Annotated in this window: 71 protein-coding genes (2 of these 71 only partly in view); 41 read left to right on the forward strand and 30 right to left on the reverse strand. The window is 69.2% G+C overall.

All coding sequences use genetic code 11. From position 1 onward, the window contains the following. On the forward strand, nucleotides 1-1,358 hold the 3' portion of the coding sequence (locus tag ACWESM_RS05225; protein ID WP_452490997.1) for a carboxylesterase/lipase family protein. 151 nt of this gene lie to the left of the window's left edge; 1,358 of the gene's 1,509 nt are visible here — the last part of the coding sequence; the start codon falls outside the window, past its left edge; the stop codon is at nucleotides 1,356-1,358. 9 nt (nucleotides 1,359-1,367) lie between these two features. On the opposite strand, the gene ACWESM_RS05230 is transcribed toward ACWESM_RS05225, so the two are convergent. Beyond that, entirely contained in the window at nucleotides 1,368-2,237 is an 870-nt protein-coding gene (locus tag ACWESM_RS05230; RefSeq protein WP_364428698.1) for an Fpg/Nei family DNA glycosylase, read from the reverse strand. A 62-nt stretch (nucleotides 2,238-2,299) separates the two neighbouring features. Further along, nucleotides 2,300-3,043, reverse strand: coding sequence for a precorrin-6A synthase (deacetylating) (gene cobF, locus ACWESM_RS05235; protein ID WP_452490998.1), 744 nt, complete (start codon nucleotides 3,041-3,043; stop codon nucleotides 2,300-2,302). 108 nt (nucleotides 3,044-3,151) lie between these two features. On the opposite strand from cobF, the gene ACWESM_RS05240 reads away from it, so the two are divergent. From ACWESM_RS05240 to ACWESM_RS05265, 6 genes are all read left to right on the forward strand, one after another. Next, nucleotides 3,152-3,979, forward strand: a complete 828-nt coding sequence (locus ACWESM_RS05240) for a thymidylate synthase (protein ID WP_364428694.1) — start codon at nucleotides 3,152-3,154, stop codon at nucleotides 3,977-3,979. Further along, complete coding sequence (locus ACWESM_RS05245) at nucleotides 3,976-4,476, forward strand: dihydrofolate reductase (protein ID WP_355074710.1); 501 nt, start codon at nucleotides 3,976-3,978, stop codon at nucleotides 4,474-4,476. Before ACWESM_RS05240 ends, ACWESM_RS05245 begins: the two co-directional genes overlap by 4 nt. Nucleotides 4,477-4,660: 184 nt before the next feature. Further along, complete coding sequence (locus tag ACWESM_RS05250; protein ID WP_355074712.1) at nucleotides 4,661-4,987, forward strand: cupin domain-containing protein; 327 nt, start codon at nucleotides 4,661-4,663, stop codon at nucleotides 4,985-4,987. Nucleotides 4,988-5,044: 57 nt separating this feature from the next. Beyond that, on the forward strand, nucleotides 5,045-6,103 hold the full coding sequence (locus tag ACWESM_RS05255; protein ID WP_364428689.1) for a Dyp-type peroxidase: 1,059 nt from the start codon (nucleotides 5,045-5,047) through the stop codon (nucleotides 6,101-6,103). Then, nucleotides 6,100-6,900, forward strand: a complete 801-nt coding sequence (locus ACWESM_RS05260; protein WP_397278592.1) for a family 1 encapsulin nanocompartment shell protein — start codon at nucleotides 6,100-6,102, stop codon at nucleotides 6,898-6,900. Before ACWESM_RS05255 ends, ACWESM_RS05260 begins: the two co-directional genes overlap by 4 nt. 89 nt (nucleotides 6,901-6,989) lie before the next feature. Further along, entirely contained in the window at nucleotides 6,990-7,520 is a 531-nt protein-coding gene (locus ACWESM_RS05265; protein ID WP_412805333.1) for a hypothetical protein, read from the forward strand. A 152-nt stretch (nucleotides 7,521-7,672) separates the two neighbouring features. On the opposite strand, the gene ACWESM_RS05270 is transcribed toward ACWESM_RS05265, so the two are convergent. Then, on the reverse strand, nucleotides 7,673-9,166 hold the full coding sequence (locus ACWESM_RS05270; protein ID WP_364428680.1) for a peptide deformylase: 1,494 nt from the start codon (nucleotides 9,164-9,166) through the stop codon (nucleotides 7,673-7,675). Nucleotides 9,167-9,344: 178 nt separating this feature from the next. Between ACWESM_RS05270 and ACWESM_RS05275 the strand changes: the two genes are divergently transcribed. The 3 genes from ACWESM_RS05275 to ACWESM_RS05285 are packed head-to-tail and all read left to right on the forward strand — an operon-like array spanning nucleotide 9,345 to nucleotide 12,407. After that, nucleotides 9,345-10,331 carry a dTDP-glucose 4,6-dehydratase gene (locus tag ACWESM_RS05275; protein ID WP_364428677.1) on the forward strand — a complete coding sequence of 329 codons (987 nt, stop codon included), beginning with the start codon at nucleotides 9,345-9,347 and terminating at the stop codon, nucleotides 10,329-10,331. Continuing rightward, nucleotides 10,328-11,308, forward strand: coding sequence for an ATP-grasp domain-containing protein (locus tag ACWESM_RS05280; RefSeq protein ID WP_452490999.1), 981 nt, complete (start codon nucleotides 10,328-10,330; stop codon nucleotides 11,306-11,308). The genes ACWESM_RS05275 and ACWESM_RS05280 overlap by 4 nt, the downstream gene beginning before the upstream one ends. Further along, nucleotides 11,292-12,407 (forward strand): DegT/DnrJ/EryC1/StrS family aminotransferase, encoded by a 1,116-nt coding sequence (locus ACWESM_RS05285; RefSeq protein WP_452491000.1) that lies wholly within the window; start codon nucleotides 11,292-11,294, stop codon nucleotides 12,405-12,407. Before ACWESM_RS05280 ends, ACWESM_RS05285 begins: the two co-directional genes overlap by 17 nt. Nucleotides 12,408-12,414: 7 nt before the next feature. Here the strand turns inward: ACWESM_RS05285 and ACWESM_RS05290 are convergent, their stop codons facing one another. From ACWESM_RS05290 to ACWESM_RS05300, 3 genes are all read right to left on the reverse strand, one after another. Further along, the gene (locus ACWESM_RS05290) at nucleotides 12,415-13,575 is read right to left on the reverse strand and encodes a UDP-N-acetylglucosamine--N-acetylmuramyl-(pentapeptide) pyrophosphoryl-undecaprenol N-acetylglucosamine transferase (RefSeq protein ID WP_452491001.1); all 1,161 of its coding nucleotides are present in this window, start codon (nucleotides 13,573-13,575) and stop codon (nucleotides 12,415-12,417) included. A gap of 206 nt (nucleotides 13,576-13,781) precedes the next feature. Continuing rightward, a complete protein-coding gene (locus tag ACWESM_RS05295) occupies nucleotides 13,782-13,997 on the reverse strand; it encodes a DUF397 domain-containing protein (protein ID WP_452491002.1) in 216 nt (71 codons plus the stop codon). Continuing rightward, the gene (locus ACWESM_RS05300; protein WP_355074721.1) at nucleotides 13,987-14,895 is read right to left on the reverse strand and encodes a helix-turn-helix domain-containing protein; all 909 of its coding nucleotides are present in this window, start codon (nucleotides 14,893-14,895) and stop codon (nucleotides 13,987-13,989) included. Before ACWESM_RS05300 ends, ACWESM_RS05295 begins: the two co-directional genes overlap by 11 nt. 796 nt (nucleotides 14,896-15,691) lie before the next feature. Here ACWESM_RS05300 and ACWESM_RS05305 point away from each other — a divergent pair. The 3 genes from ACWESM_RS05305 to ACWESM_RS05315 are packed head-to-tail and all read left to right on the forward strand — an operon-like array spanning nucleotide 15,692 to nucleotide 17,607. Beyond that, nucleotides 15,692-15,901, forward strand: a complete 210-nt coding sequence (locus ACWESM_RS05305; RefSeq protein ID WP_355074723.1) for a hypothetical protein — start codon at nucleotides 15,692-15,694, stop codon at nucleotides 15,899-15,901. A gap of 12 nt (nucleotides 15,902-15,913) precedes the next feature. Next, on the forward strand, nucleotides 15,914-16,492 hold the full coding sequence (locus ACWESM_RS05310; protein WP_452491003.1) for a hypothetical protein: 579 nt from the start codon (nucleotides 15,914-15,916) through the stop codon (nucleotides 16,490-16,492). A 50-nt stretch (nucleotides 16,493-16,542) separates the two neighbouring features. Then, nucleotides 16,543-17,607 (forward strand): hypothetical protein, encoded by a 1,065-nt coding sequence (locus ACWESM_RS05315; protein ID WP_452491004.1) that lies wholly within the window; start codon nucleotides 16,543-16,545, stop codon nucleotides 17,605-17,607. A 10-nt stretch (nucleotides 17,608-17,617) separates the two neighbouring features. Here the strand turns inward: ACWESM_RS05315 and ACWESM_RS05320 are convergent, their stop codons facing one another. After that, nucleotides 17,618-18,292 carry a TetR/AcrR family transcriptional regulator gene (locus ACWESM_RS05320; protein ID WP_452491005.1) on the reverse strand — a complete coding sequence of 225 codons (675 nt, stop codon included), beginning with the start codon at nucleotides 18,290-18,292 and terminating at the stop codon, nucleotides 17,618-17,620. A 222-nt stretch (nucleotides 18,293-18,514) separates the two neighbouring features. Between ACWESM_RS05320 and ACWESM_RS05325 the strand changes: the two genes are divergently transcribed. The 4 genes from ACWESM_RS05325 (at nucleotide 18,515) to ACWESM_RS05340 (ending at nucleotide 23,536) form a co-directional block, all read left to right on the forward strand. After that, nucleotides 18,515-20,050, forward strand: a complete 1,536-nt coding sequence (locus tag ACWESM_RS05325) for an amino acid permease (RefSeq protein ID WP_397278609.1) — start codon at nucleotides 18,515-18,517, stop codon at nucleotides 20,048-20,050. A gap of 71 nt (nucleotides 20,051-20,121) precedes the next feature. Next, nucleotides 20,122-20,874: a DUF1989 domain-containing protein gene (locus ACWESM_RS05330; protein WP_364428643.1), complete on the forward strand. Its 753-nt coding sequence runs from the start codon at nucleotides 20,122-20,124 to the stop codon at nucleotides 20,872-20,874. Beyond that, on the forward strand, nucleotides 20,871-21,485 hold the full coding sequence (locus tag ACWESM_RS05335) for an urea amidolyase associated protein UAAP2 (protein ID WP_452491006.1): 615 nt from the start codon (nucleotides 20,871-20,873) through the stop codon (nucleotides 21,483-21,485). The genes ACWESM_RS05330 and ACWESM_RS05335 overlap by 4 nt, the downstream gene beginning before the upstream one ends. Beyond that, entirely contained in the window at nucleotides 21,482-23,536 is a 2,055-nt protein-coding gene (locus ACWESM_RS05340) for a 5-oxoprolinase/urea amidolyase family protein (protein WP_452491007.1), read from the forward strand. Before ACWESM_RS05335 ends, ACWESM_RS05340 begins: the two co-directional genes overlap by 4 nt. A 119-nt stretch (nucleotides 23,537-23,655) precedes the next feature. On the opposite strand, the gene ACWESM_RS05345 is transcribed toward ACWESM_RS05340, so the two are convergent. Continuing rightward, on the reverse strand, nucleotides 23,656-24,807 hold the full coding sequence (locus ACWESM_RS05345) for an epoxide hydrolase family protein (protein WP_364428636.1): 1,152 nt from the start codon (nucleotides 24,805-24,807) through the stop codon (nucleotides 23,656-23,658). Between the two features lie 62 nt (nucleotides 24,808-24,869). On the opposite strand from ACWESM_RS05345, the gene ACWESM_RS05350 reads away from it, so the two are divergent. The 3 genes from ACWESM_RS05350 (at nucleotide 24,870) to ACWESM_RS05360 (ending at nucleotide 27,196) form a co-directional block, all read left to right on the forward strand. Then, nucleotides 24,870-25,820: a helix-turn-helix transcriptional regulator gene (locus tag ACWESM_RS05350; protein ID WP_452491008.1), complete on the forward strand. Its 951-nt coding sequence runs from the start codon at nucleotides 24,870-24,872 to the stop codon at nucleotides 25,818-25,820. Nucleotides 25,821-25,951: 131 nt separating this feature from the next. After that, nucleotides 25,952-26,728 (forward strand): SDR family oxidoreductase, encoded by a 777-nt coding sequence (locus tag ACWESM_RS05355; RefSeq protein ID WP_452491009.1) that lies wholly within the window; start codon nucleotides 25,952-25,954, stop codon nucleotides 26,726-26,728. Between the two features lie 27 nt (nucleotides 26,729-26,755). Next, nucleotides 26,756-27,196, forward strand: coding sequence for a TetR/AcrR family transcriptional regulator C-terminal domain-containing protein (locus tag ACWESM_RS05360; RefSeq protein ID WP_452491010.1), 441 nt, complete (start codon nucleotides 26,756-26,758; stop codon nucleotides 27,194-27,196). Nucleotides 27,197-27,199: 3 nt separating this feature from the next. Here the strand turns inward: ACWESM_RS05360 and ACWESM_RS05365 are convergent, their stop codons facing one another. Further along, a complete protein-coding gene (locus ACWESM_RS05365; protein ID WP_355074748.1) occupies nucleotides 27,200-27,673 on the reverse strand; it encodes a MarR family winged helix-turn-helix transcriptional regulator in 474 nt (157 codons plus the stop codon). A gap of 37 nt (nucleotides 27,674-27,710) precedes the next feature. On the opposite strand from ACWESM_RS05365, the gene ACWESM_RS05370 reads away from it, so the two are divergent. Then, the gene (locus ACWESM_RS05370; protein WP_452491011.1) at nucleotides 27,711-28,919 is read left to right on the forward strand and encodes a GDSL-type esterase/lipase family protein; all 1,209 of its coding nucleotides are present in this window, start codon (nucleotides 27,711-27,713) and stop codon (nucleotides 28,917-28,919) included. A gap of 1 nt (nucleotide 28,920) precedes the next feature. Here the strand turns inward: ACWESM_RS05370 and ACWESM_RS05375 are convergent, their stop codons facing one another. After that, nucleotides 28,921-29,532 carry a TetR/AcrR family transcriptional regulator C-terminal domain-containing protein gene (locus ACWESM_RS05375; RefSeq protein WP_355074752.1) on the reverse strand — a complete coding sequence of 204 codons (612 nt, stop codon included), beginning with the start codon at nucleotides 29,530-29,532 and terminating at the stop codon, nucleotides 28,921-28,923. Nucleotides 29,533-29,604: 72 nt separating this feature from the next. Here ACWESM_RS05375 and ACWESM_RS05380 point away from each other — a divergent pair, with 72 nt between their 5' ends. Beyond that, complete coding sequence (locus ACWESM_RS05380; protein WP_397278622.1) at nucleotides 29,605-30,162, forward strand: peroxiredoxin-like family protein; 558 nt, start codon at nucleotides 29,605-29,607, stop codon at nucleotides 30,160-30,162. Between the two features lie 20 nt (nucleotides 30,163-30,182). Next, nucleotides 30,183-30,632, forward strand: a complete 450-nt coding sequence (locus ACWESM_RS05385) for an anthrone oxygenase family protein (protein ID WP_397278624.1) — start codon at nucleotides 30,183-30,185, stop codon at nucleotides 30,630-30,632. A gap of 74 nt (nucleotides 30,633-30,706) precedes the next feature. Here ACWESM_RS05385 and ACWESM_RS05390 read toward each other — a convergent pair whose 3' ends face one another. The 8 genes from ACWESM_RS05390 to ACWESM_RS05425 form a co-directional block, all read right to left on the reverse strand. Then, nucleotides 30,707-32,299, reverse strand: coding sequence for an MFS transporter (locus tag ACWESM_RS05390; RefSeq protein WP_452491012.1), 1,593 nt, complete (start codon nucleotides 32,297-32,299; stop codon nucleotides 30,707-30,709). A 442-nt stretch (nucleotides 32,300-32,741) separates the two neighbouring features. Continuing rightward, nucleotides 32,742-33,317: a Uma2 family endonuclease gene (locus ACWESM_RS05395; RefSeq protein ID WP_397278628.1), complete on the reverse strand. Its 576-nt coding sequence runs from the start codon at nucleotides 33,315-33,317 to the stop codon at nucleotides 32,742-32,744. A 158-nt stretch (nucleotides 33,318-33,475) separates the two neighbouring features. Next, nucleotides 33,476-77,344 (reverse strand): non-ribosomal peptide synthase/polyketide synthase, encoded by a 43,869-nt coding sequence (locus tag ACWESM_RS05400; protein ID WP_452491013.1) that lies wholly within the window; start codon nucleotides 77,342-77,344, stop codon nucleotides 33,476-33,478. Nucleotides 77,345-77,753: 409 nt separating this feature from the next. Continuing rightward, on the reverse strand, nucleotides 77,754-78,503 hold the full coding sequence (cobM, locus tag ACWESM_RS05405; RefSeq protein ID WP_452491014.1) for a precorrin-4 C(11)-methyltransferase: 750 nt from the start codon (nucleotides 78,501-78,503) through the stop codon (nucleotides 77,754-77,756). 24 nt (nucleotides 78,504-78,527) lie between these two features. After that, entirely contained in the window at nucleotides 78,528-78,953 is a 426-nt protein-coding gene (locus ACWESM_RS05410; RefSeq protein ID WP_355074764.1) for a PPOX class F420-dependent oxidoreductase, read from the reverse strand. A gap of 175 nt (nucleotides 78,954-79,128) precedes the next feature. Beyond that, complete coding sequence (locus ACWESM_RS05415) at nucleotides 79,129-79,470, reverse strand: zinc ribbon domain-containing protein (protein ID WP_412805314.1); 342 nt, start codon at nucleotides 79,468-79,470, stop codon at nucleotides 79,129-79,131. 99 nt (nucleotides 79,471-79,569) lie between these two features. Further along, nucleotides 79,570-80,187 carry a response regulator gene (locus ACWESM_RS05420; protein WP_452491015.1) on the reverse strand — a complete coding sequence of 206 codons (618 nt, stop codon included), beginning with the start codon at nucleotides 80,185-80,187 and terminating at the stop codon, nucleotides 79,570-79,572. Then, entirely contained in the window at nucleotides 80,184-81,560 is a 1,377-nt protein-coding gene (locus tag ACWESM_RS05425) for a histidine kinase (protein WP_452491016.1), read from the reverse strand. The genes ACWESM_RS05420 and ACWESM_RS05425 overlap by 4 nt, the downstream gene beginning before the upstream one ends. 130 nt (nucleotides 81,561-81,690) lie before the next feature. Here ACWESM_RS05425 and ACWESM_RS05430 point away from each other — a divergent pair, with 130 nt between their 5' ends. Both ACWESM_RS05430 and ACWESM_RS05435 read left to right on the forward strand, forming a co-directional pair. After that, nucleotides 81,691-82,737 (forward strand): ABC transporter permease, encoded by a 1,047-nt coding sequence (locus ACWESM_RS05430; RefSeq protein ID WP_452491017.1) that lies wholly within the window; start codon nucleotides 81,691-81,693, stop codon nucleotides 82,735-82,737. 96 nt (nucleotides 82,738-82,833) lie between these two features. Further along, on the forward strand, nucleotides 82,834-83,577 hold the full coding sequence (locus ACWESM_RS05435; RefSeq protein ID WP_452491018.1) for an ABC transporter ATP-binding protein: 744 nt from the start codon (nucleotides 82,834-82,836) through the stop codon (nucleotides 83,575-83,577). 138 nt (nucleotides 83,578-83,715) lie between these two features. Here ACWESM_RS05435 and ACWESM_RS05440 read toward each other — a convergent pair whose 3' ends face one another. Continuing rightward, entirely contained in the window at nucleotides 83,716-84,621 is a 906-nt protein-coding gene (locus ACWESM_RS05440) for an ADP-ribosylglycohydrolase family protein (protein WP_452491126.1), read from the reverse strand. A 197-nt stretch (nucleotides 84,622-84,818) separates the two neighbouring features. On the opposite strand from ACWESM_RS05440, the gene ACWESM_RS05445 reads away from it, so the two are divergent. Further along, entirely contained in the window at nucleotides 84,819-85,295 is a 477-nt protein-coding gene (locus tag ACWESM_RS05445; RefSeq protein ID WP_452491019.1) for a hypothetical protein, read from the forward strand. Nucleotides 85,296-85,304: 9 nt separating this feature from the next. Here the strand turns inward: ACWESM_RS05445 and ACWESM_RS05450 are convergent, their stop codons facing one another. The 3 genes from ACWESM_RS05450 to ACWESM_RS05460 all read right to left on the reverse strand — a co-directional run bounded on the left by ACWESM_RS05450 (nucleotide 85,305) and on the right by ACWESM_RS05460 (nucleotide 87,203). Then, on the reverse strand, nucleotides 85,305-86,243 hold the full coding sequence (locus ACWESM_RS05450) for a hypothetical protein (protein ID WP_452491020.1): 939 nt from the start codon (nucleotides 86,241-86,243) through the stop codon (nucleotides 85,305-85,307). 41 nt (nucleotides 86,244-86,284) lie between these two features. Beyond that, on the reverse strand, nucleotides 86,285-86,647 hold the full coding sequence (locus ACWESM_RS05455) for a hypothetical protein (RefSeq protein ID WP_452491021.1): 363 nt from the start codon (nucleotides 86,645-86,647) through the stop codon (nucleotides 86,285-86,287). Nucleotides 86,648-86,855: 208 nt separating this feature from the next. After that, nucleotides 86,856-87,203: a hypothetical protein gene (locus ACWESM_RS05460; RefSeq protein WP_452491022.1), complete on the reverse strand. Its 348-nt coding sequence runs from the start codon at nucleotides 87,201-87,203 to the stop codon at nucleotides 86,856-86,858. A 261-nt stretch (nucleotides 87,204-87,464) separates the two neighbouring features. On the opposite strand from ACWESM_RS05460, the gene ACWESM_RS05465 reads away from it, so the two are divergent. Further along, on the forward strand, nucleotides 87,465-88,781 hold the full coding sequence (locus ACWESM_RS05465; RefSeq protein ID WP_452491023.1) for a helix-turn-helix domain-containing protein: 1,317 nt from the start codon (nucleotides 87,465-87,467) through the stop codon (nucleotides 88,779-88,781). Nucleotides 88,782-89,041: 260 nt separating this feature from the next. Further along, a complete protein-coding gene (locus ACWESM_RS05470; protein WP_452491024.1) occupies nucleotides 89,042-89,701 on the forward strand; it encodes a QsdR family transcriptional regulator in 660 nt (219 codons plus the stop codon). 384 nt (nucleotides 89,702-90,085) lie between these two features. Here ACWESM_RS05470 and ACWESM_RS05475 read toward each other — a convergent pair whose 3' ends face one another. Continuing rightward, nucleotides 90,086-90,406, reverse strand: coding sequence for a cupin domain-containing protein (locus ACWESM_RS05475; protein ID WP_355074789.1), 321 nt, complete (start codon nucleotides 90,404-90,406; stop codon nucleotides 90,086-90,088). A 72-nt stretch (nucleotides 90,407-90,478) separates the two neighbouring features. Between ACWESM_RS05475 and ACWESM_RS05480 the strand changes: the two genes are divergently transcribed. Then, nucleotides 90,479-91,879: an aminotransferase-like domain-containing protein gene (locus ACWESM_RS05480; protein WP_452491025.1), complete on the forward strand. Its 1,401-nt coding sequence runs from the start codon at nucleotides 90,479-90,481 to the stop codon at nucleotides 91,877-91,879. A gap of 88 nt (nucleotides 91,880-91,967) precedes the next feature. Here the strand turns inward: ACWESM_RS05480 and ACWESM_RS05485 are convergent, their stop codons facing one another. The 5 genes from ACWESM_RS05485 to ACWESM_RS05505 form a co-directional block, all read right to left on the reverse strand. After that, on the reverse strand, nucleotides 91,968-93,608 hold the full coding sequence (locus ACWESM_RS05485) for an MFS transporter (protein WP_452491026.1): 1,641 nt from the start codon (nucleotides 93,606-93,608) through the stop codon (nucleotides 91,968-91,970). Next, the gene (gene egtD / locus ACWESM_RS05490) at nucleotides 93,605-94,579 is read right to left on the reverse strand and encodes an L-histidine N(alpha)-methyltransferase (RefSeq protein WP_397275317.1); all 975 of its coding nucleotides are present in this window, start codon (nucleotides 94,577-94,579) and stop codon (nucleotides 93,605-93,607) included. The genes ACWESM_RS05485 and egtD overlap by 4 nt, the downstream gene beginning before the upstream one ends. Before the next feature lie 40 nt (nucleotides 94,580-94,619). Further along, nucleotides 94,620-95,807 (reverse strand): hypothetical protein, encoded by a 1,188-nt coding sequence (locus tag ACWESM_RS05495; protein WP_452491027.1) that lies wholly within the window; start codon nucleotides 95,805-95,807, stop codon nucleotides 94,620-94,622. 63 nt (nucleotides 95,808-95,870) lie between these two features. After that, entirely contained in the window at nucleotides 95,871-97,091 is a 1,221-nt protein-coding gene (locus ACWESM_RS05500) for an acetyl-CoA carboxylase biotin carboxylase subunit family protein (protein ID WP_397274987.1), read from the reverse strand. A 503-nt stretch (nucleotides 97,092-97,594) separates the two neighbouring features. Further along, nucleotides 97,595-98,551, reverse strand: a complete 957-nt coding sequence (locus ACWESM_RS05505) for a LysR family transcriptional regulator (protein WP_397274989.1) — start codon at nucleotides 98,549-98,551, stop codon at nucleotides 97,595-97,597. Nucleotides 98,552-98,653: 102 nt separating this feature from the next. Here ACWESM_RS05505 and ACWESM_RS05510 point away from each other — a divergent pair, with 102 nt between their 5' ends. Both ACWESM_RS05510 and ACWESM_RS05515 read left to right on the forward strand, forming a co-directional pair. Next, nucleotides 98,654-100,030, forward strand: coding sequence for an MFS transporter (locus tag ACWESM_RS05510; RefSeq protein ID WP_356963754.1), 1,377 nt, complete (start codon nucleotides 98,654-98,656; stop codon nucleotides 100,028-100,030). Beyond that, nucleotides 100,027-100,773, forward strand: a complete 747-nt coding sequence (locus ACWESM_RS05515; protein WP_364424903.1) for a 3-hydroxybutyrate dehydrogenase — start codon at nucleotides 100,027-100,029, stop codon at nucleotides 100,771-100,773. The genes ACWESM_RS05510 and ACWESM_RS05515 overlap by 4 nt, the downstream gene beginning before the upstream one ends. Nucleotides 100,774-100,781: 8 nt before the next feature. Here the strand turns inward: ACWESM_RS05515 and ACWESM_RS05520 are convergent, their stop codons facing one another. Next, complete coding sequence (locus ACWESM_RS05520) at nucleotides 100,782-101,375, reverse strand: SACE_7040 family transcriptional regulator (protein WP_452491028.1); 594 nt, start codon at nucleotides 101,373-101,375, stop codon at nucleotides 100,782-100,784. A 93-nt stretch (nucleotides 101,376-101,468) separates the two neighbouring features. On the opposite strand from ACWESM_RS05520, the gene ACWESM_RS05525 reads away from it, so the two are divergent. The 6 genes from ACWESM_RS05525 to ACWESM_RS05550 all read left to right on the forward strand — a co-directional run bounded on the left by ACWESM_RS05525 (nucleotide 101,469) and on the right by ACWESM_RS05550 (nucleotide 109,756). Beyond that, complete coding sequence (locus ACWESM_RS05525; protein ID WP_452491029.1) at nucleotides 101,469-103,067, forward strand: carboxyl transferase domain-containing protein; 1,599 nt, start codon at nucleotides 101,469-101,471, stop codon at nucleotides 103,065-103,067. A gap of 5 nt (nucleotides 103,068-103,072) precedes the next feature. Beyond that, nucleotides 103,073-105,121 (forward strand): acetyl/propionyl/methylcrotonyl-CoA carboxylase subunit alpha, encoded by a 2,049-nt coding sequence (locus ACWESM_RS05530; protein ID WP_397274995.1) that lies wholly within the window; start codon nucleotides 103,073-103,075, stop codon nucleotides 105,119-105,121. Further along, nucleotides 105,118-106,278 carry an acyl-CoA dehydrogenase family protein gene (locus ACWESM_RS05535; RefSeq protein WP_355074811.1) on the forward strand — a complete coding sequence of 387 codons (1,161 nt, stop codon included), beginning with the start codon at nucleotides 105,118-105,120 and terminating at the stop codon, nucleotides 106,276-106,278. Before ACWESM_RS05530 ends, ACWESM_RS05535 begins: the two co-directional genes overlap by 4 nt. Then, on the forward strand, nucleotides 106,275-106,760 hold the full coding sequence (locus ACWESM_RS05540) for a MaoC family dehydratase (RefSeq protein WP_379250597.1): 486 nt from the start codon (nucleotides 106,275-106,277) through the stop codon (nucleotides 106,758-106,760). The genes ACWESM_RS05535 and ACWESM_RS05540 overlap by 4 nt, the downstream gene beginning before the upstream one ends. A gap of 202 nt (nucleotides 106,761-106,962) precedes the next feature. Then, on the forward strand, nucleotides 106,963-107,775 hold the full coding sequence (locus tag ACWESM_RS05545; protein WP_452491030.1) for an HpcH/HpaI aldolase/citrate lyase family protein: 813 nt from the start codon (nucleotides 106,963-106,965) through the stop codon (nucleotides 107,773-107,775). Nucleotides 107,776-107,806: 31 nt separating this feature from the next. Beyond that, nucleotides 107,807-109,756: an acetoacetate--CoA ligase gene (locus ACWESM_RS05550; protein WP_364424907.1), complete on the forward strand. Its 1,950-nt coding sequence runs from the start codon at nucleotides 107,807-107,809 to the stop codon at nucleotides 109,754-109,756. 133 nt (nucleotides 109,757-109,889) lie between these two features. Here ACWESM_RS05550 and ACWESM_RS05555 read toward each other — a convergent pair whose 3' ends face one another. Beyond that, nucleotides 109,890-110,072, reverse strand: coding sequence for a hypothetical protein (locus ACWESM_RS05555; protein ID WP_364424909.1), 183 nt, complete (start codon nucleotides 110,070-110,072; stop codon nucleotides 109,890-109,892). A gap of 169 nt (nucleotides 110,073-110,241) precedes the next feature. Here ACWESM_RS05555 and ACWESM_RS05560 point away from each other — a divergent pair, with 169 nt between their 5' ends. The 4 genes from ACWESM_RS05560 to ACWESM_RS05575 all read left to right on the forward strand — a co-directional run. Further along, nucleotides 110,242-111,588, forward strand: a complete 1,347-nt coding sequence (locus tag ACWESM_RS05560) for a cytochrome P450 (protein ID WP_452491031.1) — start codon at nucleotides 110,242-110,244, stop codon at nucleotides 111,586-111,588. A gap of 278 nt (nucleotides 111,589-111,866) precedes the next feature. Further along, nucleotides 111,867-113,108, forward strand: coding sequence for a TetR/AcrR family transcriptional regulator (locus ACWESM_RS05565; protein WP_355074826.1), 1,242 nt, complete (start codon nucleotides 111,867-111,869; stop codon nucleotides 113,106-113,108). A 149-nt stretch (nucleotides 113,109-113,257) separates the two neighbouring features. Further along, nucleotides 113,258-114,502, forward strand: a complete 1,245-nt coding sequence (locus ACWESM_RS05570) for a TetR/AcrR family transcriptional regulator (RefSeq protein ID WP_364424913.1) — start codon at nucleotides 113,258-113,260, stop codon at nucleotides 114,500-114,502. 492 nt (nucleotides 114,503-114,994) lie between these two features. Beyond that, a protein-coding gene (locus ACWESM_RS05575; protein WP_364424915.1) for an aldo/keto reductase crosses the window boundary here: on the forward strand, nucleotides 114,995-115,343 show its beginning. Its footprint extends 539 nt past the window's final position; 349 of the gene's 888 nt are visible here — the first part of the coding sequence; the start codon lies at nucleotides 114,995-114,997; the stop codon falls past the right edge of the window.

The following is a 115,343-nucleotide window of genomic DNA, read 5'->3' on the forward strand; positions in this document are numbered from 1 at the left end:
GCGTTCGGGCGGCGACGGACTTCACCTCCGCGGCGATGCAGCATCGCTCCGGGGCACGGATCGGGCCGCGCGCCTATCAGCCGACCAGCGAGGACGCGTTGACACTCAATGTCACCGTGCCCGCGACACCGGCGGCGAGCCCGCGCCCGGTGCTGGTGTTCATCCACGGCGGCGGCTATCTCATCGGAACCTCCGCGCTCGGGCTGTACTCCGGCGCGCGACTGGCGCTGCGTGGCGATGTGGTGGTGGTCTCGCTGAACTACCGGCTGGGTGCGTTCGGCTACGTCGACTTCAGCGAATTCGGCACCGCGCAGGAACCGTTCGACTCCAACCTCGGCTTGCGTGATCAGCTCGCCGCATTGGAGTGGGTGCGCACCAATATCGCGGCCTTCGGCGGCGATCCGGGCAACGTGACGATCTTCGGCGAGTCGGCCGGGGCGCATGCCGTACTCGGTCTCCTGGCCACACCGAAAGCCAAAGGGCTTTTCCATCAGGCCATTTCTCAGAGCCCACCCGCGGACTGGGCAGTGACGGCCGAGGAAGCCCGCGGCTTCGCGCGCCGCTGCGTCGCCGCGCTTGGCGCGACGCCGGACACCGCGCACACCGCCCTGCGCACCGCAGGCGCCAACGACATCCGCCGCGCGGTCGACCGCACCATCGGCCAGGTGGTGCGGGAACAGCCCGGCGCCTTTCCGGTGTGCCCGGTGGTGGACGGCGAGTTCCTGCCGGTTTCCCCGGTCGACGCGATCACCGACGGCTCCGCGCACCGGGTGCCGCTGATCATCGGCACCAACCGCGACGAGGGCACGCTGTTCGCCAGGTTCGCCGACGAACTGCCCACCACCCCGGACCGGCTGCGCTCGGCGCTCGGTAACTCCACCGAGGCGGAGTCCAGGATCAAGGCGGCGTATTCCGGCTATCCGCAGCCGAAGGCCGCGGTGCGGGCGGGTGGCGACTACACCTTCTGGCGTCCTTCGGTGACGGTCATGGAGGGTCACAGCAGGCACGCGCCTACCTACGCCTACCGTTACGATTTCGCCCCGCGCGCCCTGCAACTCGCCGGGATCGGCGCCACGCACGCGACCGATCTCATTCCGGTCTTCGGCGTGACGGATACGCCGATCGGCCGGGCCTTCACCGCCGCGGGCGGCAGACGCGGATTGCGGGCGGTCACCGAACAGTTCCAGGACAACTGGCTGGCTTTCGCGCGCACCGGAACTCCGCTGCCGTCCTGGCCCGCTTACACGGAGGCCCGCAGGTCCACCCTGATCATCGACTACCCCACGCGCGTGGAACACGACCCCGACCGGGAGAAACGACTCGCCTGGCAGGGCGTGCGGGTCCCGACGCTGACCTGAGCCGGGCCGCTACTTCAGCAAGCGCGACATCCGCCGGTCCGCGAGGATCTTGCCGCCGGTCTGACAGGTCGGGCAGTACTGGAAGGACCGTTCGGCGTAGGAGACTTCGCGGACCGTGTCGCCGCAGACCGGGCAGGGTTGCCCGGTCCGCGCGTGCACCCGCATACCGGAGCGCTTCTCGCCTTTGAGGCGGGCGGCGTCCTGTCCGACCGAGCGCCGCACCGCGTCGGTGAGCACGGTGCGCATGGCGGTGTACAGCTCGGCCGCCTTGTCCGCCGGAAGGGTCTTGGTGTTCGCGAACGGCGAGATCCGCGCCGTATGCAGGATCTCGTCGGAGTAGGCGTTGCCGACGCCCGCCAGCAGCGCCTGGTCCACGAGCGCGGTCTTGATCCGCTGGGACGTGCCGTGCAGGATCTCGGCGAACTGCGCCTCGGTCACCTCCAGCGCGTCGGGGCCCAGGCGCGCGATACCGGGCACCGCCTTCGGGTCCGCCACCACGTACACCGCGAGCCGCTTCTTCGTGCCGGCCTCGGTGAGGTCGAACGCTGGTGTCGCCCCTTCGGGCGTGAAGAAGTGCACCCGCAGCGCCAGCGGGCTCTTGCCGCCCGGCTTGGGCGGCGTCGGGCTCGGCTCATCGATCCAGCGCAGCCATCCACCCCGCGACAGGTGCGTGACCAGCCACAGCCCGTCGCATTCCATGCCGAGGAATTTGCCCCAGCGCCCCGCGCCGGTGACGTCTCGACCGGACAGTGCGGTGACCGGGGGCTCGAACGTCTTGACGGCGCTCAACGCGGCCACGTCGACGCGGCCGACCACGGCGCCGACCGCATGCTCCCGGAGGAACTGAGCCAACGCCTCCACTTCCGGTAGCTCAGGCACGGGGTTCAGACTACCCAGCCCTACCGACAACCTGCCCCGGTTCGCACACGGCAGCGGGCGGCTCACTCCCCGCGGCGCAGCAGATAGATGTCCATGATCCAGCCCTTCCGGTCGCGCAGCTCGGCGCGGCGGCGCACGATCTCCTCGCTCACCTCCGACAGCGGCCCCTCGATCAACGTCTCGTCCGGCATGCCGAGGTAGGCGCCCCACCAGATGTGCGCGTCGGGGGCCGAAATCGTGGTGAACGAGCAGTCGCCGTCCAGCATCACCAAGGCGTTCTCCGCGCCGAGTCCCTCGTCGCGCAGGCGACGGCCGGTGGTGATGCGTACCGGCTCACCGATGCCGTGCAGCACGATCCGATGCCGGGCGGCCAGGGCCTGCGCGCTGGTGATGCCGGGAATCACCTCGTAGTCGAAACGCACCGCGCCGCGGGCGAGCACCCGCTCGATCATCCGCAGCGTGCTGTCGTAGAGCGCGGGATCACCCCAGACCAGGATGCCGCCGACGCCGTCGGCCGCGGCGAACGCCGATTCCAGCAGTGCCGAGCGGCGATCGTGCCAGTCGTCGACCACGTCCACGTAGTCGGCGGGCGTGCGGTCCCGCGGCGGATCGGCGATCGGCACGATCCGGTACGGCCGATCCATGTGTTCGGCCAAGATCGCCGTCCGCACGTCGACCAGTTCCCGCTTGGCCTCCCCCTTGCCGATGACGAAGAACGTCTCGACCTGCCGCATCGCCTTGACCGCCTGCACGGTGACCTGGTCGGGGTCGCCTGCACCGATGCCGATCACGTAGAGCTTGCGCATGGGCTCGAGCTTGCCAGGGCCGCGGCGGGCCACCGTCGTCAGGCGTGGCCAGGGACGCGCCCGATCGGCTCGCCGAGTGTGCGAGCACGAAGACTAGAGTTGCCAGACGTGGCTCATGACGCGCTCGATCCGGCATCGGCTCCCGACACCCAGTACGAGGACCTGTTGCGACTGGTGCTGACGTCCGGCACGAAGAAAGCCGACCGCACCGGCACCGGAACGCGCAGCGTCTTCGGCCACCAGTTGCGCTACGACCTCGCGGCGGGCTTCCCGCTGATCACCACGAAGAAGGTCCACCTCAAGTCGATCGTCTACGAGTTGCTGTGGTTCCTGCGCGGCGACTCCAACATCGGCTGGCTGCGCGAGCACGGCGTCTCCATCTGGGACGAATGGGCCGACGCCCACGGCGAACTCGGCCCGGTCTACGGCGTGCAATGGCGATCGTGGCCCGCGCCGGACGGAACGCACATCGACCAGATCTCCCAGGTGCTGCACACGCTGCGCACCAACCCCGACTCCCGGCGCATCATCGTCTCGGCATGGAACGTCGCCGACCTGGACAAGATGGCGCTGGCGCCCTGCCACGCGTTCTTCCAGTTCCACGTGGCCGACGGGAAGCTGTCCTGCCAGCTCTACCAGCGCAGCGCCGACCTGTTCCTCGGCGTGCCGTTCAACATCGCCAGCTACGCCCTGCTCACCCACATGGTCGCCCAGCAGACCGAGCTGGCGCCCGGTGACTTCATCTGGACCGGCGGGGACTGCCACATCTACGACAACCACCTGGACCAGGTCGCCGAGCAACTCGCCCGCGACCCCTACCCGTTCCCCACGCTGCGGCTGCATCCCGCGCCGACGCTGTTCGACTACCGCTACGAGGACGTCGAGGTGATCGACTACCGGCACCATCCGGCCATCAAGGCCCCGGTGGCGGTGTGAGCGAGCGGACGGTCGGGCTGATCTGGGCGCAGACCCTGGACGGGGTGATCGGGTCCGGCAACACCATCCCCTGGCGGCTGCCGGAGGACATGGCGCACTTCAAGGACGTCACCTGGGGACATCCCGTGGTGATGGGCCGACGGACCTGGGATTCGCTGCCGCCGCGGTTCCGGCCGCTGGCCGGGCGGCGCAATATCGTGGTGACCAGACAGCCGGACTGGTCGGCCGAAGGCGCCGAGCGGGCGTCATCGGTGCCGGAGGCGCTGGCCAAGTGCGCCCCGGACGCGGTCTGGGTGGCCGGTGGCGGCGAGATCTACCGCGCCGCACTCGAGTTCGCGACCGACCTGCGCGTCACCGAGATCGATACCGCGGTCGAGGGCGACGCCTTCGCGCCGTCGATCGGACCGCAGTGGCGGCCCGACGACCCGGAGCCGTGGCGCACCTCGGCCACCGGCCTGCGCTACCGCATCCGGCACTACACCCGGCGGCCCGCCTAGCGCGCCACGCCAAGAGGCTCCGCGAACGCCGCCCCCACGGGCGGGGACGGTCGAACCCGGCCCGCGCCGCGACGGACTCGGGCATACTCCTCGATATGCGGGCGGCCGGACCCGCGTCCGGTCGCCCGCCTCGAGCCGTTGCCACCAGCCGGCACCGGCTGTGGTGCTCTGCGAAAGGCGGTCCATGGAAAAGAAATCGCTGACTGCGGTAGCGCGCCAGCAACTGAAGCTGGCCGCCCTCGCCACGAGCGGGCGCAGTTCACAGACAATCTATGGCGGCCACACGCATACGCTGCGGCAAACGGTGGTCGGCCTGACGGCCGGGCACAGCCTGGCCGAACACGACAACACCGGCGAAGCCACGTTGCAGGTGCTCAGCGGCACCCTGGTGCTGCTCAGCGGCGCCAACGAATGGAAAGGCTCCGAGGGCGACCTGATCGTGATACCCAAGGCGCGCCACAGCGTCAAGGCGATCGACGACGTCGCGTTCCTGCTGACGGTGGCGATGTAGCCACCACGATGCGGGTCCGTAGCCCGGCCGGACCGGTCGGGCATTAGGGTGTCGATCATGGGTGAGCCGCAGCCGATCCTCGAACCGCTCACACCGTCCGCGATCTTCTTGGTCGCCACGATCGACGAGGGTGGCGAAGCGACGGTCCGCGACCTGCTCGCCGACATCACCGGCCTGCGCCGCTCGGTGGGCTTCCGCCTGCCGGGCGCGAACCTCACCTGCGTCACCTCGATCGGCTCCGACGCATGGGACCGCCTGTTCGCCGGCCCGAAACCGGCTGAGCTGCATCCGTTCCCCGGTTACGTCGGCGCACGCCACACCGCGCCCGCGACGCCGGGCGACCTGCTGTTCCACATCAAGTCCGAGGTGCAGGACGCCTGTTTCGAGCTGGCCATGGCGATCGGCGATCGGCTGGCCGGTGCGGGAACGATCGTGGACGAGACGGTCGGCTTCCGTTACTTCGAGCAGCGCGATCTGCTCGGTTTCGTGGACGGCACGGAGAATCCGGAGGGTCGCGCGGCCTACGCGGCGGCGCTGGTGGGCGAGGAGGACCCGGACTTCACCGGCGGCAGCTACGTGATCGTGCAGAAGTACACGCACCCGCTGGCGGACTGGCGCGCGCTCTCGGTGGAAGAGCAAGAGCGCGTCATCGGCCGCACCAAACTGGACGACTTCGAACTCCCCGACGAGATCAAGCCGGCCGACTCGCACGTCGAGGTCAACACGCTGATCGATCCGGACGGCACCGAACGCCAAATCCTGCGCGGCAACATGCCCTTCGGCAGCGTGCGCGAGGGCGTGTTCGGCACCTACTACATCGCCTACGCGGCCACGCCGAGCGTCACCGAACGCATGCTCACCCGGATGTTCCTCGGCACCGACGAGGCCGCTTACGACCGCATCCTGGATTTCTCCGTCGCCCACACCGGCACCTCGTTCTTCGCACCCACCGTCGATTTCCTCGACGATCTGCCGCCTGCGCCGTGGGAGGCGGCGGAATCCGCGGTGTCCGTGGACACCGACGGCGCTGGTCCCGCAGATCCGCCCGGCATCGCCGCGCCCGCGGGCGACGGCGCCCTCGGTATCGGCTCGTTGAAAAGGAGCATCCGGTCATGAACAACCTCCATCGCGAACTAGCGCCGATCACCTCCGAGGCGTGGGCGGCCATCGAGGAGGAGGCGACGCGCACGTTCAAGCGGCACATCGCGGGCCGACGCGTCGTCGACCTGTCCGGCCCGCACGGCGTCGACTACTCGGCGGTGGGCACCGGGCACACCACGGCGATCGATTCGCCGGACGCCGGGGTGTTCGCCCGTCAGCGGGTGGTCGCGCCGCTGGTCGAACTGCGGGTGCCGTTCACGCTCTCCCGCGAGGAACTCGACAACGTGGAGCGCGGCGCGCAGGACGCCGACCTGGACCCGGTGAAGGACGCCGCGAAGAAGATGGCGTTCGCCGAGGACCGGGCGATCTTCGAGGGCTATACGGCCGCGCACATCACCGGCATCCGCGCCAGCTCGTCCAACGATCCGATCACGCTGCCCAGCGACACCCGTCTGGTCCCCGAGTCGATCGCGCAGGCGTTGACCGCGCTGCGGCTTGCCGGTGTCGACGGACCGTACTCGGTGCTGCTCAGCGCCGATCTGTACACCGCGGTCAGCGAGACCTCCGACCACGGCCACATGATCCGCACGCATATCGAGCGCCTCATCCCGGAAGGGGAGATCATCTGGGCGCCCGCCATCGACGGCGCGATCGTGCTCACCACGCGCGGCGGCGACTTCGATCTGCGCATCGGCCAGGACCTGTCCATCGGCTACCTGACGCACGACAGCACGTCGGTGCAGCTGTACTTCCAGCAGAGCCTGACGTTCCTGGTGTACACGGCCGAGGCCGCGGTCCCGCTGACCCTCTGAGCGCCGGTCACATCTGGGAACGGCCAGGTGCGCGGCCGGAGCGCGAGACGGTACGGTGGCCGGATATGCGCCATGAACAGGTAGGTGAGATGACAACGGTGCGGGCGGGTGTCGTTCCGACGCAGCGCGCCGTGTTCTACAGCGTGCTCGGCATCCTTGCCACCGTCACGATCTGCGGTTCGTTCGTCGCCGCGTTCGGGGTGAACCGGGTGTTCACCGGCCTGCTGGCCGGAGCCGTCGTCGGTATCGCGGTGCTGGTCGCCCTGTTCACCCGGGACGCCGTCGTGCTCACCGATCACGCCATCTACCGGCGCAAGCCGTGGACGATCTCCCGCATCTCGTGGGACCGCGTGGTGGCCGGGCGCTTCACCCTGGACGAGCGCGCCCGATGGTCGCTGGCGCTGGACCTCATCGGCGGCGACGAACCGCACGGCGAACTGGTGCTGTTGTCCATTCCCCCGGTGGTCCGCCCGGTCGCGGGAGCGTACGACCTGCGCAAACGCGACCAGGTGACGGAGATCCGGGCGATACTGCGGCGCAAGCGGATTCCGGTGACCGTGTTGCCGCAGATCGCGGGGGCGTTGCAGGAGCATTGGCAGATCGGCCCGCCGACGCACTGAGGTTGGCGGCCTGTCGATAGATCTGGGACGTCCAATATCCTCGGCGGCACCGACCCTTCACGCCCCCACCAGGAGCCGAATACGTTCCCACCGCCCCCGGGGTCACAGGGACGGTGAAGACCAGGTTCAGTTCGTGGTGGGAGGCGTCGGCATCAGTAGGTCCAGTTCGTGCCGGTGCCTCGGTACTTCTCAACGGAGATGGGCTCGGAACCCGGCTTCATGTGGTCGAGGTAGAGCCGTCCGTACAAGTGGTCGACCTCGTGAGCGACCAGGCGCGCAACGCCGCGATCGAACACGGTGATCCGGGTGTCGCCGTCGATATTGGTGTGCTCCACGTGGATGGTCAACGGGCGCGGTACCCGCCCGCGCAGGTCGAAGAAACTCAAGCATCCTTCGTATTGCTCGTCTTCCCCGCTGGTTTCGACGATGCGTGGATTGAACAGGGTGATGACGTCTCCCATGGGGGTTCGCACGATCGCTGCGGCACGGCTGATGCCGATCTGGGGCGCGGCGATGCCCATTCCCTTGCCGAATACGTGAGCCTGGGCTACACGTTCGGCGGCTGAATTAAGTTCGGCCACGACGCGGCGCGCGTCTTCGGCTTCGGCCGGCAGATCGAACGGGCGCGCGACCTGGCGCAGAATCTCGTCACCTTCCTGCGCGATGCCCAGGCCAGCCATGACCTTGCTCGGTGGGGTGCGTTCGTCGTCGCTGCGTCCGCGGAAGTCCCATTCGAGGCGGTAGCGCGCATGCAGCGGCGGATCATCGGTGGACCAGGCATAGATGTGGCGTTCCTGGTCCACCTGATGGGAAATGGGTGTGCGGAACGGCTGACCTTCGGCCGCCATCGAGGTCTGGAGCCCCCAGACCGAGGGCTCGAGCGCGGCGGGGAAGTCCAACCGCACCGACAGGCGATTGGTAGGTAGGCGGACCGCGCGCTGAAACCAGTTGCCCCAGTGAGCCTCTGAGACGGTGTACTCGTACTCGATCCAGCAGGCATGGCCGGGGTAGAGCGGAAAGTGGCGGCCACCATCGAGTTCGCTGAACATCAGCCAAACTTCCTTGAACGCATCGCGGTCATGGTGCGCGGTCCAGGCCATGGGCTCGGCGCGGTGTTCGCCGTGCCAGGCATGCAAGTCGATCTCGTCCCAGGTCAGTGGGTGTTCCTGATAGAGCTGGTTGGATCGCTCGGGGTCGCCGGGGTGGCGGTCGACCGAGATCCGGATCAGATAGCGGGTGATCGGTTCGGAGCCGCCGTTGATCAGGCGCCGCCGTTGGCGCAGCCGGTAGGTGTGCCCGTCGAAGGACAAGCTCGCATCGTCGTGATCAACCACCAGTGACCCGGCAGCGTCGCTGAGATCGACAGCGGCCGGACGGGTGACGGCGGAGCGGTAGGCGCGGAACTCCTCGAACGCGGCGCGCAGTGCCCCACCGGCTTGAAGGGCCGACTCGGCGCAGGCGGCGAACTCTCGGGATGGCTTCTCGGTGCCGGATTCGATCTTGGACACATACGGGCGGCTGTAGCCGAGTTTGGCGGCCAGCGCCCGGCGTGACAGGCCACGGACATCGCGCCAGCGGCGCAACTCGAGCGCGAAGGCATTGACCTGCGTCACGGCATTGTCGGGCGAGGTTTCGGCCGGGGTCACTGTCGTGCTCCTGTTCGCGCGGGGTGTGCATGTGCGTGAGTACCCCGTGAGTATGCGCCCACTCTGACGAAACACCCTGCATCCATGGGGAAATTGCACACCCAGCGACCCGCCTCCGGCTTGACCCGTTGATTGCCCTGGGGTGGTTCGCGGCCAATACGATTCGGGGAGGCACAACATGAGCAGAGTCCTGGTGACCGGGGGCGCGGGTTTCATCGGCTCGCACTACGTCCGGCATCTACTCGGCCACGATGACGTCGAGCAGGTCACTGTGCTCGACGCACTCACTTACGCCGGGCACGCGGAGAACCTCGGCGCCGCGATGCTCTCGCCGCGGCTGCGTCTGGTTACCGGCGATATCGGTGACTCCGCCCTCGTGGACGAGTTGGCGGCTTCACACGACGAAATCGTCCACCTGGCCGCGGAGTCGCACGTCGATCACTCCTTCGCTCAGGCCGCACGGTTCATCGCCACGAATGTGGCAGGCACGCAGACGGTTATCGATGCCGCCCTCCGACATCGGATCACCAAGGTGGTGCATGTGTCCACCGATGAGGTGTACGGGCCCGCACTTGAAGGTGCCGCGAGCGAGGATGCCCCGCTGGCGCCGACCGTGCCGTACGCGGCGAGCAAGGCCGCTGCGGACCTGATCGCGTTGTCCTACTACCGGACTCACGGCGTGCCGGTGTGTGTGACTCGCTCGTCGAACAACTACGGCCCGCATCAGCACCCGGAAAAGATCATCCCTGCCCACATCACCTCGTTGTTGCACGGAACCAAGATCGTGCTGCACGGCGACGGACAGCATGTGCGGAACTGGCTGCATGTCGCCGACAACTGCGCGGGCCTGGAGCTCGTGCGCCGCCACGGCACTCCGGGGCAGGTCTACAACCTGGGTGGTGGAACCGATTTGACCAACGAAGCCCTCACCGGGCTGATCTTGGCCGCGATGGGCGCGGACTGGGATCGCGTCATCCGGGTACCCGATCGCCGCTGCAACGACCGCCGCTACGCGATGACCTGGGACAAGATCGCGCGGCTGGGATACCGGCCCCGGCTCAGCATCGAAGACGGGCTAGCCGAGACCATCGCTTGGTATCGCGCCAATGCCGACCTGTGGGCGCCGATGCTGGCCGCCCGCACCGGCGCCGGTGTCCAGCGGTGAGCGAGGCACGGGTCCTGGTCACCGGTGTCGGCGGCCAGCCCGGTTTCGACGTGGCGCGGCGCCTGCGTCAGCTCGGCGCGACGGTCATCGGCGTCGACGCTGACCCGCTGGCCAACGGGTTCCTACTGGACGGGATCGAACCGCGGCTGGGCCCGCATGTCGAGGACCCCCACTACGGGCCGGCATTGATGAAGCTGTGCGACACCGAGGCCGTCGACGCGGTTGCCCCCACCGTCGAAGCTGAGCTGCCTGCGCTTATCGAGATGACCGCCGGAATGTACGCGCTGGGCACGCGGACCTGGCTGCCACCGAGTTCGGCAGTCACCGCCTGCCGGGACAAAGCCACCTTCGCCGAGGCACTCGCGGCGGTCGGCGTCGCACACCCGGCAACGTGGCTGCCCGAACAGCTCGAAGACGCGCCCTCCGGTGGGGCGTTCGTCGTCAAACCCCGTCGGGGCCAGGGATCACGTGGCGTCCTGGCTTGTCAGGGCCGTGACCGAGCGCGCGCGGCCTGCCTGCTGATCGAGGACCCGATCGTGCAAACCCGGATCATCGGCACCGAATTCACCGCGGACTGTCTCGTCGGCGACGACGGCCGAGCTGGTGTCATCCTGCGGTGGCGGCTGCTGACCAAAGGCGGGCTGTCGATCGTGACCAGCACCTTCACCGACCCCGACATCAATGCCCTCGTGCGCGCCACCCTAGTCGCGGTCGGAATCCGCGGGTGGTGTTGCGTGCAGGGTTTCGCTACCGATACCGGCCCGCAGATCACCGAGGTCAACGCACGGCCCGCCGGTGCGTTTCTGGCCTCCGAAGCCGCCGGCGCCGACCTGACGGGCCAATACCTTGCTGCCCTGCTCGGTGGGCCGATCGACTACGACCGACTCACCTACCGCCCCGGGGTGAGGCTCACCAAATACGTCGACACCCTCGCCGTTGTCACCACCACAGGAGACCGTGATGCTCACGCCGACTGACTCTCCGGCCGTCGCCCGCAACGCCGCCCCGTACCTGCACGGCCCGGAAACTGCTGCCCTCGCCGCCGCGCTGGAGGCCGGCCAGTACGGGCACAACACCGAAACCGAACTCTTCGAGCAGGAACTGGCCGCGTTCCTCGGCGTCACCGACGTCGTCACGACCCATCGCGGCACCGCAGCCCTGCACATGGCGTTGATGGCGGTTGGGATATGGCGCGGCGACGAAGTCGTGGTCCCCTCCCAAACGTTCTGCGCCACCATTCACGCCATCCGCGCCGCCGGCGGAGTGCCGCGCTTCGCCGACATCGACCCCGCCACCCAATGCGTCACCCCCGAAACCGTCGAGGCCGCGATCACCGTCAACACCCGCGCGGTGCTCCCGGTGTTCTACGGCGGCCGCGCTGTCGACCTGACCGAACTCCGGCTGGCCGAACGGGGAATAGCCGTGGTCGAAGACGCTGCCCACGCCTTCGGCTCCCGACACCATGATGGGCGCCGGGTCGGTGCGACCGGCCAGCTCACCTGCTTCTCGTTCGGCCCGATCAAGAACATCACCTCGATCGAGGGCGGCGCGGTGGTGGCCCGCGACCGCCGCGAAGCCGAACGGCTGCGTACCATGCGGACACTCGGCATCCGCGCCACACAGCTGACCCGCATTCGCACCACCGACTACCGCGTCAACGGATTCGGTCTGCCGTATCACCTGTCCGCCGTGCACGCCGCGGTCGGCCGAGTTCAACTGGCTCACTTCGACCACGTCATCGATCGGCGAATGGCCCTATGGCGCAGCTACGCTCGCGCGCTCGCCGACCTCGAGGAGGTGCGTCTCGTCGACGTCGATATAGACCACACGGTGCCCTTCAACCTGGTCGTGCGAGTGCGTGACCGTGACCAGGTGTTCGCGCGGATGAAGGCGGCCGGCATCGGGGTCGGTGTGCACTACCCGCCCAACCACACCCAGCCTGCCTTCGAGCGCTGGCACCGCCGTCTGCCTGCCACCGAGCACTCCGCGGCGGAGTTGCTGTCGTTGCCGTTTCACCTCGCCATGACCGACACCGACGTCACCACCGTCGTGACGGCACTGGCTGGCGCGCCGTAACCCGCAGCTACCTGACCGGCTCGCCTATGGCGACGGCGCGCACCAACCCAGCTAGGCGCTGTCCCGCATCCGGGCGCCCCAACTCCCGCGCGGCCTTGCCCAGCCGGGCGCGGGCGTCCGGATCAGTTAGCAGCCCGCCGACGGCCGCGCCGACACGCTCCCCGGTAACCGCGCCCGACACCGTGATCGCGGCCCCGGCCTCGGCGAGTAGCCGCGCCGCCCGCACCTGCTCGCCACCGGCCGACGACGCCAGTGGGATCAGCACCGCGGGTTTACCCAACGCGGTCAACTCGGCGATCGTGCCTGCGCCAGCACGGCACACCACCACCTCAGCCAACGCCAACGCATCCGCCATCCCCGCACCGTCGATGAAGTCGGTGACGTAGTACCGACCGGCCAGCTCGCCAGGCAACGCGGCCGCCGTCTGCCGCAACGCTGCAAGGTCCGCAGCGCCGGCCTGGTGAATCACGTTGGTCTGACCCAACAGCGACTTCAGCACCCCGACGACAGCGGTATTGACTTGGTGGGCGCCCTGCGCACCGCCGGTGACCAGCACGGTCGGCAGCCCCCGGTCGAACCCGCGCCCGAACCGGTCCAACGCCGCAGGACCACTGCCAGCGAGTACCGCCTCACGGACCGGGTTGCCGGTGACCACCGCGCGTACGGCCACCCGCGGCGGCAACACCGCGACAGTCGCTTCGGAGGTCACCGCCACCGCGGTCGCGGCCCGCGCCAACACCCGGTTCGCCAGGCCCAGCCCAACCGTCTGCTCATGCACTACCAACGGAACCCGCAGAACGCCAGCAGCCATACCGACCGGCACGGCCACATAGCCGCCCGTGGTCAGTACGACATCCGGAGCGAACGCGCGCAACCGGCGCACCGCCTGCGCCACACCGACCGGTACCCGCGCCATGTCGACGGCATTGGCGCGGGTCAACATCCGTAGCGGGTTGCGGTCCCGGCGCAGCTTTCCCACTGCCACCCCGGTGAAATCGATATCGTCGGCAGCCGCGGTCCGCTGTTCGAGCGAGTCCGCCTGCCCGAACCACCGCACCTGCACCTGATCTGCACCGGCGCGCAGTTCTCGCGCAACAGAGAGCGCAGGGAAAACGTGCCCTCCGGTACCACCACCCGCTATCGCTACCCGCACGACGCCGCCTTCCATGATCGGGCTCTCACAACGCGCTCGAGTCTGCCACCAGGTAGGCCGTTCAATCGGAGCTGGCCCGGCCCCTCACAAGCGCGTATATGTCCGGGCGGCGTAGCTTTGCTCCAGACGCGAGTCTTCTGGGCAGGCCGCCATTGCAGTAGTTGCGCAGATAGTCATTCGACGGGCTGCGTCTCAGCGAAGGGGCGGGGCTTCCGTTTCGTCTATGGGCGCTCGAACTCGCCATCGACAACGACGGCGGTAAACGTGTCCCACTCGCCTGGGGTGAAGATCAGCGCCGGGCCGGTCGGATTTTTGGAGTCACGAACGCCAACCATGCCTCCGCTGAGGTGTGCGACCTCGACACATTCGCCGCTGCCCCCCGAACTGTGGCGTGACTTGAACCACTTCGCTCCCGCTAGGTCGAGTTCAACGTTCACTGTCGTAACTCCTTGCTATCTCTCTCAACAGGGTGCGGCTCGAGCGGGCATCCATAGTCGCTTCGGCCAGCGTAAGGAACGTGTGCCTACAGCGCTGGACGTCCTCACGCTTCTCGAGATACGCATCCCCGGTGTAGCTCTCCGCGTAGATGACAGACGGTTCAACTGGTTTGCCCTGTGAGTCCTTCGGAAAGGTCATCACAATGAAGGGGGTGACGAGCCTGCCAGTTGGCAAGCCAACTTCTTGCCTGAGTATGCGGACCTCGATGTTGTCGAGCGTGCTCATGTCCGCCGCGTGTCGGCACTGATCAGCCATCACCTGCCGGTTGCCGACGATCGTCCGCAGGGCGTTCTCGTGTATTACGGCTGTGAGTCTGCACGGGTTCCGTGGCCGAGTGAGTAGATGCTGACGCCGAGCCCGAACTGCTGCCAACCGTTCCAAGTCCGCCTCCGAAACTCGAGGCTGCCTGGCGCGGTTCATGGCCTCAGCGTAGGCGCGAGTCTGGAGCAGTCCGGGGATGATGAGCGGCTGAAATATGGCCAATTCACTTGCGGCAGACTCCAGCACGACGTAAGTGTTGAACTTCGGCTCCAGTACGTCACTGTACGTTCGCAGCCAGGAGCGGACCGGGGCTTGTCCCGCGAGTTCCTTCCACTCCACAAGGTCTTCCTCGTCGACCCCGTACAGCGCACCCAGAGCGTCGAGGTCCGTCGCCCTGACCTTCTTGTTGCGGCCGTTCTCCAGTCTGCTGATGGTTGCGTTACCCCAGCCGAGTGTCCGCGCTGCCACTTCCAGGCTCAGACCCGCCGCCGTCCGCGCCTCTCGAAGCAAACGACCCAACTGTCTACGCGGCAAACTGGTTTCGGCGTCCTCCGGCCCGTCGTCTTCTTCGTTCACCCCTTGCGACCCCCTTCCGCTCTGCGATGCAGCTTCATTTCGCAACGGAAGGAGGGTAACTCGATCAGCGGAAGACTTGGTGCGCTTTCGCGCGGGTTTCGCGAACCGAAGAAGTCGCGTACCGAACGTCGACCCTTCACAACATCCTGTTCGCATGGCGAACAATGCGCTCCCACATCGAAACCCGTTCCTCTCGCGGCCTGCAACGCCGTTGGTCGATGTCCCTGCCGATGTTCTCGAGCGGTTTCTGAGCGCCCTACACGAGTGGCAATCCGAGCAGATCCACACCGCCCAGCCTGTCCAAGAGATCTGAAACGGATGGAAACCATACCTTTCGGGGACACACCCCGGTCTCGCTGCCACTTTTACCGGCGCATGTGTGATTTGCCCGCTGTAATCGATCCACCCGAGCTGGGGCGCATCATCATGCGCGCGTCGTACGTCGGAGCGTTGACCATGCCCGCTCCGTTAGGGCGAGCCGTCAGGCAAGTCATGCAGCGCCGCAGGGATGCCATGGGGCCGATTGTGGCGCATCCTCGCTCGAACAGGTGGACCTACATTGTGCGGCCCGATTTTCCAGACGACACCAAGCTTTTCGCGGAGATGTTCCGGCTCGACGTGTCGATTGTCCGGGAGGGCGGCACTGTGGCACTGCCGTCACCCACAGCTGAGTCCGGCGCTGTCAGGCATTGGATAGAGACACCCCGGGACAGGTACCGTCCGTCCGGAATGGTTGTGGTCGAGTCCATTCGGGCGTGTGTCGGTCCGGGTAGGCGATGACCGGAAGCGAGACGCGATGACTTCTCCGCTGCCGAACGATCCCGATGTGCATCTGTCGGTCTTCCTGCACGGCGTCCGGCTCGACTTCACGGCCTGCCTTACTGCCGCGTTGACGTTCATCGAAGACCACCGGAAACGCCACTACGTCGACGCGGCGCACATACTCCCTGATAGTGCCGAGGGCTGGCCTAGGTTACCGAACGAGAAGTTGTACTTGGAGCGATGAGGTTCTTGTCCCGTGACCGGTGTACGCGCGACACTGACCTGTTCGGGCCATGACGAGAAGGAGCTGGGCGTGGGGAATGACGAGCAGTTGACCATGGATCTCGGCGTACCCGTCGAGCAGACCGAATGGGGTAAATGGGTCGACCCGGACCGCCGCGCGGCGCAGGTCCAGAAGTTCATGGACTATGCGGGCATACGCGAGATTCCTTCGGAGCCGTGGCCGGAAGACTCAGCGGAGGTTGAGCGGCTCGATTCGATCGTTGCCGAGCTCTTCCCGGACTTGGCTACCGCGATGGCCCCCGAGAACGCTGACATGGCTGACGCCTTCATATGTTTCCTGGGCGAACTTTTCATCAGGTTCGCAGGCGCACACTGGGAGTCTTATAAGTGGTTCGGGCGCGAAAATTCATTCTACGACCACATCAATCCACTGCTCGAATACGGGTTCGATACCGACGGTGACACCGCATACGGATTGATGAAACTCATGATCGAGGACTACGACCCGGCGGATGAAGGAATGTTCTCCGGTATGGCGGAGATGCTGCGCGAATTCTCCGAAGAATACTCGTCGTCACGTAACGACAGGTAGCCGCAAACCTCTTATCTGACTAATTCAAGAATTCGGGGGTGGATCCTGTCATGCCTGATGAGTACGACAGGATCCGAGAACATTTCGATAACCCGGCTCGCGGGCGGATTTTCGAGAACGGCCTGGAGCACCTCTTCCATGACCGTCAAAACGGTTATGTGCAGCAACCGGGCCGGTACACCACATCGCTGGGTCCACGACATTACGACAAAGCCAAGGCCGACGAGCAAGGCCGGGTTCACGCCATCGAAGACAAATCGGGTCGGACCGGTAGCAAAAACGACCTCCGGGAGCTGCAAAAGGATCGCGAGCTACTCGCGAAACGCGAGATCGAATCGCTCCTGATTCGGACCGTCGCGGGTGAGCAGATGTCGCCGAAATACGAGAAGTTGCTGATCGCGCTGAAGCAGGAATTCGGCAACAGGGTGATTCACCAAGAGTTGACGCGGGAACAGGCCCGTGCGGCATTCGCCAAGGGGTTGGGCCGCGAAAAGGACGCTCGCCAGCTCGAATTGAAGACAAGATACGAGCTGAACCGTGCCAACCGCGCCCGCCAACGGCTACCGAAGATACGTGAAATCATTCGGGCGCGAGAGCGAGCCGAGGGATTTCGGAAGGTGCAGCAGTTCCGCAAGGCCGCCGAGCGTGGCCGGGCGGAAGCCCCGCGGCGAGCCGAACACGCCAGACAGGTCCAGGAGCAAGCCGAACGAGCCAGGCAAGCACCCCAAGCGCCGGAAACCGAGAGTGCACGGGTTGCACGTGCGGCAGCCGAGCGGGTCGCGCGGGAATTCCCGGCACCCGAGCAGTACCGGGAACGACCAACCGCCGACACCGGAGAACGGGCGGCCCGGGAGGCGGCCGAGGCACGTGCGGCAGCCGACAAGCAACGCGCGGCAGCCGAGAAGGAACGCGCGGCAGCGGAGAAGGAACGCGCGGAACATCTGGCGCGGCTGCAAGCGCGCGGAATACCACCGGAGGTGGTGAAGATTCTGGGGCTCGGTCAAGCGGAACCGCCGTCGGCGGCGGTGCGGGAGTCGCCGGGTCATGCTCCGTCGGTCGTGCGGGGTTATTTGCACAGCCAGGATCGGAGCCGGGGGATCGAGCGCAATCGGTAGCCGTACCGTGTCATGGGTTGGGCATCGCCAGGTGGTCCAGCAGCGCGATCGCCTCGGCCCGGATCGGGTCGAGATCTCCGGGCCAGCCGAGCGTGCGCAGTACCGCCCCGGGGATCGTGCGCTCGGCGTACCTGGGCGCGGCTCCTTCGTCGGAGCGAATGCTGATCACCGTCTCCACCAACCGGAACGGCAGCAACTGCGTACCCGGCACGCTCACCGCGCCTACCTCGGCGAGTACCTGGGCGGCCAAAGTCTCGTAATGTCCGCGTAATTCGTCGCGGCGCAGGCGGAATGCGGCGAAGCGCTCGGTGCGCAGTTCCGGAAGCAGGTACAGCGCACCGAGATTCCAGCGGGACGCGCACAGTTGCCGCACGTCGAACAGGGCCAGCGCGTACAGCCGGACCGGTACCGGTTCGGACGCCGCGCGCAGGCGCTCGGCCAGATCGATCGGGGCTGCGACGGTTTCGGCGAGCAGCGCGTCGAGGATGTCGTCCTTGGCGGCGAAGTGGTGGTAGAGCGAGGCCTGCCGGATGCCGACGGCGTCGGCGATAGCACGGGTGGAGGTGTTGGCGTACCCGTTGGTGGTGAACAGTTCGCCTGCGGCGTCGAGGATCTCGGCGCGCGGCGTCGATCCGCGCCTGCGTCGCTGTTCGAGACGCGGCCGTCCGGGCCCGAGGTTTGCCACGGGTTCATTCTGGCAGGTCGGCGCGGGGAAGCTCCGCCGCGGTGGTCGTGCGCACAGCTCGCCGACGGCGGGCGGTGCGTTTTCTGTCATTTGATAGAAATCCCCGCAACACAGAAGTTACCGAAGGTCTCGAAAGCGATACACGCAGGTCACCGAAAGCGCGATCGCGGCGGCAAAACTGTCGTCTGATAGTTATTGGCCGCCACGCCGAAGGACCACCCCATGGCCACCACGCTCGCCCCGACCCCGCCACCCGATCTCACCGGCGACAGCGCCGACCTCGCCAGGTTCGGCTATCAGCCCGTCCTGCACCGCAAGCTCGGCCGCTACGCCTCCTTCGCGGCAGGCTTCTCGTTCGTCTCCATCCTGACCACGATCTTCCAGTTCTTCGGCTTCGGCTATTCGTTCGGCGGAGCCGCCTTCTTCTGGACCTGGCCGATCGTGTTCGCCGGACAGTTCCTCGTCGCGCTCAACTTCGCCGAACTGGCCGCGCGCTACCCGATCTCGGGCTGCATCTACCAGTGGTCCCGGCGACTCGGCGGCGAACTCGTCGGCTGGTTCGCGGGCTGGATGATGATCATCGCGCAGATCGTCACGGCCGCCGCTGCGGCGATCGCCCTGCAAGTGGTGCTGCCATCGATCTGGACCGGATTCCAGCTCGTCGGCACCGACACCGCGCTCACCTCGCCGTCCGGCGCGACCAACGCCGTGCTGCTGGGCAGCATCCTGCTGGTGGTCACCACGCTGATCAACGTGATCGGCATCGACCTGATGGCGCGGATCAACTCGATCGGCGTCACAGTCGAGATCGTCGGCGTGCTGGCGATCATCGCGCTGTTCTTCACCCACACCGAGCGCGGGCCCGGCGTGGTACTGGAGACCGACCAGGCCGCGCCGGGTCCCTACTGGGCCGCGTTCCTGGTGTCGGGATTGATGGCGGCTTACGTCATGGTCGGATTCGACTCCGCGGGTGAGCTTTCCGAGGAGACCAAGAACCCGCGCCGGGTCGCGCCGCGCACCATTCTCACCGCGCTGTCGGTCTCGGCGCTGGGCGGCGGGCTGATGCTGCTCGGCGCGCTGATGGCCGCGCCGAGCCTGTCCGACGGCGCGCTCGCCTCCGACGGCCTGGCCTACGTGCTCACCGCGAAGCTGGACAGCCCGGCGGGCAAGGTGCTGCTGGGGTGCGTGGCGGTCGCGATCACCGTGTGCACCTTGGCTATCCAGACCGCGGGCTCGCGGCTGATGTTCTCCATGGCGCGGGACGGGAAGCTGCCGTTCGCCCGCAGGCTCGCCGCGGTGCACCCGCGTTACGGCACGCCGGTGCTGCCCGCGATCGTGATCGGCGCGCTCGGCATCGGCCTGCTGGTGCTGAATCTCGGCAACGCCGCCATCTTCGCGACGCTGGCCAGCGTCTGCATCGTCACGCTGTACCTGGCCTACCTGCTGGTGACGGTGCCGCTGTTGATCCGCCGGTTCACCGGCCTGCCGGACGCGGGCACCGACGCGCGGCTGTTCGGCCTGGGCCGGTTCGGCATTCCGGTCAACGCGCTCGCCGTGGCCTGGGGCGTCGCGATGGTGGTGAACCTGGCCTGGCCACGGGCGGAGGTATACGCCCCGGCCGGCGGCGGCTGGTGGATGCTCTGGGCCGCACCGCTTTTCGTGCTGCTGGTGCTCGCCGTCGGCGTCGTGGTGCACCGCTTCGTGGTCGGCTGGTCGCGCGGCGTCACCGCGGGTGAGCCCGCACCGCAACCGGCCTGAGCGCCTTCGATGCGGCGGTGCGCTGCCAAGCACCGCCGCATTCCCACATTCGGCATCCGAAAGGAATCATCGTGACAAGCACTGCGGACACCTCCGGCGCGCGAGCGCACGCACGGGCGCAGGCCGCGGCGGCGACGATCGCGAATCCCGCGCTCCCCGCCGACATTCCCGCCTCGAAGATCACCTTCGCCCAGCGGATTCCGGCGGGCGGTTACGCGAACATCGCGCTCGGACGCGGCACCCGCGTCCGCCTCTCCGACCCGCACGGCGCGGCCTGCGCGCACCTGCTGCTGGTGCGCGCCGAAGCGCCGTGGGAGCGCCTGAACGTCGCCGACACGGTCAAGGTGCCGTGGCAGGCGTACCTGGGCGGCGGTCACCCGCTGCTGTCGGACCAGGGACGTGTGCTGGCGACCGTACTCGCCGACACCTCCGGCCACCACGACACGCTCTGCGGACCCACCGACCAGGCCCGGCACTCGCTGCGCCTCGCGGGCGCCAAACACGGCCTGGAACCACGGGACATCGGGCCGACGGTCTCGTTCTTCCGCGGCGTGCGTGTCGCGCGGGATGGCGCGCTCGTCTCGACCGGCAGCGCCGCCCCCGGCTCCTCCGTGGATCTGCTGGTGCACCTGCCGGTCACCGTGCTGGTCGCCAACTCCGCGCATCCGCTGGACGACCGGCCCGCGACCGACCTCGACCTCGTCGCGTGGGCCGCACCGGAAGACCTCGCCGCACCCGGCAACGAGGACCCCGAATACCGACGGGCACTGGAGAACACCGAACAAGCCTGGACCGCCGCGCTGACCTTGGAGGCAACCGCATGACCACGGCACGCGCCATCGTGCTCGACGAGACCGTCCCCGCCCGCTCGCCCTGGTCGGCGGTGGTCCGGGCGGGCGAATACCTGGAGATCATCGATCTGCACGGCAACCAGGCGGTGGACTGCCTGCTGTACTCGGCGGCCGATCACTCCGAACGCTACAGCGCGCAGGCCACGATCACCGCCCAGCGCAACATCTTCCTCACCACCGGCAGCGTGCTGCGCACCGACACGGGCACGGCACTGATGACGCTGGTAGCCGACGAGGTCGGCAACCACGACACCATCGCGGGCGCGTGCTCGCAGGAATCCAACACTCTGCGCTACGGCCACCACACCCGCCACCAGCACGCCTGCGTGGAGAACTTCCTCACCGAGGCCTTGCGCTGGGGCCTGGGCAAACGCGACCTGGTGTCGAATATCAACTGGTTCATGAACGTTCCGGTCGAGGCGGACGGCACGCTGGGCATCGTGGACGGATTGTCCGCGCCGGGCAAACGGGTCACGTTGCGCGCCGAGATCGACACGCTGGTGCTGGTGTCGAACTGCCCGCAGATCAACAACCCCTGCAACGGCTTCGACCCGACCCCGGTGCGCATGGTGGTGTCGCGATGACCGTCGCCGAGCTACCGGTGGCCCGGGTCGCGCAGGACGAGTCCGCGCGACCCGGCCGGATCGAGGTCGTTCGCCCCGGCATGCTCACCACCGTGCAGGACTGGCCGGGCCGGGTCGGGTATTGGCACATCGGCGTCCCGCCGTCGGGGCCGATGGACGATCTGTCCTTCCGTCTGGGTAATCGCGCGCTCGGCAATGCCGAGGGCGCCGCCGGACTGGAATGCACCCTCGGCGGCCCCGCGCTGCGGTTCACCGCACCGGGCTGGGTCTGCGTCACCGGCGCTCCGGCGGAGGTGACCGTGGACGGCGTCGCCGTGCCGCAGTGGCGGACCGTACGGGTGCCCGCGGGCGGTGTGCTGGACGTGGGCGCGGTGCGCGGACCGGGGATGCGCTGTTACGTGCTGATCGCCGGCGGTATCGACGTGCCCGAATACCTCGGCAGCGCAGCCACCTTCACGCTCGGCCGCTTCGGCGGCGGCACCGGCGCCGCGTTGCGCGCCGGAGAGTCGCTCGCGCTCGGCACCCACCACGGCCGCGTCACGGCGGCCGTGCCGATGGACGAGCAACCCGTGCTGACCCGGCGCTGGGAACTCGCCGTCACCGAGGGCCCGCACGGTGCGCCCGAGTTCTTCACCCGCGCCGACTTCGAGACCGTCGTCGGCACCGACTACGAGGTGCACTTCAACTCCGACCGCACCGGCGTCCGGTTGATCGGGCCGAAACCGGAATGGGCCCGCACCGACGGCGGCGAGGCGGGACTGCACCCGTCCAATATCCACGACACCCCGTATTCCGTCGGCGCGCTGGACTTCACCGGTGACACGCCCATTCTGCTCGGTCCGGACGGACCCAGCCTCGGCGGTTTCGTCTGCCCGGTCACCGTCGTCGCGGCCGACCGCTGGAAGCTCGGGCAGCTCTCGCCGGGCGACCGCGTGCGATTCGTGCCGGTCCGCGGTGACCGGGCGGCCTCGATCCGGGAACTCGGGCTCGCGCGCCGGGCCGGGTGGCCGACGGTGCTCTCGTCGGGCGGCGACGGCGACGACGGCGTGTTGCGCCGTTGCGAAGCCGACGACGAGACCGCGGTGACCTACCGCCGCGCGGGCGACGACGGCGTACTCGTCGAATACGGCGCCATGACTTTGGATCTGGGCCTGCGCGCCCGCGTGCACGCGCTGCACCAGCACCTGCTCGCCGCCGGAGTGCGCGGCGTGACCGAGCTGACCCCCGGCATCCGTTCGTTGCAGATCCGGGTCGACCCGCACGTGCTGTCCGTGACCGCGCTGCTCGACCTGCTCGCCGAGACGGAGGCGCAGTTGCCCGCCTCCGCTCAGCTGGTGGTGCCCAGCCGGGTCGTTCATCTGCCGCTGTCCTGGGACGATCCGTCCACACGCGAGGCGATCACCCGCTACATGCACGGTGTGCGCGCCGATGCGCCGTGGTGCCCGTGGAACATCGAGTTCATCCGCCGCATGAACGGCTTGGCTTCCGTCGCGGACGTCTACGACACCGTGTTCGGAGCCGAGTACCTGGTTCTCGGCCTCGGCGACGTCTACCTCGGCGCGCCGGTCGCCACACCCACCGATCCCCGGCACCGGCTGGTCACCACCAAGTACAACCCCGCCCGCACCTGGACACCGGAGAACGCGGTCGGCATCGGCGGCGCCTATCTGTGCATCTACGGCATGGAAGGGCCGGGCGGATATCAGTTCGTCGGACGCACCACGCAGGTGTGGAATCACCGAGCCGGTGCGGGCCCGGTTCCTCCCGGCGCCGACCGGGCCGCATCGGGGGTCGAAACACCCTGGCTACTGCGGTATTTCGATCGGATCCGCTGGTATCCCGTCGAAGCGGAGGAACTGCTCGACCTGCGCGCCGACTTCGCCGCGGGCGACGTGCGGGTGCGAGCCGAGGACGGCGAATTCCGCCTGGCGGAGTATCGGGCGTTCCTCGCCGAGAACGCCCGATCCATCGACGCTTTCCGCGCGAAGCAGGCGGAAGCGTTCACCGCGGAACGCAATTCCTGGCGCTCGGCTGGTGAGCTCACGGGTTGAGTTATGGCGCAGGGGTCGCGAACTATGTGTGCTATCTGCGCAGGAGCTCACCGATTGAGTTATGAGCGCAGGTTACGAACTGCGTGTGATTTCTGCGCAGGAGCTCACCGGTTGACTCGTCAGCGCAGGTCGCGGAAGAACTCGCGGATGTCGGCGGTGAGCAGCGCGGGTTCCTCCATGGCGGCGAAGTGGCCGCCGCGATCGACGTCGTTCCAGCGCGTGATGGTGTTGGCTTCCTCGGCGTAGCGACGAATGCCGACGTCGTGGGCGAAGACCAGCACGGCCGTCGGCACGCCGGAGTTGCGCTTCGGCTCGCCCCACGGGGCGTCCTGGGCGTAGCCGACATAGGCCGAGGAGCCCGCGGTGCCGGTGAGCCAGTAGATCATCACGTTGGTCAGCAGCCGATCCCGGTCGAGGATCTTGTCCGGCTCGACGGCCCGTGGATGGGTCCACTCCCGGAACTTGTCGATGATCCAGGCCAGTTGCCCCACCGGAGAATCGGTCAGTCCGTAGGCCAAGGCCTGCGGGCGGGTGGACTGGATGGCGACGTAGCCGTACTCCTCCCGCATGAACGCCTGCATCCGCCGGACGCGATCGCGCTCCAGTTCGGTCAGGCTCGCCAGCTCCGCCTCCGCGCGCGGCAGCGGCGGAAGACCCGGCGCGCCGTTGACGTGCACGCCAACGACCCGATCGGGCACCGTTCGGCCCACCTCCGGGCTCACCGCCGCTCCTATGTCGCCGCCTTGCACGCCGTATCGCTCATACCCCAGCCTGCGCATGAGCTCGGCCCACGCCGCGGCGATCCGCGTGATGCTCCAGCCCGTCTCGGCGACCGGGCCGGAGAACCCGAATCCCGGCAGCGACGGGATGACGAGGTGGAACGCGTCGGCCGGGTCGCCACCGTGCGACCTCGGATCGCTCAAAGGCACGATGACGTCGAGGAATTCGGCCACCGAGCCGGGCCATCCGTGGGTCAGCAGCAGCGGCAGCGCGCCGGACTCGGGCGAGCGCACGTGCAGGAAGTGGATGGTCTGCCCGTCGATCTCCGTCGTGTACTGCGGATAGGAGTTGAGTTGCGCTTCGGCCGCGCGCCAGTCGTATCCGGTACGCCAGTGGTCGACCAGCTCGCGCAGCCACGCGGTCGGCACACCGGTGTCCCAGTCGTCCCCGGGCAGGGGGGCAGGCCAGCGGGTCGCGTCCAGACGGGTACGCAGGTCGTCGAGTTGCCGCTGCGGGATTTCGATGCGGAACGGAGTGATTTCGTCGGTCATGTCATCGACGGTATGGCCTGCCTAGGACAGCTTCCGCCCTAGCTTTCGGGCAGACTTTTCCCATGTTGGAAACCTCGGCGCGCCTGCTTCGTCTGCTGTCGCTGTTGCAGACCCCGCGCGATTGGACCGGCGCCGCACTCGCTGAACGACTCGGTGTCGACGTGCGCACCGTCCGCCGGGACATCGACAAGCTGCGCGCGCTGGGCTACCCGGTGGACGCGACACCGGGCGTGGCGGGTTACCGGCTCGGCGCGGGAGCGAAGCTGCCGCCACTGCTCCTGGACGATGACGAGGCGGTGGCGGTGGCACTCGGCCTGCGCACCGCGGCGGGCGGCACCATCGCGGGCATCGAGGACAGTTCGCTACGCGCGCTGGCCAAGCTCGAGCAGGTGCTGCCCGCACGGCTGCGCCATCGTGTCGGCATGCTCCATGAGGCCACCGTCGCAGTGCCCGCGGGCGGCCCGACCGTCGACCCGGACGTGCTGACCGCTGTCGCGGCGGCCATCCGCGACCACCACCGCCTGCGCTTCGACTATCGCGCCCACGACGGCGCCACCTCGCTGCGCGTCACCGAACCGCATCGCCTCGCCCACACGGGCAGGCGGTGGTACCTGATCGGCTGGGACGTCGACCGCGCGGACTGGCGCACCTACCGCGTCGACCGCCTGCGGCCGCGCATCCCCACCGGTCCCCGCTTCACCCCGCGCGAAGCGCCCGATGCCGACCTGCCCGGGTACGTCTCCCGTGGCGTCACCACCGCGCCGTACCGCTACGCGGCGCGCATCACTCTGGGCGTCGCCGCGGAAGTGGCCGCCGAGCGAATCGCCCCGACCGTCGGCGTGATCGAGGCGGTGGACGCGAAAAATTGTTTGCTGCGAACGGGTTCCGACTCGCTGGACGAATTGGCGATCTACGTCGCCGGCTTCGGCTTTCCCTTCCGGGTGCACGAACCGCCGGAACTCGTCACGCACTTACGCGAACTCGCCGCGCGCCTCGGCGCGGCGGCCGACTGACCCGGCTCAGACGGTCGCTATCGCGGTCAGGAGTGGTGCCCGGCACAGGTGTCACAGTCCGCGCCCGCACGTCGTCGTCTCGGTGAAGCGATGGGAACGTCCCATCGGCACCGACGAGATCGGAGACAGTCATGACCGCGAAGATCCTGGTCACCGGTGGCACGGGCACCCTCGGCCGCGAAGTGCTCCCGCTGCTGCGCGCGACCGGGGCCGACGTGCGCGTGTTGAGCCGCACCGAACGTCCGTCGGACGGCGGCGTCGAGTTCGTCGCGGGAGACCTGCTGCGCGGCACCGGCATCGATGCCGCGGTGGCGGGTGTCGGCACCATCTTGCATCTGGCGGGCGACGCGAAGGGCGACGACGTGGCCACCGCGAATCTGTTGCGGGCCGCCACCGCCGCGGGCGTAGGGCACATCGTCTACATCTCGGTCACCGCCGCCGAACTGCTCCCGATGACCTACTTCCGCGCGAAGTTCGCCGCCGAGCAGGCCATCGCGAAGTCGAGTATCCCGTGGACCACGCTGCGTGCCGCGCAATTCCACGATTTCGTGCCGAAGCTGGTGGACACGATGCTGAAATCGCCGGTGCTCCCGGTGCTCGGTGGGGTGTGCCTCCAGCCGGTGCACGTGCGCGAGGTGGCGGCCCGGCTGGCGGAGCTGACGCTCGGCGCGCCCGCCGGACGGGTCCCGGATCTGGTCGGGCCCGAGGTGATCGGCATGCGCGAGCTGATCCGCGACTACTTGGCGCTGCTGGGCAAGCGGCGGGCGTTGCTGACCGTCCGGGTGCCGGGCAAGGCGGGCCGGGTCTATCGCGCGGGCGGAAATCTGGTGACCGACGGCACCGACGTCGGCGAGCTGACCTGGGCGGATTACCTGGCGGAACACCGGGGCGCGGTCCTGGCCGGATGACCCGTCACGGCCGCCGACCCGGCTCGGGTGGCGGTGGCGACCACGCCTCGGCCACCGCCGGGCATCGCCGATCTGGTGGTGGCCGAGATGGCGCTACCGGCCATCGGCGGCGATTGGAAGGCCGCGCTGCGTGCCCGGTCGGCGTCCGCCCACGAAGTCTTGTTGCGCCATCCGTGGGCCACCGGCCTGACCGGCACCCGGATCAACGTCGGCCCCGCCATGCTGCGGTACATCGACGCCACCGTGGGCTGCCTGCGCGCGGCGGGTTTCTCCCTGCCGCAAGCCGATCGCGCCTGGAACGCGCTGGACGGCCACCGCTACGGTTTCACATCGCAGGAGTTGAATTTTCCACGGAACCGGCCGCATACGTCGCTGCGGCACAACAGTTCCTGCCGCGCATCCCATTTCGATTTCGGCCTCGACTTGATCCTGGACGGCCTGGAACGGTTGCTCGCCGCGAGCGCCTGACGCTCAGTCCATGCGGAACGTGGCCTCCGGGTTCGCGGTGTCCCGCACGATCCGCAACGCCTCGGACAACGCCGCGAGCTGTTCGGGCGTCAGCAAACCGACGAACCAGCGGTCGACGGCGGCGAGATAGTCCGGCAGCACCTGCGCGAGCCGCGCCGCGCCCGCCTCGGTGAGCACCGCGTACGCGCTGCGCCGATCCCCCGGGTCCAGCTCGCGTTCCACCAGCCCGGCGCGCGCCAGCCGATCGACGAGCCGGGTGACGCCGCTGGTGGACAGCGCGGTCTGCACGGCGAGCTCCGTCATCCGCAGCCGCCGCCCCGGCGAACGGCTCAGCCGCATCAGGGCGTTCAGATCCAGTCCGGACAGACCGTGCGCATTCCAGACCTGCTCCAGCTTGGCGACCACACCGCCGTAGGCCTCGAACAGCAGGCCCATCGTGGTCAGGCGCGGGTCGTCGAACAACTCCGTCACGTCCATACGGGCAACCTACCGGAATGTTTCCCCGCGCGGATAGTTGACACGAGGAATAAATCGTTGTAGAAATATGCATACGCAATATTCCTCGCGTCAACTAGTGGAGGTTCCCATGTCGCCGACCGCCTGGATCGCCGGATTCCGCTCCGCGGTGATCCGCCCGGACGAACAGATCAAGCTCGCGGAGTCGCGCGCGTTCACCGACCAGACCGTCCGCCAAGTGCTGCATCTCGCGGGCGGCGGCGCGCGGGTGCGGGTCGGGCTGACCAATCGCTATGGGAAAACACCGCTGGCGATCGGCGCCGCCCGGGTCGCCCTGCGCAAGACCGGCAGCGAGATCGTCGCCGAGACCGATGCCGCGTTGCGGTTCGACGGCGCCGAACAGGTGGTCGTCCCGGTAGGCGGCGAAGTGCTCAGCGACCCTGTCGATCTGGCTGTCCCCGCGGGCGCGGACCTGGCATTGAGCCTGTATCTGCCCGGCCCGACCGGGCTGGCCACCTTCTCCCACCAGCCCGGCGAAACCGCTTACATCGCGGACGGAAATGTCGCCGACGAAGCCGCGCTCACCACCGCGGACGAGGCGCCCGCGCGGTTCTTCGTCACCGGTGTCGACGTTCTCGCGCCCGTGGCGACGCCGGTGGCCGTCGCGTTCGGCGATTCGTGGTTCGAAGGCTTCGGCACCACGATCGGCGCCAACCGCAGGTCGGTGGACTTCCTCAACGCGCGACTGGAGCGGGGCTGGGTGGTCAACCAGGGCATCTCAGGGAATCGGCTGCTCACCGACGAAATCGGCGAGCCGGGCCTGGATCGTTTCGATCGCGACGTACTCGCCGTGCCGGGCGTGACGAGTGTGCTGATCAACTTCGGCATCAACGACTTCATCCTGGGCGGGATGGCGGGGCAGCCGCCCGCGACCGCCGAGGAGCTGATCACCGGCTTCACCACGCTCGCGCGGCGCGCGCACGCGGCGGGGCTTCCCATCCACGCCGCGACCATCGGACCCTACGGCGGCTGCGTCTACGAGGGCCTGCCGGTCGCGGAGACCTTGCCGATCCGTCGGCGCGTGAACGAATGGCTGCGCGGCACCGATGTTTTCGATTCGGTGTTCGATGTGGCGCGAGCGGTCGAGGACCCGGAGCGGCCCGACTTCATCCGGCCCGAATTCGACAGCGGCGACGGCATGCACCTCAACGACGCCGGCGCTCGCGCCATGGCGGAAAGTGTCGACGTCACAGTTCTTTTCGGCTAGGTCACGGCTCGAGACCACGCAGCACGATCTCGATGCCACCGCGGAATTCGTCGTCGGCCGACATGCCCTTGGCCTGGCCCGCGGTCTGCGCCAGGTGCGGGTATTTCTCCGGGGGCAGTTCGGCCAGCACGATCGTCCCGTGCCCCCGCAGCGGCGCATAGTGCTTGTTCTGGAGGTAGCCGATCAGGAAGGCGATCAGGGTGCGCTGGGCGATGACGCGGGCGCGCCCGGTGAACCCACCCTCGGTGAGCACGGCGAGCAGTGTCTCCATCACGCGCAACGACTCGACCGCCGACTGCCTGCGCCGCAGCACGATCGGCACGGCGGCCGGATGGGCCGAGAACCCGTCACGGATGTTCTCGAGCAGTATCGTCACGCGCTCCCGCCAGTCGGTTCCGGCAGGGAGCGACGTGTCGATCGCGGCGAAGACCTGGTCGGCCACCAGCACCTCTAGTTCGTCGCGGTCGCGCACGTAGCGGTACAGGGCCATGGTGGCCATGCCCAGTTCCTTGGCCACCGCACGCATGGTCAGCGCCGACGAACCCTCGCGGTCGAGCACGGCGAGGGCCGCCGTGGCGAGATCGGCGGTGGTCAGCGAGCGGGGGCGGGGCACGGATTGACAGCGTACAAGCTACGCGCATACTTGTCGTAGGCGTACAAAGTAGACCTACGAGAGGAGCCCCTGATGCCGCTGCCGACCGCTGTCCCGGACCGAAAGCTGGTCACCGTCTCCGGTGCGCAGGTCTTGGTGCCGGACCCGGATCGCCTGATCCACCTGCAATTCCGGCGCTTCGCCGGATGCCCGGTGTGCAACCTGCACCTGCGTTCGATCGTCGCGCGCCATGCGGAGATCGCCGCCGCAGGCGTCCGGGAAGTGATCGTCTTCCATTCCAGCGCGGCGGAATTGCGCAAGTACACCGCGGAACTGCCGCTGGACGTCATCGCCGATCCGGACCGGAAGCTCTACCGCGAATTCGGCGTCGAGACCTCGCCTCGCGCGCTGCTCGACCCGCGCGGCTGGCCCGCCATCCTGCGCGGTGTCGCCCACGACGCTTACGCGACCTTGCGCCGAAGGCAGTCCGCCCCACCCGGCAAGCCCGAGGGCGGCAGTCTCGGACTGCCCGCCGATTTCCTGATCGCACCCGACGGACGGGTGCTCGCCGCGAAGCACGGCGCGCACGTCTACGACCAGTGGTCGGTCGACGAACTCCTCGCGCTCGTCCCAGCGGAGCGGCGCGCATGAGAATTGCCGAAAGTCCCCTGGTGGCACGTGTGTTCGCGCTGGTTCCCGGCGGGCTGCTCGCCGGAGCGTTCGGTTACGGCGCGGTGAATGTCCTCTACGCGTTCCGCAGAGTCCCTTTGGATGTGCGCTTCACCTTCCACACCGCGCTGATGAGCGTGAACGGCGTGGTCATGCAAACACTGATGGGTCTGACCATTCTGAGCGCATTGGTGCTGACCGCCCGCTCCACCGGGCGGTCACGCCTGCTCGCCGGGAGCGCGAGTCTGCTCGCCGTCGCCGCGTTCGTGATCACCCGCCTGGGCAACGTCCCGATCAACCAGAAGATCAAGATATGGGCGATCAGCGGCCCACCCGCCGACTACGCCGAAATCCTCACCCGCTGGGAAACCTTCCACGTCGCCCGCACCGCCTGCGCCGTCCTGGCCTTCCTCCTCATCGCCTCTACGACTCTCCTCCCCGCGAAATCATGACCACGAGTGGCACATGGTGGCGAGGTCTTCTCGCGATTCGCCGCACCATGTGCCACTCGCGGTGGTGTTTCCGGCTAGTCCGAACGGGTGCGTCTGCTGCGCACGTGGTTCACGCCGAAAGCGAGCATGGAGGTGAGTACCGCGACGCATCCGATCACCGCGGCCAGGGCGATCATGGAGTTGAGTCCATCGATCGACGCGGAGGCCGCGATGTGCGACAGGTCCGACGCGATCGGCTGGAACCGCGTGGGCAGCTCGTCGGCCACCGAGCGGCCGGCGCCGGAGCCCGCCGCTTCCAGGAACTGCTCACGCAACACCGGCGGGACGGCCCCGGGCAGCGCGTCGAGCCCGTCGGCAGCGGAACCGCGCGCGGAGTGATTGAACATGGCGCCGAGCCCGGCCACGCCCACCGCGAGGCCGACCTGCCGAAGGGTGCCGAACGTCGCGCTGGCCATGCCCGCGTTCTCGTCGGAGGCGAAGGTGAGTGAGGCCGCCTGGTTGACGGCCGTGATCGCGCCGAGCCCGAGGCCGCCGATCACCATTCCGGGCAGGAAATGCGTCCAAGAGTCGTCGGAACCGAAGTCGCCCATCAGCCATGTGCCCAACGCGACCATGCCCATCGTGACCGGCAGCGAGACCGCGAACGGGACCCGCTTGGCGAAGACCATCGCCAGCGGCGCGCTGATCAGCGCGGCCACGCTCACGGGCAGCAAGCGCAGGCCCATCTGCAACGGCGTGTACCCGAGTGTGTTGATCAGGAACACCGCCAGGTAGTTGCTCGCGGCCATCAGCGTCGCCATGTGTCCGATCGAGACGGCGGCCGTGCCGGTGAATCCGCGCTTGCGAATCATGGACACGTCGAGCAGGGGGTGCTCGGCCTTGAACTGCCATGCCGCGAACCCGGCCAGGAGCACCGTGGCGGCGGCGGCGAGCCCGAGCACCGTGGCCGAGGTCCAGCCGAGCGAGTTGCCGCGGGTCAGCGCGAACACACCCGTCACCAGGCCACCGGTGAGCATCAGCGACCCCGGCCAGTCGGCCTTGCGCCCTTCCATGCGCGCCGACTCCGGCATCCGCAGCACGGCGAGCACCCCGATGAAGATGCCGATCGGGACGTTGATGATGAAGATCGACCGCCAGCCGAACTGGGTGACCAGCGCGCCGCCGAGTACCGGACCCGCGACGGTCGCGCTCGCCATGACGGCGCCGTAGACGCCGATGGCCTTCGCGCGCTTGCCCGCGTCGGGGTAGGCCACCGCGAGCAGAGGCAACGCCGTCGCGAAGATCATCGCCGAGCCGACGCTCTGGACCGCGCGCAGGACGTTCAACTGCAAGATGCTGCCGGCCAGCGCCAATGCCAGCGATGACGCGGTGAACACCACCATGCCCGCGATGAAAAGGCGCTTCCGGCCGAACCGGTCGCCGAGCGTGGCGAAGGTCAGCAGCAACCCCGCCATCGGGATGGCGTAAGCGTCGATGACCCACTGCAGTCCGTCGATGGACGTGTCGAAGTCGGCGCGGATATCGGCGAGCGCGGCGGAGACCACGGTCAGGTCGAGCATCATCATGAAGATGGCCCCGCTGACCATGACCAGCACCAGCCCGGCGCGTAGCGGACTTGCGGAAGAGTCGTCCGGCTTGCTGCCGGACGAGGTTGCGATCGTGGACATGTCTTCCTTATGAAGTTCGCGCACCACCCGCGAAACGCGTGCGGGCGAGTCCATTACGGACCGAAAGGACGGGAAACGCGCGACCGAAGCCGCGCCCCCGACACTATCCACGCCCCCAACCCCCGTAAATGACGTATCAAGACAAACAATCTCGCGCAGCGACGAGTGGCACATGGTGGAGAGGTCTCTCGCGCTTTGCCGCAGCCATGTGCCACTCGCGGCTGTTGCGGGCTAGGGCTGTTCCAGTACGTCGAAGGGAATAGTTGCCTCGACCGGCGAACTGCTCGGCCGTGACACGGAGTACCTGGTGCTCGTCGGGAGCGCTCATAGCGACATCATTGCAGTTCGAACCGAACCGAACCGGACCACGGACTCGGCTGACGATCACCTCCGGCGGCGAGAGGAACCATCACCACGGCGGAAGACTTCCGCTACGGCGAGGTCAGGGCAGGAGGGTGGCGGGGTCGATCGTGAATTCGAAGGGGCTGCGCAAGGTGACGGTGTCGCCGGCGGACACCCGGTGGGTCAGCTGGTAGGTACCGTCGGCACCGAGTTCGTGTGCGAACAGAACGGGAAGCGACTCGCCCGGTAATTGGCCCTTGAAGGTGTTGGGCTCGAAACGCCAGTAGTTGGTGATGCCGGCTTCGGCATAGACCACGGGTTTGACCATGCGGTCCTGCATCGTAGTGGATTTGGACACCACTTCTACCACCAGTTCCACCTGGTGAGCAGGAACCCCTCTTGCGTCGACATCGATCGAGTCGGCCACCACCATGAGATCGGGAATCGGCTCGTCGTCGCCGATCAGCACGCCGACGCCTTCGAGCACCAAGCGGCCAGGAGGCAACACCGCGTCGAGGGCACGTCCCAGCCACCTGATCAGCAACTGATGGCGCGGCTTGGGTGCGGCATTCACGACGAGCTGACCATTCAACACCTCGTAACGCAATCCGTCTTCGGGCATGTGATCGAGGTCGGCAGCCGTCCAGCCGTCGCCATGAGGAACTGGCATCGCCATGAAACCACCTCCAACCTCGTAGGACGATGACGATCGCCGCCGATCGACTCGAGTGTAATCGCGTGGACCGAATTGATTCGAGTCGATCGAGCGGAGCGGCGCCACTGGTGTAGGGCACAGGTCGACCGTGCCCTACACCAGCAAGTTCCGTCGTTCTCCTATTCCGCGATCACGATCGTGATCTCCTCGCCCGCCGCGTCGGTCGATTCACCCGGCGAGGCGAACCAGTGGGTGACCTCGCCCTCGGTGAGGTCGGTCGCGAGGTCGCCGGTCGGGAGCACGGACAGGGCTCCGGCGGTGGCGGAGACCAAGAACTCCAGGACGGCGGCGCGGCCGGAGAGCGCGGTGGTGTACGTGGTCGACTCGTAGTCGATCTCGTGCTCCTCGCGCACCCGTTCGGCCTCGTCCAGTGCCTCGGACTGGGTGATCGCGACGACCCCGTTCGCCGTGGTGACGACGAACGCCGGGTGTTCCTCGCCGAGCGGGCGGACCCGGTCGGCGTAGGAGACCGGATGCGCGGCCGCCGCGGCGATGTCCTGCTGGACCTGGGCGTCGTCGAGCGCCAACCAACGAATGTCGCTGTCGGCCACCGGTTCTGCGGAGATCCCGAACGCGGTACCCGCCGCGGTCAGCTCGTCGGCGGTGAGATCGCCCGCGAACAGGCATGCCGCACCGGCCTTCTGCACCGCCCAGGCCGCGACCACCGCGTCCACCGAACGCGGCAGCGTCACCGCGACCACGTCGCCGGGTCCGGCGCCGCGGTCGATGAGCACCCGGGCCAGCTGCGAGGAACGCCGATCCAGCGTGTGGAAGGCGACCTCGTCCTCGCCTGCCAGCAGCGCGGGCGCGTCCGGGTCCTCTTCGACGACCTCGGCGAGCACCTTGGACACCGTGCGAGCGCCGACCCGGCCCACCGGCTCCGGCGTGGAAGCCGCGGCCGTGACGCCGGATTCGACCAGCAGCCGGGCCCGTTCGCCCTCGTCGAGGATGTCGATGTCCCCGACCAGCGCGTCCGGATCGCCCAGCAGCGCGTCGAGCACCCGCACCAGCCGTTCGGCGAGGGTCTCGACCTCTTCGGCGGTGAACCGGCTGCCCAGGTACTTCAGGGTCAGCTCGATCGTGGCCTCCGACATCACCAGCAGGGTCATCGGGTAGTGCGTGGCGTCGTTGACGCCGACACCGGTCACCGACATGCCGTCGATCGAACTGGCGGCCGAGATCGCTTCCTTGTCCATCGGATACGACTCGAACACCAGCAGCGTGTCGAACAGTGCTCCGGTGCCCGCCACCCGCTGGATGTCGGTGAGCCCCACATAGTGGTGCTCGAGCAGACCCGCCTGGTCGCCCTGCAAGCGCCCGAGCAGCTCGCCGATGCTCTGGCGGTCATCGATGCGCAGCCGCACCGGCAGCGTGTTGATGAACAGACCCACCATCGACTCGACACCGGGCAGCTCGGCCGGACGGCCGGACACCGTCGCGCCGAACACCACGTCGCCGCGGCCGGTCAGGCGTCCGAGCAGGATGCCCCACGCGGCCTGCACCAGCGTGTTCACCGTGACGCCGAGTTCGGCGGCGTGCTTGGTGATCCGGCGGGTGCGGTCGGCGTCGAGTTCGGTGACGACCTTGCCGATCTCGTAGTTCTCGGCGCCGCGCGGCTGCGGCGCGAGCTGGGTGGGTTCGTTGACCCCTTCCAGCGCCGTTGCCCAAGCGCGCAGCGAGGCGTCCCGGTCGCGCCCGGCCAGCCAGCCGAGGAAGTTGCGGTAGGAGGCCACCCGCGGCAAGGCGGTCTGGTCGCCGCGCACCGCGTACAGCACCAGCAGATCCCGCATGAGCAGCGGCATCGACCAACCGTCCAGCAGGATGTGGTGGGTGGTGATGGCCAGGTGCCATTGCGCGGCGTCGCTGCGGAACAGCGTGAACCGCATCAGCGGCGGCGTGGCCATGTCGAAGTGCGTCGCCTGATCGGCCGCGACCTGCCTGCGCAGTTCCGCGGTCCGCTCGTCGGCGGGCAGCCCGGTGAGATCCACCTCGCGCCACGGCGCCTCGACCCGATCCAACACCACCTGCACGGCCTGGCCGTCGGCGTCGGTGACGAACGCGGTGCGCAGGTTCGGGTACCGGTCGACGATGCCCTGAGCCGCCGCACGCAGCCGCGCCACGTCCAGCGTGCCGCCCAGGTCCACCACGGCCTGCATGGTGTAGACGTCCACGGTGGACTGGGTCATCATCGCGTGGAACAGCAGACCCGACTGCAGCGGCGACAGCGGCCACACCTCGGCCAGCGCCGGGTAGCTGCGCTCCCACTGCTCGAGGTCGGGCTGCCGCACCCGCACCAGCGGCATGTCCGACGGCGTGAAGCCGCCCGCGTCCGGCCGCCGCGCGTGGGTGGCCAGCGCGGTGAGCGCCTCGACCCACAGGTCGGCGAACTCCTGGACCCGCTCCCTGCTCAGCAGACCGGTCGGGAAGGCGAACGACGCGCCCAGGCGCGGCCCCTCGTCGGAGTCGGTGACGATGGCGTTGATGTCGATCGTCGCGTTGGCGGGCATGTCGAGGTCCATGTCGACATCCAGCTGACCCAGGTCGGCCACCGGCACCCAGCCGATCTCGGCGAGCTGCTCGGGGATCTCCCCGGCCGACATCCGGCCCAAGTAGTTGAAGCTGATCTGCCCGGACGAACCCAGGGTGGGCGCGGTCTCCGGATTCAGCTGCCGCAGCAGGCCGTAGCCGAGGCCCTTGTCGGGCACCGCGAGCAGCTGCTCCTTGATCGACTTCACGATCTCGCCGAGCGCGGCGCCACCGGCGAACGCGTCGGTGAGATCCGCACCGGCCAGGTCCAGCCGGACGGGGTAGGCCGAAGTGAACCAGCCGACCGTGCGCGACAGATCCGCGCCCGGCACGACGTCCTCTTCACGACCGTGGCCTTCCAGCTTCACCAGCGCCGCGTCCGAACCGTGGCCGCGCCAACGGGCGATCGTCATGGCCAGCGCCGAGAGCAGACCGTCGTTCACGCCGCCCCGGTACAGGCCCGGGATCGCGGTGAGCACCGCGTCGGTGACCTCGGCGGGCACGGTGACCTCGACCCGCTCGACGGTGGCGAACGTGTCCACCGCCGGATCGAACGCACGCTCGCCGAGCAACGGATCCGGTGTGGCCGAAACCTGCTGCCAGAACGGCAGTTCCGCGACCCGATCCGGCGCGCTCGCCGCCTGGACCAGGCTGTGCGCCCAGCGCCGCATGGAGGTGCCGTTGGCAGGCAGCGCCACCGGCTGACCGGCGATCAGCTGCGACCAGGCCACCGCCAGATCCGGGATCAGGATGCGCCAGGACACGCCGTCGACCACGAAGTGGTGCGCGACGATCAACAGCACGTCCCGCCGCTCGCCTTCGAAGGCGAACCAGACGAACTGCGCCATGGCGGCCTCGGCCGGATCCAACCTGCCCAACGCACCGTCGAGCGCTTCGGTGGCCACGCGCGCCAGCTCCGCCTCGTCGGCGTCGGCGGCCAGGTCCACGCGGCGCACCAGCGCGTCGACGTCCACCGCGCCGTGCGGCAGGGCCTCGAACGTCCAGTCCCCGCCCGTGCGGCGCAGCCGCGACCGCAGCACGTCGTGGTGGTCGAAGACCGCGGCGATGGTGGCGACCAGTGTCTCCCGGTCGATGCCTTCGGGCAGCCGCAGCGCCATGGTCTGCGAGAACCGCTGATACGACGAGCCGCTCGCGAGGATCTGCCGCATGATCGGGGTCAGCGGGATCTCGCCGACACCGCCGCCGGGCAGTTCCTCCAGCCGCACCTGCTCCGTGCCCGCGCCCAGCGCGGCGATCTCGGCCAGCGAGGCCACGCTGCGCCGCTCGAACACGTCACGCGGAGTGAACAGCACGCCACGCGCCTTGGCCCGCGAGACCAGCTGGATCGACAGGATGGAGTCGCCGCCGAGCGCGAAGAACGAGTCGTCCAAACCGATCTGGTCGACGCCGAGCACCTCGGCGAACACCTCGGCGATGACGGCCTCGACCTCGCTGGCAGGCGCGCGGAACTCGCGCGGCGCCAGCTCGGGCTCGGGCAGCGCCTTGCGATCCAGCTTGCCGACCGGCGTCAGCGGGATCTCGTCGATCACCACGATCGCCGTCGGCACCATATGCGGCGGCAGCGTGCGCGAGGCGTACTCGGTCAGCCGTGCGGTGTCGATCTCCCGGCCCGGCGCGGCCAGCACGTAGGACACCAGGATCGTCGCGCCCGCCTCGGTCTTGCGGCCGATGGTGATCGCGTACTCGACGTCCTCGTGGCTCGCCAGCACGGTGTCGATCTCGCCCAGTTCGATGCGGAAGCCGCGGATCTTCACCTGGAAGTCCGAGCGGCCCACGTAATCGAGGTGCCACGGCACCGACGCCAGCGCGGCGTTGCCGGCCCGCTCGCCGGGTTCGGCGAACCAGCGCACCACGTCACCGGTGCGGTACATGCGCGCGCCCTCGTCGCTCCACGGGTTGGCGACGAACCGTTCCGCGGTGAGGTCGGGGCGGTTGTGGTAGCCGCGCGCCAGCGCGCCACCGGCCAGGTACAGCTCGCCCGCGACGCCCGGCGGCACCGGGTTGAGGCGGTTGTCCAGCACCAGCGCGGACATGCCGCGCACCGGGCGGCCGATGGTGATGTGCCTGCCCGGGGTGAGCTGGGCGTAGGACGAGATGATCGTCGTCTCGGTCGGGCCGTAGGCGTTGAAGTACTTGCGGCCCGGCCACCACTTGGCCAGCAGCTCCGGCGTGGTGACGTCACCGCCGACGGAGGCCACCTCGAGCGCCTCCATGCCTTCCGGATCGACTGTGCCCAGCACCGCGGGGGTGATGATCGTGTGGCTCACCCGCTCGGTGCGCAGCAGCTCCGCCAGGTCCGGGCCGCCGATGATGGTCGAGGGCACGACCACCAGCGTGGCGCCTGTGTAGGCGGCGCACAGCCATTCCAGCACCGACGGGTCGAAGCTCGGCGAGCAGATGTGCAGGAACCGATGGTGCGATTCCAGCTGGTAGAGATCCGCCGCGACGCCGACCAGGCCGCCCATGCCCGCATGGGTCACGGTGACGCCCTTGGGCATACCGGTCGAGCCGGAGGTGTAGATGACGTACGCCGGATGACGCATCGCCAGCACGGCGTTCCGATCGGTGTCGGTCACCTGCTCGGCGGATTGGCTCTCGATCAGCTCGCCCAGCGCCGGGTCGTCGATCCGCAGCCACTCCACGTCGCGCGGCAGCCGGTCGACGTACTCGCTCGCGGTGATGCCGATGACCGCGCCGGAGTCGTTGACCATGTGCCGCATGCGATCTTCGGGGTAGGTCGGGTCGACCGGCACGTGCGCGCCGCCCGCCTTCGCCACCGCCCAGAACGCCGCGACCATCTCGTAGGAGCGCGGGAACGACAGCGCCACGATGCGCTCCGGTCCCACACCGCGCGCGATGAGCACCCGCGCCAGGCGCGAGGAGTACTCGTCCAGTTCGCGGTAGGTGATCGAGCGGCCCTGGTAGCGCACCGCGATCTGGTCCGGGTCCAGCCGCGCGCCGTGCTGCAGCAGGTCCGGCAGCAGGCCGGTGGCCATGACGTCCTCGCCCGCCACGTGCGTGAGCAGGTGGTACTCGGCCACGTCCAGCAGCGGCAGGTCGCCGATCGGGGTTTCCCGGTCGGTGGCGATCGCGGTGAGCAGTCTGGTGAACCGCTCGGCGAACACCCGCACCGTCTCGTCGTCGAACAGGTCACGCGCGAAGGAGAACTCCGCGTACATGCCCGCGTCGTCGGGGTTCTCCCCCGCCTCGCGGATAGTCAGCGACAGGTCGAACTTGGCGGTGTCGACGTCGAAATCGACCGCGCCCACGTGCAGTCCGGGCAACTCGAAGCTGCTCTCGGGCAAGTTCTCGAACGACAGCGCCACCTGGAACAGCGGGTGCCGCGCGGTGGAGCGCTCCGGGTTGAGCAGTTCCACCAGCCGCTCGAACGGCAGGTCCGCGTGCGCGAACGCCTGCAGATCGGCGTCCTTGGTGCGGGCCAGGAACTGGTCGAAGGTGAGGTCGCCGTCCACGTGCGAACGCAGCACCAGGGTATTGACGAACATGCCGATCACGTCGTCGAGTTCGGCCTCGCCGCGGCCCGCGATGGGCGTGCCGACGGCGATGTCGTCGGTGCCGGACATACGCGCCAGGAACAGCGCCAGCGCGGCGTGCACCACCATGAACAGCGTCGCGTTCTGCTGCCTGGCGATCTCGGTGAGCCTGCCGTGCAACTCGCCGGAGATCGGGAACACCACTCGCCCACCGGCGAACGACTGCGTCGTCGGACGCGGCCGGTCGGCGGGCAGGTTCAGCTCGTCGGGCAGCCCGGCCAGCGCGGCACGCCAGTATTCGGCCTGCTGGGAGATCAGGCTCTGCGGGTCGTCCTCGGAGCCGAGCACGTCACGCTGCCAGAGGCTGAAGTCGGCGTACTGCACCGGCAGCGGCGCCCAACCCGGTTCCACACCGGCCGAACGGGCCGCGTAGGCCAGCATCACGTCGCGGGTCAGCGGGCCCATCGACCAGCCGTCGGCGCTGATGTGATGCGCGACGAACACGAGCACGTACGCTGTGCCGGCTCCCGCCCCGCCGCTCGCATCCGTGACGCGGAACAGCTTGGCCCGCAACGGAACCTCGGTGGTCACGTCGAACCCGGCGGAGATCACCTCGATGATCCGGTGCCGGATGTCCTCGGGCGCGACCGCTTCCGGCCGCAGGTCCGGCAGTGCCCGCTCGACGGGCACGATGACCTGGTGCGCCGCGCCGTCCTGTTCGGGGTAGACGGTGCGCAGGGTCTCGTGCCTGGCGATGACGTCCCCGACCGCCGCTTGCAGCGCTTCGACATCCAGCTCGCCGGTGAGCCGCACGGCCACCGGGATGTTGTTCACCGCCGAGGCGGTGTCGAACTGGTTGAGGAACCACATGCGCTGCTGCGCCAGCGACAACGGGATGTGCTCCGGACGCGGACCGGCCACCAGCTCGCGGCGGCCACCGGCCCCCGCGTGCTGCTCGACCTTCGCGGCCAGTCCGGCCACGGTGGAGGCTTCGAACAGCACACGCACCGGCACACGGGCATCCAGTGCCGCGCCGATACGCGCCGCGACCTGCGTCGCCAACAGCGAATTACCACCCAAAGCGAAGAAGTCGTCATCCGCGCCGACCCGCTCCACCCCGAGCACCTCGGCGAACACCGACGCCACGATCTCCTCGATCGGAGTCGACGGCGCACGGAACGCCTGAACCTCGAACTCCGGCTCCGGCAACGCCTTACGGTCGAGCTTGCCGTTGACGTTCAACGGCAACGCATCCAACACCACGAACGCCGACGGCACCATGTACGACGGCAACCCAGCAGTGAGTTCGGACTTCACCCGCGCCACATCCACACCGGCCTCGGCATCGGCAGCCACCAGGTAGGCCACCAACCGGTCACCCGTCTTCGGATCCGACTTCGCGATCACCGCAGTCTGCGCGACCTCCGGCAGCACGAGCAACGCTGCTTCGATCTCACCCAGCTCGATACGGAAACCACGGATCTTCACCTGGAAATCCGTACGACCCCGATATTCCAGTTCGCCGGTGCCGGTCCAAGCGACCAAGTCACCCGTGCGATACATCCGCGCACCCGGCTCGAACGGATTCGCCACGAACCGATCCGCCGTCAGATCCGCACGACCGAAGTAACCACGCGCCAACTGCGCACCGGCGAGGTACAGCTCGCCGGAGACGCCGTCGGGCACCGGCCGCAGCCGGGAGTCGAGGACGTAGACCCGGCTGTTCCATTCCGGCGCACCGATCGACACGGAGGTCTCGTCGGCGAGAGTGACCCGGTGGCTGGTGATGGACACCGCCGCCTCGGTCGGACCGTAGAGGTTGAACAGTTCCGTGCGCGGGTGTTCCCGCATGAACCGCTGCGCGACCGAACCCGGCAGCGCTTCACCGATGGCCAGCACCCGCCACAGCGAGTTCGGCATACCGGCGGTCAACAACGCGTCCAGCATCGACGGCACCACATGCAGCGTGGTGACCCACTCGCGAGCCATCAACTCGTTCAGGTACGCCGGGTCTCGGTGACCGTCCGGGGAGGCGATCACCAGGCGACCACCGCAGACAGCGGCCGACCAGAACTCCCACACCGACAGGTCGAACGTCGCCGCCGTCTTCAGCAGAATCGCATCCGCAGCGTCCAAACCGAATTCGACGTTCTTCCACTGCAACTGGTTCGCGATAGCGCCGTGCGGAACCGCGACACCCTTCGGGCGACCCGTCGAACCAGACGTGAAGATCACATACGCCGTGTTCTCCGGACGCAGGGGTGCGACCCGATCCGCATCCGTGACCGGCGTGGCATCCACACCCGACAAGTCGAGCTCATCGATCCGCACCACCGGCGCGACATCGGTACTGAACTCCGCCTCGGCGTTGCTCAGCACACAAACCGGTGCCGCCGTCTCGAGGATGTAGCTCGTGCGCTCGGCAGCCTGATCCGGATCCACCGGCACATACGCGCCACCGGACTTCGCCACCGCGTACATCGCCACGATCAAATCAACGGAGCGACGCAACGTCAGCGCCACTCGCGACTCCGGACCGACACCCAACGAAATCAAATGCCGCGCAAGACGATTCACCCGAACGTCGAGTGCGCCATAGGTGATCGACTCGCCGTCCTCGGTGACGAGCGCGACTTCCTTCGGCCCGGCCGCGACCGTGGCGTCCAGCAGCGACACCAGCGTGGCGGAGGTGTCCACCGGCTGGTCGGTCGCGTTGCGCGCGGTGAGCAGCCGGGTCCGTTCGGCGGCGTCGAGCAGTTCGAGGTCGCCGACCGGGGTGCGCGGCGCGGCGATGATCTCGCCGAGCAGGCGCGCGAACCGGTCCACGAAGCCCTGCACCGTCGCGCGGTCGAACATGTCGGTCGCGTAGGTGAAGAAGCCGGTGATGCCCTCGGGCGCGCCGGCGTCGTCGTAGCGGTCGGTCGCGATCAAGTGCAGGTCGAACTGGGACAGCTCGGTGTCGATGTCCAGGCCGGACACGCTCAGGCCGGGCAACTCCAGCGCGGACTGCGCCAGGTTCTGGAACGACAGACCAACCTGGAACAGGGGGTGCCGGGCGGTCGAACGCACCGGGTTGAGCACCTCCACCAGGCGCTCGAACGGCACGTCGGCGTTGGCGAACGCCTGGATGTCGGTCTCGCGCTGGCGGGCCAGCAAATCGGTGAACGCCTCGCCCGCCTCGACCCGGGTGCGGAACACCAGGGTGTTGACGAACATGCCGATCAGATCGTCCAGAACGGCTTCGCCACGGCCCGCCATCGGCGTGCCGATCGCGATGTCGTCGGTGCCAGACAACCGGGCCAGCAGGACCGCCAGCGCGGTGTGCACGACCATGAACAGCGTCGCGCCCTCCGCACGCGCCAGCTCGATCAGCGCCTGATGGGTTTGCGCGTCCACCCGCAGCTCGACCTTGCCGCCCGCGAAGGACTGCACCGCGGGGCGCGGCCGGTCCGAGGGCAGGTCCAGCTGATCGGGCAGCTCGGCCAGCGCCTGGCGCCAGTAGGCGACCTGCTTGGCGGCCAGCGATTCCGAATCCTCCTCGTCGCCGAGCAGTTCGCGCTGCCAGATGCTGTAGTCCGCGTACTGGACTTCCAGCGGCGCCCAGTTCGGCGCCTCGCCCGCCGACCGCGCGGCGTAGGCGATCATCAGGTCCCTGGTCAGCGGGCCGACCGAGGAGCCGTCACCGGAGATGTGGTGCACGACCATGGCCAGCACGTAGTCCACCGACCCGTCCGCCGGAGTCTGCGCGCCCTCCCCGGCGATCTGGAACAGCGCGACCTTCACCGGCACCTCGGTCGTGACGTCGAAGATCGTCGAGGTCAGCGCCACCACGGCGGACTCGATCTGCGACGGCGCGACCACCCGCACCTCCAGGCGCGGCACGGCTTGGGCGGGCGGCAGGATGACCTGCACCGGGCCCGCCTCGGTCTGCGGGTACACCGTCCGCAGGATCTCGTGGCGGCTCACCAGGTCCGCGATCGCGGCACGCAGCGCGGCCACGTCCAACGCGCCGGACAACCGCACCGCGATCGGCACGTTGTAGGCCGCCGACTGGGTGTCGAACCGGTTGAGGAACCACATGCGCTGCTGCGCCAGCGACAGCGGGATGTGCTCCGGCCGCGGACCCGCCGTCAGCGCACGGCGGCCGCCCATGTCGGCGTGCTGCTCCACCCGCACCGCCAGCGCGGCGACGGTGGACGCCTCGAACAGCAGACGCACCGGCACCCGCGTGTTGAGCGCCTCACCCAGGCGGGCGGCGACCTGCGTGGCCAGCAGCGAGTTACCGCCCCAGGCGAAGAAGTCGTCGTCCAGGCCGAGGCGCTTGGCTTCGCCGCCTTCGCGATCGGACAGCCGCAGCACCTCGGCGAAGGTGTTCGCCACGATCTGCTCGATCGGCGTGACCGGCGCGCGGAACACCGCCTTCTCGAAGGTGGGCTCCGGCAGCGCCTTGCGGTCCAGCTTGCCGTTGGCGTTGAGCGGCAACGCCTCCAGCCCGATCAGCATCGACGGCACCATGTACGACGGCAGCTCGGCCGACAGCGCGGACTGCAGAGCCCTCTTGTCCAGCGCGCCCGTGCGGGTCACCACGTAGGCGACCAGCCGATCGCCGATGCTCGGATCGGTGTGCGCGACGACGGCCGCGGCGCTCACCGCGTCCTGCCGCAGCAACGCGGCCTCGATCTCGCCGAGCTCGATGCGGAAGCCGCGGATCTTCACCTGGAAGTCGGTGCGGCCGCGGTAGTCCAGCTCGCCGGAGGCGCTCCAGGCCACCAGGTCGCCGGTGCGGTACATCCGGTCGCCCGCCGCGCCGAACGGGTCGGCGACGAACCGGTCCGCGGTCAGGTCCGCACGACCGAAGTACCCGCGCGCCAACTGCGCACCGGCCAGGTACAGCTCACCGGAGACGCCGACCGGCACCGGCCGCAGTCGCGAGTCCAGCACGTAGACCCGGCTGTTCCACTCCGGCGCGCCGATCGACACCGACGCCTCGTCGGCATCGGTGACCAGGTGGCTGGTGATCGACACCGCCGCCTCGGTCGGACCGTAGAGGTTGTGCAGTTCGGCGGCGTTGTTGCGGCGCAACCGCTGGGCGGTCGCGGCGGGCAGCGCCTCACCGATGGCCAGCACCCGCCGCAGCGAGTCCGACAGGCGGCCACCGGATTCGGTGAGCAGCGCGTCCAGCATGGACGGCACCACGTGCAGCGTGGTGACGCCGGTGGCGCGCATCAGCTCGTTCAGGTACGCCGGGTCGCGATGCCCGTCGGCGGACGAGATCACCAGGCGGCCGCCGGAAACCGCGGCCGACCAGAACTCCCACACCGAGAGGTCGAACGTCGCCGCCGTCTTCAGCAGCACCGCGTCGTCCGCGCCCAGCTCGAAGACAGATGTCTCCCACTGCAACTGGTTGGCGATCGCCGCGTGCGGGACCGCGACGCCCTTCGGCTGACCGGTGGAACCGGACGTGAAGATCACGTACGCGGTGTTCGCCGGGGTCAGCGCACCCGTGCGCTCGGCCGCGGTCACCGGAGCCGTCGGGTACTCGGCGAGGTCGAGCCCGTCGATCTGCACGACATCGGCCGCCGCGGTGCGGAACCCGTCGCGGCCGGTGGTCAGCACGCACACCGGCGCGGCGGTGCCCAGGATGTAGTCGGTCCGCTCGGCGGGCTGATCCGGATCGATCGGCACGTACGCCGCACCGGCCTTCGCGACCGCGTACATGGCGATCACGAGGTCGCTGCTGCGGCGGATCGCCAGCGCGACCCGGTCCTCCGGGCCGACGCCGCGGCCGATCAGGTACCGGGCCAGTCGGTTGACCCGCGCGTCCAGCCCGGCGTAGGTCAGCTCGCGACGGCCGGTCGGCTCGTCGGCGACCAGCGCCACGGCCGCCGGGGTCGCGGCCACCGTGTCATCCAGCAAGGACACCAGCGTCGCGGTCGTGTCGACCTCGTGGTCGGTGGCGTTCCACGCGGTGAGGATGCGCTCGCTCTCCTCGGCCGCGAGCAGGTCGATCTCGCCCACCCGCACCGTGGCGTCGGCCGCCACCGCGTCGAGCACCCGCAGGAACCGGTCGGCGAAGCCCTGCACCGTGTCCTCGTCGAACAGGTCGGTGGCGTAACCGAATTCGGTGATGATCTCGGCGGGCGTGCCGTCCTCGGCGTACCGGTCGTATAGCGTGACGTGCAGGTCGGTCTTGGCCAGCTGCGAGTCGAAGTTGACCGCGCTCACCGTCAGGCCGGGCAGCTCGAAGGTCGTCTCGGCCAGGTTCTGGAACGACAGGCCCACCTGGAACAGCGGATTGCGCGCGGTCGAGCGCACCGGGTTGAGCACCTCGACCAGGCGCTCGAACGGCACGTCGGCGTTGGCGAACGCCTCCAGGTCGCGTTCCTTGACGTCGCCGAGCAGGTCGGCGAAGCGCTCGCCGGACGCCACCCGGGTGCGGAACACCAGGGTGTTGACGAACATGCCGATCAGGTCGTCGAGTTCGCGTTCGCCGCGACCGGCGATCGGGGTGCCGACCGCGATGTCATCGGTGCCCGACAACCGCGACAGCAGCACCGCCAGCGCCGCGTGCACCACCATGAACAGCGACGCGTTGTGCGCGCGCGCCAGCTCGTGCAGGCGGGCGTGCCGCTGCGGGTCGATCTCGAAGCGGATCGCCTTGCCCTGGAACGACTGCGCGGGCGGGCGCGGCCGGTCGGCAGGCAGTTCCAGCTGATCGGGCAGGTCGGCCAGCGCCTGGCGCCAGTACGCCACCTGCTGCGCGGCCAGCGATTCCGGATCGTCCTCGGATCCGAGCACCGCGCGCTGCCACAGCGCGTAGTCGGCGTACTGCACCGGCAACGGCTGCCACTGCGGCGCCTCGCCCTGCACCCGCGCCACGTAGGCGGCCATAACGTCGCGGGCCAGCGGACCCATCGACGAACCATCGGCCGCGACGTGATGCACGGTGAACGCCAGCACATGGTCGTTGTCCGCGATGCGGAACAGCGCCACCGCCAACGGCACCTCCACGGTGACGTCGAAGGTGGTCAGCGCGAACCCGATGACGGCCCCGAGCAGGTCGTCCTCGGCCACGTCGATCGGGGTGAGCGCCGCCGCGGACCGGTCGGCCGGGCGGATCACCTGATGCGGGCCCTCCGCCGAGCGCGGGTAGGTGGTGCGCAGTACCTCGTGACGGGCGAACACGTCGCCGATGGCCTGCTCCAGCGCGGCCACCTCCAGCGTGCCCGACAAGCGGACGGCCAGCGGGATGTTGTCCACCGCCGAAGTGGCCGTGTCGAACTGGTTGAGGAACCAGTACCGCTGCTGCGCGGGCGAGAGCGGGATGCGCGCCGGGCGCTCCCCCGCCTCCAGGCGTGGCCGGTTCCGGCCGGACCCGGCGTTGCGCTCCACCCTGGCGGCCAACGCCACCACGGTGGAGGCCTCGAACAGGTCGCGCACCGCGAGCCTGGTGTCCAGCGCGGCGCCCAGCCGCGCGGTCACCTGGGTGGCCAGCAGCGAGTTGCCGCCGAGTTCGAAGAAGTCGTCGTCCAGTCCGACCCGCGCGACACCGAGCACGTCACCGAAGGTGCCCGCCACGATCTCCTCGATCGGGGTTGACGGCGCGCGGAACACCTTGGCCTCGAACACCGGCGCGGGCAGCGCCTTACGGTCCAGCTTGCCGGAGGCGTTCAGCGGGAACGCCTCCAGCACGACGAACGCCGACGGCACCATGTAGGCGGGCAGCTCGCCGCCGAGCTCGGAACGCACGCCCTCGATGTCCACCGAGCGGCCCGCGGTCGCGATGACGTACGCCACCAACTGGTCGCCGAGCCGCTCGTCCGAGCGCACCACGACCACGGCCTGGGCGATCGAGTCCAGCGCGGTGAGCGCCGACTCGATCTCGCCCAGCTCGATGCGCAGACCGCGCAGCTTCACCTGGAAGTCGGTGCGGCCCAGGTACTCCAGTTCGCCCTTGTCGGTCCAGGAGACGAGGTCGCCGGTGCGGTACATCCGCTCGCCCGGCGCGCCGTACGGGTTGGCCACGAACCGGTCAGCGGTCAGATCGGGACGCGCGACGTAGCCGCGGGCCAATTGCACGCCCGCGAGATACAGCTCACCCGCGACACCCACCGGCACCGGGTGCAGGCGCGAATCCAGCACGTAAACCTGGGTGTTGAACACGGGAGCGCCGATCGGCACCGACACCGTGTCGGCCTCGGTCACCTCGTGATAGGTGACGTCGACCGCGGCCTCGGTCGGGCCGTACAGGTTGTGCAGCAGCGCGCCGGTGAGTTCCTGCATCCGCTGCGCGGTGGCGGCGGGCAGCGCCTCACCGGAGGCGAAGACGTTGCGCAGACTGGTGCATTCGTCGGCGCGTTCCTCGGCCACGAACACCGACAGCATCGACGGCACGAAGTGCGCCGTGGTGACCTGCTCGCCGGTGATGACCTGCACGAGGTAGGCCGGGTCGCGGTGGCCGTCGGGCTTCGCGACGACCAGGCGCGCGCCGACCTGCAACGGCCAGAAGAACTCCCATACCGACACGTCGAACGTGGCCGGGGTCTTCTGCAACACCACGTCGGTGTCGTCGAGGCCGTACTCGTCCTGCATCCACACCAGACGGTTGACGATCGCCGCGTGCGAGACCGCCACACCCTTCGGGCGGCCGGTCGAACCGGAGGTGAAGATCACGTACGCGGCGTTCGACGAGCGCAGCGGCGCACGGCGATCCGCATCGGTGACCGGCTTGTCGGAGTACCCGGCCAGCGAGACAACATCGATCTCGATCGCCGGGGTAGCGCCGGCGTCGAACTCGTCGCGCGAAGTGGTGAGCACGCACACCGGCTGCGCGGTGTCGAGCACGTAGCGAGTGCGGTCGGCCGGATGGTCCGGATCCAGCGGCACGTACGCGCCACCGGCGACGCTCACCGCGTACATGCCGACCACCAGGTCGATCGAGCGGCGCATGCCCAGCGCGACCATCGAGTCCGGGCCGACGCCCAGCGAGATGAGGTGCCGGGCCAGGCGGTTCACGCGCGAGGCGAACTCGGCATACGTCAGCGTCACGTAGTGACTCGATGAGGGGTGGTGGTCGGGCGACGGGTGGGCCAGACTCGTCCCCTCGAACGTCACGGCGGTCGCGTCCGGGGTCCGCGCCAGCTGCGCGGCGAACATCGACACCAGGGTGGCGTCCGGGTCGACCGCGTGCGCGGTGTCGTTCCACCGCTCGAGGACCTCGGTGCGCTCGACGCTGTCGAGCAACTCGACATCGCCGACGGCCACGGACGGATCGGCGGCTATCGCCGTCAGCATCCGCACCAGCCGCGACGCGACGCCCGCGATGGTGTCGGAGTCGAACATGTCGGTGGCGTAGGCGAATTCGGCGGTCATGCCGTCGGCCGAGCCCGAGGCGTCGAACCGGTCGGCGAGGTTGAGGTGCAGGTCGAACTTGGCGGTCACCACGTCCAGCGGCACCCCGGCCACTTCCAGGCCGGGCAGCTCGAAGGTGGCCTCACCGGTGTTCTGGAACGACAGCATCACCTGGAACAGCGGATGCCGCGCCTGCGAACGCGCCGGGTTCAGGATCTCCACCAGCCGCTCGAACGGCAGGTCCGCGTGCGCGAACGCCGCGAGGTCGGTGTCCTTGGTGCGCGCGAGCAATTCGGTGAACGCGATCGCGGGATCGACCGCGCTGCGCAGCACCAGCGTGTTGACGAACATGCCGATGGCGTCGTCGAGCACGGCCTCACCACGGCCCGCGACCGCGGTGCCGATGGCGATGTCGTCGCTGCCGGACAACCGGGCCAGCAGGGCGGCGAACGCCGCGTGCACCACCATGAACAGGCTGGCGCCGTTCGCGCGGGCCAGCGCGTTCAGCTCGCGCAGCAGCCGCGCGTCGAGCGCGAACTCGTACACGCCGCCGCGGTTGGACGCCACCGCCGGACGCGAGCGGTCCGACGGCAGATCCAGCTGATCCGGCAGCCCGGCCAGGGAGTCGGACCAGAACGCGACCTGCTGGGCGATCAGCGAGGCGGGATCGCCCTCGGAGCCCAGCGTCTCGCGCTGCCACAGCGCGTAATCGGCGTACTGCACCGGCAGCGGCGCCCACGCGGGCGCCTCGCCGCGCGAACGCGCCGAGTAGGCCACCATCACGTCGCGTGCCAGCGGGCGCACCGACCAGCCGTCGCCGGAGATGTGGTGCACCACGAACACCAGCACGTGGGTGTCGGGCTGCGAGCCGTCCATCGAGCCCGCGATGCGGAACAGCGCGGCGCGCACCGGCACCTCGGCGGTGACGTCGAAGCCGGTCAGCACCAGTTCGCTGATCCGCTCGGAGATCTCGGCCTCGGACACCTCGATCGGGGTGAGGTCGACCGCGCTGTGCCCGGCGGGCAGCACGACCTGCACGCCCTGGCCGTCGGCGGTCTCCGGGTAGACGGTGCGCAACACCTCGTGCCGGTCGACCACGTCGGCCACGGCCTGGCGCAGCGCCTCGGTGTCCAGGGTTCCGGTGAGCCGGACCGCGAGCGGGATGTTGTTCACCGCGGTCTGGTTGTCGAACCGGTTCAGGAACCACATGCGCTGCTGGGCCAGCGACAGTGGGATCTTCGACGGGCGCGGGCCCGCGGCGAGTTCCCGGCGGCGGCCGGTGCCCTGGTGCGCCTCCACCCGCACGGCCAACGCCGCCACGGTCGGCGCCTCGAACAGCGTACGGACCGGGATCCTGGTGTCCAGCGCGGCGCCGAGCCGGGCCACCACCTGGGTGGCGATCAGCGAGTTGCCGCCCAGGTCGAAGAAGTCGTCGTCCAAGCCGACCGCGCGTTCCGCCTGTGCCAAGCCGAGCACCTCGGCGAAGACGTCGGCGACGATCTCCTCCACCGGCGTGGACGGCGCGCGGAACTCCCGCGCCTCGAAGACCGGCTCGGGCAGCGCGCGGCGATCCAGTTTGCCGTTCGGGTTCAACGGCATGGCGTCGAGCACCACGATGGCGGCGGGCACCATGTAGGACGGCAGCTGCGCGGACAGATGCGCGCGCAACGCCTCGACGTCCACCGTCGCGCCGTTCGCCGGCACCACATAACCCACCAGCTGGTCGCCGGTGCGCGCGTCCGAACGCACCAGCGCGACCGACTGCGCGACCGATTCGTGCGCCGTCAACGCGGTCTCGATCTCGCCGAGCTCGATGCGCAGACCACGCAGTTTCACCTGGAAGTCGGTGCGGCCCAGGTACTCGATGGCGCCGGTGTCGTCCCGGCGCACCAAGTCGCCGGTGCGGTACATCCGAGCGCCGGGCGCGCCGTACGGGTTGGCCACGAAGCGATCGGCGGTGAGGTCCGTGCGACCGAAGTAGCCGCGCGCCAACTGATCGCCCGCGAGGTACAGCTCACCCGCGACGTTCGACGGCACCGGGTGCAGACGCGAATCCAGCACGTACGCCTGCGCGTTCCACACCGGCAGGCCGATCGGCACCGCCCCGTCCACCTGCTCGGCGACAGGTGCGTGCGTGGCGTGCACGGTGAACTCGGTGGGTCCGTACAGGTTGTACAGCGCGGCGTCGCTGACGCGGCGGATGGCCACGACCGCGTCGGCTGTGAACGCCTCACCGGCGACGAACAGCGTGCGCAGCGAGGCGAGCGCGTCGGCGTCGGCCGGGTCGATCCAGGCCGCGAAGACGGTCAGCATCGACGGCACGAACGAGGTCATCGTGACCCGCTCGGCCGCGATCACCTCGACCAGGTACTGCGGGTCGCGGTGCCCGTCCGGGCTCGCCACCACGATCCGGCCGCCGGTGCTCAGCGGGCCGAACAGCTCCCACACCGACACGTCGAAGGTGGCGGGGGTCTTGAACAGCACCACGTCGTCGGCGTCGATGCCGTATTCGCCGGTGATCCAGCGGATCTGGTTGACGACCGCGGCGTGTGGCACGGCGACGCCCTTGGGGCGGCCGGTGGAGCCGGAGGTGAAGATCACGTACGCCGGGTGCTGCGGGCGCAGCGGCGCGATGCGCTCGGCGTCGGTGACCGGGTCGTCCGCGTAACCGGACAACTCCAGCTCGTCGATGCGCAGCGTCGCGCGGCCCGCGCCGTCGAACGCGTCGCGCGCGGTGGTCAGCACGCAGACCGGGTCGGCCGAGTCGAGCACGTAGTGCACGCGGTCGGCGGGCTGGTCGAGATCCAGCGGCACGTAGCCGCCACCCGCCGCCTGCACCGCGTAAGCGGCCACGACCAGGTCCACCGAGCGGCGCAGGCCCAGGGCGACCAGCGTCTCAGGACCCACACCGGCTTCGATGAGTCGACGCGCCAATCGCCGCACGCGCGCGGCGAATTCGGCGTAGGTGAGCTGCGTCCCGGTGGCCGGATCGATCACCGCGACCGCGTCCGGCGTCGCCGCGGCCTGCGCGGCGAACTCCTCGACCAGCGTGCTCGCCGGGCCGAGGTCGCGGGCGGTGTCGTTCCAGCCGCGCAGCGCCTGTTCGGTCTCCGGCTCGTCCAGCAGTGTGAGATCGCCGATGGGGCGGTCCGGCTCGGCCGCGACGGCCTTCAGCAACCGGCCGAAGCGCCGCCCGAACTCGGCCATGGTGGCCGGGTCGAACAGGTCGGTGGCGTAGATCAGCTCGGCCGCGATGCCCGCGGGGTTCGCGCCCGCGGAATTCTCGGCGTCGCGTTCGGACAGCACCAGTTGCAGGTCGAACTTGGCGACGTCGATCGGCAATTCGACACCGCTCACCGTCAGGCCGGGCAGCTCCAGGCTGTTCTGGCCGGTGTTCTGGAACGACAGCATCACCTGGAACAACGGGTGCCGCGCCTGCGAGCGCGCCGGGTTCAGGATCTCCACCAGCCGCTCGAACGGCAGGTCCGCGTGCCCGAACGCGGCGATGTCGGTGGCGCGCACCGCACGCAGCAACTCGGTGAACGTCGCACCGGCCCGGACCGGGGTCCGCAACACGAGAGTGTTGACGAACATGCCGATCAGGTCATCGAGCGCGCGCTCGCCACGTCCGGCGACCGGAGTGCCGATCGCGATGTCGTCCTCGCCGGACAGCCGCGACAGCAGCACGGCCAGCGCGGTGTGCGCCACCATGAACAGCGTCGCGCCCCTGGTGCGGGCCAGTTCGGTCAGCTGAGCGTGGGTCTGCGCGTCGATCTCGAAGACGTGCGTGGCGCCGCGACCGGAGGCGACCGCGGGACGCGGCCGATCCGACGGCAGATCCAGCTGCTCGGGCAGCCCGCGCAGCGAGTCCGACCAGAACGAGATCTGCTCGGCGATCACCGAAGCCGGATCGTCCTCGGCGCCGAGCACCTGACGCTGCCACAGCGCGAAGTCGGCGTACTGGACCTCCAGCGGACGCCAGGCGGGCTCGCCGCCGTCGACGCGGGCGCCGTAGGCGGTCATCACGTCGCGGGTCAGCGGGCCCATGGAGAAACCGTCGGCCGAGATGTGGTGCACCACCAGGGCGAGCACGTGCTCGGTGGGGCTGATCTCGAACAGCCTGGCGCGGAAGGGCACCTCGGCGGTGACGTCGAAGGCCGTGCCGATCAGCTGCGAAAGCCGCTCGGGCAGTTCGGCTTCGGTGACGTCGACCGGCGTCAGGTCCGGGATGACCTTGGCCGTGGCAACGATCTGCTGCCGCGCGGCGCCGTCCACCTCGGGGTAGAAGGTGCGCAGCGACTCGTGGCGGGCCAGCACGTCGGCGACGGCGATCTGCAACGCCTGCCGGTCCAGCAGGCCCGACAGCCGCACCGCGGCCGGGATGTTGTCCACCGCCGAGTCGGGATCGAAGCGGTTCAGGAACCACATACGCTGCTGGGCCAGCGACAGCGGCACCAGCTCCGGCCGCTGCTGCGGCGCCAGCGGCGCACGACCGCCCACACCCGCCTTGGTCTCCGCGCGCGCCGCCAAAGCGACCACGGTGGAGGCCTCGAACAGCTCGCGCACGCCGAGGTCGGTGTCCAGCGCGGCCGACAGCCGGGCGGCGACCTGGGTGGCCGACAGCGAGTTGCCGCCGAGGGCGAAGAAGTCGTCGTCCAGACCCACCCGCTCGAGGCCGAGCACGTCGGCGAAGGTGGCGGCGACGATCTCCTCGACCGGCGTGGTCGGCGCGCGGAACACCGCGGCCTCGAACACCGGCGCGGGCAGCGCCTTGCGGTCCAGCTTGCCCGAAGCGTTGAGCGGGAACTCCTCCAGCGCCATCACGATCGACGGCACCATGTACGCGGGCAGCTGCCGACCGAGGTCCTCGCGGACCAGGTCGGTGTCCAGCGCGGCGTCCGGCGCGGGGATGACGTACGCGACGAGCTGATCGCCCGCGTGCGCGTCGGAGCGCACCACGACGACGGCTTGCGCGACCTCGTCCAGGCCGGTCAGCGCCTGCTCGATCTCCCCGAGTTCGATACGCAGACCACGCAGTTTCACCTGGAAGTCGGTGCGGCCCAGGTACTCCAGCTCGCCGTGTTCGGTCCACGCCACCAGGTCGCCGGTGCGGTACATCCGCGAGCCGGGCTCCCCGTACGGGTTGGCGACGAACCGGTCACTCGTCAGATCCGGGCGCGCGACGTAACCCCGCGCCAGCTGAACACCCGCGAGGTACAGCTCACCCGCGACACCAACGGGGACCGGACGCAAGCGCGCGTCCAGCACGAACACCTGCGTGTTGAACACCGGAGCACCGATCGGCACCGTCTCGGTGTCGGCGTCGACGACCTCGTGGAAGGTGACGTCGACCGCCGCTTCGGTCGGGCCGTAGAGGTTGTGCAAGGCCGCGCCGGTCAGCTCGCGCAGGCGGTGCGCGGGCTTGGGCGGCAACGCCTCACCCGAAGCGAACACCAGTCGCAGCGAATCGCACTGCGCGGCGGCGGCATCGGCGACGAATACCGCGAGCATCGAGGGCACGAAGTGGGTGACGGTCACCTTTTCGGCGCTGATGATCTCGGCGAGGTAGGCCGGGTCGCGATGACCGTCCGGCTTCGCCACGACCAGGCGGGCACCGATCTGCAACGGCCAGAAGAATTCCCACACCGACACATCGAAGGTCGCAGGCGTCTTCTGCAACACCACATCAGCCGAGGTCAACTGGTACGCGGTCTGCATCCACACCAGGCGATTGACGATCGCCGAATGCGAAACCGCCACACCCTTCGGACGACCCGTCGAACCCGACGTGAAGATCACGTAGGCGGTGTTCGACGGAAGCAGCGGCGCACGACGATCCGCGTCGGTGACCGGGGCCTCGGACAGACCCTTCAGATCGAGCAGATCGATGCGCACCTGCGCGGTGTCGATGTCCAGATCGCTACCGGAGGTCAGCACACACACCGGGTCGGCCGTGCCGAGGATGTATTCCGTGCGCTCGGCCGGGTGATCCGGGTCCAGCGGAACATACGAACCACCGGCCACGGCGACGGCGTACATGCCGACCACCAAATCGATCGAGCGCCGCATACCCAGCGCCACAAACGATTCCGCGCCCACACCGCGCGCGATCAGCCAGCGCGCCAGCTGGTTCACCCGCCAGGAGAACTCGGCGTAGGACAGACTTGTCCCCTCGAACGTGACCGCGGTCGCGTCGGGAGTGCGTTCGACCTGGTCATAGAACATCGACACCAACGTCGCGCCGGTGTCCACCGGATGCGCGGTGTCGTTCCACCCGGACACCACGAGCTCGCGCTCGGCGGCATCCAGCAGCTCGATGTCGCCGACCACCGCCTCGGGTTCGGCGGTGATCGCGGTGAGCACCCGGACCAAGCGGTCGGCGATGCGGCGCACCGTCTGCTCGTCGAACAGGTCGCGCAGGTAGCCCGCGCGCACCCGCAGCCGCGAATCCAGCTGCGCGATCAGGGTCAGCGGGTAGTGCGTGGCGTCGGCCGCGTCCAGGCCGACCACGGCCATGCCGTCGATGTCCGCCGCCTGCGCCTGCAAGCCCGCGGCGTCGACCGGGTAGGACTCGAACACCACCAGGGTGTCGAACAGCCCGCCGACGCCCGCGACGGCCTGGATGTCGGCCAGGCCCACGTAGTGGTGGTCGAGCAGGTCGGCCTGCTCGCCCTGCGTGCGGACCAGCAGGTCGCGCACGGACTCCGACGGATCGAAACGCACCCGCACCGGCACGGTGTTGATGAACAGGCCGACCATCGCCTCCACGCCGGACAACTGCGCGGGACGACCGGAGACGGTGGTGCCGAACAGCACGTCGTCGCGGCTGGTCATGCGGCCGACGAGAATGCCCCACGCCGTCTGCAACACGGTGTTCGGGGTGACGCCCAGCGAGCCGGCCAGCGCGGTCAACCGCGCGGTGGTCGCCTCGTCCAGGTCGAAGAAGTACTCGCCGGACAGCGAGGTGATCTCGCGACCGGCGTCCGGCCGCGCCAGCAGGGTCGGCTCGCCGACGCCGCGCAGCGCGTGCGCCCACGCGGCCAGCGACGCCGCCTGATCCTGCTGCCGGGTCCAGTCCAGGAAGTGCCGGTAGGACCGCACCGCGGGCAGCGCGGAGACGTCCGCGTGCGCGGCGTAGAGCACCAGCAGATCCCGCATGAGCAGCGGCATGGACCAGCCGTCGAGCAGGATGTGGTGGTTGGACACCACGAACTGCCAGCGGTCGGCCGCCACCTGGATCAGCGTGAAGCGGATCAGCGGCGGCGCGGCCAGGTCGAACCGGCTCATGCGATCGGCCTCGATCAGGTCGTCGGCCGCACCGGATTCGATCCGGTCGTGCTCGGCCCACGCCACCCGGACGCTGTCCAGCACGATCTGCACCGGGTTGCCGTCGTGGTCGCTGACGAACGCCGTGCGCAGGTTCTCGTAGCGGTCCACCAGAGCCTGTGCGGCCGAGCGCAACCGGGCGGCGTCCACCCGGCCGGTGAGCGTCAGCACCGCCTGGGCGGTGTACACGTCCACCGAGGTCGCCGCGAGGCGGGCGTGGAACAACAGACCGGCCTGCAACGCCGACAGCGGCCACACGTCGGCCAGCGCCGGGAAGCGCCGCTCCCAGACGTCGATATCGCGTTGCGTGCTGCGCACCAGCGCGAAGTCCGACGGTGTATGCCCGCCCGCGCCCGCCGAATTGGCGTGCCGCGCGACAGCTTCCAGCGCCGCGGTCCACAATTCGCCGAACTCGCGCACCTCGGCGGCCGACAGCAGGGTCGACGGGTAGCCGATGTTGGCGGTCAGCTTGTCGCCGACCACGATCGCGTTCACGTCCAGCGGCGCCATCGCGGGCATGTCCGCGTCGTAGGCCCCGCCCAGCGCGCCGAGTTCCGGCGCGGGGATCCAGCCGAAGCCGCGCAGCGACTCCGGCACGTCACCCTCGGAGACGCGGCCGAGGTAGTTGAAACTCACCTGGCCGGGCAGCTCACGCGGCAACTCGGCCGCGGTCTCGGTGTTCAGGTACCGCAGCAGGCCGTAGCCGATGCCCTTGTCGGGCACCGACAGCAACTGCTCCTTGACCGCCTTCACGGCCGCGCCCAGCGCGGGACCGCCGGTGAACGCGGCATCGACGTCGATGCCGGACAGGTCGAAGGCGACCGGGTAGATCGCGGTGAACCAGCCGACGGTGCGCGACAGATCCGCACCCGGCACCACGTCTTCCTCGCGGCCGTGACCCTCCAAGCGGATCAGCAGCGAATCCTCGCCGCGAGCGGCAACCCGCCGCGCCCGCCACTTGGCGGTGGCCAGCGCCAGCGCGGTCAGCAGGCCGTCGTTCACACCGCCGTGGAACAGCGCCGGAACCGTGGTGAGCAGGGCCTTGGTGACCTCGGCGGACACCTCGACCTGATGCTTCTCGATGACGCCCGAGGTGTCGAGAGCCGGATCCATCGCACGCTCGGTCAGCAGCGGATCGGCCGTACCGACCACCGAACGCCAGTAGTCCAGTTCGGCCACCCGCTCCGGGCTGACCGCTTCGCGCTCCAGCGCGTGCGCCCACGCCCGCATCGACGTGGCCGGGGCGACCAACTCGGGCGTCTGCCCGGCGGTGCGCTGCCCCCACGCGGCGACGAAGTCGGGCACCAGGATGCGCCAGGAGACGCCGTCCACCACCAAGTGGTGGGCGACGACGATCAGGCGTCCGGCGCGCTCGGCGGAATCCGGCTCGAGCCAGACGAACCGGATGACCACGCCCGCGGCCGGATCGAGCCGGTCCAGCGACTCGTCCAGTGCCGCCGCGGCGATCTCGACCAGTTCGGCGTCGGTGACGTTCGCGTCGAACTCGGTGCGATCGATCAGCGCGTCCACCGCGACCGTGCCCGGCGCGGCGGTCTCGACCACCCAGTCGTCGCCGTCGCGGCGCAGGCTCGCGCGCAGCATGTCGTGGCGATCGATGACCGCGCCGACCGTCGCGGCGATGCCCGCCCGGTCGATGCCGATCGGCAGTTCCAGCGCCAGCGTCTGGTTGAACCGGCCGAACGAGCCGCGCCGCTCGGCCATGAACCGCACCACCGGCGTCAACGGCATAGCGCCGATGCCGCCGCCGGGCGGCTCGGCCAGCGTCGTCGCCGACGCCTCGGCCGCCTCGGTGGTCTCCGCGACCGAGGCCAGCCCGGCCACGGTGCGCTGCTCGAACACGTGCCGCGGCGTGAACACCACGCCGCGCGCCTTGGCCCGCGACACCAACTGGATGGAGACGATGCTGTCGCCGCCGAGCGCGAAGAAGGAGTCGTCCACGCCGACCCGCTCCACGCCGAGCACCTCGGCGAACACTTCCGCGATGGTCTGCTCGACCGGCGTGCGCGCCGCACGGAACACGACCTCGGTCGCGAACACGGGCTCCGGCAGCGCCTTACGGTCCAGCTTGCCCACCGGGGTGAGCGGCACATGGTCGATCACCATGATCGACGAGGGCACCATGTAGGCGGGCAGGCGCTCCTCGACGTGCGCGGTCAGCGCCGCGACGTCGATCGAATGACCTTGCGCGGCAACGACGTACGACACCAGCGACACGGCGCCCGCGGCGCTCTTGTGGCCCACGGTGACGGCGAAGTCGACGGTCTCGTGCGAGGCGAGCGCGGCGTCGATCTCGCCGAGTTCGATGCGGAAACCGCGCACCTTCACCTGGAAGTCGGAGCGGCCTACGTATTCGACAACTAGGGATTCGACTCCTCCAGCGGGCGCGGAGCCCGCGGAGTGCCCGACCCGGGTCCAGCGCACCACGTCGCCGGTGCGGTACATCCGCGCGCCGGGCACGTACGGGTTGGCGACGAACCGTTCCGCCGACAGGCCGGGGCGGGCGTGGTAGCCACGCGCCAGCTGGACGCCCGACAGATACAGCTCACCCGCGACACCCACCGGAACGGGCCTGAGCTGGGCGTCCAGGATCAGCGACTGCATGCCGCGGGTCGGGCCACCGATGGTGACCCGGTCGCCGGGCGCGAGCGCGTCGCTGATGTTGGTCATGATCGTGGTCTCGGTCGGGCCGTAACCGTTGTGGAAGCGGCGGCCCGAACCGTCCGGCGCGCCACCCCACTTGGTGACCAGATCGGCCGGCACGGCCTCGCCGCCCGCCACGATCACCCGCATGCCTGCCAGCGCGGCCGAATCCAGCGACGCGAGCACCGACGGGGTGATGAAGGCGTGCGTGACCCGCTCGGCGCGGATCAGCTCGGACAGTTCCTCGCCGCCGTACACGCCGGGCGGGCAGACCACCAGGGCGCCGCCGCGGCCGATCGCGAGCAGGAACTCCAGGATCGAGGCGTCGAAGCTGGGCGAGGCGAAATGCAGTGCGCGCGTGTCGGAGTCGACGTCGTAGCGGGCGTTCTGCTCGTCGCGGAAGTTCGCGAGACCGGCGTGGGTGACCACGACGCCCTTGGGCACGCCGGTGGAACCGGAGGTGTAGATGACGTAGGCGGGGTGCTCCGGCCGCACCGGGCGCACCCGATCGCCGTCGGTCACCGGGGCGCTGTCGAACCCGTCGAGATCCAGCTCGTCGAGTACCAGCCACTCGACCGATTCCGGCAGTTCGGCGCGCACCGACGCCACGGTCAGGCCGATCGGGGAACCGGAGTCGGTGACCATGTGCGCGATGCGGTCGGCCGGATAGGCCGGGTCGATCGGCACGAACGCGGCACCGGACTTCGACACCGCCCACTCGGCGAAGTACGACTCGTCCGAGCGCGGCACGGCGACCGCCACCAGATCCTCGGTGCCGATACCGCGCTCGATCAGCAAGCGGGCCAAGCGGTTGGACCGCGCGTCCAGCTCGCCATAGGACACACTTCTCCCCTGGAACACCACGGCGGGCGCCTCGGGATCGATGGCGGCGGCCTCGGCGATCAGGTCCGGCAGCGTCCGCGCGGGCGTGGCGGGCGCGCCGGTGCGCGCGACCAGGTCGGCGCGCTCGGCGGCGTCGAGCACGTCGATCGCGCCGACGGCGACCGACGGATCGGCCGCCACCGCGGCGAGCACACGCTCCCAGCGATCCACGATGGCCGCGGCGGTCGAGGAGTCGAACAGCTCGGTGGCGTAGGTGAGCGCCAAAGCCATGGCGCCGGAACCGGTTTCGCCGCGCTCGGCGAGGGTGAACTGCAGGTCGAAGCGCGCGACGTTCTCTTCCAGGTCCAGCGCCGACACCGAAAGCCCCGGCAGTTCCAGGGTGGTGCGCTCCAAGTTCTGGAACGCCAGCATCACCTGGAACAGCGGGTTGCGGGCCTGCGAGCGCTCCGGCGCGAGCAGTTCCACCAGCCGCTCGAACGGCACGTCGGCGTTGCCGTAGGCGTCCAGGTCGGTGCGGCGCACCCGGCCGAGCAGGTCGGCGAACGACTCGCCCGGCTCGATTCCAGTGCGCAGCACCAGCGTGTTGACGAACATGCCGACCAGGTCGTCGAGCGCGGCCTCGCCGCGGCCCGCGACCGGGGTGCCGATCGCGACGTCGTCGCTGCCCGACAGCCGCGCCAGCAGCACCGCCAGCGCGCCGTGCATCACCATGAACAGCGACGCGCCGCGCTGCCGCGCGATCTCCTCGAGCGCGGCGACCAGTTCACCGGACAGCTCGCGGTGCAACGTCGCGCCGCGGTGCGAGGCAACGGCCGGACGCGGGCGGTCGGTGGGCAGGGCCAGTTCGTCGGGGATGTCGTCGAGCGCGTGCCGCCAGTAGGCGACCTGCTTAGCCAGCAGGGAGTCGGAATCGTCCTCGGACCCGAGGATCTCGCGCTGCCACACCGCGAAGTCGGCGTACTGCACCGCCAGCGGCGCCCAGCCGGGAGCGCTGCCGGTGCTGCGCGCGGTGTAGGCGGCCATCACGTCGCGGGTCAACGGTCCCATCGAGAAACCGTCGGCCGCGATGTGGTGCACCACCACGACGAGCACATGCTCGTCCGGCCCGGCCGCGTACAGCCGGGTGCGCAGCGGAACCTGTTCGGCCACGTCGAATCCGGTGGTGACGAACTCGGTCACCGTCTCGATCAACCGCGCCGGGTCCACCGCCACGGGACGCAGATCCAGGGCGATGTCCTCGGCGGGCACGATCACCTGGACCGGGGTGCCGCCGTGCTCGGGGTAACGGGTGCGCAGCGATTCGTGCCTGCGCACCACATCGGCCACCGCCAGCCGCAGCGCTTCGACGTCCAGCGCGCCGGTGAGTCTGATGGCGATCGGCAGGTTGTAGGCCGCCGAGGAGGTGTCGTACTTGTTCAGGAACCACATGCGCTGCTGCGCGAACGACAGCGGCACCAGTTCGCCCGCCGCGCGCTCGCGGGCGACGAGCCGGGCGCGGGCCGCGCCGTCGGCGTGCGATTCCACCCGAGCGGCGAGCGCTTCCACCGTCGAGGCCTCGAACAGGGTGCGCACCGCGACCGTCGTCCCCAGCGCCGCGCCGATGCGGGCGACCACCCTGGTCGCGATCAGCGAGTTGCCGCCGAGGTCGAAGAAGTCGTCGTCCACGCCGACCCGCTCCAGGCCGAGCACGTCGGCGAACACCGCCGCCACGGTCTCCTGCACCGGCGTGACCGGCGCGCGGAACGCGCGGGACTGTGCCGTCGGGGCGGGCAGCGCACGACGGTCCAGCTTCCCGTTGACGGTCAGCGGGATCCATTCCAGCCGCACCACGGCCGAGGGCACCATGTAGGCGGGCAGTTGCGCGGCCGCGCCGTCGCGCACCGCGTCCAGCGCGGGCTCGGCATCCGGCTCGGACACCACGTAGGCGACGATCCGCTGATCGCCGGGCTGGTCCTCACGCACGATGACCGCGGCTTGGGCGATGCCAGGCTGGGCGAGGATCGCGGACTCGATCTCGCCGAGTTCGATGCGGAAACCGCGCACCTTCACCTGGTCGTCGGCGCGGCCCAGGTACTCGAGTTCACCGAAGCGGTTCCAGCGGGCGAGGTCGCCGGAGCGATACAGCCGCCCACCCGGCGTGCCGCCCATCGGGTCGGCCACGAAACGGGTCGCCGACAGATCGGGACGACCCAGGTAACCGCGCGCCAATTGCGGGCCCGCCACGTACATCTCGCCCGCGACGCCGACCGGCACCGGGCGCAGCCTGCTGTCGAGGACGTACACCCGCAGACCGGCGATGGCGCGGCCGACCACGCTGCCGGAGGCGGCGGCGATGGTCGCGGCGTCCAGCGCGCGATAGGACACGTGCACCGTGGTCTCGGTGATGCCGTACATGTTGACCAGCAGCGGCGCGGTGCCAGCCGTCGCGCCGGTGCCGTCGCCGTGGCGCGCCACCCAATCCGACAGCCTGCGCAGCTCCAGCGCCTCACCGCCGAACACCACATACCGCAGCGCCAGAGCGGCGGCGTCGGGCGCGGCGTTCCGGTCGGCCTCGGCCAGCTGGTAGAACGCCGACGGGGTCTGGTTGAGCACCGTGACCCGCTCGGCGCGCAGCAGTTCCAGGAACTGCTCCGGCGAGCGCGAGGTGTAGTAGTCGACCACCACGAGGGTGCCGCCGAACAGCAGCGGACCCCACAGCTCCCACACCGAGAAGTCGAAGGCGTAGCTGTGGAACAGCGTCCACACGTCGTCGGGTCCGAAACCGAAGTCGCGGTCGGTGTTCGCGAACAGCCGCACCACGTTGCGGTGCGCGACCGCGACGCCCTTCGGGCGGCCGGTCGAGCCGGAGGTGTAGATCACGTACGCGACATTGTCCGGCGTGAGCGCGGAGTTGCGGTCGGCGTTGGTGATCGGGGCGTCGTCGGCGTCCTCGACGTTGCCGGTCTCCACCGCGAATCCGTCCAGCACGACCGACGGCAGCCCGGCGGGCACCTCGACCTGCACCGTGGAGTCGAGCACCACGCTGGTCGGCCGGGAGTCGGCGAGTACGTAGGCGATGCGCTCGGCCGGGTAGGTCGGGTCCACCGGCACGTAACCCGCGCCGGTCTTCACCACCGCCAGCAGCGCCACCACCAAATCCAGCGACCGCGGCAGGATCACCGCGACCAGCGTCTCCGGCCCCGCGCCGTCGCTGATCAGCCTGCGCGCCAGCACATTCGCGCGCCGGTCCAGCTCGGCGTAGGTCAGCGTCTCCACGCCGAAGCGGGCCGCGACGCGATGCGGATGCGCGGCCACAGCCGCGTCGAACAGCCCTACCAGGGTGATGTTCGGATCGGCGAAAAGCCCTGCGACGCTTTCGGAACCCGACGACACCCAGCGCTGCGAGACGTCCAGCCGCTCGCCCTCGCCGAGCAGATCGATATCGCCGATCGCCGCCCGAGGATCCTCGGCGACCCCGCGCAGGATGCGCACGAAACGATCCGCGAACGCGGCCACCGTCTCGGGATCGAACAATTCGGTGGCGTAGTTCCACGACAGCGTCAACCCGCCGTCGGCGGCCTCGCCCACGGTGAGCTGCACGTCGAATTTCGCGGTGCCCGGATCGAACTCGACCGCGGCGACCTCGACGCCACCGGGCAGCGCGACCGCACCGAGAGCGGCCGCCGAGGCCGCCTCGAAGGTCAGCGCGACCTGGAACAGCGGGTGGTGCGCCTGCGAGCGCGCCGGGCTGAGCACGTCCACCAGCCGCTCGAACGGCACGTCGGCGTTGGCGAAGGCGGCCAGATCCGTGCGGCGCACCTGCTCGAGCAGCTCGTCGAAGCCGGCGCCCGGCTCGACCTGGCTGCGCAGCACGAGCGTGTTGACGAACATGCCGACCACGTCGTCGAGCGCGCGTTCACCGCGGCCCGCGATCGGCGTGCCGATCGCGACGTCGGTGCTGCCCGACAACCGGCCCGCCCACACCGCCAGCGCGGCGTGCACCACCATGAACAGCGTCACGCCGCGGGCGCGCGCCAGCTCGGCCAGCGCCTCGTGCACCTGCGCGTCGACCGAGAAGTTGTACGTGCCACCGGCATTGGAGGCGATCTCCGGCCGGGGCCGGTCGGCGGGCAGCTCGATCTGATCGGGCAGATCACGCAACTGCTCGGTCCAGTAGGCGATCTGCCTGGCCGCGACGGACTCGGCGTCGTCCTCGGCGCCGAGCACCTCGCGCTGCCACAGCGCGTAGTCGGCGTACTGCACCTCGAGCGGAGCCCAGGACGGCACCTCGCCGCGAGCGCGCTCGGTGTAGGCGAGCACCACATCGCGCAGCAACGGCCGCAGCGAGAAACCGTCCGCGCTGATGTGATGCAGCACCAGCACCGCGACGTGCTCGGTCGCCGACAGCGACAACAGGCTCGCCCGGAACCCGATCTCGGCGGTCACGTCTAAGCCGACGCTCGCCAGCTCCACGATCCGCGCGGGCAGCTCCTCCGCCGCGACGGGCTCGGCGACCACATCGAAGGCGACCTCGCCGACCGGCAGCACGCGCTGGTAACCGGTGCCCTCCACCTCGGGGTAGATCGTGCGCAGCGCCTCGTGGCGCGCGAGCACGTCACCGATCGCCGCACCCAGCGCGTCGACGTCCAGCGCACCGCTCAGCCGCAGCGCCACCGGAATGTTGTTCACCGCGGTGCGGTTGTCGAACCGGTTGAGGAACCACATCCGCTGCTGAGCCAACGACAGCGGCACCAGCTCGGGCCGCTCCCGCGCCACCAGCGGCGTCCGGCCACCCGCTCCGGCGGCCGATTCCACCTTCGCGGCCAGTGCGACCACGGTCGACGCCTCGAACAGCGTGCGCACCGGCACCTGCGTGTTCAGCGCCTCACCCAGCCGCGCCGCCACCTGCGTGGCGACCAGCGAGTTACCGCCCAGCTCGAAGAAGTCGTCGTCCAGGCCGACCCGCTCCACGCCGAGCACCTCGGCGAAGGTCTCGGCCACGATCTCCTGCACCGGCGTGGCGGGCGCACGGAACACCTTGGCCTCGAACACCGGCTCCGGCAGCGCCCTGCGATCGAGCTTGCCGGAGGCGTTGAGCGGGAACTCGTCCAGCACCACATAGGCCGCGGGCACCATGTACCCCGGCAGCCGCGCGCCGAGTTCGGCCTTGACCGACTCGACGTCCACCACCCGGTCCGGGTCCGTCACCAGGTACGCGACCAGCTGGTCACCGGTCCGCTCGTCGGTGCGCACCACGACCACCGCCTGCGCCACCGACTCCAGCGCCGTCAGCGCCGACTCGATCTCGCCCAGCTCGATGCGCAGACCGCGCACCTTCACCTGGAAGTCGGTGCGGCCCAAATACTCCAGCTCGCCCTTGTCGGTCCAGGCCACCAGGTCGCCGGTGCGGTACATCCGCTCGGCAGTGCCGAACGGGTTGGCCACGAAGCGCTCGGTGGTCAGATCGGGGCGGCCCACATAGCCGTGCGCCAGCTGCGCGCCCGCGAGGTACAGCTCGCCGGGCACGCCGACCGGAACCGGCCGCAGCCGCGAATCCAGCACGTACACCTGCGTGTTGAACACCGGAGCGCCGATCGGCACCGACACCGTGTCGGCCTCGGTCACCTCGTGGAAGGTGACGTCGACCGCGGCCTCGGTCGGGCCGTACAGGTTGTGCAGCCGCGCGCCGGTCAGCTCGCGCAACTTCTGCGCGGTCACCGCGGGCAGCGCCTCACCGGACGCGAAGACATTGCGCAGGCTCGTGCATTCGGCCGCGCGCTCCTCGGCGACGAACACCGACAGCATCGACGGCACGAAGTGCACCGTGGTGACCTGCTCGTCGACGATCAGCCGCGCCAGGTACGCGGGATCGCGATGACCGTCCGGCTTCGCCACCACCAGGCGCGCGCCGACCTGCAACGGCCAGAAGAACTCCCACACCGACACGTCGAACGTCGCGGGCGTCTTCTGCAACACCACGTCATAGGCCGCCAGGCCGTACTCGGCGTGCATCCACACCAGACGGTTGACGATCGCGGCGTGCGAGACCGCCACACCCTTCGGGCGGCCGGTCGAACCGGAGGTGAAGATCACGTACGCGGTGTTGGCCGGACGCAACGGCTTGTGCCGGTCGGCGTCGGTCAGCGGCCCGTCGGAGAACTCCGACAGGTCGAGCTGATCGATGCGTACCTGCCGGGAAACCGTGGTCTCCAGGTCGGAACCGGAGGTCAGCACGCACACCGGGCGCGCGGTCTCCAGGATGTAGTCGATGCGCTCGGCCGGATGGTCCGGATCCAGCGGCACGTACGCGCCGCCCGCGGCGTTCACCGCGTACATGCCGACCACCAGGTCGATCGAGCGGCGCATGCCCAGTGCCACATACGATTCCGGGCCGACGCCGTTGACCTTGAGCCAGCGCGCCAGTTGGTGCACCCGGCGGGCGAACTCGAGATATGTCAGCGTCGTTTCACGACTCGGTGAGGGGTGGTGGTCGGGCGACGGGTGGGCCGGACTTGTCCCCTCGAACGTCACCGCTGGACTGTCCGGGGTGCGCGCGACCTGGGCCTCGAACAGCGAGACCAGGGTCGCGGCGGCGTCGCCGACCGGCGAGGTGAGCGCGGCGTCGACCGGGAATTCGGTGGCGTTCCAGCGCTCGATCACCAAGGCGCGCTCGGCGTCGTCGAGCAGGTCGATGTCGCCGACGGTGACCGACGGATCGGCGGCGATGCCGTGCAGCACGCGCACGAACCGCTCGGCGAACGTCCCGGCGAACACGCCGTCGAACAGGTCGGTGGCATAGACGAGTTCGGCGTCCATCGCCGTCTCGGCCCCGGGGACCTCGCTGAGTGTGAGCTGCAGGTCGAACTTCGCCGTCGGCTGGTCGATGCCCAGCTCGGAGACGGTGAGACCGGGCAGTTCCAGCGCAGTGCGGCCGAGGTTCTGGAACGACAGCATCACCTGGAACAGCGGGTGCCGCGCCTGCGAACGCGCCGGGTTGAGCACCTCGACCAGCCGCTCGAACGGCACGTCCGCGTGCGCGAACGCCTGCAGGTCGCGTTCGCGGACCCGGGCGAGCAGATCGGCGAACGGCTCGGCGGTGTCCACCTCGGCGCGCAGCACCAGGGTGTTGACGAACATGCCGACCAGATCGTCGAGCGCCTGCTCGCCACGACCGGCGACCGGGATGCCGATGGCGATGTCCTCGGAGCCGCTCAACCGCGCCAGCAGCGCGGCGAAGGCGCCGTGCACCACCATGAACAGCGTGCTGCCGTGCGTCTGCGCGACCCGGTTCAGGTCTTCGATCAGCTCGCCAGGCACCCGGAACCGATAGGTGCCCGCGCCGTAGGAGGCGACGGCGGGCCGCGGACGATCGGCCAGGCGCAGTTCGTCGGGCAGCCCGGCCAGCGTCTCGCGCCAGTAGTCGAGCTGCTCGGAGATCAGCGAGGTCGGGTCGTCCTCGGAGCCGAGCGTGTCGCGCTGCCACAGCGCGAAGTCCACGTACTGCACCGCCAGCGGCGGCCAGCCCGGCTCAGCCGCCGAGGTCCGCGCCACGTAAGCGGTCATCAGGTCGCGCACCAGCGGACGCATGGAGAAGCCGTCGGCCGCGATGTGGTGCACCACCACGACCAGCACGTAGTCGTCCGGGGCGAGCCGGTAGGCGCGCAGGCGCACCGGCGGCTGGGCGGTCACGTCGAAGCCGCGCTCGACGAACTCGTAGAGCACGCCGAGCAATTGCCCCTCGGCCACCTCGACCACGTCCAGCTCGGGAATCGCCCTGGTGGCGTTCAACACCCGCTGGTAGGCCACGCCGTCGCGAGACGGGTAGATGGTGCGCAACGACTCGTGCCGTCCGACCACGTCGGCGACCGCGCCGCGCAGCGCGTCCAGATCCAGCGCGCCTTCCAGCCGCACCGCGGCCGGGATGTTGTAGGTGGCGGAGGCCGCGCCTGATGTGGTCGCTGCGCTCCCGATGTCGAAGCGGTTGAGGAACCACATCCGCTGCTGCGCCAGCGACAGCGGCGGGTGCTCAGGACGCACCTGTGCCGTGAGCGCCTGGCGCGCACCGCTTCCCGCGTGCGACTCGATCCGCGCGGCGAGCGCGCCCACGGTCGGGGCCTCGAACAACACGCGCACGCCGACCTCGGTGTTCAGCGCGGCGCTGACGCGGGCGGTCACCTGGGTGGCGACCAGCGAGTTGCCGCCGAGCTCGAAGAAGTCGTCGTCCACGCCGACGCGCGGCACGCCGAGCAGGTCGGCGAAGATCTCCGCGACGATCTCCTCGATCGGAGTCGAGGGCGCGCGGAACACCCTGGCCTCGAACACCGGAGCGGGCAGCGCTCTGCGGTCCAGCTTGCCGGAGGCGTTCACCGGGAAGGCGTCCAGCACGACCAGCGCGGCCGGGACCATGTAGCCCGGCAGCGCCGCGGCCAGCGCGGACTTCACCTCGTCGATGTCCACAGCCACATACGGTTCGCAGACCAGGTAGCCCACCAGCTGATCGCCCGCGTGCGCGTCGGAGCGCAGCACGACCACCGATTGCGCGATACCCGGCTGCGCCAGCAGCGCGGCCTCGATCTCGCCCAGCTCGATACGCAGACCGCGCAGCTTCACCTGGAAGTCGGTGCGGCCCAGGTAGTCCAGTTCGCCGTCCGGCGTCCAGGCCACCAGGTCACCGGTGCGGTACATCCGCTCCCCCGGCGCGCCGTACGGGTTGGCCACGAACCGGTCGGCGGTCAGGTCCGAGCGGCCCAGGTAGCCGAGCGCCAGCTGATCGCCCGCGAGATACAGCTCACCCGCGACACCCGGCGCGACCGGGTGCAGGCGGCTGTCCAGCACGAAGACGCGGGTGTTCCACACCGGGCGTCCGATCGGCACCGACACCGTGTCGGCCTCGGTCGCCTCGTGGTAGGTCACGTCGACGGCGGCCTCGGTCGGGCCGTACAAGTTGTGCAGCCGCGCGCCGGTCAGCTCGCGCAGACGCTGCGCCGTCTGCGCGGGCAGCGCCTCACCGGAGGCGAAGACCTGCCGTAGCCGCGGCGCGGGCAGTCCGTCGCCGTTCTCGTTGCCGAGCGTGGAGACGAAGACCGAGAGCATCGATGGCACGAAATGCGCCGTGGTGATCTGCTTCTCGGCGATGATCTGGGACAGGTACACCGGGTCGCGGTGCCCCTCCGGGCGCGCCACGACCAGCCTGGCCCCGGTCTGCAACGGCCAGAAGAACTCCCACACCGACACGTCGAACGTGGCGGGCGTCTTCTGCAACACCGCGTCGTCGCGACCGATCGGGTACTCGTGCTGCATCCACAGCAACCGGTTCACGATCGCTTCGTGGCTGACCGCAACACCCTTCGGGCGTCCGGTCGAACCGGACGTGAAGATGACGTACGCGGTGTTCTCCGGCCGCAGCGGGCGCGTGCGCTCGGCATCCGTGATCGGCGCGCCGCTGGTCTCGGCGAAACCGGGCACGCCCTCGATGCCTTCCACCGACAGCGCGGTCACCGCGGGCTGCGGGTCCAGGCCGAATCCGTCCGCCGAGCGGTACAGGATCATCCGCGGGCGGGCGGTCTCGATGATGTAGTTGATCCGGTCGGCGGGCTGATCCGGGTCCAGCGGCACGTAGGCCGCGCCGGTCTGCACCACCGCGTACATCGCGACGACCAGTTCGGTGGAACGCCGCAGCGCCAGCGCCACCAGCGATTCCGGGCCCACGCCCGCGCCGATGAGCTGGCGGGCGATGCGGTTGGCCCGCTCCTGGAACTGGCGGTAGGTCAGCCGCTCGCCTTCGAAGTCCAGCGCGATCGCGTCCGGCGTCGCCGCCGCCTGCGCGTCGAACAGCGAGACCAGCGTCGCGACCTGGTCCACCGGATGTCCGGTGTCGTTCCAATCGATCAGCACCCTGGCGCGTTCCTCGGACGCGAGCAGGTCGATGTCGCCGATCGGGACGTCCGGGTCGGCGGTCACGGCCGCGAGGATGCGGTCCAGGCGCCGGGCGAACGCCGCGACCGTCGGCTCGTCGAAAAGATCCAGGGCGTAGGAGAATTCGGCCGACATGCCCGCCGAATCGCCGTGGTCGTCCTGCGTCTCCGACAGGGTCAGCTGCAGGTCGAACTTGGCCAGCCGGGCGTCGTAGTCGATGCCGTTGACCGAGAGACCGGGCAGTTCCAAGCTGGCCTGCCGGGTGTTCTGGAAGGTCAGCATCACCTGGAACAGCGGATGCCGCGCCTGCGAACGCGCCGGGTTGAGCACCTCGACCAGGCGCTCGAACGGTACGTCCGCGTGCGCGAAGGCGTGCAGGTCGGTTTCGCGGGAGCGGGCGAGCAGGTCGGCGAAGCTCATCGCGCCGTCCACCTCGGTGCGCAGCACCAGGGTGTTGACGAACATGCCGATCAGGTCGTCCAGCGCGGCTTCACCGCGACCGGCGACCGGGGTGCCGATGGCGATGTCGCTGGTGCCGCTGGCGCGGGCGAGCAGGACCGCCAGCGCGCTGTGCAGCACCATGAACAGCGACGCGTTGTGCCTGCGGCCCAGCTCGATCAGGGCGCGCTGGGTCTCGCCGGAGATCACGAACGGATAGGTGCCGCCGCGGTAGGAGGCGACGGCCGGGCGCGGCCGGTCCGACGGCAGCGTCAATTCGTCGGGCAGATCGGCCAGTTCGCGCGTCCAGTACCGGATCTGGTTGGCGATCAGCGAACTCGGGTCGTCCTCGGAGCCGAGCACCTCGCGCTGCCACAGCGCGTAGTCGGCGTACTGCACCGGCAGCGCCGACCACGCGGGCGCCTCCCACGACGTGCGCGCGGCGTAGGCCACCATCACGTCACGGGCCAGCGGGCCCATCGACCAGCCGTCGGCCGAGATGTGGTGCACCACCATGCCCAGCACGTACTCGGTCTCGCTGATCTCGAACAGCCGGGCGTGCAGCGGCACTTCGCTGGTCACGTCGAACGCCATCGACGCCAGCTCGACCAGGTGATCGATCAGGTTGTGCTCGGTCACCCGCACCGGGGTCAGGTCCGGCACGATCTGCGCCGCGTCCAGCACCACCTGCACGGGGCCGGTCTTGGTCTCCGGGAACACCGTCCGCAGCGACTCGTGCCGGTCGATCACGTCGATGACCGCGACCTGCAACGCGGCGATGTCCAGATCGCCGGACAACCGGATCGCGACCGGGATGTTGTTGACCGCCGAGGAGGTGTCGAAACGGTTGAGGAACCACATGCGCTGCTGCGCCAGCGACAACGGCACCTGCTCGGGACGGTGCCGGGCCACCAGCGCCTTGCGCGCGCCGTCCCCGGCGTGCGACTCCACCCGCGCGGCCAGCGCCGCGACCGTGGACGCCTCGAACAGCATGCGCACCGGCACCCTGGTGTCCAGCGCGATGCCGAGGCGGGAGGCCACCTGGGTGGCGATCAGCGAGTTGCCGCCCAGCTCGAAGAAGTCGTCGTCCACGCCGACGCGGGAGATACCGAGTACCTCACCGAAGATCTGCGCGACGATCTCCTCGATCGGCGTGGTCGGAGCGCGGAATTCGCGCACCTCGAACACCGGCGCAGGCAGCGCCTTGCGGTCCAGCTTGCCGGAGGCGTTCAGCGGGAACGCCTCGAGCACCACGATCGCCGAGGGCACCATGTACGCGGGCAGCGTGCGGTGCAGCGCGTTCTTGATGCTGTCCAGGTCGACGGGACCGCCGCCGGTGACCACGTAGGCGACCAGCTGGTCGCCCGCGACGGTGTCCATGACCAGCACCACGGCCTGGGTGACGGCCGGATGGTCGAGCAGGGCGGTCTCGATCTCGCCGAGCTCGATGCGCTGACCGCGGAACTTCACCTGGAAGTCGGTGCGGCCGATGTACTCCAGTACGCCCGCGCTGCCCACCTCCGGATCGCGCGGACGCACCCAGCGCACCAGGTCGCCGGTGCGGTACAGGCGGGAGCCGGGCGGGCCGAACGGGTCGGCGACGAAGCGCTCGGCGGACAGGTCGGGACGCCCGTGGTAGCCGCGGGCGGTCTGCACGCCGCCGAGGTACAGCTCGCCGGGCACACCGACCGGAACCGGGGCCAGGCCCTCGTCCAGCACGTAGGTCTGCGCGTTCCACACCGGGCGGCCGATCGGCACCGACGTGGGCGCGACCTCGTTGAGCTGCCAGGCGGTGGCGTGCACGGTGAACTCGGTCGGGCCGTACAGGTTGTGCACCGCGGCGGTGGAGAACTGCCGGAACGCGGTGACGGTCGCGGGCGGCAGCGCTTCACCGGCGACCAGAACCGCGCGCAGCGAGGCGCATTCGGCGGTGTCGGCGGACCCGGCGAACACCGACAGCATGGACGGCACGAACGAGGTCATGGTGACCCGGTGCCGTCCGATGATCTCCGACAGGTAGATCGGATCGCGGTGGCCGTCCGGCGCGGCGATCAGCATGCGGGCGCCGACGGCCAGCGTGCCGAACAGCTCCCACACCGACACGTCGAAGGTGACCGGCGTCTTCTGCAGGATCACGTCGGCCGGTCCGATCCGGTATTCGGCGGTGATCCAGGCGATCTGGTTGACCACCGACGCGTGGCTGACCGCGACGCCCTTGGGGCGGCCGGTGGAGCCGGAGGTGTAGAGCACGTAGGCGGTGTTCGCGGCGCGCAGCGGGGCGCGGCGCTCGGCGTCGGTGACGGGCTCGTCGCCGAATCCGCTCAGGTCCAGGGTGTCCAGCGTCAGCACCGGGATGTCGGCGGCGGTGACATTGTCGCCGGTGGTGGTGAGCACGCACACCGGAGACGAGCTGTCGAGCACGTATTCGGTGCGCTCGGCCGGGTGGTCGGGGTCGATCGGCACGTAGCCGCCACCGGCGGTCAGCGTGGCGTAGATCGCCACCAGCATGTCCACCGAGCGGCGAATGCCGACCGCGACCAACGTCTCCGGGCCGACGCCCGCGTCGATCAGCTTGCGCGCCAAGCGGTTCACCCGCGCGGCGAACTCGGCGTAGGTCAGCTCGATCGGCGCGCCGAACTCCTCCGCGCCGCGCGTGCCGCCGTCGAACAGGACGGCCGGGTCGTCCGGCCTGCCCCGCACCTGCTCTTCGAACAGCTCGAGCACGGTGGCGGCGGGCACGTCGTGCCCGGTGTGGTTCCACTCGGTCAGCACCCGGGCGCGCTCGGCCTCGTCGAGGATCTCGATATCGCGCACCGTGGTTCCCGGCGCGGCGACGGCGGCTTCCAGCACGCGCAGGTAACGGCGGCCGAACTCGGCGACGGTGGGCGCGTCGAACAGGTCGGTGGCGAAGGAGATGACCGCGCCCATGCCTGCGGGCTCACCGTTCGCGCCGCGTTCCTCGGTGACCGTCCATTGCAGGTCGAACTTGGCGATGTCGACCTCGAGCTCGTCGGCGGTGACCGAGAGCCCGGGCAGTTCCAGGGTCGCGTGCGACATCTCCTGGAACGACAGCATCACCTGGAACAGCGGGTGCCGCGCCTGCGAGCGGGTCGGGTTGAGCACCTCGACCAGCCGCTCGAACGGCACGTCCGCGAACGCGAACGCGGCGAGATCGGTTTCCCTGGTGCGGCCGAGGAATTCGGCGAACGACTCGCTGCCGTCGACTTCCGAGCGCAGCACGAGGGTGTTGACGAACATGCCGATCAGGTCGTCGAGCGCTTGCTCGCCACGTCCGGCGACCGGCGTGCCGATCGCGATGTCGCTGGTGCCGGACAACCGGGCCAGCAGCACGGCCAGCGAGGCGTGCATGACCATGAAGAGGCTGACACCCTGCGCGCGGGCCAGCGCGACCAGCCGCCGGTGCAACTCGGCGTCGATGTCGAAACTCACCCGGCTGCCGTGGAAGCTCTGCACCGGCGGGCGCTGGCGGTCCGCGGGCAGGTCGAGCTGATCCGGCAGACCCGCCAATGCCCTACGCCAATAGGCGATCTCGCGCGCCGCCATGGACGCGGGATCGGATTCCGCGCCGAGCAGCTCGCGCTGCCACACGCTGAAGTCCTGGTACTGCACCGGCAGCGGCGCCCAGCTCGGCGCCTCGCCCGCGCTGCGGGACAGGTAGGCGGCGGCCACGTCGCGCGCCAGCGGGCCGAAGGAGAAGCCGTCGGCCGCGATGTGGTGCACGACGAACGCCAGCGCGTAGTCCGCCGCGCCGTTGCCACGCCCGCCGGTGACCGCGAAGACCCGCACCCGGATCGGCAGCTCGGTCGAGACGTCGAAGCCGCGCGCGGCGAATTCGGCCAGCGCGCCGTGCAGTTCGGCCTCGTCGATCGGCTGCACCTCGATGCCGAGATCGACCTGGTCGACCGGGAGCACCTGCTGGTAGCCGCCGTCGCCGGACTCGGGGAAGATCGTGCGCAGCGACTGCTGCCGCTCGACCACGTCCAGCAGTGCCGACTGCAACGCTTCCAGGTCCACCTGGCCGCGCAACCGCACCACGAACGGCAGGTTGTAGGTCGGCACGGTCGGGTCGAACTGGTTGATGAACCACATGCGCTGCTGTGCCAGCGACAGCGGCACCCGCTCCGGCAACTGCTGGGCCACCAGCGGCGGACGCGATTCGCCCACGGGCGCGGCGTTTTCCGCGCGCGCGGCGATACCGGCGACGGTCGGGGTCTCGAACAGCGCCCGCACCCCGATCTGGGTGCCGAACGCGGCGCCGATGCGCGCCACCACCTGGGTGGCGACCAGCGAGTTGCCGCCCAGGTCGAAGAAGTTGTCGTCGATACCGACGCGGTCCTGGCTGAGCACGTCGGCGAAGATGCCCGCCACGATCTGCTCGGCCTGGGTGCGCGGCGCGCGGAAGTCGCCGGCGTCGGCGCTGAACACCGGCTCCGGCAGCGCCTTGCGGTCCAGCTTGCCGCTGGTGTTGAGCGGGAAGGCGTCCAGCACCATGATCGACGCGGGCACCATGTAGCTGGGCAGCTGCTCGGCGGCGAACCTGGTCAGCTCCACCGGTTCCACGCTGTGACCGGGAGCGGGCACGACGTAGGCCACCAACTGCTGACCGGTCGCGGTGTCCACCACCAGCACGACGGCCTGGCTGACCGCGGGGTGGGCGAGCAGATCGGTCTCGATCTCCCCCAGCTCGATGCGCTGGCCGCGGAACTTCACTTGGAAGTCGGTGCGGCCGATGTATTCCAGCGTGCCCGCTTCGTTCCAGCGCACCAGGTCGCCGGTGCGATACATCCGCTCACCCGTGCTCGACAGCGGGTTCGCGACGAAGCGATCCGAGGTCAGGTCGGGACGGCCGCGGTAGCCGCGGGCGAGCTGACGCCCGCCCAGGTACAGCTCACCGGGCGCGCCGATCGCGGCCGGGCGCAACCGCGAATCCAGCACGTAGACCTGGACGTTCCACTCCGGGATACCGATCGGCACGGTCACCGTGTCGGCGGCCGTCGCCTCCCAGTAGGTCACCGAGACCGCGGCCTCGGTCGGGCCGTACAGGTTGTGCAGCCCCGCGTCGGTAATGGCGCGGAAGCCCGCCGCGGTCTCCGGCGGCAACGCCTCGCCGATCACGAAAACCGCCCGCAGCGTCGCGCATTGGGCCTGCGTAGCGTGCGCGACGAACACCGTCAGCATGGACGGGACGAAGTCGGTCACGGTGACCCCGTGCCGGGCGATCATCTCCGCCACGTACAGCGGGTCGCGGTGCCCGTCCGGCGACGCGATGACCAGCTTCGCGCCCACCATCAGCGGCAGGAAGTAACCCCACAGCGACACGTCGAACGTGGTCGCCGTCTTCTGCAGGTACACGTCTTCCGCGGTCAGCCGGTACTCGTCGAGCATCCACAGCTGCTGGTTGACGATCGCGTGGTGGGTGACCGCCACGCCCTTGGGGCGGCCGGTCGAACCCGACGTGTAGATGACGTAGGCGGTGTTGTCCGGACGCAGCGGCGCCAGGCGGTCGGCGTCGGTCACCGGGTCGGCGGAGTACGCCGAGGTGTCCAGGGTGTCGATCTCCACCCGCCGCACCGCCTGCGGCAGCTCCAGCTCGTCGGCCGAGTGCGTCAGCACGCACACCGGCGCGGCGCTGTCGAGGATGTAGGCGGTGCGCTCGGCCGGATGATCCGGATCGATCGGCACGTACGCGCCACCGGCCTTCAGCACCGCGTGCATGCCGATCACCAGCTCCAGCGAGCGGCGCATGCCCAGCGCGACCAGCGACTCCGGGCCCACGCCGTCGGCGATCAGGAAACGAGCCAGCCGGTTGACCCGCGCGTCGAACTCCCGATACGTCAGCGTCGCGGAGCGACTCGATGAGGGGTGGTGGTCGGGCGACGGGTGGGCCAGCGTCGCGCCCTCGAAGTCGAGGGCGATGTTGTCCGGGGTCCGCGACATCTGCGCGTCCAGCAGCGCCGCGAGCGTGGTCTCCGGAACGTCCTGCTCGGAGTCGTTCCACTCCAGCAGCGTCCGCTCACGCTCCTCGGCGGTGGCGACCGGAAGCCCCCACACGCCGGCGTCCGCCTCGGCGGCGAGGAAGCGATCGAAGAACTCCAGGAACCGGCCGTGGTGGCGGCGCGCCTCGTCCTCGGTGTAGAGGTTGGGGTTGGTCTCGAAGTCGATGTGCGATCGCGTGCCCGCGACCGACTGGTAGAAGTTGACGCCGAGATCCTCGATGCTGCCGGTCGACAGCACGCTGAGCTGCCCGACCATCGGGCCGAGCGCGATCTCGTCACCGAACAGCATGATGTTGACCCACGGCCCGAAGAACTCCGTGGTCACCACACCGTCACCGGCCGCGTCGCGGCGGATGTCCTCGTGCCGGTACCGCTGGTGCCGCAACGCGCCGGACACCTCGACCGCCACCTGCTTGAGCAGCTCCGACACCGTCGTGTCGTGGCCCACGTGCAGCCGCAGCGGCACGATGTTCGACGACACGCCGCCCGAGCGGCGCATCGCCGCGGTGGTGCGCGCGGTCACCGGCAGGCTGAGAATGACGTCCTCGACGCCGTTCCACTGCGCCAGATACGCGGCGAAACCGGCCAGCAGCAGACCGGCGGGCGAGGAATCGTGCCGCGCGACCGCCGCGTCCAGCAGGGTGTTCTGCTCGTCCGACAGCGCGGCGCTGGCGATGCCGTTGATCGCGGCGGGCGGCGCGGAACGGCCGGTCAGGCTGGTGCCTTCCTCCAGCCCCGCCACCCGCTGCGCCCAATACTCCTTGTCGGAGGCGAAGCGGGAACTCTCCCGATAGGCGATCTCCTGCTCATACAGCGTGTGCAGGTCGGTCGCCTTGGAAACAGCCGGTTCGACCCCGTCGACATAGGCGGTGTAGAGCTCAGCGATGCGATTCACATAGGTCATCGCGCCGAAGCCATCGAGCGCGACGTGATGCGAGCGGGAATACCAGTACCAATGATCGTCGGCCAGCTGCAGCGCCGCGACCTTGATCAACCGGTCGTTCAGCAGGTCGAACGGACGGCTGTACTCCGCGCGCATCCACGCCATCGCGGCGGCGGCCGGATCGGCCTCGCCGCGCAGATCGACGTACACGACCTTGTCGTAATCGGCGATCGAGTGGTCGACGAACTGCAGCGGCTCGCCATCGCGCTCGACGATCCGCAGGAACCCGGAACCCAACTCGTGCGACGCGTCGATGCTGGCCCGCTCGAGCACATCGACATCCAGCTCACCGTGCAGGTCGACGTACTGCGCGATCGTGACCGGCACCTGCGGGTCGACGTGCTGCGCGTACCAGATGCCCAGCTGAGCGGGAGACAACGGGAACGCACCCGACACCTCGGGTGCTACCCCAGACGCAGCGTGTGCCCGTTCGCTACCAGTTTCGCCGTTTCCGCCGAAATCCAGCCGGTCCAACCGTAACCTCGCTTCCGGAACACCACGCAAGCGCTCCCCGACCACACCCGGAGAGGGCGCTCCACCTATCCGAGCGTGGCGCCTGCGTCTCCAGGTTCAGTTCTCACATCAAATCAGGCAAAAATGTTCAATTGAACTATCTGTCCAACCGGCCGGGCTCGTTACATGGGCTCGCCCGTGCCCAGCACCCACCGACCGGCTCCGCCGGGACCTTCTTTGCGAATCACCGGATCAATCTACCGTCGCCCCCGGCAGCCGACCAACCAATCGTCATAGCCACTGCACATCAACGCAGGTAGGTAGGGCGTAAGAGGTTTGCCAGGGGGATGTTGCGGTTCTCACATGCGTCACCCCCGCCCCAAACCGGCGCTTTCGCGCCGCGGGAGGCGGCCGCCTATGGCACCCGCCGTCACGACCCGCGCACCCGCGCCGGGTCATAGAGGTGGGATTCCGCGCACCACACCGCCGGCGTGAGCGCGCGGCCAACCAGGATCACCGCGGCCTGCCGCAGTCCGGCGGCCTCGACCTGGTCGGCGATGTCGGCCAGGGTCCCACGCAGGATCAATTGCTCGGGCTGGCTGGCGCGGTAGACGACAGCGACCGGGCAGTCCGGGCCGTACTCGGCGGCCAGTTCGGCGGCCGTCGCGCGGGTGCGAGTGACGGCCAGGTGCAGCGCGAGGGTCGCGCCGGTGGCGGCGAAATTCGCCAGCGCTTCGGACTCGGGCATCGCGGTGGAGCGGGCCTGCGCCCGGGTCAGCACGACCGACTGGACCAGCTCCGGCACGGTCAACTCCGCACCGAGCACCGCCGCCGCGGCGGCATAGGCGGGCACGCCCGGTGTGACATCCCACGGCACCCCGTGCGCGTCCAGCCTGCGGGTCTGCTCGGTCAGCGCCGAATACAGCGACGGGTCGCCCGAGCACAGGCGGGCCACGTCCTGTCCGGCCCGGTCCGCGCGCACCAGACGCTCGGTGATCTGGTCGAGGTCCAAGCGCTGGGTATCGACCAGTTCGGCGTCCGGCGCGCAGTGCGCCAGCACGCCGGGATCCAGATAGGTCCCCGCGTACAGGCACACCGGCGACGCGCGGAGCAACTCGACCGCGCGCACCGTCAACAAATCGGCCGCGCCCGGCCCGGCCCCGATGAAGTGCACGGTCATGCGCGCGAGTGTATTGACCGCCGCTCAGGCGGTGGCGTCGAAGTGGGCGATCACCTTCTCGGGGCGGAGGCGGACGACGAGTTCGCCGGGGACGCCGTTGCGCTTGCCGAATTCCTCGGCACGGTCGGCGCCCATGTAACGGCCGCCGATCTCGGTGGCGGTGCGCAGCAGTTCGTCCGGGTCTTCCGAGAGCGTCACCGTGCCGCGCAACTGGACCGACGCGTAGGGCGGTTCCTCCAGGTCGACGCACACCGAGACGCGGCCGTCCCGGGCGAACGCCTTGCCCTTCGCGGTGGACTTGCCGGTGTTGAACACCAGTTCGTCGCCGTCGACGATGAACCACACCGGCGTCACCATCGGCCTGCCGTCAGCCGTCACGAACGCCACCTTGCCGGTGCGGGTGCCATGGGTCAGAAACTCGCGCACTTCGGGATCGGAAAGAGAGGCCATCCGCTCACCCTAGGTGGTGACTCCCGACAGCTCGGCTCGGCTGGTTCGATCGGCTCCGTTCGGCTGAGTTCGGTCGCGCGATTCACTCGTTGCGTCGGTATCGACCGCGGTGGAAGGCGATCAGCGCGCACCGTGCCGGACTGCCGACCCACTGGCCGTCTCCGGTGGACTTTCGTCAGCGCTGCCAGTTGGGGTTGGGGTGGGGAGCGGACTGCTGGGGCCACTGGGCGTTGGGGCCGCCCGCGGCGGGCTGCTGGTACTGGGCGGGGCCCATGCTCTCGGCGTTCGCGCGGGCGAGGAGGTCGGGCACCTGCGGTCCGGCGACCGGTGACGATGCGCCGCACCACGTGCACTCCAGGTGATGCTTGGTGCTGAGCGGGAAGAGCGGAATGAAGAAGAGCGTGAACTTCGTGACGAGCTTGCGCAGCGCGTGCGCGGCGGGATTGCCGCAGCGGCCGCAGATCAAGGTGATCATGGCGAGCGTGTGGATACGCTTCTGCCAGCCCCAGATCAGCATGTGAAACCCCCGAAGATAGAAAATCCGATGTCGGTCACAGTAGTCGATCGGCGGAGCTTCGGCTCCGGTGAAGAACGGCCGTTCCTGCGCGCGTCCGCGTCACAGCATTCCGCGCTCGCGGGCCCGCGCCACCGCGGAGGTTCGCGAGCGCACGCCGAGTTTTCCGTAGATATGCACCAAGTGGGACTTGACGGTGGTCTCGCTGAGGAACAACTGTTTGGCGATCTCGCGGTTGGACCGACCGTCGGACACCAGCCGCAATACCTCGATCTCGCGCCTGCTCAGCGTGGTGTCGGCGCGGCGCACCCTGGTCATCAACTTGGACGCGACCGCGGGCGAGAGCACGCCGTCGCCCGCCGCGGCCGACCGCACCGCGGAGAGCAATTCGCCGGGCGGTGTGTCCTTGAGGATGTAGCCGCACGCGCCGGCCTCGACCGCGCCGAGGATGTCGGCGTCGGTGTCGTAGTTGGTGACCACGAGAACGTTCGGCGGGCTCGGCAACTCACGCAGCCGCGCGGTCGCCTCGACTCCCGACCGGCCGGACCCGAAACTCAGGTCCATCAGCACGAGGTCGACCGGCGTGGTCGCGCAGAACGCGACGGCGGCCTCCGCGGTGGCCGCCTCGCCGACGACGGTGATGTCGTCGGCGACGTCCAGCAGCGCGCGCAATCCGGCGCGGACGATCGCGTGGTCATCGGCGAGCAGCAGGCGGATCACTCGGAACCCTCCGCGCCGAGGTCGCGCGAGTCCGTGCCTCGGGTGTTCGTTCCGCCCTGGCCGGGCGGACCGGTCTCGGGCCCGCCTTGACTGCCGGACACCGGCCCGACCCGGTCCGAGGCAGTTGATTCCGTCCGGGCCGGTTCCGTGCGCGGCGGATGTGCCATGGCGAGCGGCACCGCGCCATGTTCGCCCGCTTCGAGTTCGGCGCAACCCGAGACAGTGTCGAGCGGAAAGGACACGGTGACTGCCGTGTGCCCCGGCTCGGACTCGACCGCCATGACTCCGCCCTGCTCGTGTACCCGCGAACGCATGGCGGCCAGCCCGAACGATCCCGACGGGCTGCGCTCGAGTACTTCGGGAGCGATGCCGACACCGTCGTCGACCACGTCGAGATGGATCGCGTCGTCTGCATACGTGAGCGTCACGCGCATCCGGCCCGCACCGGCGTGCCGGATCACGTTCGAGACCGCGCCTTGCGCGATCCGGACCAGCGCGGCCTCGATCGGCATGGGCAGTCGCTCCGGCGGACCCTCCACAACGAACCTGGTATTCAACCCGGGCGCGGCGGCGCGCTGAGTGATCCGCTCCAGCGCCTCGGCCAGTGACTGTCCCTCCAGCGCGGCGGGAGCCAGTTCGGCGATGAGTCGCCTGGTCTCGGCGAGGTTTTCCGCGGCCGCCTCCCTGGCCAGCCGGATCCGTTGCAGCGCGGGGTGATCCGGCGCTTCCCGCTCGGCCGCGTGCAGCAGCAGTTGAATGGAACTCAGCCCCTGCGCGACCGTGTCGTGGATCTCGGCGGCCAGCCGCTCCCGCTCGGCGAGCTTGCCCGCCGTGCGTTCCCGCTCGGCCAGTATCGCTCTGGTGCTGAGCAATTCGTCGATCAGTCGCTGTCGTTCCGCGGCCTCGCGGAACAACGCCTGATAACCGAGCCCGATCCCGACCGCGACGGCGGCTCCGATGACCGGGCCGACCACACCGGCCACCGACCAGCCCCGATGCAGGCCGAAGCCGACTACCGCCACGGCGGTCGCGGCGGCCACGGCGCAGAGATTCCATGGGCGCGGCAGCAGGTGCAGGTACAGGAAGAACAGGCCGAACGCGAGATAACCCGCGTCCGGCGCGAGTACGGCCAGCCCGAGCCACAGGGCCGTCAGCGCACCGAGCCACACCGGAATCGCGCGCCGTTTCCCCGCGAACCCCGCACCCGCGAAATAGGTCACGAGGAAGGCCGCGGCGAGACCGACGGTCGCGGCCGGATGTGCCGCGCCGGGCAGCACCGCGCGCACGGCGACCACTACCGCCAAACCGGTCATCAGCACGTGCAGGCCGAGCCGCAAGGTGGTGAAAACCGGGGTCAACGGGGACGAGTGCACGGTGTCAGCTTATGTACGGCTATCGCCGGGGCATCCATCGAAAGGTGGAAAACCGCCGCCGACTTTCGCTCATCCGCGCTTCCTCCCCCGGCGCGATGGAAACGGCCCGGCGCGGCGTGAGGGTGGAGACATGTTCGTCGCACTCCGAGACCTCCGCGCCGCCCGCGGCCGGTTCGCACTGATCACACTCGTCGTCACGCTGGTGGCGGTGCTGGTGAGCTTCCTCAGCGGGCTAACGGCCGGGCTCGCGCACCAGAACGTCTCGGCCGTCGAGTCGTTGCCCGGCGATACCGTCGTCTTCGCCGACACCGGCGGCGCTCCCTCGTTCGACGGGTCCATGCTGACCGGAGAGCAGATCGCGACTTGGCGCGCCGCCGCCCGCGGCGTGACACCGGTGGGCATCGCCCGCGGCAAAGCGAACGGTGACGGCTCTGCCCCCGCGCAGGTCGCCCTGTTCGGCACGGACACGGCATTCGGCAACCGCCCGGCGACCGATGCGGGCACGGTGCTGCTCAGTACCGGCGCGGCCGCCGATCTCGGTGCCGCGCCCGGCGGTTCCGTGGTGATCGGCGGCCGCGCGTTCGTCGTGTCCGCCGTGCGTGGCGACGACTGGTACAGCCATACGCCCGTGGTCTGGATGACGCTCGCCGACTGGCAGGCGCTCAACCCTCGTTCCGGCGCGGCCACCGTGCTCGCGGTGTCGGGGGCGACCGATCCGGAAGCGGTGAACACCACCGCACACACCCGGACCACCGACTTGTCGGGAGCGCGCTCGGCGATCGGCTCCTACCAGGCCGAAAACGGCTCGCTCACCCTGATGACCGCCCTGCTGTTCGCCATCTCCGCGCTGGTGATCGGCGCGTTCTTCACCGTGTGGACGATTCAGCGGATGCCCGACATCGCCACACTGAAAGCGCTGGGGGCGACTTCGGGGTCGCTCGTCCGCGACGCACTCGTCCAAGCCGCCACCGTGCTCACGGCCGGTATCGCGACCGGCCTCGGGATCACCGTCGCCGCGGCGGCATTGCTCGGCGACGCGGTGCCGTTCGTGCTGAGCCCGGCCACCACGCTGCTTCCCTCGCTCGCGCTGATCCTGCTCGGCTTACTCGGCGCGGCGTTCGCCCTGCGCTTCCTGTTCACCGCCGACCCGCTCACCGCGCTCGGCGCGGGCCGCTGAACGCAGGCGTCCGCACGGCACGATCGCCAACCGCCGCACCCAAATCGCCTCATCAGCGCACCCGAACCGCCCGACCGCCCTCAGCACGGAGTTTCGATGACACCCACCACCATGCTCACCCTCGCGGATGTGACGCTCACCTACCCCGACGGCACCGGCCGGCTCACCGCCCTGGACCGAGTGAACCTGCGGGTCCGCGGCGGCGAGATCGCCGCCATCACCGGCCCGTCCGGCTCCGGCAAGTCCAGCCTGCTAGCTGTGACAGCCACTCTGATCCGCCCGGAATCCGGGCGCATCCGTCTCGTAACGCCCCGGGACACAACCGATCTCGCTGACGTGACCCGTCGCGAAGCCGCCGCACTGCGTCGCTCGTCGATCGGCATCGTCTTCCAACAACCGAACCTGATCCCGGCACTCACCGCCGTCGAGCAACTCGAGGCGATGGCGCATCTCGGGCAGCGGATCATCACGTCACGCCGACACCGCCGCACGACCCGCGAACGCGCACTGGCACTACTGGACTCGGTCGGGCTCGCCGACCAGCGAGACAAGCGCCCCGCGCAACTGTCCGGCGGTCAACGGCAACGAGTGAACATCGCCCGCGCCCTGATGAACGCACCGTCCCTCCTGGTGATCGACGAACCCACCAGCGCACTGGACACCGAACGCGGCGCCGCGGTGATCGACCTGATCCTGTCCGTCGCCCACGAACACGAGGCCGCCACCCTCCTGGTCACCCACGACCGCACCCACCTGCACCGCATGAACGCCGTCTACCAGATGGTCGACGGACGCCTCACTCCGGAAACCGTTCCAGCCGCCGCCCTAGTGACCCCATAGGTCGCCAACAGACGGACCACCCCGGTGCCGACAACAGAACCCAGCGGTCTCCGGACTCGGGATACCGGCTGAGTTGACCGAGGACAAGCGGCGTGCACCTGCGGGGGAATGACATTAGTGCTCAGCCCGCGGACTGGGCTATCTTGTCGCCCACGAAGGAAGAGGCTCACGCGCGAGCAGCCACTGTTGTGGTATTCCGCGGACGTGATCTCGATTCCCTATTCCCGTGTGGGCTGCCACGATGCCACCGACGATCGCTGCTGTGGTGTCCACATCTCCACCCGCTTCGACGCATGCGGTGATGGCGGCCGGATAGTCGGCGAGATAGGTTGCTGCCGCCCACAAGGTGAACGGCACCGTGTCCTGAGCGCTGACCTGGGCGCCGTTGCCGAGTTCGTAGGCCGCTTCGGCTACCGTCTTGCCCAGTAGTTTTCGAGCTCGGCGGACACCTGTCGCGGTTAGTCCGTCGACCAGGTATGGCTCGACGGCGGATAGCAACTCCATTGATGTACAGCCAGTTTCGCGAGTGGCCGCGGCATGGCTCGCCGCGACGGCGATCGCCATGGCGCCGATGATCGCTTCGGGATGCCGATGGGTGACTTCGGCGGACAACGCGGCCTGCGCTGCGGCCCGGTCCGGGTTCCCGGCGAAGTACGCCCCAAGTGGGGCGACCCGCATCGCGGCTCCGTTTCCCCACGAACCACGACCGTCGAACGATGAGCCTGCGGCCTCGGCCCAGGGGCGTCCGTCACGTATCTGGTGCAGCACGACGACTGTGCCGCCACCGTAGCCGCGATAGGGCTCGCAGCGGTCGGCGAATACGGCCGCGAGCGCATCGCGGTCTATGTAGCTGCGGTTGCGAATTTCCGAATAGACCGAGCAGGCCATCTCGGTGTCGTCGGTCCATTGCCACGGGGCCGTCGGCGGGCGCCCGGCGAGAAGGTCGAATAGGGAACGGTCGGGCACGAAGAACTGGGCGCCCAATGCGTCGCCAACGGATAGACCGTCGAGGCTGTCGAGGGCGATATCAGGAGTCAGGGGCATACGGAAGCAATGGTGCCGACTCTGACCGACTACAGCAAGACGCCCGCTGTGCGACCACTCGGATCCAGTCGATCGATAGACAAATCGGAGCACTGCCGGTGGTAGGCGCGGGACGGTGCGGGTTCGATGTACCGCCGGCCGCGAAGACCAGAAGGTAAGGGTTGGCAATTCAATAAGCGTGTGCATATCATCTACTCATGCTTACTAACTCTGGCGAGAACCGTTCCGGCGACCGGCACAGCGGCACGGATGAACAGCCGTTTTCCGACGGAACCGTGCTGATGCCCTGGCAGGCCGGGCCGCTGCACGACAGCCGGGGCCCGGTGTTCGTCAGCGTGACCGACTTTCTGGCCACCTCCGAAGAGGACGTCCAGGCGATCTACAAGACGGGAATGCGGCTGGGCCGGAACTGGCCGGTGATGCACGGCGCGGTCGGCCTGTGGTTGTGGGCTCGGCCGTCGGAGTCGCGCGGCGGCTCGATCTCGGTGTGGGAAACCGAGCAGGACATGCGGCGGTTCGTGCGCTGGCCGGTGCACGCCGACATCATGCGGAAGTGGCGCGGCCGAGTCGGTCTGGCCACCGACTCCTGGCAGGCCGCGGAATTCGAAGCGGAGGAAGTGTGGGCACGGGCGCGGAACACGATCGAACGGCGCCCGCACCCGCAGGCCGGATGATCCAGCGGATCAGGGTGGCAAGACCCTGGCGTCGGCCGGGATCATGCCGAGCTCGCGTATTTTCTCCAGCCGGGTCACCGCACCGTTGACGGCATTCTCGTGCAGACCGGCGTCTCCGAGCGCCGCTCGAAATCGGTCCATATCCACGCCTTGGACCGCGCGGAGCACATCCCCTTCGAGGCGCTCACCCTTCTGCGCCATGACGAAATCGGAATCGATATTGATCTCCAGCGGTCGGGTCGACAGGGGAAACGATCGACCGTGGTCGATAGCGACCACTTCCAGCTGCCCGTTACGTTCCACGGTGCGGTAGTTGCCGGGATGCCGGTCCATGGCGCCGATGATGTAGTCGAGCACCGCGACCTGCTGTTGCTGCGTTTTCGGATATTCGCCCACCGGCTTGGCAGGCTCGGACTTGACGAACTGCTGGATCATGCCGGGGCCGGACGCTCTGCCGTCGGGTCCGATCACACCGTCCGTCCGAGCCGTCGGAGGCACCCGACCGAAGCCCAGTAGTTCATCGACGCGATATGCCGCGATCTCCCGGCTCGTCAGCGCGCCGGGAGCGTGCACGAAGGGCAATCCCGCGTCGTATTGCTCACCGTGGATCGGTTTGTAGACGTTGAGTTCACCGTCGTCGGAAAGCATCTTCTGCACTGTCGTGGAGCTTCTCAGCGCTTTGTCCCGCATGTCACCGTCGAACCCGACGTCGGTGGTCAGCCGACGCGCGCTCATCGCCGATTCGGTCGCGCTCGGCTGGTAGTCCCACGTTCGCTGTCGAGCCACCTGTGCCGGATGCGGCTGTACCTGGGTGCGCGCCTCTTCCACCAGATGCGAGGACCGCTCGTCGACGTCCCGGAACTCACGAGCACCGAGGTCGAGCGTGCGGCTGGTGCGCCGGTAGGTGCCCGCCGCGGTCTGGGTGCCCAGATCGAGGGTTCTGGTCAAGCGCCGGGTGATGTTGCGAAGTAGAGGGGTGACAGCGTCTCTCACCGAGAGGGCGGCGGGGCCGCGCCATCCGAACCCGGTGCGGGCAGCGCGGACCAAGGCGTGTGGACGCCGGGCCGCTTCGGCTCGACCGGGGTTTCATCGACGACGCGGTAATAGCTCATCTCCGGCGCGTCGAGCAGCGCACGCAGGAAGGACGGACCTTCGTCCGGCGTTATTCGCCCGGGCGGGTCGAAAACCTTGACACCGCGCTCGTACAACCTTTCGGCGATCGGGCATCCGTCACGATCGGTCACCGTGAGCGTCACGCCACCGCCAGGAACCAACCTGAATTCGGCTACTCGGCGTTCCGGCGAAAAACCGACGTCATAGATCGCGACCAGAGTCGGCGTGCACTCGGCCATGAACCCTCACCTTCACCTGCGACGAACCGCCCGGCAGCGGCCCGGCATCCGGCCGGACCAACGCTCCGGCCGGATGCCGACGTCTCATGAAGGGCAACCTACTACCGAACGGTCTGTTCCTCGCGGCGAGGCTCACGCCCGTGCGGGCCGTGAGATTCGGGTATCAGCGACCGCGCGACGAAGCGAGAGCGGAAGTGCTTTCGATCGACTACGCGCGGCCCGGGAAGCCACGGTGCGGCGCGGAGGGCGAACGCCGAGCGAAACCACGCGGCGGGGCGTGCCGCGATTCGAGAGTGATCAGCGCGCACACCGCCATGACCTCGTCCGCACGGAATTCCACATGGTCGAGCGCGGGAGTGATCACCGCGAACGCACCGACGCGGCCGACCACGGTGAGCAGCGCAGCGAGCGAAGCGGGCGCGGTCGGGCCCGCGACCAGCGTTCGTGCCAGGTCGAAGCCCGACGCCTTCGCCAGCGCCCGGATTTCCATTTCGTGCCTGCGCGTGCGCTGGCCGGAGATGTCGCGGCGCAGGTACCCGACCACTTTCGGCTTCATGATCACCTCTCGTTCGATGGGAGCGCCCGCCGCCGGGGGCTTTCGCCACCGCTCGCGGCTCACCGCGTCCGGAGTGCCGTGCCGCGCACGGCATCACCCCGGCGGCGCGCGTACCTCGAGCCTCGAGGAACGGAAGGGACACCGCCACGCTGTCAAGCGCACGAGACCAAGTGCGCGATATCTGCGGTTGCCCCTCCTCGCCTGCGCGACCGTGCTTAAAGTCCGCTCAGGACATCGAATTTCGAGTCAGGGGGATCGAAGGTGACGGACAACGACATCGACGGCGTATGGGAGTCGCCGCGATTCCGCAAGTTGCTCGCCGAAGGACGGCCCGGTCAGGCCCTCGCCCTCGTCCGCAAAGAAATGGGCCTGTCCCAAGCCGATTTCGGAGCACTGCTGCACTGGGACCGCACCCACGCGGGACGAGTCGAGCGCGGAGAAGTAGGAACCATCTTCGACATCCGGGAACTGGTCCGCGCCGCCGACGCGCTGGGCGTGCCGCGCACCGCGTTGCTGCCCCTCTTGCTCGCTACCCCCGATACGGGGACCATCGACAACGGGGCCTGCGAAGGAGTCGATGACGTGGACCGCAGACAATTCGGCCTGGCAGCGACAATGACCGCGGTGGCGGGTGTCTCCATACCGCCGACCAGGAACGCGGAACCGTTTCGGGTCGGCACCGGGCATATCACGTATATCCGCATGCTCACCGAACGACTCTGGGAGCACGACCATCATCGCGGTGGCGGCGCGATATTCCACTACGCAGCAGGGCAATACGCCTCCGTACGGCGGCTACTGGACTCGAGGTCCTACGGCCACCGCATAGGTGCCGAATTGGTCAGTGCGACGGGATGGCTGTCGAATACCGTTGCATGGTTGGCTCGCGACAGTAATCGCCCCGGCACGGCCCGGCGGCACCTCACGGAATCGGTCTTGCTCGCCGAACAGTGCGGTGACAATGCCTTATCGGCCGCCGCCCTCGGCGATCTCGCGAATCTCGCCGCGTCCTCGCCTGCTTCCTTCGCCGAGCCCGTGCGCCTCGCACGACGTTCGACAGAACTCGTCAGGGGCATACCGTCGGCTCGTATGAACGCGCTGAAGGCCGCCGAGGAGGCAACGGCCTACGCGGCCGTCGGCGACGAGCAGGAGTTCAGCCGCGCGATGGTGCGAGTCTGGCGCGAAGCCGATCGCGGGCTCGACAGCCCGGACGACCCGGCATGGCTGGAGCACGTCACCGAGGCCGAACTGCGCGCCCACGAGGCGCGAGGACTCGGCATGCTCGGACACCACAGCCGGGCGGTGCAGCTGTACCGCGAGAGCGTCGGCCATGAGAGCTGTTTCCCCCGCGACGAAGCGTCGTACCGCGCCTACTACGCCGCAGCCCTCGCGGGCCTCGGCGACACCACCTCCGCCATCACCGAAGCACACACCGCCCTCACCCTCCTCGAAGGCCCCGTCAACTCCCCACGCCTTCTGGCCGAACTACGCCCCGTCCGCGCCGCCGCCACCCGCACCCACGGCGAGGACGCCGAACACCTCCGCCACCGCTTCGACACACTCGCCCGCACGGCGTGACCTGGCTCGACAAGACATGTAACTGCGCAGCGCAGCCGCCGAGACCAAATGCGTCAGATCGGCGGTTGTCCCTTCAAACCTGCACGATTGTGCTCAAAGACGGCTCATGACACCGGGTTCGGGTCAGGAGGCCGAAGTGGCGGATAGTTCAGTGTTGCACCAGAATAATTATCCGTAGCTTTCTTGCAATGTTTCTCCGAAATGTAGCATACTGTGACGGTCGGCACGCATTCCGAGACAACCGCAGGGAGGTGCGCAGGATGCCAAGGCAGGACCCCCACTCCGCCGACACACCGTTGCGGCGCCATCTCGACGGCACCGCGACGTCGCGTCCGACCGCTCTCGACGCCTTCCGCGAAGCCCGCAAAACCTTCCTCGCCGGCGACCGTGTGGACATGCAAGCGCTGGCCAAGGAGCTCGCCGTTGACCGCGCCACCCTGTATCGCTGGGTCGGCTCCCGCGACCAATTGCTCACCGAGATTCTCTGGTCACTGATCGAACCGACCCTCACCCGCTCGCGGAAGACCCACTGCCACTCCGGACCTCCCGCCGCGCCCAATCAGTCCCCCGCCGCAGCCGTCATGAACGAGGCCATGCGCGCCGTCAACACGAATCCGGGCATGCAGCGCTTCATCGACCGCGAGGGCGAACTGGCCCTGCGCCTGCTGACAACCAAAGCGTCCGGTTTCGAGGCTCGACTGATCGAGCTGATCGCCGAGATCGTGCGCGAGGAGACCGCCGCCGGTCGCCTGCAGTCGTCGATTCCTTCCGAAGATCTGCCGTACGTACTGGTCCGCGTCATGGAGTCCTATACCTACCTCGGGCTCATCACCGGCCAGCAGCCCGACCATGATCGTTCCGCCAGGGTTGTCAACGCACTCCTACCCTGCGAGAAGACCAGCGGTCCGGATGCGGAGTAGGCCACCGGAAGCTGCGTGACGACAGGTGTACACCTCTTCAGCGGAATCCCCGCTTCCCCGCGAACCCGACGTCCACATCAGGTTTACCGGACCTGCCGGCGTATTCGACTACGTAGCTTGTCGAACAGCAGTCCGAAACCTGTTGCGAAAGTGGTCCGAGAGTCACTGTCCGGAAGTATCGGCATCCGAAGTCGGCGATCCAAGCATTGAATATGATCGGCTGCCTTGTGAACGACTGTGGCTACTTCCCTGACTCACTCCTATCGCGCCTACTACGCCGCCCCGGTACCACGAGGAGCCGACCAGGCTGCCGCGGCATAGGGAGCCGCACTGACAGTTCACTCAGCGCGTCGCAGCTTCTACCGCTGTCGCGTGCGTCCTCGGCTAATTGCCGTATTGCTTGGTTTCCGGCCGTTCGATCATGATCGCGTGAGCTGGTTCCTCGGCCACCGGTCGGTGTTCGACTCCGCGAGGAACCACGAAGATCTCGCCGGGACCAAGTGTTACCGCCGCATGGTCCTGCATTTCGATGCGGAAGGTGCCGTTCCAGCAGAGGAACAGCTCGTCTTCGTCGTGGTGATGCCAGGGGAATGCGCCGTGCAGGCGAGCGATGCGCACCACGGCGTCGTTGGCGGTGGCCAGGTCGCGCGGCTGCCAAGGACCGCTCAGGTCGTCGACGACATCGGTAATGGAGATCTTGCTCATGGGTTCATCGTCGCCGTGGCGAGGTCGGGACCCTAGAGCCAATCAGGCAGAATTGGTTTGCATATGGAGCCAATGGAACTTGCTGATCGGCTCGGTCGCTGGTCGACCGACCGAGGTCCGCTCTATGTCCTGCTGGCGCGGCGACTGCGGGCGTTGATCGATGACGGTGAGCTGCGGTCGGGTATGCGGCTGCCGCCCGAGCGCAAACTGGCGAAGGCTCTCGCGGTCGGGCGCAGTACGGTGGTAGCGGCATACGATCTGCTCGGCGCGGATGGTCGCGTGGTGCGCCGCCAGGGCAGTGGCACCCGGGTCGCGGGAACCGAGACGGTCCCGGCTCGCGAGACCACCCATTCCCCGGCCTTTTTGCAACTGCTCGAGCCGAGCGCCGATGTCATCGCGCTCGCTTGTGCCGCTCCGGGGAAACCGCCGCCCGAGTTGGCCCAGGCATATCGGCGCATCGCGCCCGAGCTCGCCGCGGTCGAGGGCGACATCGGGTACCACCCAACCGGACATCCGCTGTTGCGCAGGGCGATTGCCGACCGATATCGAGCGCGTGGCGTGCCAACCGATCCGGAGCAGATTCTCGTCACCGGCGGCGGACAACACGCGCTGTCGCTACTCGCCCGCGCACTGCTCCGGCCCGGTGACCACGTCCTGGTCGAGGCGCCGACGTACCCGGGCGCGCTCGAGGCGTTTCGCGAGGCCGCGACGGTACTGCGGACAGGCTCGGTCGGCTTGGGCACGGTAACCTCGGCGGCGCTCGCGTATGTCGTTGCGACATGCCACAACCCCACAGGTACGGTGCTTCCCGCGTCGGGACGGCGGGCCCTGGTCGAGTCGGCGAGAAGGGCCGCGGTGCCTTTGGTCGATGACGAGGTGCTGGCCGATCTCGGATTCCCTGGCACCGATCCGCCACCACCGCCGTTGGCCCACTATGACGAATCGGTGATATCCATCGGTTCGCTCAGCAAGGTCGTCTGGGGCGGGTTGCGTGTCGGTTGGGTGCGGGCACCGGTCCCGGTGATCGCCCGGTTGTCTCGGCTGCGCGCGGTGCACGATCTCGGCGGCAACATCCCAGCACAGTTAGCCGCCACCTGGCTGCTCCGCGATCTCGACCGATTGCGGGAACGAATCTCGCAGCAGCGCAGAGAAGGTCACGACCTGCTGGTGGCCGAACTGGCCGCGCGTCTGCCGAAATGGGACATCCCCACGGTGTCCGGTGGCCAGACGCTGTGGATCCGACTGCCCCATGGGGACGGCGCCTCCTTCGCTCAGCGCGCACTGCGACACGGGGTCGCGATCTTGCCCGGTGCCGGGCTTGATGCCTCCGGCGGCAGCATCGACCGCATACGGATCAGTTTCGTCGCCGAACCCCACGACCTGCGCGAAGCCGCACGCCGATTAGCCGAGGCATGGCGGACCTACGAACCACCTGACCAGCCTGTCGCGGTGTCACCCCCGCTTGCTATTTGAACGGACTTCCGTTCCGGCTGCGCTGCACCGTCCGAGTGGCGCGAACGCGTGCCGACCCGCACGCACGGCGTAAGCGGCCGACCCGCACTCACTCGTTCCGCATACGTTGACCGGAGCGGTTTTCCGGCCGTGTGGTCGAGTGGGTAGGTCGCGGGCGGCGAACGTCGTGGTCCGACGGGCCGCCGCCCGGTTGCCGACGCGAACCCCGGCCGCGGCCCAGCCGACGACCTCGCGACGGGGTCGTCCGCGACTCGCCGATGTCCACCGCGTCCGCCGAAAAGGGAAGCAGGTCGCTCGGCCATCGCGCCGCAGGTGGGGCGGCCACCGTGGTCCTTGCCGGTCGAGGCATGAGGGTCGCGGCGAGTGTGGCGCCCGAGGCGAACAGGGCCGAGCAGATCCACATGGCCGCGCGGTAGCCCGCGCCGAACGCGACGCCGTCGGTGAGCGGCGTCCGGGAGATGCCGACCAGGCCGGGGATCGCGGCGATGGCGAGCAACTGGGCGATGCGGGCGATCGCGTTGTTGACCCCGGAGGCGATGCCCGCCTCCTCGATCGGGACCGACGCGAACACGGATTCGGTCAACGGAGCCACGAACACCGCCATGCCCGCGCCGAGCAGGAGGACGCCGGGCAGCACCGCGGTGGCATACGAACCGTCCGCACCGATTCCGGCCAACGACATTGCTCCGGCGGCGGATAGCAGCAGGCCGATGGTCATCGGCAGGCGCGCACCGTGCCGCTGCGCCCACCGCCCGATCCAGCCCGACGACAGCAGCATGATCGCGGTGATCGGGATCGTCGCGGTTCCGGCGACGAGAGGGGAATACCCCGCGACGATCTGCAATTGGAGCAGCAACAGGAACAGCACACACCCCAAGGCGGCATACACCGGCAACGTCACCAGATTGACCGCGGTGAATTGCCGCGACCGGAACAGCGCGGGCGGGACCAGCGGGTTGCGGACGCGGGTCTGCACGATCACGAAGACGGCCACGAGCGCGGCGCCGGGAACCTGCATCCCCGGGTGTCCTGCGATGAACCCGTAGGTCAGCGTCACCAGGCCCGTGACCACCACCGCCGTGCCGATGAGGTCCGGCCGCGCCGGCGCGTACGGATCTCGGGACTCCGGGACGCGGCGCATCGACACGACGGCCACGGCCACGGCCAACGGGACATTGATCAGGAACACCGAGCGCCATCCGGCCAGTTCCACCAGCCAGCCGCCGACGATCGGCCCCACCGCACCCGCCACGCCCCCGAGACCGGACCACATGCCGATCGCCGCGCCTTGATCACGCGGATCCAGCGACGCCGCGATCAGCGCGAGACTGCCGGGCGTGATCAGCGCACCCGCGACCCCCTGCACCACCCGCGCCGCCACCAGCGTCGCGACGTCCGGCGCGACTCCGCACCACGCCGAGGCCAGCGCGAAGACCACACTGCCCCAGACGAATACCGCGCGACGGCCGTACCTGTCACCCAACGCCCCGCCCACCAGGATCAGCGACGCCAAGGCGAGGGTGTAGCCGCTCACCACCCATTGGAGATCCACCATGTCGGCATCGAGGTCCGCCCCGATCCGCGGCACGACGAGATTGACCACGGTGGTGTCGAGGGAGACCAGCGCCGAACCGAGCACGGCGGCGGCCATGATCCACCGGCCCGTGCCGGACCGCAGCCGGGGACGTTCGGCGAACGTCGCCCCGCCCGCCGCGATGAGGTCGCTCATCTGCCCGCGAGCACCACGGCGAAGCGCTCGGCGGGATCGGTCCAGGATCGCTGCGCCGGGAGCCCGGCAGCGGCCAGCTCGGCGTGGAAGTCCGCCAGCCGGAACTTCGCCGAGATCTCGGTGCGCATCTGCTCACCGGCGGCGAACTCGAGCATCAGATCCAGGTCCGCGACGGTCACCGTCATGTCGGCGGTGGCCTCCAACCGCATCTCGATCCACCGGTTGCCGGGATCCCACACGGCGACGTGCGCGAACCGCGAGGGTTCGAAATTCGCGCCGAGCCGGTTGTTCACCACGTGCAGGATGTTCCGGTTGAACTCGGCCGTTACGCCCGCGGCGTCGTCGTAGGCGGGCACCATGACGGCCGGATCGGTCACCAGGCCCACGCCCAGCAGCAACTGTTCCCCCGGCTCGAGCACGTCGTGCAGGCGCCCGAAGAACTCGGCCCGCTCCGCCGGGACGAGGTTGCCCAGCGTGCCGCCGAGCAGCGCGACGATCCTTCGCCCACGGCGTGGCAGCCAGTCGAGCCCGTTGGTGAAATCACTGACCAGGCCGTGGACCTCGAGCCGGGGGAACTCCGCGTTGATCCACCCGACCGCGTCCCGCAGAGCGGACTCGGAGACGTCCAAGGGCACATACGAGCGCAACGAGCCGTGTGCACTGAACGAACGCAGCAGCAGACCGGTCTTCTCCGAGGATCCCGAACCGAGTTCGATCAGCTCCGTCGCGTCGGAGGCCCCGACCGCGATCTCCTGAGCGCAAGCGTGCAGCAGCGCGCGCTCGGTGCGGGTCGGATAGTACTCGGGCAGGTCGGTGATCGCCTCGAACAGTTTGCTGCCACGGGTGTCGTAGAACCACTTGGGCGGCAGCCATTTCCGCGGTCCGGACAGTCCGGTCATGACATCCGTGCGCAGTGCTTCGGCCAGATCCGCCTCGGTGATCCGGATGTCGATCGTCGCTTCCATCGGGATGGTTCCTTCCAATGCCAGTACCGGGGTTTCGCGTCCGGCTTCACGACGCCGGAGCGAGCGCGTACCTGTCGCGGGTCGATTCGGCCCAAGCGACAACGAGGGGGGACAGCAGCCCGGCGGCCAGCAGGACGAATCCCGTGATGTACCAGCCGACGACGCCGACATCGACGCACAACCAAGCGAGCAGCGCCGGGCCGACGGTGTCGGCCATTCGTAAGCCGATGCTGAAAACACCCAGGTACGCGCCGATTTCCTGCGGCGGGGCGAGCAGGTTCGACGCTTCGAAGCCGCCCGCCGTCTGCCACAGCTCCCCCACGCTCAGGATCGCGCCGCCCGCGACCAGGATGAGCACCGCGATCCAGCCGCCGTGGCCGCGCGCGGCCGCGAACAGGACGCAGGCGATCAGGAACGCCCAGCCGCAGCGCCGCAGCGCCGCGCCCGCCGCTGGGACGTCGAGGACGCGCCTGCTGGCGCGGACCTGGAATAACACGACGATGGCGATGTTGAGCATGTCGAGCGTGGCGATCGACCAGCGCGGCGCCGTGGTCGCGCCGATTATCCACAAGGGAATGGCGACCGACTGGACGCGGTACTGCAGCGACAGCACACCGTCGAGCGCCGTCAATGCCAGATACGGCCGGTCGCGCAGTGCCGCCCACCGGCTGCGGCCGCCTGGCGACTCGGCATCGACGGATCGCAGCGCGGGCAGTCGGCCGACCAGCAGCGCCGCCAGGGCGAGAAATACCGCTCCGACGACGATCGCCGCGCGATAGAGCAGGGCGGAGTCGAATTGCACCGCCAGCGCGGACATCCCGATGCCGACGGCGATGCCGACGTTGAGCACCGACCGCGTGTACGCCCGGAACTCGTTGGCCCGGTCGGTGCCGATCTTGGTGATGATCGCCGTGGTCAGCAATTGCACGCAGGCCTGCCCCGCGGCCGCCGCGGGAACGACGAGCAAATACATCGCGAATCCGTCGACCGCGAGAAATCCGAGCGTGGCGAGAGCGGCGACGATCAGACTGCGACGCAATACCAGCAGCGGATCATGCCGATCCGAGAGTTTGCCGACGAGTACTCCGCCGACAACGCAGGCGGCGCCGGCGACGCTCAGCCCCACGCCGACCCGCATCGGCGAAATCCGCACGATCCTGGTGAAATACAGGACCACGGTGGACAAATAGATTCCGCTGGAGACAGCGGACGCCGCGGTGATCAGGGTCAGCATGCGCTGCGGACCCGGCGGCGGTAGAGCTACGGAGAGCCGAGACACGAGAGAAGTCCGAGCAGATCAGGCGACCGCCGCCGCGACAGGTGAATCGAGCGCCGTGCACATCATTCGGAACCCGGCCACGGTGCGGCGCACCGATTCCAGTACTTCCGCGGTCGACTTTCCGCGGATGCGGAATGCCGCACCGATATCGGCATAGCCGAACGTTTCGGTGATCACCGACCCCACCTGCGGAATCGAGCAGTGGTACGGGGCGTAGGCCTCCGGGACCGCCCAGTGCACGGCCACCACCCGGCACGGCGGCGTCACCGGCGGGTGGATGAGCAGTTCGGCGACCACCTCGCCGTCGGTGAGCGGCGCCGTGGCGGGCGTCCGGCCGAGCTGGATGTCGACCGCCGCGCCGAGCAGGTCGTATCGGTGCACCTCGCGCCACATGTGGGTGGTTTGCCCGCCGCACGCGCGCGCCGCGACCTCCAGAAACTGGACGCGGGGAGAATCGCCGTCTCCGCCGACGAAGAATTCCAGATGGAATACGGTCGGGACACCAGGGCTGAGTGCGGAAAGAACCGATTCGGCGAACTCGGTCAATGTGCCGGTCAATGCGGGATCGTCGACCTCGATATAGCCCAGGCTTTCCGCTTCGTTGGCGAAATCGAGGCATGTTCCGAGATATTTCGAAGCGCGCCACGGCCCGAGTTGGGAACCCGTCCACACGCCGTCGATGGCGCCGACTTCGTCCGGGCAGAATTCTTGGACCAGAAATGGTTCGGACGCGAGGTCCGGCAATGCGGCGAGATCCGCTTCCGAATTCAGCTTGACCACATCGCGGCTGCCGGCGCCGAATCTGGGCTTGACGATGATCGGGAAACCGGACTCCGCGGCGAATTCGGCGACCGAGGACAGGTCGGGTGCGGCGCGGAATGCGGGAACGGAGACGTTCCGCGCGGCGACCGCTTGGGCCATCGTCAGCTTGTCGCGGAACCGGGTGACGTATTCCGCCCGGTCACCGGGGATGCCGAATTCCGCGCGCAGTTCCGCCGCCGGGAGTAGGTCGAACTCGTGCAGTGCGACAATGCGTTCCGGCGTGCCGAACCGTGCCGCGAGATCGCGCACGGCACCGTGCACCGGAGTCGCGCCGTCGAGAACCGTGACCGCCGCCGCCTGCTCGGGTATGCCGTCGGGCAAGCCGCTCGCGCAAACATAGGTGACAAGATTGCGAACGTGATCGATACGCTCGGTATACGGAACATCGACACCACGTACGCGGTGGATCACGGTCACGTGTGGTAGCACAGATTCCTCCGTTTGAAGTCGGCTCACTGAACTCAAATAAGGCGCCGGAGAAGAAGACAGAGTTACGACTCCGCCAACGCCCGGCAGCGCGGCGGAGAAACATCTGGTCAGGAGAATGATTGTGCGTTCACGTAGCGCGTGATCTATGCCTCATACTGCTGAGTATGCACCTTCCCAACACTGGCAATTCTTCCCCGAAATGAGAAATGCCCGCATGTCTGACCACGTTGTACGCTGGCCTGTTAACCTCACCGGCGTCGCTGGAGGCGACGGCATGAAAACATCTGTTCAGCTGATTGCTGTGAGTTTTCTTTGAGATAGCTGTGCGCTGTCCAGATGGTCGGAAACCAGTAATTTGGATCACAGCGCGCCGCCAGGCCGGACACCTCGCCCGCTGAGCCACCGAAGCCGCACGGGCCGGAGTGAGGCCGAGCATGCCGCCAGGAGCGGACGAAGACGACTCGCATCGCCCCCGGGGCCGGAGTCGACCGTCAGTGCCGACGACCGAGGAGGATGTCGCGCTGATCGGCGACCACGGCGCGGATCGCGGCGACGACGGCGGCCACTTCCGGGCGGCGAAGGGTTTCGGTGCGCGCGACGAGCCAGTAGCCGAGGGTGACGGTCACCGAATCGGCCAGCACGCGAACGAGGTCCGCGTGGCGATCGGCCATGAAGCACGGCAGCAGGCCCAGGCCCGCGGAGGCGCGCGTGGCCTCGACGTGCACGAAAACATTGGTGGACGTGACCGATTCGCGCATCGCGGGTACGAAGCTGGAGGCCAAGTCGAGATCGTCGACTTGCAGCATGGAATCGATGAAGTAGACCAGCGGATACCGGGACAGGTCGTCGATCGTCGCGGGTGCGCCGTTCTCGTACAGGTATTCGCGGGAACCGTAGAGGCCGAGACAGTAGTCGGCCAGATGCGTGGCGGTGGCGCGGTGCACTTGCGGCTCGCCCACCACGATCTCGAGATCCAGCCCCGAACGCTGCTGCGAGGCGCGCCGGGTGATCGCCACGATTTCCACCGAGATCTTGGGGTGCCGCCGCTGCACCTCCGCCGCCGCGGGCGCGGCGATGTAAGCGCTGAAGCCGTCGGTCGCCGAGAGCCGGACGACCCCCTCCAGCACCCGGTTTCCGTCGGCGTCCGCGGCCAGCGACTTCACCGCCGACTCCACCGCCTCGGCCGCGGCCAGGGCTTCCCTGCCGAGATCGGTCAGCTCCCAGCCACCGGTCACCCGGGTGAGCACCCGGCCGCCGAGGGTGTGCTCGAGCGCGGCGATGCGCCGGGAGATAGTGGTGTGGTTGATGCCGAGTTCGTCGGCCGCCGTCACGAATCGGCCAGAGCGCCCGACGGCCAGGAGGACGAGGAGGTCGTCCGCGCTGGGACGACCAGGAGTGGCCGGGCGCATATCTGCATCTTTGCAGAGACGCACTGCATAAATGGTCATTGCGGCGTAATTCCTCTGCACCAATACTCGGTGCAGCCAAAGCATTGTGGGGGCCGTCACATCGGGAACGAAGTGTGGCCCCGGGCACGAAGGAGAAGTGCGATGAGGGAGCACAACGCCGTAGCGGCGGATTCGGGCGGCACGACCAGCGGCCTGCGCCGCGTGGTGGCCGCGTCGATGGCGGGCACGGTGGTGGAGTGGTACGAGTTCTTCCTGTACGGCACCGCCGCCACGCTGGTGTTCAGCAAGGTGTTCTTCGCCAAGGGCACCAGCGACCTGGACGCCATCCTCGCCGCGTTCATCACCTACGCGGTCGGTTTCGCGGCGCGGCCGCTGGGCGGCGTGGTGTTCGGGCACTTCGGCGACAAGTACGGCCGCAAGAAGCTGCTGCAGTTCAGCCTGGTGCTGGTGGGCAGCGCGACGTTCCTGATGGGCTGCCTGCCGACCTTCGGGCAGATCGGCTACTGGGCGCCCGCGCTGCTGGTGGCCCTGCGCTTCATCCAAGGCTTCGCGGTCGGCGGAGAGTGGGGCGGCGCGGTGCTGCTGGTCGCCGAGCACAGCCCGAGCCGCAGCCGCGGATTCTGGGCGAGCTGGCCACAGGCAGGCGTACCCGCGGGCAACCTGCTGGCGACGGTGGTGCTGCTGGTGCTCACCTCCACGCTGTCGGACGAGGCGTTCCTCGGCTGGGGCTGGCGGGTCGCGTTCTGGCTGTCGGCGGTCGTGGTGCTGATCGGCTACTACATCCGCACCAAGATCACCGACGCGCCCATCTTCGTCGCGGCGCAGCGGGAAGCCGAGCAGATCAAGGCGACCTCGCTGAGCGTGGTGGAGGTGCTGCGCCGCTATCCGCGCGGCGTGCTCACCGCGATGGGGCTGCGTTTCGGCGAGAACGTCATGTACTACCTGGTGGTCACGTTCACCATCACCTATCTGAAGACGCAGGTGCACGCCGACACCCAAGTGATCCTGTGGTGGCTGCTGGCCGCGCACGCGGTGCACTTCGTGGCGATCCCGTTGGTGGGCAACCTGTCCGACCGCATCGGCAGGCGGCCGGTCTACCTGATCGGCGCGCTCACCGCGGGCACCTGGGGCTTCTTCGCCTTCCCGATGATGGACAGCGGCCACAACGTGGTCATCATGTCCGCCATCGTCATCGGCTTGATCTTCCACGCCTTCATGTACGCCGGGCAGCCCGCGATCATGGCCGAGATGTTCCCCACCCGGATGCGCTATTCCGGTGTGTCCCTCGGCTACCAGGTGACCTCGATCGTGGCCGGTTCGCTGGCGCCGATCATCGCCGTCCGGCTGCTGAACACCTACCACTCCGCGGTGCCGATCGCCTGGTACCTGGCGGGCGCGGCGGCGGTGAGCGCGATCGCCGTGCTCGTCGCACGAGAGACGAAGGGACTGACCTTGGAGAGCATCGATCACGCCGATGCCGAGACCCTCGGCGCGCGCACCGAAGTGACCGTGCGATGAGCGATCTGGCGGGGCGCAGCGCCCTGGTCACCGGCGGCGCGAGCGGCATCGGCGCGGCGTGCGCCCGCGCGCTCGCGGCGCGGGGGGCCACGGTCACGGTGGCCGACGTCGACGACGTCGGCGCGAAGACCGTGGCCAGGGAGCTGGGCGGCAAGTCGTGGGCGGTGGACCTGCTCGACGTCGCGGCGCTGGAGGAGCTGGAACTCGACGTCGACATCCTGATCAACAACGCCGGGGTGCAGCACGTCAGCCCGATCCAGGACTTCGCGCCGCAGCGCTTCCGCGACCTGCTCACGCTGATGGTCGAGGCCCCGTTCCTGCTGGTGCGCGCGGCGCTGCCGCACATGTACCGGCAGGGCTGGGGACGGATCGTCAACATCTCCTCGGTCCACGGCCTGCGCGCCTCCGAATACAAGGTCGCGTACGTGACGGCCAAGCACGGCCTGGAGGGGCTGTCCAAGGTCACCGCGCTGGAGGGCGGCCCGCACGGCGTCACCAGCAATTGCGTGAACCCCGGCTATGTGCGGACGCCGCTGGTGGACAAGCAGATCGCGGATCAGGCCAAGGCGCACGGCGTGCCCGAGCAGGAGGTGGTGGAGAAGATCCTGCTCACCGAGAGCGCGATCAAACGGCTCGTCGAGCCGGAGGAGGTCGCGTCGCTGGTGGCCTGGCTGGTGTCGCCGGAGGCGGGCATGGTCACCGGCGCGGCCTACACGATGGATGGCGGGTGGAGCGCGCGATGAGGGCGCGCTCACCCGAGCGCGGTCAGCGCCATTCCGCGCAGCACCGGCCGGGCGCGTGCCGCGGTCGCCTCGCTCGCGCTGTGCGGGGTGGAGTTGATCAGACCGAAGGCGGCGTGGGCCTGCACCCGCGCCGCCTCCTCGGGTAGTTCGGGATGCAGTTCGCGCAACACGCTCACCCAGATCTCCACGTACTGGCGCTGGGTGCGGCGGATCTCGCGGCGGGCCGCAGCGGGCACGTTGTCCAGGTCGCGGTCCTGGATGCGGATCAGCTCCGGCTCGCCGAGCGCGAAGTCCAGATGGTGATCGACCAGCCCGGCGAGCGCCTCCTCCGGGGAGTTCGTGCCCGCGACCACCTTCTTGCCGCCGTCGAGCAGGCGCTGACTCACCCCGACCAGCAGCTCGATCAGCAGCGCTTCCTTGTTCGGGAAGTGCCGGTAGACCGCGGGGCCGCTGATGCCGACGGCGGCGCCCAGGTCGTCCAGGCGCATGCCGAGGAAGCCGCGATCGGCGATCAACCGCGCTCCCGCTTCCAGCAGTTGCGCCCTGCGCTGCGCCTTCAATTGCTCACGACGCGTCGGCGCGACGGATTCGGCACTGGTCACACGCGGTCCTTTCGGCCGATCTGGACAACTCGGTTAATCAAGACTAACCTGAATTTCAGTTATCGTCGACTAACTGGACGACAGGATTACGTAATGACCGTTACCGAAGAGGTCGTCGGGAACCGCGCCGCGCACGCGGCGTTGGTCGACGATCTGCGCGCCCGGCTGGCCGCCGCCGCGCTGGGCGGGCCCCCGAAGGCGCGCGATCGCCACGTCGCGCGGGGCAAACTGCTGCCCAGGCAGCGGGTGGACCAGCTGCTGGACCCGGGGAGCCCGTTCCTCGAGCTGTCCCCGCTGGCCGCGACCGGAATGTACGGCGACGACTCCCCCGGCGCCGGGATCATCACCGGGATCGGCCGGGTGTCCGGCCGGGAATGCGTGATCGTGGCCAACGACGCGACGGTCAAGGGCGGCACCTACTACCCCATGACGGTGAAGAAGCATCTGCGTGCGCAGGAGATCGCATTGCAGAACCAGCTGCCGTGCGTCTACCTGGTCGACTCCGGTGGCGCGTACCTGCCGCACCAGGACGAGGTGTTCCCCGACCGGGAGCACTTCGGGCGCATCTTCTACAACCAGGCGACCATGAGCGCCAAAGGGATTCCGCAGATCGCCGCGGTGCTCGGCTCCTGCACCGCGGGCGGCGCCTACGTGCCCGCGATGAGCGACGAGGCCGTGATCGTGCGCAACCAGGGCACCATCTTCCTCGGCGGCCCGCCGCTGGTGAAGGCCGCGACCGGTGAGGTGGTCACGGCCGAGGAACTCGGCGGCGGCGAGCTGCACTCGCGCACCTCCGGCGTCACCGATCACCTGGCCGAGGACGATCAGGACGCGCTGCGCATCGTGCGCCGCATCGTGGCCACGCTCGGCCCGCGCACGCCGGTCCCGTGGGAGGTGCGGCCCGTCATCGCGCCCGCCGCGCCGGAATCCGAGCTCTACGACGTGGTGCCGACCGACCTGCGCACTCCCTACGACGTGCGCGAGGTGATCCATCGCCTGGTCGACGGGACCGTCGAGGGCGAGAGCGGGTTCCACGAGTTCAAGGCCGAATACGGCAAGACCTTGGTCACCGGGTTCGCGCACATCCACGGACATCCGGTGGGCATCGTCGCCAACAACGGCGTGCTGTTCAGCGAATCCGCTATGAAGGGCGCGCATTTCATCGAGCTGTGCGACAAGCGCAGTATCCCGCTGCTGTTCCTGCAGAACATCACCGGCTTCATGGTCGGCCGCGACTACGAGGCGGGCGGCATCGCCAAGCACGGCGCGAAGATGGTCACCGCGGTGGCCTGCGCCCGCGTGCCGAAGCTCACCGTCGTCATCGGCGGCTCCTACGGCGCGGGCAACTACTCGATGTGCGGGCGCGCGTATTCGCCGCGGTTCCTGTGGATGTGGCCGAACGCCCGGATCTCGGTGATGGGTGGCGAGCAGGCGGCGTCGGTGCTGGCGACGGTGCGCGGCGACCAGCTCGACAGCAGCGGGCAGCCCTGGTCGGCCGCGGACGAGGAGGCGTTCAAGGCCCCGATCCGGGACCAGTACGAGAGCCAGGGCAACCCCTATTACTCGACGGCCAGGTTGTGGGACGACGGCGTGATCGATCCCGCCGACACCAGAACCGTGCTCGGGCTGGCGCTGTCGGTGTGCGCGCAGGCCCCGCTCGAACCCGTCTCCTACGGCGTTTTCCGGATGTGATGACGATGCTGAACAGATCCGTTCCCGTCGGATTCGACACCGTGCTGGTCGCCAACCGCGGCGAGATCGCGGTGCGGGTGATCCGCACTCTGCGCGCCTTGGGGATTCGCTCGGTGGCCGTCTACAGCGACGCCGACGCCGACGCCCGCCACGTCCACGAAGCCGACACTGCGGTGCGTCTCGGCCCGGCCCCCGCCCGGGAGAGCTACCTCGCCATCGACCGGGTGGTGGCCGCCGCCGTGCGCACCGGCGCGCAAGCGGTCCACCCCGGCTACGGGTTCCTCTCGGAGAACGCCGCTTTCGCCGCCGCGCTGGCGGAGGCGGACATCGTCTTCCTCGGACCGCCGGCCCGCGCCATCGAGGTGATGGGCGACAAGATCACCGCGAAGAACACCGTGGCCGCGTTCGGTGTCCCCGTGGTGCCCGGCATCGCCACCCCGGGCCTGACCGATGACGAGCTGATCGCCGCGGCCGCCGAAGTCGGCTATCCGGTGCTGGTCAAGCCGTCCGCGGGCGGTGGAGGCAAGGGCATGCGCCGGGTGGACGATCCGGCCCGCCTGCCGGAGGCGCTGCGCAGCGCCCGGCGCGAGGCCGCCGCCGCGTTCGGCGACGACACGCTGTTCCTGGAACGGTTCGTCACCCGGCCGCGGCACATCGAGGTGCAAATTCTCGCCGACCAGTTCGGCAACGTGCTGCATCTGGGCGAGCGCGAATGCAGCTTGCAGCGCCGCCACCAGAAGGTGATCGAGGAGGCTCCCTCGCCGCTGCTGGACGCGGCCACCAGGGCCAGGATCGGCGCGGCGGCCTGCAACACCGCGCGCAGCGTGGACTACGTGGGCGCGGGCACCGTGGAGTTCATCGTCTCCGCCGACCAGCCGGACGAGTTCTTCTTCATGGAGATGAACACCCGCCTGCAGGTAGAGCATCCGGTCACCGAGCTGGTCACCGGCGTCGACTTGGTGGAATGCCAGGTCCGGGTGGCGGCCGGGCAGAAGCTTGCGGTGGCGCAGGACGACATCCGGATGGTCGGGCACGCGATCGAGGCCAGGGTGTACGCCGAGGATCCGGGGCGCGGGTTCCTGCCCACCGGCGGCACGGTGCTCGACCTCGACGAGCCGGAAGGTCCCGGCGTCCGGGTCGACTCGGGCCTGCGGATCGGCACGCGCGTCGGCAGCGATTACGACCCGATGCTGTCGAAGGTCATCGCGCACGCCGGTGATCGCGCCGCCGCGCTCGCGAAACTGGATCGCGCGCTGGCCGACACCGTGCTGCTCGGCGTGACCAGCAATATCGAATTCCTGCGCTTCCTGCTCGCCGACCCGGACGTGGCCGAAGGACGGCTGGACACCGCCCTGCTGGACCGGCGGGTCGCCGACTTCCGGCCCGCCGCCGTGGGCGACGACGAGTTCGTCGCCGCGGCGGCCTGGCACTGGGTGCGCCGCTGGCCCGCCGCGCCGCGCGACCCCTGGGAGGTGCCCTCCGGCTGGCGGATCGGGGCCGACGCGCCGACGCCGATCCGGCTCGCGGGCGGCGAGCGGGTCGAGCACGTCTACCTGTCCGGCACGCCGGACGACGGCACGGTGCGGGTCGACGAGGGCGAAAGCCGCGCACTGACCGCGGTATTCACCGCCTCCGGCGATCGATGCGCGGGCGAACTCGCCCTCACCCTGGACGGCCTGCGCCGCACCTACCGGGTCGCCGAGCAGGACGGCTTGTTGTGGGTGGCCGGACCGTCCGGCATCGCGGTGCTGCGCGAAGTGGCCGAGGTCAACGTGCGCGGCGGCGACGAGCACGTGGGCGACGCCGAGATCCGCTCCCCCATGCCCGGCTCGGTGATCGCGGTGCCGGTCGCCTCCGGCGCCGCCGTCGCGGCGGGCGATCCGGTGGTCATCGTGGAGGCGATGAAGATGGAGCACTCGCTCACCGCGCCGGTCGCCGGAACCGTCGAACTACTGGTCGAACCCGGCGCGCAGGTGCGCCTAGACCAAGTGCTGGCGCGCGTCGTCGCGCAGGCCGCAACGAATCCCACCGAACGAGAAGGAATCCCCGCATGACCGACTTCCTGTCCACCGGCACGCTGCCGGAGGAGTACCGCGATCTCGCGCTGACCGTGCGCGACTTCGCGCGGTCGGTGGTCGCTCCGGTGGCGGCCGAGCACGACGCGAACCACACCTTCCCGTACGAAGTGGTCGCGGGGATGGCCGAGATGGGCCTGTTCGGCCTGCCGTTCCCGGAGGAGTACGGCGGCATGGGCGGCGACTACTTCGCGCTGTGCCTGGCGCTCGAGGAACTGGGCAAGGTCGACCAGAGCGTGGCGATCACGCTGGAGGCGGGCGTCTCGCTCGGCGCGATGCCGATCTACCGCTTCGGCAACGACAAGCAGAAACAGGAATGGCTGCCGCGGCTGACCAGCGGCCGCAACCTCGCCGCGTTCGGGCTCACCGAACCGGGCGCGGGCAGCGACGCGGGCGGCACCAGGACCACCGCGGTCATCGACGGCGGCGAATGGATCATCAACGGCAGCAAGCAGTTCATCACCAATTCCGGCACCGACATCACCAAGCTCGTCACGGTGACCGCGGTGACCGGGAACACCGGCGGCAAGAAGGAGATCTCGACGATCCTGGTGCCGACCGACACACCCGGTTTCGTCGCCGAGCCCGCGTACAACAAGGTCGGCTGGAACGCCTCCGACACCCATCCGCTCAGCTTCACCGACGTCCGCGTCCCCGAGGAGAATCTGCTCGGCGAGCGCGGGCGCGGTTACGCGAACTTCCTGCGCATCCTCGACGAGGGCCGCATCGCCATCGCCGCGCTCGCGGTCGGCGCCGCGCAGGGCTGTGTGGACGAGAGCGTGCGCTACGCCAAGGAGCGCGAGGCGTTCGGCCAGGCGATCGGGCGCAATCAGGCCATCGCGTTCAAGATCGCCAGGATGGAGACGCGGGCGCACGCCGCGCGCACGGCCTACTACGACGCGGCGGCGCTGATGCTGGCGGGCAAGCCGTTCAAGAAGCAGGCGTCCATCGCCAAGCTGGTGGCCAGCGAGGCCGCCATGGACAACGCTCGCGACGCGACGCAGATCTTCGGCGGCTACGGCTTCATGAACGAATACGCCGTCGCCCGGCACTATCGCGACAGCAAGATCCTGGAAATCGGCGAGGGGACGACGGAGGTGCAGCTGATGCTGATCGGACGGGAGCTGGGCCTGTGACCCGGCGGACGATCGTGCAGCGCGGCCTGTGGTTCGAGGAGTTCGACACCGAGGTGGTCTACGAGCACCGCCCCGGCCGCACCATCACCGAGGCGGACAACGTCCTGTTCACCACGCTCACCATGAACACCCAGGCGCTGCACCTGGACGCGGCGTTCAGCGATCGATTGCCTCCGTTCAATCAGCGGTTGGTGAACTCGATGTTCACCCTGTCCACGTTGATCGGACTGTCGGTGGCGCAGCTGACCCAGGGCACCATCGTGGCCAACCTCGGCTTCTCGGAGGTCGCTTTCCCCAAGCCGCTGTTCCATGGCGACACCATGTACGCCGAAACCGTGGTCACCGACAAGCGCGAATCGAAGAGCCGTCCGGGCGAGGGCATCGTGACCTTCGCGCACACGGCGCGCAATCAGCACGGCGAGGTCGTGGCAACGGCGGTGCGCAAGACGCTGGTGCGCAAGGCTCCGGAGGGCGCGGCATGAGGGGCCCGGTCCGGGTGAGACAACCCGAGGTCACCACGAACAGCGATGCGGATGCCCATAACCGACACAGCATGAGCGGCCCGGCCCTGAGGCAGCACAGTGGCACTACTACACCGGGCTCCGTGGGTATCCACAACCGACACAGCATGAGCGGTTCGGCCCGGAGTCGGCAGGGTCGCGCTCATGCCGGAGGCGATGCCGCATGAATTGGCAGATGGCAGGTCCGGCCTGGTTGTTCTGCCCGGCCGATCGTCCCGAGCGCTTCGCGAAGGCGGCGGCTGCGGCCGACATCGTGATTCTCGACCTCGAGGACGGCGTCGCCGCGCACGACAAAACGGCGGCGCGCAAGGCGCTGCTGGATACACCGCTCGATCCGGCGACCACGGTGGTGCGCGTCAACGCGGCGGGTACCGAGGACCACGCGCTCGATCTGGCGGCACTCGCCGACACCGCCTACCGCAGGCTCATGCTGCCGAAATGCGAATCCGCCGAACAGGTCACCGCGCTGGCGGACTACGCGGTGATCGCGCTGATCGAGTCGCCGCTCGGCGCGCTGACGGTCGGCGAGGCGATGACGGCGGCCAACGCGATCGGCGTCATGTGGGGCGCGGAGGACCTGGTGGCCGGGCTCGGCGGCACCGCGAGCAGGCACGCCGACGGCAGCTACCGCGACGTGGCGCGACACGTCCGCTCCCGCGCGCTGCTGGCCGCCAAGGCGTACGGCAAGTTCGCGCTGGACTCGGTGTATCTGGACATCCGCGATCTGGACGGCCTGCGAGCAGAGGCCGAGGACGCGGTCGCGGTCGGATTCGACGCCAAGGTCGCGATCCACCCCAGCCAGGTGCCGGTGCTGCGGGCCGCCTACGCGCCGTCCGAGGAGCAGATCGATTGGGCCCGCCGAGTGCTGGCGGAAGCGCCGAACCACCGCGGCGTCTTCGCCTTCGAGGGCAGGATGGTCGATGGCCCCGTGTTCCGGCACGCCGAGCAGATCGTGCGGCGCGCCGACCGCGCCTGAACGCAGAGTTTCCCCAGTCGAGAGGACCGCGATGCAACCACAATGGGTGCCGACCGAAGAAGACATCGCCGAGGCGAGGATCACCGACTTCGCCCGATTCGTCGCGGAACGCACCGGTGTGCACGCGACCGACTATCACGCGCTGTGGCAGTGGTCGGTCGACGATCTCGCCGGGTTCTGGCACGCGGTCTGGGACTACTTCGAGCTCGGTGACATCGCGGGCGAAGTGTTGGCGAGCGCGGAGATGCCGGGCGCGCAGTGGTTCCCCGGCACCCGGTTGAACTATGTGGACCAGGTGATCCGGCAGCTGCGCACCGACCGGCCCGCGATCAAGGCGGTCAGTGAGGACGCTCCGATCCGCGAGGTGTCCTGGGCCGAACTGATCGACCACACCGCCGCTTTCGCACAGACGCTGCGGTCGCTGGGTGTGCGGCCCGGCGACCGGGTGGCCGGGTATCTGCCGAACATCCCGGAAACGGTGATCGCGTTCCTGGCCACCGCGAGCATCGGCGCGATCTGGAGCGCCTGCGGACAGGACTACTCGCCGAAAGCCGCGCTGGACCGTCTCGGGCAATTGGAGCCGACTGTCCTGGTCACCGCCGACGGCTACCGCTTCGGCGGCAAGGCGCACGACAAGCGCGACGACATCGCCGCGTTGCGTGTGGGCCTGGACTCGCTGAAGGGCACGATCGCGGTCTCCCGGCTCGGGCTGGACGTGCCGGACGCGACCTCGTGGGACGAGGCGGTGACCACCACCGACGGGCTGCCTCCGGTGATCACCACGGAGTCGGTGGATTTCGACCATCCGCTGTGGATCGTGTTCTCCTCCGGCACCACCGGCCTGCCCAAGGGCATCGTGCACGGCCACGGCGGCGTGCTGCTCGAACACCTCAAAGCCGTTGCCCTGCAATCCGACATCGGACCCGAGGACACCTTCTTCTGGTACACCAGCCCGAGCTGGATGATGTGGAACTTCCAGATCGCGGGCCTGCTGGCCGGGGCGACCATCGTCACCTACGACGGCAGCCCTACCGCGCCGACCCCCGACGCGCTGTGGCGGATCGCCGCCGAGGTCGGCGCCACCGTGCTCGGCGCCAGCCCCGGCTATGTGCTGGCCTGCATCAAAGCGGGGTCGGTGCCGCGCACCGAGCACGACCTGTCGGCCCTGCGCACCGTCGGCATCACCGGCTCCTCGCTGCCCACCTCCTCGGCGCTGTGGCTGGGCGAGAACGTCGGCGAGCACGTCCAGGTGTCCTCGATCAGCGGCGGCACCGACGTGGTGTCCGCGTTCATCGGGGGCGCGCGCACCGTGCCCGTGTGGCCGGGTGAGCTGTCGGCGCCCTTCCTCGGCGTCGCGCTGGACGCCTACGACCCGGCGGGGCAGCCGGTGCGCGGCGAAGTCGGCGAGCTCGTCGTCACCGCGCCGATGCCGTCCATGCCGGTCTCCTTCTGGCGCGACGAGGACGGGAAGCGTTATCACGACGCGTATTTCGACATGTTCCCCGGCGTGTGGCGGCACGGCGACTGGATCACCATCACCGACCACCACAGCGTGGTCGTGCACGGGCGGTCGGACTCCACGCTCAACCGGCACGGCATCCGGATGGGCAGCGCCGACATCTACCAATCCGTCGAACGGCTCCCGGAGATCGCCGAAGCGCTGGTGATCGGCGCCGAGCAGCCCGACGGCGGATACTGGATGCCGCTGTTCGTGACCCTCGCGCCCGGCGCGGAACTCACCGACGAGCTGAAAGCGCGCGTCAACAGCACCATCCGCACCGAGGTATCCCCCCGCCACGTGCCCGACGAGATCATCCTGGCCCCCGGCATCCCGCACACCCGCACCGGGAAGAAGCTCGAGGTACCGATCAAGAAGCTGTTCCAGGGCGCCGACCCGACCCGCGTCGTCGAACGCAGCGCCGTGGACAACCCGGACCTGCTCGACTGGTACGGCGCGATCCGGCCCGGCGCGCAGGGCTGAGGGCGCTCCCGACTTCGGCTGCGGACGATCCCGATCAGTTGCCGGACGCAGTGCCGGGAGCGCCCGAATCGGACGCCGCGATCCGGAACGGGCGCGGCTGTGTGCGTCGCGAGTTCGGCTGCGGCGCAGGATTCTATCGGCGGTAGCCGCGCCCGCCGATGGACGCGGTGAAGACCGCCGCCCGCGCGCCGCGGGCGGCTTCCAGGTTGCGCTTCTCCTGCGGGGTGAGCCGATAGCGCGCCGTGATCCGCCGTACCGCGGCGACCACGGCGCCGAGCACCGGGATGGGGTCCACCGGGCGCAAAGCCGACGCCATGACGAACTCCTTACCAGAAAGACGCACCGGTACAAGCGGTTTCGGACAAACGGAGTATTGGATGGTGAGCCGGGGTACGCGAGCGGCGGGCATCGGGCATGGACCGGCGTCCGGGTTTCTCCTAGCGTGGAGGCGACAGCCGGTTCGACATGCGCGTGGAGGTGGCATCGTGGCCGCACAGGACGTCCGAGAACGCACGGAGCCCGCGGGTTTTCCGCCTGGGCCCGCGCTGCCGCCGCTCGTGCAGAGCGCGTTGTTCCAGCGGGACCGGGCCCGGTTCCTCACCGCGATGGCGCGCCGCTACGGTGACGTCTTCACCCTGCGGATCCCGCCGTTCGCCGACCGCGTCGTGGTGTACTCCCGCCCCGAGCACATCAAGGAGATCTTCGCGGGCGATCCGCACGACCTGCACGCGGGCGAGGGCAACCAGATCCTCGGTGCGATCATGGGCCCGCACTCGCTGCTGCTGACCGACGAGGCCGAGCACGCGCGGGCGCGCAGGCTGCTCATGCCCGCGTTCAACGGCGCCGCGCTGCGCGGCTACCGAGCGCTGATCTCCGAGATCGCGGCCGCGGAGATCGGCGGTTGGGCGTCCGGATCCACGGTGCGCATGCTGGACCGGATGAACGCGCTCACCCTCGAGGTGATCACGCGGGTGGTCTTCGGCGTCACCGACGAGCGGACCAGGGCCGAGCTGAACCCGCGCCTGAACCGGATCGTCCACCTGAATCCGCTGGTGTTCCTGGGTTTGAAGAGCGACCGATTGCGGCGGGTCGGCCCGTGGAAGAGCTTCGCCGAGAACCTGGCCGCGGTCGACGCCTTGCTCTACGCGGAGATCGCCGAGCGGCGGCGGGCGACCGATCTGGCCGGGCGCACCGACGTGCTGTCGCGCCTGCTCGAGGTCGGCGCGGGCGACGGCGACGCGCCGCTCACCGATGCCGAACTGCGCGACCAGCTCATCACGCTACTGCTGGCCGGGCACGAGACCACCGCCTCGGCGCTGTCCTGGGCACTCTACGAACTCGCCGCCGACGCCGAGATCCAGCGGCAGGCCTCGGAGGCCGCGCGCACCGGCGACGACCGATACCTGGACGCGGTGCTCAAGGAGGCCATGCGGTTGCACACCGTCATCTCCGGCACCAATCGAAAACTGACCAGGGACATGACGATCGGCGGACAGCGGCTGCCCGCGGGCACCGTGGTCGCCACGTCGATCGTCCTCGCACACCGCCGTACCGAGGCCTACCCCGACGTCGCCGTGTTCCGCCCGGCCCGCTTCCTCGACGGCGAAGTGGCGCCGAACACCTGGCTGCCGTTCGGCGGCGGTGTGCGGCGATGCATCGGTGCGGGGTTCTCACTGCTCGAGGGCGCCGCGGTGCTGCGCGAAATCCTCGTCCGCGACACGCTTTCGCTCCCGGCGGGCAGCGCGCCCGAGCGCGGCAAGATCCGCAACATCACCACGGTGCCGCGCGGCCGGGCGCGGGTGGTGGTCGACCGGCGGTCAACCAGTATGTGAACAATGATTCCGTGTTCGATCAGCACTTGTACTGGATTTATATTCGTGTAAGTTTATCTCTGTTCGACAGCTAGTCCCGGCACGGCGCGCATCGTGCCCCGCGCTTCGGCCGAGTCCAGCTGTCGACTTCCGGACGCACCGGCGCGCACATCCCGCCTCGTCGCATGCCGGCGCGCACCGGAGAACAGGTACAGCTCCCGGGGGCCGCTCATCCCCGGGAGCCGTATCCCGTGGCACGGCCAGCCCGGCCATACGGCCAGGTCGTTACGATGTTCGTCATGAGTGTCGACAATCGCCGTACGGCGCGGAAGGCGAGCAGCGGCGACTCGGCACCTCGCGAGATCCGGCGCAGACCGAAGAACCGCCGTGCCCAGATCGCCGCCGCGTCGGCCGCCGCGTTCGGCGCGCTCGGCTACCACGGCGTCAGCATGGACGACATCGCCTCCGGGCTCGGCATCAGCTCCGCGGCGCTGTACCGCCACTACCCGAGCAAATACGCGCTGTTCCGGGAAGAACTGCTGCGCGTCGGCCAGGCGATGACCGAATCGGTCGAGCTGCCCGAGGAGGCGGCCGACTGGCCCGCCGAACAGCGGCTGCGGCACGTGCTCGACGCGCTCATCGCGGTCACCATCGACAACCGCCCCACCGTCACGCTGGTGCGCTGGGAAGTCAGGTACCTCGAGCCGGACGACCAGACCACGCTCAACGACCAGCAGGCCACGGTACTCGGCGCGCTGGGCAGCCAGCTGGCCGCGCTGCGCCCGGAACTCATCGAGGAGGACGTGCGCGTGCTGCGCGCCGCCTTGCTCAGCACGATCACCAGCATCGCCGACCATCACGCCGCCCTCCCGGCGAAACCCCTTGCCCGCCTGCTACATTCGGCGTGCTGGTCGGTCGCCCACGCGAAGCTGCCCGCGACGCGCGCGGTCGAGCCGGTCGCGGTGGTGGAGATCCCGGATTCGTTCAAACACGAACTGCTGCTGCGCAAAGCGGTCGAGCTGTTCCACGAACGCGGCTACCCCAACGTCAGCGTGGAGGACATCGCCACCGCCGCAGGGCTTTCGGCGGCCTCGGCGGTGTACCGCTTCTACCGCGGCAAGAGCGACATCCTGGCCGCCGCGTTCCGCCGTGCCGCCGAACGGGTTTCCGGCGCCGTCGGCCCGGCCGTGGCGGCGGCCGGCGATTCCGAGGACGCGCTCACCGCGTTGATCACGCAATACGTCGCCGGATCGTTCGCCGAACGCGCCCTCACCTTCGTGTACTACACCGAGTTCCAGCATGTCCCCACCGAGGACCGCACGGTGCTGCGCAATATCCAGCGACTCAGCGTCGAGGAGTGGGCCCGGCTGCTGCGCGAGGTGCGTCCGGAGCTCGCTCCGGCGGAGGCGCGCATCCTCGTCCACGCGGCTTTCGCGGTGGTCGTCGACCTGGGCCGCGCCTTCGGCAACGAACCGCTGGCCGCCCAGGACCGGGTGCGCTTGCTGATGCAGCTGGTGCTCTTCGGACGGCCCGCGCGATAGTCAGGTAAGTTAGCAGAGATTCTCGCTTCGATCGGCGCATTGCGGGAGATTGAAGGCGGATCACCAGATTTTTGTGATCTACCATTCATTTCTTCCCGGGAGCGGGTAGCGTCGCTGTACCGAACGTTGTGTTGGGCTACCATCGCGGCATGGGTGCCCAGGACCGCCATGCCGCGGACAAGGCGGCCGACGGGACACCGGCACGCGTGATCCGGCGCCGACCACGTGACCGCCGCGCCCAGATCGCGGCGGCGTCGGCCGAGGCGTTCGGGGCGCTCGGCTACCACGGCGTCAGCATGGACGACATCGCCTCTCGGCTCGACATCAGCTCCGCGGCGCTGTATCGCCACTATCCGAGCAAGTACGCGCTGTTCCGCGAGGAAGTGTTGCGGTTGGGCGCGGTCAGCGCCGAAGCGGTCCGGCTGCCCGAAGCCACGGACCTGTCCGCCGAGCAGCGGCTCGCGCGGGTGCTCGACGCCTTGATCGAGGCCGCCATCGTCAACCGGCGCAGCGCGGCGCTGTTGCGCTGGCAGCGGCGCTACCTGGAGGAAGACGACGCGGACACGCTGGCCGATCAGCTCGCGGGCGTGAACGCGACGCTCACCGCACTGCTCGCCGAGACCAGGCCCGCGCTGTCGAAGGCCGATCGCGCCGTCCTGGCCGCGGCGGAACTGAGCGTGCTCAGCAGCATCGGTGATCACCATGTGTCGATCCCGGTGCGGACGCTCACCGCGCGGCTCACCGCGGCCTGCCACGCACTCGCCGCGTGCGAGCTGCCGCCGCCCGGCAGCGCCGAGGCCGAGAACTTCACCGCGACCGAGATCCCGCTCACCTTCAAACACGAATTGCTGCTGATGCGCGCGGTCGAACTGTTCCACCAGCGCGGATACCCGAACGTCAGCGTGGAGGACATCGCCAACGCCGCCGGACTGCCCGCATCCTCGGCGGTGTACCGGTTCTACCGCGGCAAGGGCGACATCCTCACGGCGGCGTTCCGCCGGGCCGCGGATCGGGTGTCGGCCGCCATCGGGCCTGCCGTCTCCGCGGCCGAGACGCCCCAGCAAGCGCTCGACACCCTGATCGAGTTGTACGTGGCCGGCTCGTTCGCCGAGCGCGAGCTGACCTTCGTCTACTACGCCGAGATCAGCAACGTGCCGCCGGAGGAGCGCACGGTGCTGCGCAATATCCAGCGCCTCAACGTGGAGGAATGGGCCAAACTGCTGGGCGGCGTGCGGCCCGAGTTGTCCGCCGCCGAGGCGCGGCTGCTGGTGCACGCCGCCTTCGCCCTGGTCGTCGACCTGGGCGAACGCTTCGGCTCCACCGACCCGGCCTGCTCCCCCCGGCGCGTGGTGCGCCTGATGCAGGCGATCCTCTTCGGCCACCTGACGCCGTAGCGCGGGTGGCCCACGGTCGTGGGCGACAGCGCACCGTCGGTCCGGTAACGGCGGCCGACCGACCGGCGAACCGGCTCGACGCCTTCGTTCGCGAGTGGGCACACGGCCGCGGCGAATCGTGTGTGGCCACCGCGGCGAGGTGCCACTCGATGGCACGAGTATCGCCGAGTCGGCCGAGCGCGGGAGTCGGCGCGCGTTGTACCGGCGGAATCGTGGCGGAAGCTTTCGTTCGCGGCTGGTCGCTCGGGGTGCTCGATTCCCGAGTCCGAGTACGGTGGGATCCGTGCCGACTACGTGGGCGTTGCCGATAGGCCGGACATCGGGCGCGGGTCCTGGGCCAGTTCGAGGGCACGGCCGGTTTTCGCCACCGGCGAACGCCGGGGCGGAATCGGCCTCGGGGCAATGCTGTTGCGGTAGAAAGGCCCGCGTCCGGTCCCGGCGCGACATTCGCAGGGCATCGGCGCAGTCTCCGACTTCGGAAAGAAGATTCTCATGAGCACAGATCTCGACGCGCAACCCGCCGCGGCATCCGGAACCTTCGCCATCGGCGGCGATCTTCCGGTGCATCGGCTGGGATACGGCGCGATGCAGTTGACCGGCCCCGGCGTCTGGGGTGACCCCAAGGACCCGGACGAGGCGGTACGGGTGCTGCGCCGGGCGGTGGAGCTCGGCGTGAACTTCATCGATACCGCCGACTCCTACGGTCCGTTCGTCAGCGAGAAACTGATCCGCAAGGCCCTGCACCCCTATCCGGAGGGCCTGGTCATCGCCACCAAGGCCGGTCTCACGCGGCAGGGTCCGAACGAGTGGCGCCCGGTCGCGCGGCCCGAATACCTGCGCC

Source organism: Nocardia sp. NPDC003999 (assembly GCF_053604885.1).

Excerpts from the sequence above, each read along its gene's own strand:
- cobF (WP_452490998.1), bottom strand. The coding sequence starts at position 3,043 with ATGCGCAAGCTCTACGTGATCGGCATCGGTGCAGGCGACCCCGACCAG.
- ACWESM_RS05250 (WP_355074712.1), top strand. The coding sequence starts at position 4,661 with ATGGAAAAGAAATCGCTGACTGCGGTAGCGCGCCAGCAACTGAAGCTG.
- ACWESM_RS05255 (WP_364428689.1), top strand. The coding sequence starts at position 5,045 with ATGGGTGAGCCGCAGCCGATCCTCGAACCGCTCACACCGTCCGCGATC.
- ACWESM_RS05260 (WP_397278592.1), top strand. The coding sequence starts at position 6,100 with ATGAACAACCTCCATCGCGAACTAGCGCCGATCACCTCCGAGGCGTGG.
- ACWESM_RS05265 (WP_412805333.1), top strand. The coding sequence starts at position 6,990 with ATGACAACGGTGCGGGCGGGTGTCGTTCCGACGCAGCGCGCCGTGTTC.
- ACWESM_RS05275 (WP_364428677.1), top strand. The coding sequence starts at position 9,345 with ATGAGCAGAGTCCTGGTGACCGGGGGCGCGGGTTTCATCGGCTCGCAC.
- ACWESM_RS05285 (WP_452491000.1), top strand. The coding sequence starts at position 11,292 with ATGCTCACGCCGACTGACTCTCCGGCCGTCGCCCGCAACGCCGCCCCG.
- ACWESM_RS05290 (WP_452491001.1), bottom strand. The coding sequence starts at position 13,575 with ATGGAAGGCGGCGTCGTGCGGGTAGCGATAGCGGGTGGTGGTACCGGA.
- ACWESM_RS05305 (WP_355074723.1), top strand. The coding sequence starts at position 15,692 with ATGACTTCTCCGCTGCCGAACGATCCCGATGTGCATCTGTCGGTCTTC.
- ACWESM_RS05315 (WP_452491004.1), top strand. The coding sequence starts at position 16,543 with ATGCCTGATGAGTACGACAGGATCCGAGAACATTTCGATAACCCGGCT.
- ACWESM_RS05325 (WP_397278609.1), top strand. The coding sequence starts at position 18,515 with ATGGCCACCACGCTCGCCCCGACCCCGCCACCCGATCTCACCGGCGAC.
- ACWESM_RS05335 (WP_452491006.1), top strand. The coding sequence starts at position 20,871 with ATGACCACGGCACGCGCCATCGTGCTCGACGAGACCGTCCCCGCCCGC.
- ACWESM_RS05340 (WP_452491007.1), top strand. The coding sequence starts at position 21,482 with ATGACCGTCGCCGAGCTACCGGTGGCCCGGGTCGCGCAGGACGAGTCC.
- ACWESM_RS05345 (WP_364428636.1), bottom strand. The coding sequence starts at position 24,807 with ATGACCGACGAAATCACTCCGTTCCGCATCGAAATCCCGCAGCGGCAA.
- ACWESM_RS05350 (WP_452491008.1), top strand. The coding sequence starts at position 24,870 with ATGTTGGAAACCTCGGCGCGCCTGCTTCGTCTGCTGTCGCTGTTGCAG.
- ACWESM_RS05355 (WP_452491009.1), top strand. The coding sequence starts at position 25,952 with ATGACCGCGAAGATCCTGGTCACCGGTGGCACGGGCACCCTCGGCCGC.
- ACWESM_RS05365 (WP_355074748.1), bottom strand. The coding sequence starts at position 27,673 with ATGGACGTGACGGAGTTGTTCGACGACCCGCGCCTGACCACGATGGGC.
- ACWESM_RS05380 (WP_397278622.1), top strand. The coding sequence starts at position 29,605 with ATGCCGCTGCCGACCGCTGTCCCGGACCGAAAGCTGGTCACCGTCTCC.
- ACWESM_RS05390 (WP_452491012.1), bottom strand. The coding sequence starts at position 32,299 with ATGTCCACGATCGCAACCTCGTCCGGCAGCAAGCCGGACGACTCTTCC.
- ACWESM_RS05395 (WP_397278628.1), bottom strand. The coding sequence starts at position 33,317 with ATGGCGATGCCAGTTCCTCATGGCGACGGCTGGACGGCTGCCGACCTC.
- cobM (WP_452491014.1), bottom strand. The coding sequence starts at position 78,503 with ATGACCGTGCACTTCATCGGGGCCGGGCCGGGCGCGGCCGATTTGTTG.
- ACWESM_RS05410 (WP_355074764.1), bottom strand. The coding sequence starts at position 78,953 with ATGGCCTCTCTTTCCGATCCCGAAGTGCGCGAGTTTCTGACCCATGGC.
- ACWESM_RS05415 (WP_412805314.1), bottom strand. The coding sequence starts at position 79,470 with ATGCTGATCTGGGGCTGGCAGAAGCGTATCCACACGCTCGCCATGATC.
- ACWESM_RS05430 (WP_452491017.1), top strand. The coding sequence starts at position 81,691 with ATGTTCGTCGCACTCCGAGACCTCCGCGCCGCCCGCGGCCGGTTCGCA.
- ACWESM_RS05435 (WP_452491018.1), top strand. The coding sequence starts at position 82,834 with ATGACACCCACCACCATGCTCACCCTCGCGGATGTGACGCTCACCTAC.
- ACWESM_RS05440 (WP_452491126.1), bottom strand. The coding sequence starts at position 84,621 with ATGCCCCTGACTCCTGATATCGCCCTCGACAGCCTCGACGGTCTATCC.
- ACWESM_RS05445 (WP_452491019.1), top strand. The coding sequence starts at position 84,819 with ATGCTTACTAACTCTGGCGAGAACCGTTCCGGCGACCGGCACAGCGGC.
- ACWESM_RS05455 (WP_452491021.1), bottom strand. The coding sequence starts at position 86,647 with ATGGCCGAGTGCACGCCGACTCTGGTCGCGATCTATGACGTCGGTTTT.
- ACWESM_RS05460 (WP_452491022.1), bottom strand. The coding sequence starts at position 87,203 with ATGAAGCCGAAAGTGGTCGGGTACCTGCGCCGCGACATCTCCGGCCAG.
- ACWESM_RS05470 (WP_452491024.1), top strand. The coding sequence starts at position 89,042 with ATGCCAAGGCAGGACCCCCACTCCGCCGACACACCGTTGCGGCGCCAT.
- ACWESM_RS05475 (WP_355074789.1), bottom strand. The coding sequence starts at position 90,406 with ATGAGCAAGATCTCCATTACCGATGTCGTCGACGACCTGAGCGGTCCT.
- ACWESM_RS05480 (WP_452491025.1), top strand. The coding sequence starts at position 90,479 with ATGGAACTTGCTGATCGGCTCGGTCGCTGGTCGACCGACCGAGGTCCG.
- ACWESM_RS05485 (WP_452491026.1), bottom strand. The coding sequence starts at position 93,608 with ATGAGCGACCTCATCGCGGCGGGCGGGGCGACGTTCGCCGAACGTCCC.
- ACWESM_RS05495 (WP_452491027.1), bottom strand. The coding sequence starts at position 95,807 with ATGCTGACCCTGATCACCGCGGCGTCCGCTGTCTCCAGCGGAATCTAT.
- ACWESM_RS05505 (WP_397274989.1), bottom strand. The coding sequence starts at position 98,551 with ATGACCATTTATGCAGTGCGTCTCTGCAAAGATGCAGATATGCGCCCG.
- ACWESM_RS05510 (WP_356963754.1), top strand. The coding sequence starts at position 98,654 with ATGAGGGAGCACAACGCCGTAGCGGCGGATTCGGGCGGCACGACCAGC.
- ACWESM_RS05515 (WP_364424903.1), top strand. The coding sequence starts at position 100,027 with ATGAGCGATCTGGCGGGGCGCAGCGCCCTGGTCACCGGCGGCGCGAGC.
- ACWESM_RS05525 (WP_452491029.1), top strand. The coding sequence starts at position 101,469 with ATGACCGTTACCGAAGAGGTCGTCGGGAACCGCGCCGCGCACGCGGCG.
- ACWESM_RS05530 (WP_397274995.1), top strand. The coding sequence starts at position 103,073 with ATGCTGAACAGATCCGTTCCCGTCGGATTCGACACCGTGCTGGTCGCC.
- ACWESM_RS05535 (WP_355074811.1), top strand. The coding sequence starts at position 105,118 with ATGACCGACTTCCTGTCCACCGGCACGCTGCCGGAGGAGTACCGCGAT.
- ACWESM_RS05545 (WP_452491030.1), top strand. The coding sequence starts at position 106,963 with ATGAATTGGCAGATGGCAGGTCCGGCCTGGTTGTTCTGCCCGGCCGAT.
- ACWESM_RS05550 (WP_364424907.1), top strand. The coding sequence starts at position 107,807 with ATGCAACCACAATGGGTGCCGACCGAAGAAGACATCGCCGAGGCGAGG.
- ACWESM_RS05555 (WP_364424909.1), bottom strand. The coding sequence starts at position 110,072 with ATGGCGTCGGCTTTGCGCCCGGTGGACCCCATCCCGGTGCTCGGCGCC.
- ACWESM_RS05565 (WP_355074826.1), top strand. The coding sequence starts at position 111,867 with ATGAGTGTCGACAATCGCCGTACGGCGCGGAAGGCGAGCAGCGGCGAC.
- ACWESM_RS05570 (WP_364424913.1), top strand. The coding sequence starts at position 113,258 with ATGGGTGCCCAGGACCGCCATGCCGCGGACAAGGCGGCCGACGGGACA.